Origin of the sequence: Candidatus Mycobacterium wuenschmannii, assembly GCF_030252325.1 — a bacterium.
In the GTDB taxonomy this organism is placed as follows: domain Bacteria; phylum Actinomycetota; class Actinomycetes; order Mycobacteriales; family Mycobacteriaceae; genus Mycobacterium; species Mycobacterium wuenschmannii.
The window spans coordinates 1997620-2111340 of the sequence record NZ_CP126981.1 but is presented as its reverse complement, the minus strand read 5'-3'; the positions used below and the strand labels follow the sequence as shown (position 1 = coordinate 2111340).

Genomic DNA, 113721 nt, shown 5'->3' with positions numbered 1-113721 from the left:
GCCGCCGGGTGGTACCGCGACGATCAGGGCACCTGGACGAACATGCCCGTCATCAACGGCAGCAGCTTGAAGCCGGCGGAGGGCGCGAGCTGAAGTCGGGACAACGTGGCAGAAAGCTTGTTCACGTTTTGCGATAACGCCTATTCTCGACTGGTTCGAGGATCTTTTCTCGCCGTGGGGAAGGAAGGGCGCCGGGTGACGCAAGCCGTGGATGCCGCTCCGTACTACGACTACACCACGGGCACAAGGTTCCGGAAGGGTCGATCATGCTGCTGCTCAACGGCTCGGCGAATCGCGATGAGCGCCAGTTCCCGGACGCGGACAGGTTCGACATCCACCGCAAGCCCGCGCATCTGTCCTTTGGGCACGGAATCCATTTCTGCCTGGGTGCGGCGCTCGCCCGCGTGCAGGCTCGGGTGGCGCTCGAGGAAGTGCTGTCGCGGTGGCCTGACTGGGAAGTCGACTACGACAGTGCTCAACGGGCGCACACCACCAGCGTACGAGGCTGGGCAACGCTGCCGGTGCGCCTCGCATGACGAATACCGTTGACTCGGGCGCTGATTCGGACGCCGTGCAGCCGATCAGCGACCGCGGGCCCTCCCGAACACGGGTCGGGTGGGCGCTGTTCATCGGCGCATACCTGATATTCGCGATCGCGACCGTCGCGACCATGCAGTCGGGCACGCAGGGGGACCCGCGGACCACCAACCCCCACCCCGGGCCGGCGCCCTACCCGCCGTTCCTCGGCTTCGACAACTGGCCCCTGGCGGTCGGGCTTAGCTCCATTCCGATGGCGATAAGTTTGATCGGAATGCTGGTGTGGCTCTCGGTACGACACCGCCACGTTCATTGGACGGTGGTGATCGCGTTCGCGGGGCTGGTCACCGGCGCGCTGGATCCGTTGGCGAACTGGGCCACGTTCGCGATTTTCGACCCTCGGATGCTGCACTTCCCGCTGTCGTGGCCGTACGTCAACATCTCGCCCAACCTCGAGCCGGCGCTGTCGTTTCTCGGCGGTTATGCGGCCTACTACCTTCTGAACGGGTTGGGGATGCTGGCACTGCATGACCGGCTAGTCGACCCGCTGATCCGTCGATCCAATTGGTTTGCGAGCCATCGGCTCTGGGCGGTTCTCCTGGGCTCGTTCGTCATCGCCATCCCGCTGAACGGGATCGTTCAGTTCACCTGGATGAGGGTTGGCATCTTCTACTACACGGAAGCGGTCGGGCCGACATTGCATGTCGGCCATGTCCATTTCCCGCTGATCATGGCGGTGTACGACGCGTTCATCTTTGCGATGGTCGCCGTCCTGTGCGTTCGCGACGACAGCGGCGAACTCGTGCTGATTAACCGCATCGCCCGCCGCATCCCAGCGCGTGGTGGCGGCGACAACGTCAGTCTGACCCGGCAGCTCCTCGTATCGGTCTCCGTTGCTCTGGTGTCCTTCGCGGTGCCGCTTGCAGTGTTGGCCGCCCTCCGCGTTGCCGGATTGTCCGAACCCTCCTATGAACAGAACCCTTTTCCGACCAGCAAGATCTACGACCCCTATGGCCATCTCGAGAAAGCCGGTAAGCCGGGGCCGTTTTACAAGTGAGGCGCACGATGAAACCTCGTCAGGAGTGGAATGACCACCAAATCGGTTGGCCGATATCGCGTCGTCCATATGGGGACGGGTCTTACCGGCAGAGAGGCGTTGCGGGCGACGATTCTCGATCCAACGTTAGATCTTGTCGGTGTGCATGTTTCGACGCCAGGCAAGGTCGGAACTGACGCGGGAACGCTGTGCGGCTTGGACGATGTCGGCGTGCTCGCCACCGGCGAGATGGCGAACGTCATTGCGCTGAAACCTGATTGCGTGTCCTACTGCGCGACGGCAGTCCGCCGCGAAGATGACGCCATCGCTGACATCGCCGCGCTGCTGGAGTCGGGCATTAACGTCGTCACGATCTCGACGATTCCGATGGTGTACCCCGCTGCGGCACCCGAACGTTGGCGTACTACGATCGATTCAGCTGCGAAACAGGGAAATTCGACCTTCTATGCCACCGGTAGCGAACCCGGCTTCATTAGTTTGAACATTCCGACGGCACTTCTCGCCGGTGCGGGAGCAGTGAAGTCCTACCGGATGGATGAATACGCGCTCGACCTGGACAAGTCTTATCCGATTTGGGACGTATTGCACGAGTCGATGGGATTCGGTAAGCCGGACGGCCACATACCGGCTCGTATCGCGTCGGGCAAGGTAAACCACGATTGGGAGACGGTCGTGCGTTATCTCGCGGACATACTCGGGATTGAACTGGACGGGGTGGAGCTGGACTGGGAGACATTGCTGGCGCCGGATGATTTGCCGACGGCCCTCGGCGTTGTGCGGTCTGGAACCATTTGTGGACACCGCTGGCGGCTGTCCGGCGTTGTCGACAGGCGGGAAGTCGTGGCAGTTCAATATTTTGCGACGGTGAGCTCGACCCCATGGCCTGATCGTTGGCCGAAGCCCTCGCGTGAAGGACAGGGCGGCATGGTGTTCCGCGTCGAAGGCAGCCCTAGCATGAGCCTGGAGCTGTATTTGGATGCGTCCAGCGCGGACCGCATCAATCCGGGGATCACAGCCACGGCGATGGCTGCGGTTAACGCCATTCCAAGCGTGGTGACGGCCCCGCCCGGCGTCATCGAAACACCGTTGTCCGGTCCTGAGATCGTCAGTCGAATCTCGCGCACCAAGCCATGACGTTGTTCGTTCTCTTACACGGTGGACTGCACCACAGCTCTTGCTGGGACGCGGTCAGCACTCAACTCGCAGAACATGGTCATCGCGTTGTCGCTCCGGAACTGCCGGTCGACGACGACTCAGCGGGAGCGCTCGAATGGGCGAGGGTCGCGATCGAGGCGATCGAGGGATCCGGCGCGCGCCCGGCAGCCGACACCGTTGTCGTTGTCGCGCATTCGATCTCCGGGTTGTGCGCACCTGTGCTTGCCACGCTGTACCCGGTGCACCAGATGGTGTTCGTCGGCGGGCTGCTGCCGGTGCCCGGTCTGACGTTCGCCGAACACCTCGCCGACAATCCCGACGCGATCACGTTTCCGGAGCCGCAGGAGCACGGAACGGGACCGTTCGGGCTCACCTGGGAGTCGGTGCACGCAGGCTTCTACCACGACTGTCCGGAATCCATTGCGCGGCAGGCTTTCAACGACCTGCGGCACCAGTCGTTCACGGTGTTCATCGAGCGCTGCCCGCTTAAGCGTTGGCCTGACACACCATCGGTCTACATCCTGATGCGTGACGACCGCGCGGTCGGGGAGTGCTGGGCCCGCCGCAACGCAGTCGACAGGATTGGCGCACGCGTCGTCGAGTTGGACGGTGGGCACTCGCCCTTCTTTTCCCGGCCGGCCGACCTGAGCTCGATCCTGGTAGGTCTGAACGACCACGACGTCAACTGAGATATCCGCAGCGGTAACGAATCCCGTAACCCTATATCCACCGTTTAAGCGAGATCCAAGGCGTGGCGGGGCGCGGTGATTGGTAAGTCCAGTGACGTCGCGATGCCGGGTGCCGCATCGATGACGTACGGGATGGCGTTGACCACACGCATCGCGGTCGCTTCCATGGCATCGTCGTTCGCGGACTGCGCGGTCGGTTCGGTGCCGAAGCGAAGATCGCAGTGGATATGGGGTTCGCCCTCGATGACGATGCGGTAGGTGCCGTGCGGTGCCGCCGCCCACTCGGGCGCCAGATCGGGAGCCATGCGGTTGATGTGTTCGATGGTGATGACGGGGTGGCCGTCGACGACCCCGGTCGTCTGGGCGCGCACGGCACCGCAGGTGCCTGCCGGAATCAGTCCGCATGCAACGTGCAAGTCGCGCGGCGTGATCACCCGCTCATAACGTTCGGTAACCTCGTCGAGTTCGAGGCCGAGGGCTCTTGCAACCAGACCGATAGGTGGTCCCCATGCGAATCGCTGTGCACCCTCCAACTCGAGCAGCGGCGTGAAGTCGAGTGGACGGCCGAAGCCCATCGCGTCGAACATCGAGTACTCGTTGGGGTAGGCCGAGTAGTCGAAGATCTCCTGTGCGCGGACCGACCGGATGGTGTTCGACAGGGTCGACAGCAGTACGGCGAACTGATCGCCGGCGAATCCCGGTTCGATACCCGAGGTGTAGATCGTGACACCGCCGGCGAGCGCCGCGGCACGCACCTGGTCCGCTAGATCGGGAATCCATCTGTCAGGGAACATCATTCCCGGTGTGTTGGTCGTGACAACGTTGATGCCCGCTCTGAGGAAACGGACATAGTCGGGGACCGCGGCCGCATCCATGTCGGCGGCCATCGCCGCGTACACCACGCAGTCGGGTCTGAGCTTGATGATGTCGTCGAGGTCGGCGGTGGTTGTCAAGCCGATGTTTCCGATGCCGACGACCTCACCGGCATCGCGGCCGGCTTTTTCCGGGCTGTACACCCAGACACCGATGAGGTCGACGTGGGCACGACGGTGGATCGCGCGTAGCGCGATGCTGCCGACACCTCCTGTCGATATGACTGCGACGCGTAAGACCCTCTCTGCCATGATGTTTGCTCCTCCGATGGATGCGGTGGGCTACAGGTCCAAACGTGGACGACGGCCAACCCGTTACCCCTTAACGGTGCAACAGCAGCCCGCTGAGCTGCTGCGCCAACTCTGATTTCTTGACCTTCCCGGTGGCGGTGAACGGGAGGTCCTGCTTGGCGGTGATCCAGATGAATTTGGGCACCTTGTAGGCCGATAGCCGGTCGCGCAGCTGAGCCCGCAGGGACTCGCCGTCGAGTGCCGATTCGCCGCGCGGCACCACCGCGGCGGCGACGACCGTTCCATCGTTGCCGTTTTCGGCGCCGACCACGTAAGCCTCGAGCACGCCATCGCATTGCGCCAGGGCCAGTTCGACTTCGCTGGGTGTGACGTTGGTACCGCCGCTCGTTTTGATGAGATCACCAAGGCGCCCGGTGAATCTGATCCAGCCGTCATCGTCCTCGATGCCGCAATCGCCCGTGCGGTAGTACCCGTCTGGGGTGAAGACATCCTCGCGTTCGCGCTTGTGCAGCCGCTGCATCAATGAGTATCCGCGGACCCAAATTTCACCGGATGTGCCGTGCGGCACCGGCTCTCCGGTGTCCGGGTCGACCAGCAGATGATGCAGGCCCTCAATGGACACGCCACCAGTTTCAGAGCGATCGGGCGGCTGAGGTACGTACGGATCGACCCCGATGTGATTGCCGCACAGCTCGGTCATTCCTAAAGCGTTGGGGCCCTTGGGTCTACGCTCGGGCGAAACCATCGCGGGCATGCTGGTGCGTTGGACCGAGCTCAAGTCGCGGTCGGCGAACCCAGGATGCTCGGCCAGCGTCTTGCCCTGCTGCGGCCAGCCTAGCGTGATGGTGGCGCGGTGCCGCTCAATGAGTTCCAAGGCCTCGGCCGCCTCGAAGGCAGGCTGGGTGATCAGGGTTGCGCCGTGGTGGATCACCGCATGCAGGCCGGTGATCAGCCCGCCGACCCAGAAGAACGGCATGGCGGTGAACATCACGTCGTCGTGGGTGACGCCGTAGCTGAACGTGAGGTTGTAGGTGTGGCGGATCAGCGCTCCATGCGTGTGCACCGGCCCCTTCGGCTCGCCGGTGCTGCCCGAGGTGTAGATGATCATCACGTCATCGGCCGGCGTCACGCATGATTCCACCGAGACGAGAAACTCGGTGTCACTATCGGATAAGGCGGGGTCGGGATCGAGCGTCGTGGTCCAGGAACGCTGGGAGGGGCCCGCCGTCACAACGGTCCGCAGGAACGGGGCGTGGCGTATCGCGATGCGGCCTGGTTCGTGCTGATCGGCCAGGCCGGGTAGCGCCTCCTCGAGGCGAGCGAGAAAGTCGTGGGTGCGGAATTGCGACCAGGTCAGAATCGCTCGCAGATCGGCATGGCGCGCAGTCCAGGCGAGTTCGGATTCTTTGTAGAAGGTGTTGAGCGGAACGGCCACTGCGCCGATACGTGTGGTGGCGAACCAGGCCAGAGCCCAGTCGATGCTGTTGGGCATCAAGATTCCGACGTGATCGCCCTTGCCGATTCCCCCCGCGAGCAGGGCGGTCGCCAGCGCAGCCGAGCGGCGGTCGAGATCGAAGTAGCTCAGTCGTTGGCCGTCGGCGATCAGGAAGGGCTTGTCGCCAAAGCGTGCTGCGCAAAACCTCACCAATGCGGGGATCGTGGGAGAGATCGCAGGGAAGGGCATGACCGCAGGATAGTAGGGTTTCCGGAAAACGAGAACATCAGTTCTCAATCGATTGCCTCCGCCTACAATTTCCACCATGTCCGCAGAGTCGATACGCCCGGAGGACGTCGACCGGTTCGACCGGATGGAGTCGAGCCTTGCGATCAGCCAATTGCCCAGTCGGTACGCGATGGCTCTCGACGCGCGTGACCTCGACGCGCTGGTCGCTTTGTTCGTCGATGATGTCGATGCGGGAGTCGAGGGGCGTGGCAGGGACGGGTTGAAGCGTTGGTATGACCGCGTTCTTCGGCGGTTCTATCGAAGCATTCATCTGATTTGCGGGCACCAGTTCGACTTCGTCGACGCCGACCATGCGACCGGGGCCATCTACTGCCGAGCCGAGCACGAAGACGGCGACGGGTGGTACGTGATCACGATGCGCTATGACGACGTCTATGAACGCCGGGACGGCCAGTGGTGCTTCGTGAGGCGTCGGGAGCACCCCTGGTACTCGGTGGACGTGACGCAGCGTCCGGGGCCGGAGTTCATGCGTTGGCCGCCGGATGTCGAGCTACGCGCTGCCATGCCGCAGCGGATGCCGACGTGGCGCGCGTTCTGGGACGCCGGAGATCCGGCGCTGCCAGAACGACTGTCGGCGTGTCCGTAGCGCTTCGAGCCGTTCGTATCGCCGTCGGCCGCGGTTTACAAACTCGGCAACAACTGCCATTCTCGGAATATGCAAATGGGCGTTTTCGCCATTGCTAGCCTGTTGGTGCGCTCGCACCTGGATCGCTGCTAACCATGGAGGCCGTCATTTCCGTCGACAAAGTGCTCAGCGGCGTCCGCGTCCTGGAGGTTGCCGCGTGGACCTTCGTACCGTCTGCCGGCGCCGTACTGGCGGAATGGGGTGCCGAGGTCATCAAGGTCGAGCCACGCGAAGGTGGCGACCCGCAGCGCGGACTGGTCACGATGGGCATCGTTGACGAGGGTGGCGGCACCGTCAACTACATGATCGAGATACCGAATCGGGGGAAAAAGTCGATCGGCGTGGACCTGAGCACTTCGGGCGGCCAGGAGGTGGTTCACAAGCTGGCCGCGACGTGCGACGTGTTTCTCACCAGTTATCTGCCGGCCCGTCGCAAGAAGATGCGCATCGATGTCGATGACATCAAAGCCGCCAACCCGAACATCGTCTACGTCCGCGGATCGGGCCACGGGCCGAAGGGGCCCGATTCGGATAAACCGGGGTACGACGGAGTCTCCTATTGGGCGCGCGGCGGCATCGCGACCATGCTCACCGAGGGCGCGGACGAACTCGTGCGCTCGCGTCCTGCCTTCGGAGATCTGCTCGGGGGCATGACAATTGCGGGCGGCATCGCCGCGGCGCTGTACAAGAAGGCCACGACCGGCGATGGGTCGGTCGTAGATGTTTCCCTACTGGGACTGGCCACGTGGAACCTCAGCCCTGACGTCGCGGTCAGCCAAATCCACGGCGGCAACTCGATCCCTAAATACGGCCACGCCGACGCGCCCAACCCGCTGGTCGGAACCTACCGAACCAAAGACGACCGTTACGTCCAGCTGATGATGCTGCAACTTGACAAGTTCTACCCGGAGGCGATGCACGCTATCGGCCTGTCCGAGCTGATCGAAGACACGCGATTCGCCGATCCCGCAGCGCGATTCGCCAACCGTGCGGAGCTCATCGCACTGATGGACGACGTGTTCGCTCAACGCACGCTCGCCGAATGGCGCGAAGAGTTGGCCGGCATATCCGGCGCCTGGGGCGTGGTGCAGACGCCGGCTGAGCTATGCCACGACCCAGCCGTCACCGCTAATGGCTACGTCGCGAGCACGACGACGATGAACGGTGCGCCGTATGCGTTGCCCACCAATCCCGTTCAGTTCGACGAACAGGCGGTCGTCCCGCCGGGCGCCCCAGAGCACGGTCAGCACACTGAAGAGGTGTTGATGGACGCGGGCTTGGACTGGGACACCATCGTGACCTACAAAGAGACTGGGGCGATCCTGTGAGTCCCGCTGCGCCGCACCCTGTTTCCGGTGAACCCCTGGAATTCGATCCCTTCTCGGAGGATTTCTTCAACGGGGCATTTGACACCTACCGACGGCTGCGCGACACGGCCCCGGTGTATTACAGCGCGAAGTGGGATTTCTGGGCTCTGACCCGTTACGACGACGTCGCCCCGGCGACCAAGGATCACGAACTGTTCTCATCGGCCAAGGGCGCGACACTGGACATGGTTCAGGCCCACGATGACGCGATACCGCTGCCGAAAGTGATCATCTCGATGGACCCACCCGAACATCAGAAGATGCGCAGACTGGTCAGCAATGTGTTCACCCCGCGCGCCATCGCTGCGCTCGAGGGCATGGTCCGCGAGAAAGTCTACGAACGCATCGACGCACTCGATCCCTCGTCGTTCGATGTGGTGGCGGACTTTTCGGCGCTGTTCCCGAACGAGGTCATCACGACCATGCTGGGAGTGCCGAAGCAAGACCGCGATCAGATCCGACGATGGCTCGACCTTTTGCTCGAACGTCATCCCGGTGAGATCGCCACCACCGCAGCAGGCCGGGATGGTTCAATCAAGACCGGGCTGTACTACTACGACCTCGTGCAGCAGCGCCGTGCCGAACCCCGCGACGACATGATCAGCCGCCTTATCGAGACCGAGGTCGAGCGCGACGGCCAGGTCGAGAAGCTCACCGACATCGATATCACCGGATTTGCCACCATGCTTGGAGGAGCGGGCGCAGAGACCGTGACCAAGCTCATCGGTAACGCGATGGTGGCCTTCGCCGATTTCCCCGACCAATGGAGGAAACTGCGCGACGACCGTAGCAAGATTCCCGCGGCGATCGAAGAGCTGTTGCGCTACGAGGCGCCGTCGCAGTACCAAGTGCGGACCGCTACCCGTGACTTCACCCTGCACGGCACAACAATTCCCGAGGGCAGCGCCGTATTGCTTGTCACAGGTTCGGCGACTCGCGACGAGCGGATGTTCCCCGATCCGGATCGGCTGGACATCGACCGAGAGCGCAAGATGGGTTTCAACCTGGCGTTCGGGTACGGCGTGCACAGCTGTCTGGGCGCAGCGCTGGCAAGGATGGAGAGTCGCATCGCGCTGGACGCGCTGCTCGATTTCGTCCCCGAATTCGAAGTCGATCGCAGCGGGCTGCGCAGAGTCGCGATGTCCAACGTGTGCGGGTGGTCGAACGTGCCGATACTAAAGGCCGCCTGACAATGACCTCCGATCGAGTTGCTCTGCACCGCAGAATCGCTCACGCCAAGTGGGAAACCTACGCGCAGGCGCCAGAGGCGAGAAAAATCAGCTACGGCGACGAATGGATCTACGCGCCCGAGGCAGTCATGATGTGCCCGCTGTTCAACGGCGGCGCGGAAAGCCGCATGGCCGACCTCGCTTCCGAAGAAGTCCTCGCGGCCATGCAGAAGTTCGCGCCGGACGGCGATATGTTGACTTGCGAGTTCCGCATGTGGTGGAAGCACATGCCCGACTTCCGTATCGTGACCCCGTTTGACTGCGTGGCCGCCGACTGGGGTTTCGCAGTCCGCGACACGTACGCGGGAACGCTGGCCGATGGCACAGTTCTCACGCTTCACGAGTGGGATTATGTGTGGACCAACGAAGACGGCCACATCATTCGTTGGGACTGGTTTGTCGATTCCCGGCAGTGGTTCCCATTTCTCGAGCTGATTGGCCTCGATCCCAACGGTCTCACGTACGAGGCGTACACCGTGAACTTTCTCCGCAACGGCGGCATAGCGGGGCATGACGATTCGACCGCCCGGAAAGGAGACACACGATGAAATCCGGCACGCGCCTCCAGAGCCAGGTGTGCGACACGCAGGTGATCGTGGTCAAGGCCGCCAATGATCTGACCGACTTGTGGTGCGGTGGAACGGCCATGATCACCCTTGACGCTGATGTCGATCCAACGGCGACCCTCGACCCACGGCTGGCCGAGGGAACCGTGATGGGAAAACGCTGGTTCGATGCAGCGGGTTCGGAAGTTCTCGTGACCAAGCCCGGCGCGGGCACGCTCACACTCGGTGACGTGCCGCTGAGCGTCAAGGACGCGAAGCCGTTGCCCGCCAGCGACTAACGCCGCTTGATTCGATCTACCACGAGACCCCGGACCACGTAAGAGCGGACGAAGTCAGCCACCATGGCGTCGTCGGACATATCGATATTCGGCGACGGGGTGGTGAACAGCGAGAACAGAATTCGCGCGACCCACTCTGTTGCTGACGGGATATCGAGATCGCCGCGTATCTCGCCAGTTCTCTTTGCGGCCGAGAAGTACGGCGCCAGGAACTCGCCGCATTCCTCCAGCAGTGTCGACGCGTTTTTGGTCAGCATCATGTTGACTTCTTCTTTGTCGAAATACAACTCGGGCTCAACGACTCGGCGGGCTTGCGCCACGAAGACGCCGGCCCGAACAAGCTTGTCCTCGAGGGTGCTGCCGCCGTAGCGGTCGATCGCGTGGGCCAGTCTGCGGTAGAAGCTCTGCGATGCGGCTTCCGCGCAATTTTCGACGATGGTCTCCTTGTCCCGGAAATACTCGTAGAACGTGCTCCTGGACACCTCGGCGGCCTTTGCGATGTCGACGATTGTTGTCTTCTGCAGCCCCTGAGTGCGAAAACACGCGAAGGCGGCCGAAATGAGCAGCGCGCGTGTGTCGACCGCAGTCGCGTATGTCATCGGGCCTCGCTTTCGGTGCTCAGTGATCCGGCGCGAGAATCAAGCCGCTCGTCGGAACTCCGGTACCCGACGTCACGAGTACGTGCTCGACGTTGTCGACCTGATTGTGTGATGTGCCGCGTACCTGTCGGACACCCTCGGTGATGCCGTTCATACCGTGGATGTAGGCCTCACCGAGCAATCCACCATTGGTGTTGATCGGCATCCTTCCGCCCAGCGACAATTCCTCCACTGAGACAAAGTCTTTGGCTTCCCCGCGACCGCAGAACCCGAGTTCCTCTAGCTGTGTGAACACGAAGGGCGTGAAGTGGTCGTAGAGGAAGGCTGTCGAAATGTCTTGCGGTTTCAGGCCGGAATCCCGCCACAGCTTATCGCCGACGACGCCCATCTCGGGCAGTCCGGTGATGCTCTCGCGGTAGTAACTGGTCATGACCTCGCCGTCGTAGGCCGCGCCTTGAGCGGCGGCGGTGATGACCGCGGGCGGCTTGGCGAGGTCCCTCGCCCGCTCCACGCTGGTCACCACCATCGCAACGCCGCCGTCGCTTTCCTGACAGCAGTCGAGCAACCTGAGCACGGGATCGATGATCCATCGCGATTGTTGATGCTGCTCAATGGTTATCGGCTTGCCGTAGAACCAGGCGTCGGGGTTTTTCGCGGCGTGCTTGCGATCGATCACCGAGATCTTGCCGAAGTCAGCGTTGGTCACACCGTATGTCGTCATATAGCGCTGCGCATGCAGAGCGACCCACGCGGCCGGCGTCATGAAACCGAACGGGGCGTACGGTGCCATCCACAGCGGGGTGACACCTGCCTGGCGGCCGGCGCCGCCGAACCGAAAACCTGAGCGTTCGTTGAACGCCCGGTAGCACACGACAGCCTCGGCCACACCGGTCGCGACGGCCATCGCGGCCTGCATCACTGTTCCCGCGGCCGCGCCGCCCCCGTGCGGAACTCGGGTGAAGAACGTCAGATCGCGTATGCCGACATTGCGGGCGACCTCGATCTCTTCGTTGTCGTCGACGCTGAAGGTGACCATGCCGTCGATGTCGGCGGGGCGCAGGCCCGCGTCAGCGATCGCGGCTTTGACAGCCTCACAGGCCAGCTGCATTTCGCTGCGGCCCGATTCTTTGGAGAACTCGGTTTGACCGATTCCCGCGAGGGCTGCCTTCCCGCCGATGCCGGCACTCATGCATTCACGCCTTCGAGCAGGCTGAGTAGTGCGGTGCCCGAGACGTGGTCGCCAAGGCTGTTGGTGCCCTTGAAGGTAACCTCGACAAAGCCTTCGTCGTTGGTCGACGACTTGTCTGTGACCGAGCCGGTGAAGCGCATCGGATCATTCGGGTACGCCGGCACGCCCAGTCGAATGGACAGCTTCTTGACCATCGCTTCGGGGCCGGCCCAATCGTGCAGAAACTTCACACAGAGCCCGTTCGTCGTCAGGATGTTGAGGAAAATGTCTTTGGAGCCTTGGGAATTGGCGAAGTCGCGGTCGTGGTGGACTGGCATGTAGTCGCGGGATGCGATGGCGCCTGCGACGATCAGGGTGGTGGTCACCGGGACGTCCATCGGGGTGACTTCGTCACCCACCGTGATGCTGTCCCAGGCGAGGGTCTTGGTGCGGTCGACGGTGGAGGTCATTTCATTCCTTCCGGGTATGCGGTGCCGAGCCTGGCAAGTTGCTGGGGTGCTGAACCGAGCGAGAGCTCGATTTGTTTGGCCCACAGGAAATATCGGTGCAGTAGGTACGTGACGTCGATACCCATGCCGCCGTGGACCTGCTGTGCGGATGCGACGACTCGTGCTCCCGCCTCGGCGGCCCAGAACTTGGCGATGGCCGCTTCGCGGGTCGCGGGCCGGCCCTCGGCGATGAGCCACGCCGCGTGCCAGGTGGTCCAGCGAATGGCCTCGACGTCGATGAACGCATCGGCCAGCCGCTGCTGTACGGCCTGGAATGAGCCGATGGGCCTGCCGAATTGTTCGCGCTCGCTGGTGTAGGAGGCGGCGATCTTCAGCGCGCGTTCGGTCACGCCAACCTGTATCGCGCAGAGTCCTATGAGCGCCCGGTTGTACAGTTCCGCGACGGCGTTGACCCCGCCGGCGGCGTTGAGCCGGCGTGCGACGGCTCCGGTGAGTTCGACGTCGGCGTAGGGCTCACCGTTGGTGGTACCTGCCGCGGTGACCGTGACGCCGTCGGCCGATGTGTCGACGAGAAACAGTCCGGGTCCATCGTCGGCACGCGCCGAGATCACGATGGCGCCGGCGAGCTGCGCCGCGGGTACGAGCTCCTTGCTGCCGTCGAGGATCCAGGTGTCGCCTTCCGCGCGCGCGGTGGTGCGCGGCGACGTCGGGTCGGAGTTGTTCGGCTCGGCGAGTGCGGCGGTCAGGATCAGCTCGCCGCTGATCACCTTCGGCAGGTACTGCTGATGAAGGGCCGAGTCGCCATGCCGCGCAAGGGCATCCGCGCCGAGGATGAGAGTCGCGTAGACCGGGATCGGGGCGACGCTCCAGCCGACTTCGGCGAGCAGTACGCAGAGTTCGAGGAAGTCGCCCCCGCTGCCGCCGACTGATTCAGGCAGCGCGATGCCCAGCAGGTCCGACGCGGCCAACTCGCGCCACAGCGCGTCGTCATGGCGAACCTTGCCCGCCTCAAGCTCAGAGAGATGTTCGGGCGTCGCGCGATGTTCGAAGAGCTGACGGGCAACCTTGCCGACGGTTTCTTGCTCTTCGGTGAAGGAAAAGTCCATGCTGGATTAACGCCTCGCTTATCAACTGGCAGGCCGGAACTGATGCAGCACCAGCTCGTCACCGCTCGGGATGGCTTCGAATTTTTCGTAAAAGACTTCGACGGGCATACCGACCTCGATGTCGGAGGGGTCGATATCGCAGAGGTTCGAGACGATCCGTACGCCCTCGTCCAGCTCGACCAGAACCACGACGTAGGGATATTGGAGAAAGGGCAGCGGGGGGTACTGCGGCATCACAAAGCTGTACACCGTTCCGCGCCCGGTCGATTCGACGAAATCCCAATTGAGGGACTGGCAGTTACCGCACATCGGCCGTGGCGGGACCCGCAACGTATTGCAGTCGGTGCACCGCTGAATCCGTAGCTTGTGATCCTTGAGCCCCGACCAGAAGAATTCGGTGTCCGGGCTGATCGACGGGGCGAGTCGGGTGGCCATCAGCTTCCTGTCTTGAATCGGAGCGTGCGAAAACGCTGGCGGCCGATCACTTCACCGTTCTGATCGCGATAAGTGGTGATCCAGGTGACGAAGTAGCCTTTGCCCATCGCCGTCGTCTTCTCGTCGGAGATCGTCTCGAACACCGTCTCGGCGGTGATGTCGTCGCCGACTCTCGGGTAGCGCTCCAGCTCGAACTCGGAGTTGGTCGCGACGGTCCCGGTGTACCCCGCGTCGGTGAGGAACTGCAGCGGGTTCTCCTTGAGCACGACGGGAACTCCGCCGCGCTCGTGGATACCGACCAGCTTGGGTGGCGCCATCGTCCAGGACTGCAGCATGACGGGAGGCGAGACAAGGCCGCCGTAGCGTGAGGATGTGGCGAACTCCTGGTCCAGATATGCCGGGTTCATGTCGTCGAGGGCGTAGGCCCAGTGCCGGATCATGGCCGCGTTGACCGGATCTGGTGCTTTAGCCGGCCCTCCGACACTGATGGGCTTGCCGATCAGCGCGTCCAGGCGCTCGCGAAGGTCGTCGTTCGATGTCTCGGTCACGGGTGTGGAACCTGCCTTTCAGGATGCGTTGGCCCGCATGTCCCGGGGTGCGCGCGGCATCCCGAGACCGGCCATGGCGATGATGTCGCGTTGAAGCTCGTTGGCTCCGCCGCCGAATGTGTTGATGACTGCCATGCGGTAGGCGCCTTCCAGCTCGCCCTTGAGTGGGGCCGCTGCGTCGTTGCGCACGCCGGCTTGCCCAACGACTTCAAGAAGTTCGCGGGCGACCTGCTGGGTGAGCTCGGTGCCGAACACCTTCGCCGCGGACGCCTCGCCCATGCCAAGCGCGCCGGCACTCATGGTCGCGTTCACCCGCAGGTTCAGCAGACGGTAGGCGGCAACCTGCGCTTCGACTCGGGCTAAAGCCTGTTGAACCCAAGGCTTTTCGATGACCATGCCGTCGTCGAGCGGTGTGGTCGACGCCCATTCGAGGGTCTTGCGGAATAGAGGCTCCAACGCCCCGAGATTGCCCAGGGCGGCGCGCTCCAGGTTGAGCTGGTTGGTCACCAGGGTCCACCCTTGGTTCTCGCCGAGCACGATGGCGCTCTCCGGTACCCGGACGTCGTCGTAGAACGTGTAGTAGGTGGAGACACCCGGCATGGTGCGCAGGGGCTTCCAGGAGAAGCCGGGGGAGTCGGTCGGCACGATGAACAGCGTGATTCCCTTGTGCTTCTTGGCCGTCGGATCGGTGCGTGCCGCCAGCCAGACGTAGTCGGCGAACTCGGCGCCACTGGTGAACATCTTGGAGCCGTTTATGACGAACTCGCCGCCGTCGCGCACTGCGGTGGTACGCAACGACGCGAGGTCGCTGCCTGCGCCCGGTTCTGAGTAACCGATGGCGAACTCGACCGTGCCCTTGAGAATGGCGGGAAGAAATCTGGCTTTCTGCTCCTCGGTGCCGTACTGAATGAGCGTGGGGCCCACGGTGTTCAGGGTGATCATTGGTAACGGAGCGTTCACCCTCCGAGCTTCCTCGGAGAAGATGTACTGCTCGAGCGCCGTCAGCCCGCCGCCTCCGAATTCAACCGGCCACGCGACGCCGAGAAGCCCGGCATCACCGAGTGCGCGCCTGCACTCGGACATCGCGTCGCCTCCCTCCATGAGTTTGGCGACGGCGGCGCGACGCTCGGGCGTCATCACCGCCTCTAGGCGAGTGCGGTAGTCCTTGCGGAGCTGTTCCTGTTCCGGTGTGTAGTCGAAGTCCATCAGTTGCCCGTCCCTAGTCGAATCGGCATACGTTTCACGCCGGGCACCATGGTGGCGCGCAGTCGCGTCACGTCACCGGTGAGTTCGAGCGTCGGGTAGGTGCCCAGCAAAACCTCAAACATCACCCGAGCCTCCAGCCGCGCGAGCTGCGCACCGAGGCAGGCGTGCTCGCCGGCCCCGAATGCGATGTGCGGGTTGGGGTTACGGGTGATGTCGAATTCTTCGGCCGTCGGTCCAAAGATCTCTTCGTCGCGGTTCGCGGCGCCGTAGAGCATGACCACGGTGTCGCCGGCCTTGATCTGCTGACCGCGGATCTCGACATCCGCAGTGGCGCAGCGGGCCATGTGCGTCACCGGGCTGGTGAATCGCAGCATCTCCTCGACTGCGCTCGGCATCAGCGACGGGTCGGCGCGCAGCAGCGCCAACTGGTCGGGGTGGTCGATCAGCGCCAGCGTGCCCAGGGCGATGAGGTTGCGGGTCGTTTCGTTGCCGGCGACCAACAGAAGGAAGGAGAAGTTGAGCAAATCGGCATCGGTGAGTTGCTCACCGTCGACCTCGGCGGCGGCCAGGATGCTCAGTAGATCGTCCTGACCACTGACTTCACCGGATCGCCGCGCGGCAATGAGCTTGGTGAAGTATTCGTACAGCTCGGCGAGCGCGACCATCGAGTCCATCTCGATATCCGGATCGGCGCTGCCGACTGCAGCATCGGACCAGGCGCGGAATTGTTCCCAGTCTTCTGCTGGTGCGCCGAGCATTTCGGCGATCAGCCGGGTTGGCAAAGGGGCGGCGATCTCCTCGGCGAACTCGTACTCGCGCGAAGTGTCGACGCCGTCGACGATGCCTTGAACGATCTGGCGCACCTTCGGCTCGAGCAACTGCACCTGCCTCCGAGTGAAGCCGGAGTTGATGAGCTTCCGGAGCTGCCGGTGGCGCGGGGGATCGGTGAAGATCAGGTTCCCCTCCTGAACGGGTTCAGGCTGATTGGGATCAGGAATTGAAATGCCCTTGGTCGAGGAGAAGGTCAGGGGGTGGCCCGACACGTAGCGGACGTCCTCGTACTTCAACAGCGCCCAGAAGTTCGTGACGTCGTTCCAGACGACGGGCGTTGTGTTGCGAAGTTCCCGGTAGATCGGGTAAGGATCCCCGGCGTAAAAGTCCGGAGAGTGCAAGGGAACGGTTGTGGTGGGCACCGTATGCCTTCCTTGGGATAGCTGACGGCTGGTCGGACAGATAAAGTAAGAATGTCCGTTTCCATGGTGTCTACAGGAAACGTGTCGAGTCTGTCAATTACGCGAGAGTTGCTCAAAATATGGTGAATTGCCCGTTGACGGCCTTGCGGTAATCGGTGTACACACAATTTGAGTATGTAAGTTCTCACTGCGGTCTGTCTGCGCCGTACCACGATCATGCGATTAGGAAGGCAGGTTGGGGATGGCCGGGTCGGCTTCTCTCATCGACGCCTACGGGCACTACATCAACGGGCGCTGGACCGATCCCGACAGTGGGCGCTACGAGGTGTTCAACCCCGCCACCGAAGCAGTGATCGAAACGGCTCCGGACGCCAGCGTGACCCAGGTGGATGAGGCGGTCGCGGCGGCGAGGTCCGCTTTCGACAACGGCCCGTGGCCCACTCTTGAACCCGCCGAACGCGGTCGATGCCTGCAGCAGCTCAGCGATGCCCTGATGGCGCGTGGTGAGGAGATTTACGCCCTGGCGCAGGCCGAGTGGGGATGCGCCGAGAACGAGCGTCTGATCCACGTCGAGGGTCCGGCATTCATGGTCGGTCACGCCGCCGAACTCGCCGTGGAGCCTGCCGAGTCGCCGATGGACGTGTGGGGTGCCGCGGGCACTACGTTGCTGCGGTACGAACCGCTCGGTGTGGTGGCGGCCATGACGCCGTGGAACTTTCCGCACACCCTTAACGTCATGAAACTTGGCGCGGCGCTCGCGGCGGGAAATACGCTGGTGCTCAAGCCTTCACCGCTGACACCTTTGGCGGGGCTTGCGCTGGCTCGCATCATCGATGAGAACACCGACATCCCACCCGGCGTCGTCAACGTCGTGACGCCGGCCGGCGTCGAGGCCAGCAGGCGTCTGACGCTCGATCCCCGCGTCGATATGGTCAGCTTCACGGGCAGCTCGGCGGTTGGTCGCGACGTGATGGCGAGTGCCGCGACCACCATGAAACGCGTGCTGCTGGAATGCGGGGGGAAGTCGGCGACGGTGCTGATGCCCGACGTCGAGGTCACCGACGAACTGCTGGAGCGCCTGCTGTTCGAGGGATGCACGATGCATGCCGGTCAGGCGTGCATTCTCAACAGCAGGTTGCTGCTACCCGAAGGTATCCACGAAGACGTGGTGGGCCGGCTTGCGGAGCTGGCTCGCGCAGTTGTGCTCGGAGACCCGGTCGATCCTGCGGTCACCATGGGGCCGTTGATCAGCCGTGAACACCTCGATCGTGTCGAGGGGTTCGTCAAACGCGCGGAAGCCGACGGCGCGACGGTAGTGACCGGGGGATCACGTCCCAAGGATCTGAGCAGCGGCTTCTACTTCGAGCCGACGATTCTCACTGACACCTCGGCCGATTCGTACATCGCGCAGGAGGAGGTGTTCGGTCCCGTGCTGACCGTGTTGCGATACCGCGACGACGACGACGCGGTGGCCATCGCCAACAACTCGGCCTACGGGCTCGGCGGCGCAGTGTGGGGGAGCGATATCGAGCGTGCGGTGGCCGTCGCCCGACGGATAAGGACCGGACAGATATCAATCAACGGCACCATCCCAGGAGACGCGCCATTCGGGGGATTCAAGCAGAGCGGAATCGGACGAGAGGGCGGTGTGATGGGGTTGCGGGCTTATATGGAGCCCAAGGCCATCGGGATACCGGCGTGACCCGGCCACTAGAGGGTGTGCGCGTCGTCGAGCTGGCATCCGAGATCGCCGGCCCCTACTGCGCAAAACTTCTCGTCGACCTGGGTGCCGATGTGTGCAAGGTCGAGCCACCGTCGGGCGATCCGCTGCGTCACTGGGGCCCGTTTCCCGACGGCCGCCCAGATCCGAACCGCAGCGGGCTGTTCGAGTATCTGAATGCCGGAAAGCATGGTCTCACATTAGATTTCACCGATGACGGTGATCTCGCTGCCGCGCAAAGGCTCATCTCCAACGCCGACGTTCTCGTCGAAGACCTTCCGGCCGGGGTCGCGGAGCGTCGGCAGTGGGGTCTCGACGCGGACACCCTCGAGCAACTCAATCCGAATCTGGTCGTGGCGAGGATCTCGAACTTCGGCCAAGAGGGACCGCTGCGCGAACGGGTGACGACCCCACTGACACTTCAGGCGGCGGCAGGGTGGATCAACGTCCGCGAGCCCGGCCGTCCGCCGGTACAATCCGGCGCCCGCATCCCGGAGTACATCGCGGGCGGCTATGCGGCGCTGGGGGCGCTCACCGCACTGCGCGTTGCGGCCGCTCGGACGAACCGGCCAGTAGAGGTCGACGTCTCGATGTTCGAGTCGCTGTTGTCGACACTTCCGTATCCGATGATGATGGCCGCGCGGCTGAAAAGCCTTAATCTGCCTACGAATTCCAAGGCTGCGCCGATGCTGGGTATCGTGCGGGCGGGTGATGGCTGGATAGGTATCAACTGTTTGACCGGTCAGCACTGGCTCGATGTGTGCGCGATGGTAGGGCTGCCCGAGTTCGGCGAGCATCAGCTTGCGATCATGCTCGGCGGCCCCGAGCGCGACGAGTTCTTCGCCAAGGCCCAGCCCTTCCTGGAGTCGATGTCCGTGGCGGACCTGGTCGAGTTGAGTCAGGCGATGCGGATACCCGCAGCGCCGATTTCCCAGGGCGACACCATCCTGGATTGTCCGCAGTACGCGCAGCGAGGATTCTTCATCGAGTCGGCGTCGAAAGAATGGCAGTTCACCAGACCCGGTGCGCCCTTTCGGTTTTCGAAGACGCCGGTCCCCCCGCCGTTAACGGCACCCACCACGGGGGCAGCGACGCTGCCCGCTGAATGGACTGAGCGTGACGCACACCGCCCAGACGACGCAGAGTTGGACGTGGCACAGCCGTTCGCCGGACTGAAGGTGTTCGACCTGAGCACCTTCTGGGCTGGGGCGTATCTGACGTGCTACCTCGGCGCGTTCGGGGCCGACGTGGTCAAGGTCGAGTCCATCCAGCGGCCCGACGGACATCGCTACTCGGGTTCGCTGTTGCGTTCCGGCGACGACTGGTACGAGTGCGGACCGCTATGGCAGGGAACCAATCTCAACAAGCGCGACATCACGCTGGACCTCACGTCTGCGGCGGGTCGAGAATTGGCGTTGCGATTGGCTGCTGAAGCCGACGTCGTGGTGGAGAACTTCTCACCGCGCGTGGTTGAGCAATTCGGCTTGGATTACGACTCCCTCGCATGTGTCAACCCCGGCGTGATCATGGTGCGGATGCCGGGTTTCGGACTCGAGGGCCCGTGGCGCGATTATGTGGGCTGGGCTTTGAACATCGAACAGGTGTCCGGCATGTCCGCTTCGACCGGCTACGGCGACGGACCGCCGTGCAATCTGCAAGGGCCCGCCGACCCGATCGCCGGTGTGCATGCGTGCGTCGCCTTGCTGGCAGCCCTCGAGCACCGGCGGTCCACGGGCGAGGGGCAGTTGATCGAGGCCGCGCAGATCGAAGTCGGTGCCGCCGTGACCGCGGAACCCGTGATCGAGTACTCACTGACGCATCGCGTACGTGAGCGGGAGGGAAATCGGCACCGCTCTTACGCGCAGGGGGTCTATCCAACCAACCATGAGGATGAGTGGGTCGCCATTTCGGTTCGCGACGACGCCGACTGGGCCGCCGTCGCCGATCTGATCGACCGGTCGGAACTGAAGGACGATCCGTTGTTTTCGTCGCAACAGGCTCGACTCGATAACCATGATGCGTTTGACGACGTGCTCACTCAGTGGACTGGGACGCGGGAACCCGATGACGTCGCCGACACCTTCCGCGGCCGGGGCGTGCCTGCTGAGCGACTGCTTGCTGCAGACCGGATGTATGACGTCGACCAGCTCGAGGCCCGCGGTTTCTACGAGGAGCTCGAGCATCCGCTCTCAGGTCGACAACGGTTCCCCGGCTGGCCTTTTCGGCTCAAGCCCGGACCAGCGCACCATCACCGCACGGCGTCACCGACACTCGGCCAGCACAACGACGAAGTGCTCGGCGCCCTTGGGGTATCGGCTGACGGGCTGGCAGAACTGCGCGAACAACGGGTGATCGGCGAGCGGCTGCTCGACGGGTAAGAGTTGCGTCGTCAGGCGTCGACCATCGCGGCGATGGTGTCTACGACACACGCAGGCCGTTCGCTTCCTTCGACTTCAACGGTGACCCGCACGGTGGCGCGCCCGCCCTTGTCGTTCCGCTCCACCTTCACCAGCTCTGCCCCTGCCCGGATCCGGGAATCGACAGGCACCGGCGCAGGGAAGCGCAGTTTGTCCGAGCCGTAGTTGACTTGCATCGCAAGACCGGTTATGCGGTATATCTGTTGTACGAGAATAGGTACCAGCGACAAGGTCAGATAGCCGTGCGCGATGGTAGACCCGTAGGGGCCGGCCGCTGCCTTTTCCGGATCGACATGAATCCATTGATGATCTCCGGTCGCCTCAGCGAATAGATCGATTTCCTTCTGTGTCACCTGGTGCCAGTCGCTGTAGCCAAGGTGTTGGCCGACGTGCGCCTCGAAGCCCGCGATCCCGTCATACTCGGTCGGAGAGGCGGGCGCCTGCGTCACGCCGGGACCTTGAGTTTCAGCTGCTCGATGGCGTTACCGCCCATGATCTTTGCTTTCGCGGACTCCGAGACTCCCTCGAGGCGGTCGACGAAACTCAACGGGTCGCCGATGCCTTCGGGGTGCGGGAAGTCCGAGCCGAACATCACGTGATCTTCGCCCATGATCTCGACGATGCCCTTGACGTCGTCTTCGAGGAACGGGTGGATGTAGATGTTGCGCTTGAACACCTCTACGGGATGCTCGTCGAACTCCTTGGGCATGATCTTGTATGCGGTGTTGAGTTGCTCGAGCAGGTTGCGCACCCAGCCGCTGCCGTTTTCGACGCAGAGGATCTTCAGGTCGGGGAAGCGCGACAACGCGCCGTGGCAGATCATCGCGGCCAAGGTGTCTTCGATCGCCCGGTGGCCCATCACGACCTCGCGGAGGGCACTCGGCTTGAAGGACAGATACTCGTCGCCGCCCTCCCACTCCATGAGGTGTTTCTGATAGCCGCTGTCGGAGGCGTGCATCGTGACCGGCATGCCCGTGTTGACCACTTCTTCCCAGAACGGGTCGAACTCCGGCAGACCCATGGAGCGTGATCCGCCGAAGCGGCTGGGCACTGGCGCGGGACGGACCAGGAACGTTTTCATGCCGTTGTCGCGGCACCAATGCAATTCGTTGATCGCCTCGTCTACGAGGGGCAGGCAGATCACAGGGGTCGGGAAGATTCGGTCTTTATAGTTGAACGTCCAATGCTCGAGCATCCATTCGTTGAGCGCGTGGATGATCGCGTGGGTGAGGATGACGTCGTCGGTGGTGCGTTCCTCGATGAGACTCGCCAGCGTCGGGTACATCACGCACTGGTCGATGCCCAGTTCGTCCATCAATTCCAGTCGCGGTGCGGGTGCCTGGTAGGCAGGGATGACATCCATTGCCTCACCGATGAATTGGCGGAAGTCGAGGCCCTCCGGATTGTTGCCCAGGAAGTAGTCCTCAGCGCTACCCGGTCGCGCGACCCGCGCGAACGTCGGGTTGGGAATCATATGACTGATGTGGTCTTTGACGACGAGCTTGGGCCGGCCGCCGACGTCGACGTAGCCGACTTTGCCGCGGTGCGCCTTCGGCAGGTGCTTCGTGAGCGCGTCCTCGGTTTCATACATGTGGTTGTCGATGTCGAAAACCGGATACGGCAGAGACCGGGAAGACATTGAACTTTCCTCCTGAACAGCGAATATGATCATTTACGCTAAGTGAGAACGACATTATCATCATCGTTCCGCAACATCCAGATCGGGTCACGGGGGACTGAGCTCTTGCCATGCGTCGACTACCGCAGCGGTGGTGGTCACGGTGGTCAGCAGTGCCAACGTGTTGTCGATGATGGACTCGGCGTATTCCCGCGGATATCCACTCACCGCGTCGCGCGGCAGCACAAACTGGTAGCTGCGATTCACGGCGTCCATCACAAAGTTCTGTATTGCGATGTTGACCGAAACTCCAACGCCCACAATCGTCTTGATGTTCATGTTCCTTAGGACGGAGTCGAGATCGGTACCGGTCATGGGCCCGACGCCATGGGTCCGGGTGAGCACCAGGTCAGTGGGCGCCGGACCGAGCTCGGGCAAAACGGACGCGCCGGGACTACCGGGAGTCAAGTCCGCGGCGAAGGACTTGCCCGCCATGAACAACCGGGCATTGGTGTTCGACCCGCGGTTGTCGGACCGCTTCTCGATGAGGCAATGCACGACGGCAACGCCTGCCGCCCTGGCGGCCTCGACCAATGCGGCGATGTTCGGAATCGCCTCGCGGCGAGCCTCTTCGGCAAGGAACGGTAGGCCGGCCTGTGGGCCAATAACCCCACCCTGGCACTCCTGAGTCACCAGCGCGGTAGTGGCGGGGTCGAGAAGGTCTTGCAAGCGTGGTTGCGGCATGAGAACACACGTTATCGTGTGACGCAAAAGCTTGTTCCAGATGAACCTTTGTGTGAGGAGGCCGGGTGGAGGCATGGGAGCTCGATGTTCGCGAGTCGGTGCGTCAAACATTGGCGGATTACACCGCGGCGACCGACCGCTTCGATCTTCACGCGCTAGCCGGGTGTTTCGACACCAGGGGCGTGCTGGAATTCACCGGCGGCGCCGAGCCTCTCACGGGTCCCGCGGAAATCGAAGCGGGTCTGGGTGCCGCAGTTACCCAGCCCGCGGGCTCTGGGCGACCAGTGCCGACGCATGTCCGGCATCACGTGTCGAGCGTCCGGTTCGGGAAAGTGGATCGCGACCGGGTCGAGGTCAGTAGCTACTTCGCTGTGCACACCGACATCGGGCTCGACCATTGGGGCCGCTACCGAGACGTGCTCGTGCCGGTGGAAAGCCGGTGGCTGTTCGCACATCGCCGTATCGCAGTGGACGCCTTCGCCGCCGACACCCTGATGGGCTGACGGCGGGTCACACCGTGATGAACTCCTTGGCGAAGGCGCGGGAACGTTCGATCACCTCGGTGCGGTCCGCTCCTGGCGGCGCGATCGTCAGCCACGTCACTCCAGCGGCTGCCAGCTTGGCAATGGTCGCATGTCGTTCGTCTGCCGACCTGTTGTCGTCCAACAGGTTTCCCGCGGAGAAGCAGATGTCCAGCGGTTCGGTACGGCCGATGTCGCTTGCGTAGCGCCGTGCCCAGGCGATCGCGAGTTCCAGATCCTCGATCGTGGAGATCTCCGCGGTACGCGAGGCTGCGGCATAACCGAACGTGTTGAACGGCGCCCATCCCTGAGCGCGCGACACGGCCCGTCGAACGGCAGGCTTGCTGTTGCCGCCGACCCAGACGGGCGGAGGACTGGCCGGTAGGGGTCGCAGACGAACACCGCGCGCGGCGAATGACGTTCCCTCATAGGCAATATCGGCACCGGTGAGTACCTGGTCCAGCACGTCGAGTGCCTCATCGAGCAGGGCGCCGCGGGTGTCGAAATCGATTCCCAGCGCCTTGAACTCGGGTTTGAGATATCCCGCAGCAGTACCCAGGATAAGCCGGCCGTTCGACAGCGCGGCGAGACTCTGAATCGATTTCGCGCCGAGAAACGGGTTGCGGTAGGCGGCAATGTAGACGTTGGTCAACAGCCTGACGTCGGTGGTTGCCGCGGCTGCGAAGGCCAACGCGACGAATGGATCGAGGGCGTGGTGACCACCATGGTCGAGCCACTTCGCGTCAGGTGCGGGGTGGTCGGTCACGTGGACCGCCGCGAACCCGGTCTCCTCGGCCACACGCGCAATGTCGGCGATGGCGCCGGCGGTGACGAATTCCTCCACCGCTTCGACACGCTGGGTGGGCAATTCGAGGGAAAACGAAATGGTCACAAGGATCCTTTCACTTCGGAGACGAGTGCGGCGAGGCGTTGGGCGTGGCTATCGGGGCTGCCGTAGATCAGCTGGGTCGCCTTGGCGCGTCGGACGAACAGGTGGGCATCGTGTTCCCAGGTGAAGCCGATGCCGCCGTGGATGCGCATGTTGTCGAGTGCGGCCTGTAGGAGGGCTTCCGAACAGGCCATTTTCGCGACTGATGCGGCCGTCGCGAGCTCCTCAGGTTCGGCCGAGTCGGCAATATCGGCGGCGTGCGATGCGGCCGAGCGAGCGCCTTCTACCTGGATCAGCATGTCCGCACAGCGGTGTTTGATCGCTTGAAAGCTGCCGATCGGCCGGCCGAACTGAATCCGGCTCTTGGCATAGTCGACGGCCATGTCGAGGCATCGTTGTGCCGCACCCACCTGTTCGGCCGCCAGCGCCACGATGCCAAGGTCCGAGGCGCGCGCCAGGAAGTCTGCTGCGCCACCATCGGTTCCGATTATCTGCGCGCTCGCGTTGTCGAACTCCACATGGGCGACCTTGCGGGTGCGATCGATTCCGGCCAGCGGCGTGCACGTGACCCCCTCCGATCGGGCGTTCACCGCGAACAGCGAGATCCCAGCGGGCGTATTGGCCACCGCCAGAACGATATCGGCGGTATGACCATCGATGACCAGAGGTGCCTCGCCGTGGATCCGGTGACCGGCGCCGTCTCGGTCAGCCCGCAACGTCACCGCCTCGGGGTCCCAGACGTCGAGGTGACCATTCAGGATCAACGTCGCGGTAGTCGAGCCGTCCACGAATCCGGGAATGAAGCGTTCGGCGGCTGTGTCGTCGCCGCTGGCGAGGATGGCTTGTGTAGCCAGGCCCACGGTGGCGTAGAAGGGGGAGCACAGCAGGGCGCGCCCCATCTCCTCGAACACCACCGCCAGCTCGGCAACGCCGGCCCCGGCGCCGCCCCAACGTTCAGGAACGGCGATGCCATGCAGGCCCAACTCGTGGGCCATCTTCAGCCACGCCGCCTCGTCGTAACCGGCTTCGGTCAGCATCAACTCGCGGACGGTCTCGCTCGGTGACGTCGCGGTCAGGTAGTCGCGCACCACGCCGCGGAGGTCGTCGATATCAGTCATTTGTTCGTTGATCTCGTTGTCCATCAATGGCTTTGATAGCTTTGAGCCTTTCAGTCGACGGTCGTGGTGCGCGCACAATGCGGCCGCGGCCGTCCTGCCGTCCACAACTCACGACACTGCCGGCGGATTCCTGGCATCGAGGCCCGGGATGGTCATTGCCGAATGAGGATAGTATCTTTTTTGAAATTAGAGAATAAGCATTCTCGCTGAAGGAGCGACGCGGTGACGACGAAACTCGAATACGGCATCTTTGACTGCGACACCCACTGCTACGAGCCGCGGGACGCATTCACCCGCTATCTGCCGGAAAAGTTTCGGGATCGCGCCATCACGACGGTGCGCGGCGCCGACGGAGTCGAGGTGATCCTTGCGGGGCACCGCGTCGCGACCTTCAACAGCGAAGGCGGTCTGGGCCTGGATGTCGCCTACCGGCCCGGCTCGCTCAAGGAGATGCTCCGGCAGATGGGGTCGGGTAACCCCGAGGAGAACTACGAGCCGCAGCCCATGCAACCGGAATTCGTGTCGCGCGTCCCGCGCCTGTCGGTGATGGCGGAGCAGAACATTGACCGGATGGTCATCTATCCCAGCGGTATGGCGTTGGCCGCTGAACACTACGTCGACGACACCGAAGCGCTGTATGCGAACCTGCGCTCGTTCAACCGGTGGTTCGATGAGGAGTGGGGCTTCAACTTCGACGGCAAGATCTTCGCAACGGCTCTGCTGTCGCTGCGTGACCTGGATTCTGCGATCGCCGAGACCGAGGCGATCATCGCCCAAGGCGCGAAGTTTGTGATGCTGCCAACGGGTCCTGCCTACGGTCGATCGCCGGGCGATCCCTACTTCGACCCTATTTACGCACGCCTGCAGGAGGCCGGTTGCGTCCTCGTTTACCACATCATGCCGTTCTGGTATTTCGACGCGATTTCACCCGCGTGGGGACAGAACTCCGACCCGGCGTCGTGGCATATGTCGGCGTGGCAGTGGATGAACATCTATGGGCAACGACCGATCGAGGACACGCTGTCCGCACTGATCTTTGACAACCTCTTCGGTCGCTTCCCGAACCTCAACGTCCTGGTCGCCGAGCACGGAGCGGAATGGGTGCCCTTCTTCGTTCGGCACATGGACAAAAGTCGCGGTATGGGCCGCAATGGTCCGTGGATCGGCGGGAAGCTGACCGAGCGACCGTCGTCAATTTTCCGCCGGCACGTCCGTGTGGTCCCCTATCCCGAGGACGACATCCCCGCGATCGTCTCGAGCATGGGATACGACGACTGCCTGGTTATGGGGTCTGATTACCCGCACGCCGAAGGCATGGCCGAGCCCGCAGACTTCGTCAAGCTGCTCGATCCACTGGACGACGCCGCTAAGCGGCGGATCATGCGCGATAACGCCGAGCAGTTGCTCGTCCGAGGCTGACGGCCGCATGGCAGGCGAGGACTCACTTGACGTCGACCTCGACCTCTTGAGGTTGTCGGCGCGCGAATTTCTCGCCGAACGGGGGGAGCGGGGCACCGTCAAGGACCTCGCGGCCATGGACTGGACCGGCTTGCTCGTCGACGAGGAACTTGGTGGTGCTGGGTGGCGCCCGGTCGAGACGTGCGTCGTGGCCGAGGAATTGGGGCGAGCGCAAGACGCTTCGGCATGGTTCGGCACCACGATGGGCGCCGCTGCGCTTGCCTCAGCGCCGGAGCAGGTCAGGGAGCAGCTATTGCCTGGCCTGCTGGCCGGCAGCTCATCCGCGGGTTTCGCGATCGCTGATGACCACGCGCGCGTCGTCCGCGGGGATCAGCTGGACCTCGTTTTTGTGTTGGATCCCAACGGAATTCACCTTCTCGGTGAGCTCACTCCGGGGCTATTCGCGCTGGATGACGATCTGCTGGATGTCAGTAGGACGGTGTGGCGCACCGACTTCGACCTCGCACCCGGCGAGGTGATCGGGTCGCCCGAACGGGCTCACGAGTTGCTCGGGGTGGCGCAGCTGCTTATCTCCGCTGATTCCATCGGGGCCGTGTCGATGACTGTGGAGCGGCTTACCGCCTACCTCAAGGAACGGGTGGCCTTCGGCGCCCCCATCGCCAGTTTTCAAGCAATCCAGCATCGGCTCGTCGAGCTATTGGTCTTCGTGGTCAAAGCGCGAGCTGTCGTGATGCGGGCGGCACGTGCGATCGCCATCGCGGACGTCAGAGCAACCGCCCTGACGGCGGCCGCACACGCCTTCGTCGCGGCGAAATCCATCGCCGCCGTGGATGAGTGCATGCAGTTGTCCGGCGGAATCGGATTCACGTGGGAGTACCCACTGCACTACGAATTGCGACGGGTGTTCACCAACTCGCATCTGATCGGTACGGCGCGTTCCAGTCGAGCCGCATTGGCGAAAGAGTCTGGCTGGTGAGCGCTTTCAGTATTCGCCCGTCCGAAGCTGAGTTGGCCGACTTCAGAAGCAAGGTCAAGACGCATATCGCCGAGCACGCACCGGCGATCGAGGCACGTGAAGGACACCGGGCACCGGAAACCGCCGAACAGGAAGCCCTGCTGCGCAGGTGGTTCGCGGGCCTGTTCGACGCTGGCCTGGCGGGCGCCGACTGGCCGGTCGAGCACGGCGGCCGCGCTGACTACCATCCGCTGCAGGACCGGGTCGTGAGCGAGGAGATTTTGCGCGCCCGCGCGCCGCGGCCGGTCGACCAGGTCAATCTGGCCGCACACGTGCTGCTGCATTTCGGTTCCGAGGAGCAGAAGCGCAAGCTGTTACCGCTGATCCGCTCCAGTCAGCACGTCTGGTGTCAACTGCTCAGCGAACCCGACGCCGGCAGCGACATCGCCGCGGTCCGCAGCCGTGGCGCACTGCAAGACGACGGTGCCTGGCTCATCGACGGGCAGAAAACCTGGATTACCGACGGTCACTGGGCTGATATGGGCCTCGCCTTGGTCCGCACCGACCCGGCATCCTCACGTCACCACGGGCTGTCGGTGTTCACCGTGCCGCTCGATGCAGAGGGTGTCGAGATTCGCCCGATCCGCACGGTCGGCGATGCTGTCGAGGTCAACGAGGTATTCCTCACCGGAGTCCGGCTCGGGGCCGAGAACCTGATCGGTGAGGTGGGTCAGGGCTGGTCAATCATCATGGCGGGACTGGACTTTGAACGATTTGGCATCGGCGGCAACGTGATTCTGCTCGAGCTGCTGATCGATGATCTGGTCGCGGTCGCCCGCCACGCCTACATCGACGACGAGCCTGCTTTGGAGTCCGCCGACATCCGCCAGAAGGTGGCCGAGTTGGCCGTCGAGGTCGAGGTGGCAAAGGCTTTCATCGATGATCATGTGGAGCGGATGACATCGGGTGACGAACAACCGGGTGACGGCTCGATCGCGAAGCTGAGCTTCGCCGAGACCTACCATCAGGTCGCGGCGTACGGCGCAGAACTCGCAGCGTTCGCGACAGCGGTAGGGGATAGCGCACCCGCCGTGCAGGCGGCCAAAAAACGGTTGCGCGAATGCTGGCTGTGGTCGCGCGCGTATACGATCTCCGGTGGTAGCTCGGAGATGATGCGCAATATCCTCGCCAAGCGCCGACTGCAATTGCCGAGCCAATGAGTCCAACTCCTGCCGAGCCCACCTACTGGTCTCTGGTCGAAACCGCGGCGCAGGCGCATCCGGACAGAGTCGTCCTCGCCGATGACTATGGGCGCAGTCTCTCGTGTGAACAACTGCGGCAATCGGCAACGACGTGTGCTGCGGCGCTGGCGACCCAGGGGATCGGCGCGGGCACCGTCGTGTCCTGGCAACTGCCAACCACCCTGGAGACGATGGTGGTCATGGTCGCGCTCACGCGTCTTGGCGCGGTGCAAAATCCAGTGCTGCCGATATGGCGCGAAAACGAGTTGCGCTATGTGACAGCACAACTCGACACTGAGTTTCTCATCGTGCCCGGAGCTTGGCGTAATTTCGACTACACCGCCCTCGCGCAACGGCTCGCCGACGAGCGGCCGATGAGGGTCACCGTCATTGACCACGAGACACCGATCACCGGGGACCTGCGGCTGCCGACCGGCGACCCAGCAGCGCTACCGCCGGCGCCGAGCAGCGGCGAGGAGCCGCGCTGGATCTACTATTCGTCGGGCACGACGGCGGCGCCGAAAGGCGCGCGGCACTGCGACCGCTCAGTCCTTGCCGGCTCAGCCGGGGTCATCGGCATCGTCGGTGCGTCCAGCAGCGACGTCAATCCGATCGCGTTTCCGGTGTCACATATCGGGGGTGCCGCCATGCTCGCCGCTGGGCTGCACACCGGCATGCGGCTGGTGCTCTTCGACTCGTTCGACCCCGTAGCGACACCTTTCGCAATTGCGGCACACCGGCCCACCCTGCTGGGCAGCGCAACCCCGTTCTTCGTCGCCTTCATGGCAGCGCAGGCCGAGCACGGCGACACACCGTTGTATCCCGCCCTGCGGGGCTGCGTTGGTGGAGGAGCCCCGATTACCGCTGAGCTGGGTCATAAAGTGCGGCAGACATTTTCAGTGGACGGCGTGGCCAACGCCTGGGGTTTGACCGAATTCCCGGTTGCTACCTCTCAAGCGCCCAACGGCCCGCCGGAGCTGCTGGATCACACCGTCGGCAAACCGGTGCCAGGCGTGACGGTCCGTGTCGTCGACGAAGCCGAGCGGCCCGTCACGCGGGGAGAAGTCGGCGAGTTGCGGCTCAAAGGCCCGCAATGCTTCCTCGGATACGTGGACACAGCGCTGGATGCCGGGGCGTTCGACGTCGACGGTTGGTTTCGCACAGGCGATCTCGGTCACGTCGACGAGGACGGCAACATTGTCGTCTCGGGGCGAATCAAAGACGCGATCATCCGCAACGCAGAGAACATTTCGGCACTGGAGATCGAAGACGTGCTGGCCGGTCACCCAGCGGTCGCCGACGTCGCGGTCATAGGTGTGCCCGATGATCGGACCGGGGAACGTGTCTGCGCGGTCGTTGTCGCACACCCACAGACAACCCTGACGATCTCGTCGATCTTCGAACACTGCCAGTCCAGAGGGCTCAGCAAGCACAAGACTCCGGAACGACTCGAAATCGTCGACGCGTTGCCCCGCAACCTCACCGGCAAGGTGCTCAAGACCGAACTACGGGCCCGGTTCGGGAGTCGTTGACCCGCAATCACCACCAGTTCAAAGGATGTGACGGGAGGCGCGAGCCTGGCGGCTTCCCGTAGCGAGGGTCGCAACGCTCTAAGTCTACTGGCCAACGGCGGGGTGCCAGGGATGCAAGAAGCCTATGAACAGGCGTGCCACCAGCACGGCCACGCGCCGGGGTTCGTGTTGATCCCTGACCGCGACGCTTCAACCAATTGCTTTGTCGCCGAAGATGTTGACGCCGCCTGGGACGAGATCGGCAAGTACCTCTTACACAACGCGATGGCGTATTCCCAATGGAATCCCCTTAATACGGTGTCCGCCAACATCACTCACGCTAAGACTGTCGACGAGCTGCGACGCCAGGCGACCACGCACGTCATTCTGTCAATCGAGCAGGCCGCCGAGCGCGTCGCCAGCGGCCAGGTCATCAACCTCTCACCGCTGTGTGGGGGGATACCACCAGATATCGTTTGGCCGTACCTCAAGCGATTCGCCGACCTCGCTTAGAGTCCGATGAGTTCCTTGAGGTTGCCGCCCATCACCCGGGCGGTGGTGGCCGCAGGCAGCGCCGCGAGTTCCTTGACGAAATCGACCGGGTCAGCGAGACCTTCCGGGTGCGGGTAGTCCGAACCGAACATCACACGATCCGCGCCGAGAAGGTCGACGAGCTGCGACATGTCCTCCTCGTGGAACGGATTTATCCACACATGCCGACGGAAGACGTCGCTCGGGTGCTCGCTGAAGTCGTACGGGCGTTTGCGGTGCACGCGGTCGAATACGTCGAGCAGGCGATGCGCCCACGAACCGCCGTTCTCGACGACTCCGATGCGCAAGCCCGGGAAGCGCTCGAACACCCCGTGCGCGATGAACGCCGCCAAGGTGTCGAAGATGTTGCGGCTCTCCTCGTAAATGAAACCCCGCAGCTTGCTCAGCGCGAAGCCGTTGAACTCGGCGGCATCCTCCCAGTCGTCGACATAGCGCTCATAGCCCGAGTCCGAGTTGTGCATCTGCACCGAGATGCCCGACGACTCGACCAGTCGCCAAAAGTCGTCGAACTCGGGTAGCGCCGCCGAACGTGATGGCCCGTCCTCCCGCGGTACTGGTGCCGGCCGGATCAGCACCGTCTTGGCGCCGTTCTCGAGGCACCAGTCGAGCTCCTGCACACCCCGTGCCGGATCATTCAGCGAAATCGCGGGCACCGGGAAGATCCGGTCCTGATAGTTGAGCGTCCATTCGTCGAGCAGCCAGCGGTTGAATGCGTGCGTGATTGCGTGGGTTAGTTCGGTGTCGGATTTGGTCCGTTCCTCGAGCATCCCCGCCGTAGTCGGGAACATGACCGCACCGTCCACACCCTGACGGTCCATAAGTGCCAAGCGCAGGTCGGGGCGCCGATACTCATCGGGGCAGCGGATGGGTTCAGCCAGCTCTCGCAGCGTCTTTCCTTCGGGGTTGATGCCGCGGAAGTAGTCCGACCACGCGCCTGGGGAGGGGATCACCTCGAAGGTCGGGTTGGGGATGCACTCGGTGACGACACCGAGAATCTGCAGCTTCGTGCGGCCCTTGACGTCGATGAATTTCAGCGCCTCAGAATATTTTTCCGGCAGATACCGGGTGTAGGCGTCGATCGTCTCGTACATGTGGTTGTCGGAATCCCACACTTCGAAGGCTCTCGTCTGGGTCATCGTCGGTCCTTTCGGGTAGCTGTCTCTGCCCCCAACAGTGTTATGGGTGCCCACGCATCGTGCGCTCGACAACCCAAGGGAGTGACTAGTGATGACGCCGCTATCGCAAAATGAGAGGGAACGTTCTCGAATCAAAAGTTACTGAGAATGGCGGCCGATCGCAAGTTTGGTTCGGAACGCTCACTGCTTGCGTTCGCCGGGGCCTTAGAGGTTGGTGAAGTGGCCACCGTCCACCCCGATAGTCTGGCCGGTCAGGTACCGGGCGCTCGGCCCCACCAGAAAACTGATCGCCGCTCCAATGTCATTGTCCGGATCGCCTATTCGGCCCAAGGGGATGCGTCGTTTGAGCCGCTCTTCCATTGCCGGTTCTGCTTCGATCGCGGAGGTCATCGCGGGCGAATACGCAAGGGGTGAGATGACATTGACGGTAATGCCGTGAGGTCCCCACTCGCGAGCGAGGCTCTTCGCGAAGCCGCGCAGCGCGCCCTTCATCGTGGCGTACAACGGCAGTGTCGCGCTGCCTTCGATACCGGCGGGAGAGGTCATCACCAGGTATGTTCCCCTCCGGTCACGCAGAGCCTCGAAGCCCGCACCAGCGCAGTGGTAGGCACCTGCCACCGACACGCTGAAGTGGTCCCGCCACAGGGCTTCATCGACGTCCTCAAGTCGGTGTGGCTGGCTCGACGCGTTGCTGGTGGCGTTGTGCACCAGCGCATCCAGCCGACCGGTATCGGCGATGGCCATCTCGACAGCGCGGGTTACCGAGTCCAGGGCGGTGACGTCGCAGCGGACCCAGGTTGCTCGATAACCCGAGTTTGTGAGCTGCGCGGCGACCTCGTGCCCGTTGTCCGACCGGGTACCGACAAAGACGTGGGCGCCGTCGAGGGCGAGGGCGCGGGCTATGCCCTGGCCAACACCGCGGCCGGCTCCGGTAACCAGCACCGTGTAGTCGTCTAGCGTCACGGCAGCATCACCGCTCCACCATCAACAATGATCGTCTCACCTACCACACCCGCGACCTCGCGCTTGAGCAGGAATCTCGTGGCCTCAACGACCGATTCGATGATTTTGTCGTCGTCTGGAACGGCGGCCGCGGTCACGTGAGCGGCTGATGCGCTCAACCTAGGCGCGACGAGGTGCAGCGGCATGGCAATCAGGTTGACGATCACATCTGCATGAGCCCACTGGCGCGCAGCGGATTTGGCCATCGCTCGTATCCCCTCGAGAGCCGTAGCCCACGGGACAAGGTGTGGCCCGCCGGTCATCCCGACCGACGGTAGTACCAGAACGATCCGCCCTCCGGCCTGCCGCATCGATGCGTAGGAGCTCTGCAACGCGGTCAGTGCGCGTCGCATTGGTTGCTCCGCGAAACGGCGCCAGTCAGCCGCGCTAAGCGTCGAGAGGTGGGTCGGCTCGAGCATCGGATCAACGCACACCACGATGACAACGGAATCGGTTCCCGGCGGAATCAATTCGTTGACATCGTGGACGACCGTCTTGAGGCTTGCTGCGATCGCGCACGACACGGTCTCACTGTGGCCGATCACATGAGGTGTCGTCATCATCGCCGGGCTGCTAGGGATTCGGAGCTGGAGTCGCCCTGTCCTGCCGCGCAATTCGCTCATCGTGGATCTTGATGAGTTGGCGAAAGCCGATTCGGTCGTAGCGCGGGCGGGGTTGGATTCCCCAGTCGTCTTTCGCGGTGTGCTGGCCCGCCGCTTCGGGTGGGCCACCGAAAGGTGGGCCGCCGATCGGATAAGGCTGGAGACACTCCAGCGTCTCGTTCGAGTAGCGGACTTTGAGCAACTCGCTGCAGATCTGGGTGAGGGACAGCGTGGGCCACCCGTACCAAACGGCGATCGCCGGCACAGTGAGCGAACCTTCGATCACCAGACCGAAAAGGCAGACGTACAGACCTCGCTTCAACCACTTGTGCATCCGCGCCCATACCGGCGCCGTACCGGCCGGCAACGACTCGGTCGATGCGCCAGCGCTAACTGCGGGTTCAGTCACGATGATCCTCTCTGGGACCTGCTAATCCGAGAAAACTTCCCGATTGACGGTGTGCAGGTAGGGAATTGCGAGAAACGGCGTGATGTAAAAGATGTTGAAGGCCCACCACGCAATCACCGGAAGTCCGACCGCCGCGTAGCGGACATCGGCGTACAACGTCATGTTGAAGATGTAGCCCGTCCACACCACCACGCCGAACCAGCAAGTCACGATCATCCATTGGTGGCCCCAGCGCGTCATCTGCAGGAAGCCGATTGCCGCAGCCATTCTCATAGGGAAGGCAATCAGCACGCAGACCAGCACCCACGCCTTCTCGCCTGGAGCGCCAGCGCCACCGATCCAAAGTTCGTTGTAGTGCCAGAAGTACCCCGCGTCCATCAGGTTGCCCCAAGCCGTGAAGACGGTGCGGGTTATTAGCGCATGGTTGGCGAAAAGGTCGAGCGCCCAACCGATGCTGTTCAGAGCCGCATCCAAGATGATGACGTAGCCGATGAGCGTGACCATCAACGGGCGAACCGAAAGTCCCGCGCGTTGTGCATTGCGCAATAGATACAAGCCACGCAAGAACAGCGGAAGTCCGATCACACCGAGCACGAGGGTGCCCATCAGGGCTGTCCCGGCAATCAGCCAGAGGTCTGCTTGCCGTTGAGCCACGCGGCTCTGACGGTCGTGTTCGTCCAGTGTTGTCGACACGGGTGCCGGTGCGGCACGGCGACGCCTCATCGGCTCACCAGTCCCTTGTCAGCAACATCGAAAGCTGGATGAGAAACATCGTCAGCAACAGGCCGTATATCCAGACCTGGAACACGATCAGCGCTCGTCTACGCCTGCGGTCCTGATCTTCCATTGCGCTGTGTCTTCCAATCGCTGGATGAATTCTGATGACGGCCGTCGGCGTAACGGCGCGATCGGGCTATGCCGATCCCGCTGTCAGAATGTGCCGATGTTCGACAGCATCCAGTAAAAAAATGCGACGAGTCCGCACATGACTCCCCATGTGACGGCCATGCGTATCAGTTCGTCGATCACAGGAGTTGCTCCCGTCGCAGCGATCCGGCAGTGGAAATCTATATTTCCGCTGTATGATATCAGCACTCTCGCTATATGAGAATGATGATTCTACATCTTGGCCAGCGCCGCCAATTCGCGCTTGACCACCTTGCCGACGTCGTTGCGGGGCAGTTGCTCGATAAAAATGATCCGCACAGGAACGCGGTAGGGAGTCAGGTGCTCGCGGCACCACGCGATCAACCCGTCCTCGGACACCTCGTCGTCGCTGCGCGCGACGAAGGCCCACGGCACCTCGCCGAGGCGTTCGTCGGGGATCCCTACGACGGCGGCCTCGCGGACTCCGTTGGCGGAGAGCAGGACATCCTCGACGGTGCCGGGAAAGACCTTGAGTCCGCCGCGATTGATCATGTCCGAGACCCGACCGTCGAGCCACAGGAATCCGTCGCCATCGAACCAGCCCAGGTCACCGGTGTGAAACCAGCCGTCGTCGGTGAGTCGATCAAGGAAAGCTGCATCGATCTTGCGTGCCGCTGTCGTCGGGGTGCGAACCATCACTTCGTCGTCGGTGATGGTGACATCGATGCCGGGCAGCGGCCGCCCGACCGAACCGAGTTTTGTTTCGCCCCAGTCGCGGGCGTCCGCGGCCGACCAGCCGACGACTTCACCGCCGAGTTCTGTTTGCCCATAGGAATTCAGGACGACGACCCCGAACTTGTCGCGGAACCGGCCCGCCTGAACGGGGGATAGGGGAGCGGTGATCGATCGCACGATCTTCAGCGGGGACAGGTCCGTAACCGAGTCGTCGTGCAGCACCATCGTGAGCGCGGCCGGCGGTAGGACCGTGGAGCGCAACTGGTGCCGCTTGACCAGCGCTGCGAAGTCGGTGGCGGAGAACCGATCCATCAGGACGACACCGGCGCCGGCGCGAAAGGCGAACAGCACCTGGTAAATACCGGCCCACAACGACAACGACAGCGGCACCAGATTGGGCATGGGCGACCGCTTTGGCTTGCTGCCTGCGGGTTTCGGACCGCGTAGTTTTTCCAGCAACCGGTCGATGAGATCGAGCACTGTGCTGTGACGCAGCGGGACCGGTTTGGGTGGCCCAGTTGTGCCAGACGTGAACTGCAGCAACGCGACGTCGTCTTCGTAACATCGCGCGTCGCCGGGCTGGCCTGATGATCCGACCGTGTCCCAGGTCAGCACCTCGCCGGTGACGATCGGTAGGTCGAAGCCCGAGAACCGTTGTGCAAGTTCAGGAGTCGTCACTACGGCGACGGGTCGCAACGCCGCGATCTGAGTCACGATCTCGCCGTCGGCGGCTCGGGGGTTCAGCGGGGTATAGACGCCACCGGCGCGCCAGGTGCCGAAAAGCGCGGCGATGGTGGTGGCATCGTTGGGCAGCATGGCCGCGACCACCTGCCCGGTGTGCAGTCCGCTCTGGCCGAGCAGCGCGCCGAGTTGTTCGGCGCTGGCTGCGAGTTCGCGGCGTGAAACGTCAGCGCCCAGCGTGTGGACTGCGAGGTCGGGCAGGCCGTCCAGCAGCTCTGCGAGGCTCACGAATCATTCTCCAGCGGAGACCAATTCGGAGTTCGCTTGTCGGCAAAGGCCAGCGGTCCCTCGTTTTGGTCTGGATGTCCCCACATCGAAGTGAGGTGCTTGGCACCTTCGCGGCATGCATCCGTGAGACCGAGTTCTAGTGCGCCCCATAGGGCTCGCTTGGTGGCGCGCATCGCGGCCGGGGAGTTACGTGCGATCTTCTCGGCGAGTTGTTGGGCTACCTCGCGCAGTCGGTCGGGCGGGTCGACGACCTGGCTGATCATGCCGAGCTCGTAGGCGCGCTGGGCGCTGAGCCGTTCGTGGCTGCCCACCAATGCCATCCGCAGTACGGCTTCTGCGGGCATCTTGCGCATCAGCGCGGTCGTCTCGAGCGCACTGACCTGGCCGATCGAGACATGCGGATCGACGAAGCTGGCATCCGAGGATGCGATGACGACGTCGGCGTCGGCCACCCAGTGCAGCCCGCCGCCGGCGCACACACCGTTGACGGCGGTGATGACCGGTTTGTCGACGTTGCAGTGCCACGCGGTCAACTTCAGATCGAGCGTGCGCATTGTTTCCTGGAACTGCAGCACAGCCTCGCCGTCGAGTTCCTCCACGTCGGCGCCCACTTGGAATGCGCGTCCGTTGCCCGTGTGCACGATCACGCGAACATCGGGATCGGCGTTGAGTTCTGCCCAGGCCCTGGGAAATTCCTCGCGCATCGCAGCGTCGTAGGCGTTGAGGCGGTCGGGTCGGTCGTTGATTATCCAACCCACCGGCCCGTGACGCTCTACGACCAGCCTCTGATAGGTCACGACACCTCCACTGCGTCCGCTAGCGGCTGCCACTGGGGCGTGCGCTTCTCGCTCCACGCCCTGGCTCCTTCACCGTGATCGGGGTGGTTGCGAAGCCGCCAAATCTCGTCGGCGGCCTCGTTGCGGGCCTGTGTCAGACCGACTTCCAGCGAACGCCACAGCGCCTTCTTGGTAGCACGCATCGCGGTCGGCGAATTCCTAGCGATCGTGGTCGCGAGCCTGCCCGCAGCAGTGCGGAGATCCTCGTTCGGGACCACTTCGGACACGATGCCCAATTCGTAGGCGCGTCGCGCCGAGATGCGTTCGCCCTTGCCGGACAACGCCATCCGCGTGATCGCCTCCATGGGTGATTTGCGCAGCAGGGTGATCGCCTCGTACGCAACGGCTTGTCCGACCGACACGTGCGGGTCGACGAACGACGCTTCCTCGGACGCGATCACGATGTCGGCGTCCGCCACCAGGTGTAGGCCGCCGCCGGCGCACACCCCGTTGACCGCCGCGATCACCGGCTTCCACACCCCGCAATGCCACGACGAGATCTTCAACTCCGCGTCCCGGGTCCGGCGTGAATGCCGCCGCATCGCCTCTTTGTCGCGCGCCACCTGCACCACGTCCATCCCGGTGCAGAATGGTTTGCCGTTGGCGGCGTTGACGATCACCCGAACGGCGGGATCGGCGTCGAGGTCGGCCCACGCGGCCTCGAGGTCGTCGAGCATCAGCGAGTCGAAGGCGTTGCCGGCGTCTGGTCTGTTCAGGATCAGCCAGCCGACTCCTTCGGACTTCACCACCTCGAGGCGCTGATAGGTGCTCACGAGCGTGGGATGTCCTTCCAGGGCTTGCCTTTCCACGGGTCAGGCTCTTTGGGCAGGCCTAGTACCCGCTCGCCCAGGATGTTTTTGTTGATGTCGGTGGTCCCGCCTTCGGTGCCGTTGGCGAGGCTGCGCATCATTCCCTGGACGTCGCGCGGCAGCGCATCGGGATCGTCGGTGGCCGGCCAGGCAATCGCCTCGGTGCCGAGCAGATCGACCATCAGATCCTGTATCTGCTGGTTCAGCACGGCCTGGTGCACCTTGCCGATCGACGATGCCGCTCCTGGTGATTGGCCGGCCGAAAGAGCGGCGCGCACACGGGTGTTGGTCCAACTGCGGATCTGTTCTTGCGCCCATAAGCGCATCACCTTGTTGCGGACCACGGGGTCGTCCCACCGGCCGGCCTGCTGTGCCAGTGTGATCAGGCGCTCCGCGCCCGAGCCGCCGAGGCGACCCATGCCCCCGGATCCCGAGCCAGAGACCATCTGCCGCTCACTGGACAGTGTCGATGCGCTGACGCGCCATCCGTCGTTGATCTCGCCGACTCGGTGCGCGTCGGGTACTCGCGCGTCGTCGATGAAGACCTCGTTGAATTCCGCTTCTCCGGTGATCTGACGTAGCGGTCGGACCTGTACACCGGGTTGATGCATGTCGAGCAGGAAGTAGGTAATGCCCTTGTGCTTGGGCGCTTCGGGGTCGGTTCTGGCGAGCAGGATCGCGAAGTCAGCTTTATCGGCCCAGGTGGTCCAGACTTTCTGCCCGGATATCACCCAGTTGTCGCCGTCTCGAGTGGCGCGGGTGGCCAGCGAGGCCAGATCGGAGCCGGCGCCGGGTTCGCTAAAGAGTTGGCACCACTTTTCCTCGTTGCGCACGATCGGCGGCAGGAAACGTAGCCGTTGTTCTTCGGTGCCGTGGCTGAACAGAGCGGCGGCGGCGTTGTTGAGGCCCAACGGGTTGAGCCGGGACAACCGTAATGGCCGCAGCTCCTGGTCGACGGCCCGGGCGAGCTCGTTGCCGATTCCGAGGCCGCCGTGTTCCGGCGCCCAGGTGGGTACGACGAGGCCCGATGCGGCGAAGGTGGGATACCACTGCTGGTAGTCGGCGGGGCTGCGCACCGAACGCAGGGCAGCGGGGCTTTCGGCTGCTGCGGTTCGCCAGGAGTCGGGCACCTCGGCCTCGACCCAGTGCTGCACCGCGGCAACGGCGTCGGCCGCGCTGGTGGTGTCGGTGATCGGCAGTGTCGTCATCGGCCCTGGAATTTCGCGTCGCGTTTGTCGCGGAAAGCGGCAAGGCCTTCTTTGAAATCGTCGCTCCGGCTAGATAATTCGAGTGCGAGGGCCTCGTTCTGTAGGTGGCGGTCCAGGTCAAGGCCATTGCCGCTTTGCAGCAGCCACTTGGTGAGCCCGAGCGACACTGTGGGCGCCTCGCCCAACTGTGTGACCAGAAGCTCTGCGGCTGAGGTTAACTCGCTGTCGGTAACGGCATCGTGGATGATGCCCCAATCGGCTGCTGTCGCTCCGGTGATCTCCTTTCCGAGCATGAGCAGTTGCCGGGTGCGCACCAATCCGATGAGCCTTGGCAACAGCCACGTCGCGCCACTGTCGGGGGTGAAACCCCTTGCCATGAAAGGTTCCCAGAACCGAGCGTCGTCCGTGGCGACGCAGAAGTCTGACGCCAGTGCGATGTGGAATCCGAGGCCGGCCGCCCAACCGCGTACCACCGCGACGATCGGCACCTGCGTCTCGAGCATCAACGGGATGAGCCGGTTGGCCTTGTTCGGTAGGCGGCGCTGGGTACTGCCGACTCTCGGTTTGCGTTCGGAGCGAGTGTTGTTGGACACCAAGTCGGATCCGGCGCAGAAGTCCGGTCCCTCGCCGTCGATGCGGATGACCCGCACCGACTCGTCAGTGCCGGCGGCGGCTATATGCGTGATCATCGCGTCGAGCACCGTGTCGTTGACTGCGTTGCGGCGATCGGCACGATCCAGCATCAACGTGAGGACGGAACCCTGTTGTTGGGCGCGAAGCCCGGGCACGCTGTCGTAAGTCATGGCCTCAGCGCTCGACGAACTCTGCTGATACGGCCGCCAGCAACTCGGTCAGATTGGTCGCCCGGCCGGGTGGATCGGGCAACCGCACGGGTCCGCGTTCGTGGCTGGGCAACAGAATCGTGGCGTGACCGGGGGACGTGACCTGCCCACGGTGATTGGTCGCCGCTAGTTCGAGGTCGACGGCTGGGCGGTCGTCCTCGGCGAGGTACTTGCGCACCACCGTTCCGGTGATGGTGTGGAGATCGCCGACGTAGTTGAAGAGCCTGAACTCGCAGTCGAGTTTCCACAGCCAGGCGTCGTCTCCCATCCAGTCTGTGCACAAGTGAATGAGCCAGGTTTCGCGCATGCGCCCATAATCGAAAGTTGTGGGATTGCCCGCATTTCGGGCCGCATCCGGCTCCCAGTGCACCCGCTGCTGAACATCGGGGACACCGTGCTCGTTGGGCGTGTAGAAACGGGGAATGCGCTGCCGGTTACGCCATGCGAGCCGTAGGGGCCGCACGCCGTACATGCCGGTCCCCATTCCGACGTGCCAGCAGACCATATCGGTCACCGTCAGCGGGCCTTTGGTCAACGGGCCGACCTCGTCGCCCTCGTTGACGTCCTCCCACCACCGCGGTTCGGCGCCGCGTGGCGACTCGCGCGCAAAGCGGTCGTCGATCTCGGCGATCTCATCCGGAGTCCACGACTTCAGCTCGACCGCTTCGTACTTCTTCCGGCCGCGCGCCTTGCTGCGCTCAGTCCGGATCATGTTGCGGTACTGGCCACCGAGGATGACGCCTTCGTCGTCGCGGAACACCTGCGCCGACCATTCGTGGACTGCGCGCTCGGCGAATTCGCTGCTTTTGTCCAGCGCCGCGACAAGTGCGTTGCGACGGAAGACGCGGTGATTTGCCTTAAGTGGTGCCCACCACTCGCGCGACGACGATGCGTAAAACGCGTGAACGCCGCGCAACGGATCGCCTTTGGTCAACGCGCGATCATCCTCGGAGAGTGTAGTGACCTCGTCCTCACCGATGAGAGTGTCACCGCCTACGAGAGCCGGCGGTGCGATCGACTCGCCCCACACGGATTTCGCGGCGTACTCGGGATCGGCCCACAGCGGGTTGGCGTCGCCGTAACTCTCCGCGACGTGGCGGAAGCTGTCCTCGTTCGGGCGCACGTAGTGCGGTGGCTGAGTGTGCGGGACGGCGATACCGATGGTGGCCCGCAACCGGGCCAGTCCCTCGTCGGAAATCTGGCCGCTCTCAGACATGGAAATTAAGATACCCGAAAAGCGGAAACGCCGTTAACGCAGGGAAGAGAAGATGAGCAACGAGGCATCCGGCATCCGTGTCGTCGTCGATGACAACGGAGTGCAACGCATTACCATCGATCGGTCAGATGTCGGAAACTCGTTGTCGCCCTTGGCGCGTGACGCGCTGACCGACGCCTTCATCCAAGCGCACAATGATCCAGCGGTCCGTGCCGTCCTGCTAAGCGCAAGCGGTGACCGACACTTCTGCGCGGGGGCGGGATTGGCGCCGCAGGCTCAAGACGCAGCAGCCACCCCGAGCCTGGCCACCGAGCGGCGTCCGGGCGATGTCGCCCGCATGCTCCAGCAGGGATGGCAGCGGTTGGTCGCGTCCGTGTTGGACTGCGACAAGCCCGTGGTCGCCGCAATCAAGGGAACCGCTGCGGGCGCGGGTGCCAGTCTCGTCTTGGCGTGCGATCTCGTCGTGATGTCCAGCGGCGCAAAGCTTGTCGAAGCGTTCGTCCACCGCGGGATCCTGCCGGACTCCGGTGCCATACACCTGCTGACCCGGATCGTGGGGCTACGCAAGGCCACCGAATTGCTGATGCTCGGCGAGCCCGTCGACGCGTCCACCTGCGAGCGGCTCGGACTGGTCAATCGCGTGACCAACCCAGAGGACACCGATGCGGTCGCCGAGCAGATCGTCGGGCGCCTCGCCGCCGGGCCGACGGTGATGCTGTCGCTGACTAAGCGACTACTCTCGGTGTCCTCGGAGTCGGGGCGCGATCGTGCCTTCGAGCAGGAGGCTTGGGCGCAGGAGGTGGTGTCACGCACCGCCGACCTGCAGGAGGGGCTGGCGTCGTTCGCCGAACGCCGTAATCCGAACTTCCGAGGTCGTTAGCCCTTACATCTTGGTCGGACCGCCGCGGATGGTGAAGGTCGAGGTGTCGTCGATTCGATCGATGGAGTCGGCGATGGTCTCCGCGGTGAGTGCACCCTCTTCGATGCCCTTCGTGACTCCGATGAAAACACGCGAGACTTTTCCGCCACCGACTGAATAGATATGTGCCGTGCGATCGCAATTTCGGTGCGACAGATAGACGACGACCGGGGTGACCAGTTCAGGGTCCATGGCTTTCCCGGCGTCTCCCATGATGTCCTCGGTCATCCGGGTGCGCGCGATAGGCGCAATCGCGTTGACCGCGATGCCGGTACGCTGACCCTCGATCGCCAGCACGTGCATCATCCCGACGAGGCCCATCTTCGCCGCGCCGTAGTTCGCCTGCCCGAAATTGCCGAAAAGACCTGTGCCAGAAGTTGTCTGGACAATGCGGCCGTAATTTTGGTCGCGCATGATTGGCCACACTGCGCGGGTCACGTTGAACGTGCCCGCGAGGTGAACCTCGATGACTGCGTCCACCTGTTCGGCTGTCATATTCTTGAACGCGGCGTCGCGCAGGATCCCCGCATTGTTGACCAGGATGTCGACCTGCCCGAACGCATCCATCGCGGCCGCGACGATCGCCGCACCCCCGCGGTCAGTGGCCACCGAGTCGCCGTTGGCGATTGCGGTGCCGCCGGCAGCGGTGATCTCGTCGACCACGCTCTGAGCCGCGGACGTCGACGCGCCGCTACCGTCGACCGCGCTTCCGAGGTCGTTGACGACGACGCGCGCCCCGCGCCGGGCAAGCTCCAGCGCGTGACAGCGACCGAGTCCGCCGCCGGCACCGGTGACGATGGCAACCTGGTTGTCGAAAGTCATTGACTGCATGGGTGAGAGGTTACATTTACTCAAAAGAGAACATGCATTTGCATCGGAGGACGTAATCATGGGCGGCCCGACAGAGTTGCTGCGATCCGCGCACCTGCGCGCCGGGCAGTTGCGGGCGCGCTACCGGGCAGCCGGGTTCTGGACCGCGGAGCCGCTCGACATGATCCGATCTGCGGCGGTGCGCCACCCCTCCGGTCTCGCCCTTGCGGGTCGTGGCGTCGAAGTGACTTACGCCGAACTCGACGAACGCGTCGACGCGGCGGCGCGAGCGATGCTTGATGCCGGTGTGTGCGCAGGTAGCGCCATTGTTTTGGTGGTCGGTAATGATGTCGATTCACTCGTCTGCGTTCACGCCGCGCTGCGCGTCGATGCGGTGCTATTGGTCGTCCCCCGAAGCGCCGGCGCCTCCCAGGTTGTCGACGTCGTCGCGCGCACCGGAGCGCGCTTCGGTGTGGCGCCGAACTGGCAGGCGATCACCGAGCCGGAACTGTCGGAACGGTGTCGCTGGATCCGACCGTGCGGCGGGGGTGACCCGGGCGAGTCCGTGCCATCGCTGAGCCCGGCCAGGTCGGCCGATGAGCCGTCATTCGTCCTGTACACCTCGGGCACCACATCGCGGCCCAAAGGCGTCATCCACTCACTGAGCACGTTGGCCAAAGCGTCGTCGAACTACGTCGTGGCGGCAGGTTTGGGCGCCGACGACCGGATCTTCTTGATCAGCCCTCTGGCGTCGGTGACCGGGGTCGTGCAGGCGCTCTTCATCGGGCCGGAGCTGGCGATACCGGTCATTCTCGAGGATCGCTGGGATCCGGAGGGGACGTGCGATCTGCTGATTAGGTCCGGCGCGACCTGGTACGGAGGTCCTGACCGACTCCTGAGCAGGATGCTCGACGAGGTGGCCAAGCGTCGCGTCGACATCGACCTGCGTGCGGTCTACCTGGGCGGCACGATGCTCGACCGGCGCATCGTGCAACGCATCGAAGATGAGTTCGGGATTGTGGTGATGCGCGCGTACGGCTCCTCGGAGATCCCGGTGAGTACCTCCGGCCTGCGTGACGAGTCCCGCGACGTGCGCCATGGCGACGACGGGGTGCCGCTCGGCGATGTCGACGTGCGCGTCGGATCGGCGTCCGAACCGAGCGAGTGTTGTGTCAAGGGCCCGCATACCTTTCTCGGGTATACCGACGCCGACGATGACGTACCCGCGTTCGACGGCGAGTGGTTCCGCACCGGCGACGTGGCAGAGATCGTCAGCGGTCGGGTGCGAATCGTTGGGCGTATCAAGGACATCGTGATCCGCAACGGTATGAAGATTCCGGCCGCCGAGGTGGAGGAGGCCGTGGCGAGAATGCCTGGAGTCCGCGAATGCGCTGCCTATTCGGTCGCCGACGCCACGACCGGTGAGCGACTGGCGATGGCTGTTGTGCTTGATCCCGACATCGAGTTCTCGCTCACCGATGTGGCTCGTGCCCTGACGTCCGAGGGTCTGCCGAAATACAAACTGCCCGAGGAGTTGGTTCTATGGAACGAGCCACTTCCTGTCAATGCCAACGGCAAGGTCGATCGCAAAGCTCTCGGCGCGCGCTCGGTCGGATGGCCGCGCCTACTTGCCGAGCGACTCGCGACGTCCGGGTGAGCGGTCCCGGTGGCGCAGACTAGTTACCGGGCAGGGCGGAACACCGGGACGACGAATCCGTCGTCGTCGTCGCGAAAGGCGATCGCCAGTTCCATTTCTGCGCTGAGCTTTTCGGCGTCGCACCCTTCCAGAACGGTCATCAGCCGCGGCCCTTCGTGGAGGTCCACCATCGCTAGCACGTACGGTGTCCGCGCGTTGAACGGTGGGCCGTTCTGATGGATCACGCTCCAGGTGTAGAGCCGCGCGCGTCCGCTCGCCGGCGTCAACTCGACATCGTCTGACCAGCACTGCGGACAGAAGGGCCTGGCGTACAGCGAGCTGTGGCTACAGCTGCGGCAGGCGTTGACCATCAGTGTGCGGTCCTGCACCGCTGACCACCACGCCTGCCCGTCGGTGTCGATCGTGGGCCGATCGGGAGCCGTCACTACTGCCTCCCCAGAATCATTGTGGCGCTGTGTGTGAAGAAACCGCCCATCGCGTGGACGCAGGCCAACCGGGCCTCGGGGACTTGGCGCGGTCCGCATTCCCCGCGGAGTTGCCGGACCGCTTCCACCATCAGGAACATTCCACGCATCCCGGGGTGGCACGACGCCAACCCGCCCCCGTCAGTGTTGGTGGGAAGGGCCCCGCCCGGTCGTAGAGCCCCGGACTCGATGAACTGCCCGCCCTCACCCTTGGCGCAGAACCCGAGGTCCTCCACGGTCAACAGCACAGTGGAGGTGAACGAGTCGTACAGCTGGCACACGTCGATGTCGTGCGGACCAACGCCAGCTCGCGCGAACGCCCGCGGACCGGAACGCGCCGCCACTGTCGTAGTGAAATCAGGCCACTGGCTCATGCTGACGTGAGACGTCGCATCGGCTGCGCCGAGAATCCACACCGGCTCCTTCGCACAGTTTTTCGCGACGCGCTCGCTGGCGAGCACGACGGCGCCGCCGCCGTCGGTGCGCAGGCACACGTGCTTGGAGGTGAACGGGTCGGCCAGCATCGGGGCGGCTGAGACATCGCCGACGGTGAGGCGGTCACGCTCAAATGCGTTCTCGTTCATGGAAGCCCATTCGTGCGCGGCGACCGCGACTTCGGCCAACTGCTCGACGGTGGTCCCGAATTCGATCATGTGACGCCGCGCAGCCATGGCGTATTTGGCGATCAAGGTGGCGCCGTAGGGCGCCTCGTACTGCAGCGCGCCTCCGGTGCCCATCGCGGCCGCGGAGGCGCGAACCTGACGCTTGACGTCGGAACGTGCGGTCGAACCGTAGGTCAGCAGAGCAACCTCGATTTCGCCCGCCGCGATCGCCGCGGCGGCGTGGCCGGCCATCACCTCCCATGACGACCCCCCGACGTTGGTCGCGTCTACCCAGGACGGTTGCAGGCCAAGGTATTCGCTGACTTCCACAGGGGGCAACAGCGATCCGTGGCCGCCGAATCCGTCGATGTCGTCTTTCGTGAGGCCAGCGTCTGCGACAGCGCGTCGTGATGACTGCGCCATGAGCGCCATGGCGGTCTTGTCAGGAACGCGCCCGCAGTCGGACAGGGCAGCACCCACGATGGCGACGCGGTTGGACGGCATAGCTAATGGTTATCACATCGGTGTCACTGCCGATAATGACCGTTGACGAGATTGTGGAAACACCATTCTCGGTCCGCTACGGTGAGCCTATGGCGACGGCGTTGCGGGATGCGTTGCAGGGGGAGGCGCTTGTCCTGTGTCTGGCGCTGCTGAATTCACGCACCCCGGAGGTTCCCGCGATCGCGGCGGCCTGTGGGTATGACGCCGTCTACGTCGACCTCGAGCACACATCAACGTCACTGGAGACGGCGCAGTTGCTATGCGCAACCGCCATCGGGGCCGGGATCGCCGGCTTGGTGCGCGTGCCGTCTCATGATCCCAGCATCATCGCGCGGGTCTTGGATGGCGGTGCTGTGGGAATCATTGTGCCACATGTTAATTCGAAGCAAGAGGCGGAGGCGGTCGTTCAGGCGGCACGGTTTCCGCCGATCGGGCATCGGTCTATTGCCGGCCCCAACGCGGTCAGCGGCTATCAGCCGCTACCGGCAGACGAATTGGTGGACTTACTGGAACGTCGTACCGTCGTGGCCGTCATGATCGAAACACCGGAGGCTGTCGAGGCGTCCGGCGCCATCGCTGCGGTCGAGGGGATCGACATGATCCTGCTCGGGCCGAGTGATCTGACCGCCGAGATGGGCATCCACGGCCAGTATGAGAATGAGCATTTCCACCATGCAGTAGAATCGGTCGCAGCGGCTTGTCGTGATCACGGCGTGGCGCTCGGGATCGCCGGCATAAAGTCTCTTGACCTGCTGAATCGGTTCGTGAGACTGGGATTGCGATTCATCTCGGCGGGAACTGACGTCGGGATGATGACCGAGGCGGCCACAGCCCGGGCGCACGCGCTCCGTGGACTCGAAGGGCCGCAACGAGAACCCTCGTGATGAGTCCGAACCGATAGCTGAAAGCGACGTCAACACACCAGGAGGACCGGATGCCCACCGCCATCTACACCGAACCCGTTGCCGATTCCATGGCGTGGACCGGCTCGGACTTCGCGAGCAAGGAGGACTTCGCCTTCGACCTGTCGGCCCGCAACGTGGCTGCGCTGGAATCGATTCTGGCCAAGACTGCGCAGAAGGACCGCGATGAAATCACCCCGGATGACGCTCGGCACCCAGACCTGGATGATGATCTGGGACGGCTCTACAACGATCTGATGTACGGCAAAGGGCTGGCGTGTGTGCGTGGCTTCCCAGTGGAGCAGCACTCCATCGAGGACCTGGAACGCATCTACTGGGCGTTCTGTACCCATCTCGGATATCTGGTGTCGAACAACTCGTTCGGGCACCGGATGGTGCGCGTTCAGGAAGAGATCCTGCCTGGCGGCGTCCAGCCAGCCCGTGGGACCAAATCCCGTGCGGAACTAGCCATGCACAATGATGCGGCCGACATCCTGTCGCTGTTGTGCGTGTACCCGGCGGCGCAAGGCGGGGAGAGTCAGTTCGCTAGCGGACCGGCGGCGCACAACCGGGTGCTGGCCGAACGCCCCGATCTGCTTGACGTGCTCTATCAAGGCTTTCCGCACCACCGGCGCAGCGAACAACCCGACGACCAGCCCGACGTCACGCCCTACGACGTCCCAATCTTCTCGCAGATCGACGGGCGAATCTGCATCAACTTCACCTACAGCAGCATTCTGCCGGCGATGAAGACCCTGGGCCGCGACTTCACCCCGCACGAGGAAGAAGCGGTGGAGCTGCTCCGCAACATCCTCGTCGACCAACAAGTCGAATTTCGTTTGGAATCAGGGGAAGCGGCCGTCGCCAACAACTTCGCGATGTGCCACTCGCGTTCCGACTTCGTCAGCAGCAACGACCCCAAGAAGGCTCGGTGCTTCCTGCGTGCGTGGATGGAAGTCCCGCTCGACGACCGCCGCCTGCCGATGGGTCGCGAGTACTTCCACATGGAGAACAAGGACCTCCGGCTCGGATACGACATCGTGCCCGGACGTGACGGAGCGATCGCACGCAACGACTACCGCAACGTCGACACCGCACTTGCCGACATGTTCAAGGCGGCGCAGGCGAAACCCAAGGCGCGGCCGTGACCGCCTGCGCATCAGGCGCACACCGGAGATGACCGACGCGCTACGACCGCAGTTGGTCGTCGAGCGATGGACTGATCCCGCGGCCGGCGATGTCCTCGAACACTCCGAGATCGACATCGTTACGCTCGATTTGACGGCGCCTGCCGAACAAGGTTGGGCGGCGATGGAGTCCGCGCACGGCTATCAGGTCGCCACGCGGACCGATGTCGCCCGCGTCACCGACGGCGCGCAGTGGCTAGCCGGGGAAGAGCTGCTTTCGCGGTGCCCGTCGCTGCTCGCGGTCTGTTCGGCCGGTGCCGGATACGATGTCATCGACGTGGACGCCTGTACGCGTGCCGGTATCGCGGCGTGCAACAACTCCGGGCCCGGCGCTGAGGCGGTCGCGGAGCACGCGCTGGGGTTCATGCTCGACCTCGCCAAGAAGATCACCGTTTCCGACCGAGCATTGCGGAGCGGTCCGCTCGGGGATCGGATGGCGCTGCAGGGATCTCAGCTGTTCGGTAAGACGCTCGGCGTTGTCGGGCTCGGCGCCATCGGCGGACGCCTCGTCGAGCTGTGTGCGCCGTTTGGCATGGAGGTCTTGGTCTTCGATCCCTACGTCGATCAGGCGGGCGCCGCAGCACGTGGTGTGCGGAAGGTGGGCCTCGACGAGCTCGTCGAGCGCTCGGACTTCGTTCAACTGACGTGCCCCCTGACCAAGGAAACTCGCGGTCTGATCGGCGCAGAGCAGTTCGCCGCGATGAAGCCGACCGCCTTTTTCATCACCACGGCACGCGGACCAGTCCATGACGAGGAGGCGCTGCGCGACGCACTTGTCGACGGCGAAATTGCCGGAGCCGGTCTTGATGTGTTCCATGAGGAGCCGCCTCGCCACGACAACCCGCTACTGCAACTCGACAACGTTGTTGCCACGCCGCACACCGCGGGCATCACCGTGGAAGCCGCACGGGATATCGCCGTCGCCACGGCGACGCAATGGCAGGCGATCTTTGATGGTCACAAACCGCCGCGCCTGCTGAATCCCGATGTCTGGCCGCGGTACTGCGAGAGGTTCCACGAGATCCTGGGAATTCACCCGACCGCGCAACTAGCCGCGACCCCGTCGAAGAGCACATAGAGAGGCGCGGCCCGGTGACACAGTACGACACGATCGAGGTGGAGGTCAGGGGTCGCACTGCCTGTGTGACCCTCAACCGACCCGAGGTGCTCAACGCGATCAACGACGAGATGATTGCTGAACTAGCCACCGCGTACGCGGAAATCGAACGCTCGCAAGATATCTGGACGGTGATTATCACCGGTGCGGGCCGCGCTTTGTGCGTTGGGGCGGACGTCAACAAGGCCGCCGACCACGATATGGAGAATGCTGCCGGCATCGACAACCAGGGCGAGCCCATTCTGAGCTCGATGCGGCAGTGGGATGCGCCGCAGGAAGCGACGCCGCCCTGGTTGCAGATGACCAAACCAATCATTTGCGCGGTCAATGGAATTGCGTGCGGTGCGGGCATGGACCTGGTGACCACTGCGGACATCACCATCGCATCGGAGCGCGCGACGTTGATGGACCCTCATGTCAGCATCGGGGTGACCTCCGGGCGTGAGGGTGTCAGACTTGCACGGATCTTGCCGCTGCCGATGGCGATGCGGCTGATCCTGATGGGCAAACATGAGCGGCTCGACGCGCAGCGTGCCTACGACCTAGGCGTCTTCACTGAGTTGGTCGAGCACGACTCGCTGATGACGCGGGCTTGGGAGATCGCTGACATCGTGAATTCCAATGCGCCGCTGGCGGTCCGGGGTTCACGGATGGCCGTACGCAAGGGGCTGACGTTACCCATCTACGAGGCTGAGCTCCTCGCAGAGAACTACCGTATGAAGGTCGCGCTGACCAAAGATGCGATCGAGGGCCCGCGTGCGTTCTTGGAGAAGCGCAAACCCGAGTGGAAGGCGCTTTAAACGGCTGACCGGACGGTTTCGGCCAGCGAGTTACACCATCCCGAAGAAGTTCTTGGCGTTGGTGGACAGCACCTTTCGCTTTGTTGCCTCGTCGAGACCTTCGGTCGCTTTGTTGGCGACTGCGGTGCTGTGCGGCCAATTGGTGTCATTGTGGGGATAGTCGGTCTCGAACATCAGCTGGTCTTCGCCGACCAAATCGAGGATGCGGAACGCGACTGGGTCGCCGAAGGTGGAAAACCACACCCTGCCGGGAACTTGGGTGCTTGGCGGCTCGGTGAGCAGCGGATGGATGCCGCCCCAGGCGCGCCGGTCTTCCCAGACCTCGTCGACGCGTTGGAGGTAGTACGGAATCCAGCCGGCTTGAGCTTCGGCGAACGCGAGTTTGAGGTTGGGAAATTGCCGCAGTTTGCCAGAGAACAGCCAATCGACCATGGCGATGGTGCAGTTGACGGCCATCAGTGCGCTCGTGACGACATGCGGTGAATCGGGGGAGGACTTGGTGAGCGTCGAACTCGACCCAATGTGCAACATGATGCCGACTTTGTTGCGCTCGCAGGCGGCGAAGAAGGGGTCCCAGTAGCCGCTGTGAATGGATGGCAGGTCCAGGCGGGCGGGCAGTTCGGAGAAGCAGATCGCGTGCATGCCCTTGGCCGCGACGCGTTCGACTTCTTTCGCAGCGAGTTCGGCATCCCATAGCGGGATGATGCCCAGCGGGATCAGCCGGCCGTTCGAGCCGCCGCCCCACTCATCGATCTGGAAGTCGTTGTAGGCCCGGACGCAGAGCAGCGCGAGGTCTTTGTCCTTGCCGTACAAGAAGCGTTGACCGCAAAAGCGCACAAGGGTATTCGGGAAACAGGCCGAGGCTTCGATGCCGGCGAGATCCATGTCTGCGAGCCGGTCTTCGACGCGGTAGCAGCCCGGCCGCATCTCGTCGTAGGTGATCGGGTCGGTGGTGAGCTCGTCGAGTTCATAGCCGGCCGCCGCGCTGATGAGCGGGATCGGGATCACCGAATCCTCGTAGTGCCAGATATCTGCGTCGCGGCCCTCGTCGTCTTCGATAAAGGCAACGTCGGAAGTGACTGCTGGATTCATCCGTCCGCGGGTGCGCACAATGCGAGGGCCGATGTCGCGGTAGCGCGCCGGCAGGCGACTGGTCCACAGGTCGGCGGGTTCCACCAGATGGTCGTCCGGCGAGACGATTCGGATGTCTACGCTCAAGGCTCCACTCCTTCGAAACGGCCTGCGGCTTCGGCTGCGGCACATTCACTCGAATACTGAGAATGATCATTTCCACCGTACCTCATGCCGTGACCGCAGCGCGCCCAGGCTTCGATCGGCGGCGAGCGTTCTCGGTCGTGGGTGCTCCAATGAGCCCATGGGGGTGGGATGTTGGTCCGAGGGATGGCCGGAGCGGCGATGCGCAGTGCCGAAGGACGCAGCCGCTCGACGGGACGGGATTCCGTTGCTCGAGGAAAAAGCGGAAATCAGCACTTCTGAACAGTGACAATCAACATACGCGTGTAGGTAGAACGCACATTTTGATGGTGGGGCGCGGTATTCTGGCGGCACTATGCCTACAAAGAAGCCCGCCGGAACTGACTTCGACTCCGGCCTGGAACTGGTTGATGCCGAGGTTGAGGTGCCCGGGTCGTGGCAAGAGCGCACGATTGAACGGCGTTTGAGCACGGCCAGAGCACGCGCTCTCGCGCGCAGCTCGCGGTTCCTGGCCACTGCCCTTGAACTGGTGGAGGAGTCCGGCAAGGCCGACTTCACCATCCAGACACTCATCGACAGGTCCAATCTGAGTCTGCGGGCGTTCTACCAACACTTCGCGGGCAAAGAAGAACTGATGTTGGCGCTTTATGAGAATGTCACGAGTCAGTTCACCGAGGACATCCGACAGGATGTGGCTGCGGCCGACGGCCCGATGGAGAAACTCGAGGCCTTCTGCCGTGGCGTGCTGTCGCGCGCCGAGTCCTCGGAAGCAGTCGGCGGCCGTGTCATGACGATCTACAACTTGAGTCTGGAGATCGAGCGGCCGGACGACTTCGCCAAGGTGTGGGAGCCGCATCTGAAACTGCTGACGAAGATCATCACCTCATGCGCCAAGGCGGGATTGGTGCGCACTGACCTGACTCCGGCGCAGCTCACCACACTGATGAACACGACGCTGACGGCGCTCGCGCAGATCGGCGTCTTCCATCTGGGCGGCAAGAGTTCGAAGCTGACCGAGGACCAGTTGTGGGCGTGGTGCAAGCAGGCTGTAACCCCGCCTGTCGACAGTCAGTCTAAGCCGGCGCGCAAGGCGGTGCCGCGCGCGACAACCCGCCGGTCGGCGAGCTAGCGGGGTAGGCCCAGACCGCGCTGCGCGATGATGTTGCGCTGAACTTCACTGGTGCCCGCATAGATCGTGGTTCCCAGCGAGAACCGCAGTGAGTGTTCGATCCTCCCGCGTTCTGGGGCGGTCGGGTCGAGATAGCTACGTAGTCCATCGGTGCCGACGAGTTCGATCATGTCCTGGCTCGCTCGCACGAGCGCCTCGGTGCTGAACACCTTGGACATCGGGCCTTCCGCAACCGGTATATCGCCCTCCTCGAGCATCCACACACACCGGCGCAGTAGCAGTTCCGACACCTCGTTTTCCATCGCGACCCTGGCGAGACGGCGGCGGACATCAGTGTTCGTAATAGGTTGTGTGCCTTCATCGTTGGTTGTGGTTGCCCAATGCTCGGAGTGATGGAGCAGTCGCGTCAGGTGCGGCCCCCACCCCGAGGCGTGCTCGTCCTGCAGGGACAATCCGAGCACCTGCCATCCTCCGTCGACTTCGCCGATCCTCCACTCGTCGCCGATACGGACGTCGCTGTAGAAGGTGATGTTTGTGCGCTCCCCGGACAGCGTCCACACCGCCTGCGCATCGAAGCCGTCGGTGTCGCGCGGCACCAGGAACATCGTCAAACCCTTGTGCTTCGGTTTGTCCGGGTTGGTCCGGGCGAGCAGGAACACGTAGTCGGCGATGTGGCCGTTGGTGGTGAACATCTTGGAGCCGTTGATCAGCCAGTCGTCGCCGTCGCGGACGGCCTTGGTAGCGGCCGCGGCGACGTCTGAGCCGCATTCTGGTTCGGTGAAGCCGAACGCGACGGTGATATCGCCGTTGAGCGCGCCGGTCAGGATACGGTCCTTCATCGCCGGTGTGCCGATCTCGCGGATGATCGAGGCAACCATTCGGGTGGTCTCCGAGAGGTATACCGGCGCGTCGAAGCGCATCAGCTCCTCTTTGACGATCTGGTTATCCCACAGATTGCGGTCTTGCCCCCCGAGTTCGACAGGCCACCCCGGTGCGAAGTATCCCTTCGTGACAAGACCTTTCGCGAACTCCTCATCGTGTGACACGCCGCTGCGATAGACGCGTTCCTCGAATTCAGGGGTCAGGACGTCGTTGAGGTGAGCTCGGAATCCGTCGCGGTATGCAGCGGTATCTGCGTCGAGCTGAAAGTGCATCTGTGCACGCCAATCTGTCGTTGCGCACGGCCAAGGTAGGTCACCGATAATGTTACTCTCAAATCTGAGAGCAATGATATCCGCACGTGATAGGACCGGATGCCGTGGACCTGAGCTTAACGGGCGAGCAGCGACAGCTGGTGGATTCGTTCGCCGCCTTGTTTGCGCGCGAATCAACTTCCGAGCGAATTCGCGCGGCAGAGCCGTCGGGCTTCGACCTCAAGTTGTGGAAAGCGCTGCAGGAGACGGGCGCACTGGAGATGTCGGTCAGTGAATCAGCCGGTGGCTGGGGCGCTTCGGAGCTTGAGCTTGGGCTGATCGCTGAACAATTCGGCCGCGCTGTCGCCTCAGCCCCGCTCATCGAAGCGCAGATCGCCGCACGCCTCCTCGCTCAATCGGGCGAGGCGGGTAAGGGCCTGTTGCACTCAGCACTCGACGGCGAGCAACTCGTCACGTTCGCGCCGCGCGAAGCCCAGGGGACGCGATTGGGCATGGTGCCCGGCGGGGCGGTAGCAGACCATGTCGTGACCTTGGTCGAAGGTCGGCTCCTGGCAGTGCCTATCGGGCAGAACCGCAATGCGGTGGCAAACCTGGCGTCAATGCCATTGGCGGACATCATAATCGGCGATGCGCCCGTGGTGCTCGCCGAAGGATCGGGCGCGCGTGAAATGTTCGCCGATGCGCTCGACCTGTGGCTGGCGCTGACCGCGATCGCGATGGCGGCCGCAGCGAAGCGGGCCGTGGAGATAGGCGTTGAGTACGCCAAACAACGCCATGCCTTCGGCACCGCGATCGGCACGTTCCAAGCCGTGTCGCATCCCCTGGCCGACAGCGCTGCCGCCGCCGACGGGGCACGGCTGCTCGGACTCAAGGCGGCGTGCGCCTTCGCTGACGAGCCCGATCGCATTCGCGAACTGGCAGCGATGGCCTTCGCGTTCGCCTACGAGACAGCGCGCGACGCCACACGACGAAGCCTGCAGATCCACGGCGGATACGGATTCGGTATGGAGGGCGACATCCAGCTCTACTACCGCCGGATACGAGGTTGGGCAATGGTTTTCGGCGAACCTGCCATCGCTCTGGACCGAGTGGCCGACGCGCGCTACGGAGCCGTGGTGGGCTGAGCCGGTTCGCGCGGCTCCATCACGGCGAAACTCAGCGTCGCCCGGGCCGCCAGCCGGTCCCTGCCCACATCAACGACATCGACCGCCACCACGATCAACCGTCGGCCCGCACGGACCAGGGTCGCGGTCGCCCTGGCAGGACCCTCGACAATCGGCGCCAAGAAGTGAATCGACATGTCCGCAGTACCCGCTCCGGCTGTGGCGTACTTGATCGCGAGCCGACCGCCAGCCACATCGATGAGGGTGGCGACTAATCCGCCCTGGAGTGCGCCGCGAACGTTCACCAGATCATCTCGGTTCTGCAGATCCACCACCACCGTGTCGTCGTCGTCGACCACGTCGTAGAACGGCAGCTGTTCGAACAGGTGACCCGGGATGGTCACCTCCATGGGGCGGGGAGTGGGTGTCACGCGTCGGCCCGAACCCGGTCTTTCACCGACGTGACAATTGGGGGAGCGGTCCGCCAATCCGGAACCCCTTGCTCCACGCCGGCCAACGCACGCTTGTCCTCCCGCACGCCGACCCAGTGTGAGTGATTCAGCTGGTGCAACGTGAAGCACGAGTGCAGCGCGTTGTAAAAGCCCATGTTGTCGACGGACTGGTTCACAGAGTCCTTGATCAGCAGGGCCGCCATCGTCGGCACCGTAGCGATGCGTCGAGCCATTTCCAATGCCCGTTCGGGCAACTCGTCGCGTTTGAAGATCTTGCTGACCATGCCGAGTCGGTAGGCCTCCTCGATCTCGATGGCATCGCCGGTCAGCATGAGTTCTTTGGTGCGGCGCGGCCCGAATTCCCAAGGGTGACCGAAGTACTCCATGCCGCACATGCCGAGGCGGGTGCCGACGACGTCGGCGAATCGCACTTCTTCGCTGCCCACGATCAGGTCGCACGCCCAGATCAGCATTAGACCCGCCGAGAACACGTCGCCGTGCACCTGGGCGATGGTGATCTTGCGGAGGTTGCGCCAGCGCAGGTTGTTCTGGAAGAAGTAGTGCCATTCCTGCAGCATGATCTTTTCGGCGCCCTCGCGGGTTCCACCGTTGATCTTGGCGGTGGGGTGTTGATCGGGTCCGGGCGCGAACTCGGCGCGTGCCTGCTTGGAGCCGATGTCGTGGCCGGAGGAGAACATCGGGCCTTCGCCGGCGAGGATGACAACGCGGACGTTGTCGTCGGCCTCGGCCCGAGCGAACGCGCCATCCAGTTCGACGAGCATGCCGCGGTTCTGCGCGTTGCGTTGATCGGGACGGTTCAGCGAGATCCGCACGATCTGGCCGTCGTCAAAGGACTCCCACTTCAGGAACTCATAATCGCTCATCGTTTCCTCCACGGTTCTCTCGTCACGGCAATGGTGTTATCAATATATGAGAAGGTATGTTCTCACAGGTCAGTGGCGATGACCGGAAGGGGTGCAGATGGCGGACGGTCAGCGCAGGCCGCGAGTAATTCTGTGGGGTCCTGGCCAGGTCGGCATCGGCGCACTGCGCGCCCTGATCGCTCATCCGGGACTGCAACTCGCCGGGGTAGTGGTGCACGCCGAAGCCAAAAACGGCAAGGACGCTGGCGACCTCTGCGGCATGCCGGCGACCGGGATCATCGCCACGCGCGACATCGATGCGGCCCTGTCGATCGACGCCGACGTGGTCGCCTACTTCGCATCGGGCGACTATCGCTATCACGAAGCGGCGCAGGACATCGCGCGCTGCCTGCGCGCAGGTAAGCACGTCGTCTGCACGTCACTGGTTCCGATGTGCTACCCGCCGGCTGCGGACAAGGAAACCGTCGAATTGCTCGAAGCCGCATGCCTAGAGGGCAACACCAGCTTCTTTAATAGTGGCGTCGACCCAGGCTGGGCGAACGATGTCATCGCCTTGACGATGACCGGCTTCAGCAGCCGTGTGGATGGCATCACTATGCTCGAAATACTCGACTACGGCCCCATCAACCAACCCGACATCATGTTCGACTTCATGGGGTTCGGCCACACTCCAGATCACCCGGCGCCACTGTTCGACCCCGAGCGTCTCGCCGCGCTGTGGGCGCCGACCGTCCATCTGGTGGCCGACGGTGTCGGACTGCCGCTTGACCGCGTAGACACGTCTATCGAGAAATGGTTAGCCACAACGCGATACGAGGTCGCCTCGGGCTGGATCGAACCGGGCACGATGGGTGGAATGCGCTTCAAACTTGCCGGCATCGTGGACGGCGAGGAGCGCGTCGTGCTGGAACACGTCACACGCATGGGCGAGGGTTCGGCGCCGGACTGGCCTCGGCATCCCTCACCGCACGGCGGCTACCGGGTCATCGTCGACGGCCTGCCCACCTACACCGTCGACATCGAGATGCATGGCCGGGGCAACAACATGCGCGGCTTGACCTACGCCACCGTCATGCGCGAGCTCAACGCCATCCCCGCCGTGATGGCCGCACCGTCGGGGCTACTGTCGACGCTCGATCTGCCACTGGTCACTGGCCCCGTACGCGGCGGAACCTGGCACGGTGTGCTGCCCACGGCGGCGACACTGTGAGCGGGCCGATCGTGCCGACCGACCTGTGGGAAACCATGCGCACATCGTCGGCTGTGCGTCGCTACCGCGACGACCCCGTCTCCAACGAGGCCATCGAAACCTGTTTGCACGCGGCGAGCTGGGCGCCGTCCGGCGGCAATCAGCAGCCGTGGAAATTCGTCGTCCTGAGATCAAACAACGTGCGTGATGTGATCACTGCCGCAGCCCACCAGACGTGGGACGTGATGGCCGAGTTCTACAAGTTTTCAATGCCCGACGACACAGCTGACGACCCCAAGTCACGCGTTCTACGAGCGATGGCGGAACACATGCGCGTCGGTGGGGCGGCACCGGTGCTGGTGCTGTTCTGCGTGCAGCCACAGCGAGGAACCACAGAATTGCAGCAGGGCGGTTCGATTTTTCCCGCCGTGCAGAACTTTCTCCTTGCGGCGCGCGCACAAGGCCTCGGTGCGGCAATCACCTTGTGGCATGGATCGTGTGAAGACGAATTGCGTTCTCTGGTCCGCATTCCCGACGACTGGAAGATCGCGACGCTCCTGACAGTCGGCTGGCCTAAGGGTGGGCACCATGCGGTACGGCGCAAGCCGCTCAACGAGGTCGCGGCGACCGACCGTTGGGATCAAGCGTGGAAGGCAACTACGGCATGACACCGCTCGATCCGCAAATCTCGCTGTACCTCAAGACGTTTACCGATGGCCCCGAACATGATTGGCGCGCAACGCTGGCGACCGCGCAAGCCATGGATATCGCGGGCATCGATCGCGTCGTGGTATCCGATCACATCGTCTTTGGTGAGAACCTCGAGGCCTACGCTGACCCAGCTGTGGGCGGCGCGTCCGGCGGACGCCAACCCACCGGGCCCGACGGAAGCTGGCTGGAACCACTCGTTGTGTTGACGGCGATCGCCGCCACCACCAAACAGATCCGACTCGGAACATCGATACTGCTAGCTGCCCTGCGGCGACCAGCTGTGCTGGCCAAGGAGCTCGCCACCCTGGACGTGATATCCGGCGGCCGAGTCGATCTCGGCGTCGGAGTGGGCTGGCAGCGCGAGGAATACGACGCCGCTGGACTGCCGTTTAGCCGTCGTGGTCGACTGTTAGATCACACCCTCGAAGTCTGCCAAACACTGTGGACCGAACTGCGTGCGTCCTACGACTCGCCCGAACTGTCTTTCGACGGGATACACCAGATGCCCAAGCCGGTCCAGCCCGGCGGCGTGCCCTGCTGGATCAGCGGCACCGTCAACGACGCTGTCGCAAAGCGAATCGCGCGATTCGGTAGTGGCTGGATTCCCTGGGGCTCCGCATTTGCCGACCTTCCCGCCGCCATCACGGCGATGAAAGACAAAGTGCTCGCCCACGGCGGTGACCCCACCCATCTGCAAGTCCAGGGCGCCGCGCGAGCCGTCAAAGGCGACGACGGATCAATCGACTACGCCGCGTCCGCTGCACCTGTACCCGCCTTGGTTGCCGCCGGCGTTACCGATGTCAGGTTCACGATCGCAGTGCCCGAGAAAAGTTTGCAAGCGGTCGAGGTGCTGTCCCCGCTCGTCGAGGCTTTCCGCGACGTTACCCGCTAAAACCATCTACCGCCAAAGAGTCTTTCATGCAGCTTCGTGATCACGCGGCTTCCTCGAAACCCGCTGTGGTCCTTTACCAATCCGGCGCCACCGTTAGCTTCGCGGATCTTGAAGCTCGCGCGAACAGGCTCGCCCAATTCCTGCGCCGCTCGGGCCTGGCCCCCGGCGACACGGTCGCGTTGTTGATGGAGAACAACGAGCACATCCACGCCGTGATGTGGGCGGCCAAGCGAAGCGGGTTGTACTTCACGCTGGTCAACACCCATCTGAGCCAGTCCGAGATCGCCTACATCGTGGACGATTCGGGCGCGAAGGCCATCATCTCCTCTCGCGGGATGAGAGACGCGTGCGAACAACTGGCAGAACAACTTTCGAACGGGCTGCCCCCACTCTCCTTGATCGCGGACGATGACTTGGCGGGCTGGCAGTCATACCCTTCCTGCGTCTCGGGCGAAGCTTCGACACCGATTGACGATGAATGCGACGGGCAGCTCCTGCAGTACTCGGCCGGCAGCACCGGGAGGCCGAAGGGAATCCGTCGGCCCTTGCTACCGCGGCGCTCGGGGATTTCGAGTCTGTCGACACCGGTCTTCGAAGCACTCGGCGTCACCGAAGACTCGGTGTACTTGAGCCCAGCCCCGACCTATCACACCGCGCCGGCGATGTGGACGATGGCGGCTCAAGCTGCTGGTGCGACAACGATTTTGATGGAAAAGTTCGATGCCGAAGATGCTCTCGAATGCATACAGCGCCACGGGGTGACACATGCCCAGTTCGTGCCCACCATGTTCGTGCGGATGCTCCGGCTACCCGAGGAGACGCGGAGACACTACGACCTGTCAACGTTGCAACGCGTCGTGCACGCCTCCGCGCCGTGTCCGCCTGAGATCAAACGCCAGATGATCGACTGGTGGGGGCCGATCGTCGACGAGTACTACGGGTCATCGGAGGGCGCGGGAATCTCGTTCATCCGCGCCGACGAGTGGCTTGCGCACCCGGGATCGGTCGGCAAGCCGCTGCTCGGTACACCCCATATCCTCGACGATGACGGGGTCGAGCTGGGGCCAGGCCAAGTCGGCGAGATCTATTACGGCGGTGGTTATCCCTTTGAGTACCTCAACGACAAGGCGAAGACGGCCGCTGGGCGCAGTCCGCAAGGCTGGGTCACCGTCGGTGACGTCGGCTACCTCGACGAGGAGGGCTACCTATACCTCACCGATCGACGCAATCACATGATCATCTCCGGGGGAGTGAACATCTACCCCCAGGAAACCGAGAATCTTCTCGTCAGCCACCCACTGGTGATTGACGCCGCAGTATTCGGCGTACCGGACCCGGTGATGGGCCAGTCGGTCACCGCCGTCGTGCAGCTGCTCGACCCCGACCTCGCGTCTGTCGCGTTGGCCGGCGAGTTGATCGAGTGGCTACGAAATCGCCTGGCGCACTACAAATGCCCGCGGGCTCTGCACTTCGAGCCAGAGTTGCCCCGGACCGACGCCGGCAAGCTATACAAGCAGGAGCTGATCGCCAGATACTCAACTGCGAACGACGGTGTGACAGAACCACCGCCGATCGCGTAATCGAGCAAAAGCGAGTAATCGGAGGAAGTTCCGGTTCTGCTCGCCGAGTGATTGACATAGTCACCAGTTATCGGCGGGGCGAGTAGAACTACCCCGTTCGGGCGATAGCGGGTCGGTCCCTAGATGCAGTTAGCTGGCCTAAACCTGGCCGTGGCCCTCGCGGTAACCGCGCACAAGCACGTCTCCCGACTCGCTAGACTTGAACCCACTGCTGACTGCCTAGGCTGCGCAACAGTTTTCCTACCAACGCACCCACAGCGTCGTTGGGTGATCGGGCCAGCTCAACAAGGCTGGCCGCGGTCGATGCCTCGTATACGTCGCTTCCGTATGGGGTGCCGTAATCGGCCATGATTTGGTGCGAACGGGCTGCCGAATCTGCACCGCGGATCCCTGTTACTACTAGGCCGAAGCGCCAAGACCCGGTGAAACGGTAACGATCGGCGACCAGTGCACAAAGCCGAGCCAGCAGCTTTGTGTGCCCAATGATCATTGTCTCGAAGATATTTCGTTCATCTCGCCTGCCTGCCAAGATCGTCCGGTTGGACGCGACGTAAATCGCGCCTGACTCGAATAGGACCAATTCGGCTGCGGAACCGATACCGGCGAATCTCCCGGCGTGCATGCCAGTCGTCAGAGCGACGCCGCCTGGTCGTCGATCAAATCCAGAAGCCCCGGCGAGGGTCGGCGAATACTGATGTAAGTCAGCGCTCGCGGCCTGTTGCGCTAACTGAAACACGCTCGATTGCCACACGCCGTCGTCTGACAGTGGAAGCAGCAGATCTTCAGGGGCTCCGAGAGGCTCTGCGAGCACCAACATCATCTCAGGTGACTCATTCGGGCACTCTTCGCGGATCGCAGCGAGATGTTCGTGTGCCTTCTCGATAGCGCTTTTGCGGCCAACGAGTTGGCGCTCATGGAGGCGGAGCACTTCGGCGTGCGGCAGTACTCGGTTCGTTTTGTCGCCGCGACCGTAGTACTTGCCATCGGCCATGAGGGGGGCGCGCGGAGACGCTGGCACGCTGACGAGAACGTAGCCAAGCGCTGGGTTACGTTGCGATTCAATGACAGTGGTCGTGATGAGCGCGGGCTCGTCGACCGCTGTGGCGGCGATTTGCTCGATCCGTTCTGCTAGGCCGTCGAGGGGTACCGGCGTCAGCGACGGAGGTGAAGTCGTCTCGTCAACGCCGATGACGATAGTCCCGCCGTCGAGCGAGAAAGCGGCGATGTCTTTTGCTATGCCACGGGTGCCCGACGGTCCTTGCGGCAGCTCCTGTTTGATGTCCAGCGTGTGCGTCTCGGTCAGCACGCCATTCGTCGCGGCAGCCGACAGGGCGGGTTCGGTCGTCGGCGGCCAAGGTGGCGGCTGGTCGCTTGGGTTCATTTTTGGAGTCGCTCCTGCGTGCCGTCGCCCATGGTTTTCAACATAGAGCGCAACACCGACAGGCACATCCGTCCACACATTGATTTTTAATAGAAGCAGGTGCGGCGCCGAAAGTAACGAACGATGTTGCGAGGCGGGGTTGTATATTCCCGGCGCAAATCATGCCGACATAGGCGGACATTATCGGCCCGACCTCGTCTGATATGCCGTGCTATGGGAGGCGGGCCGCAAGCAGATCACGGAGCGCTCCAACGAGTTTTATCCAGGGCGGCTGTCCTGCCCAGTCGAGGTCGAGTGCGGCGGTGGTCACTTGCAGCTCTGGAAGCAACTTGATCAAACTCGTTGGTACGAGCCCGCTGGGGAGGGTTAATGTCGTTGGCCGCGTAGCAAGCCATCCCATGAGGGGTGGGATCACGGTCTCCGCGGTGCCACTGTGGCTTTTCAAGTCGTAGGCCGCGACATCACTCAGAAACTCGGCATACGGATGAGCCTCCGGTACGAGGGCAACCCAATCGTGTTTGACACCCGCTCCGCCCGTGCTCTCCGTGAGTTGGTAGGCCATTCCGAACTCGAAAGGCATGTTGAAGCGCGCCAGATTGTCCTGCTTGGGGTCTCCGTAAGCCCTGGTCAGGTCGTGTATGGAGTAGCGACTATCTTACAGCGCTTCGAAGATTTTCTTCATGCGAGGCATCGCGGAGGTGTTCGACTCTAAGGCGCTCCGCGGCTCGAACCCACAGGCTAGGACGGTCATGACAACGGAGTGGTGGATAGGGCGATAAGGGTCATCGAATGGGCAGTTGATAAATACGCCTTCAAGAGCCGTCACGAAGTCAGCCGCTCGAGCTCCCGAGTAACCGCAGCCAACTCGGGGCTATCTGGCGGGGTGACGCGACGGTAAGCATCTTCGGCCATTCTGAAGAGTCGAATAGCTTCAGGCACATCGCCATTCGCGGCGTTGATCAACGCGAGGCTGTAGGCGATTCCGGCGGTCTGCGGGTGGTGCGGTCCGAGACCCTGCTCGGCCGACGCGAGGGCACTTCTATAAAGAACTTCTGCACGCCCGACATCTCCTGATCGGGCGGCAGCCAGGGCTGCGTTATGCATCGACGCGATCGTCCGCGGATCGCTATCTCCTCTTACGGTCCGATTGATTTCGGCGGCCCGTTCGAACGCCGTTCGGGCCTCATCGAAAGCCGCAACTTCGTAAGCAGCTAAAGCCCTGGAGTACTCGGCGTCGGCCGATTCTGCCGTCGGAAGGAAATCGTTGCCGCCGGTATCCGCACGAATGAGCCGGTAAAACCTTTCCGCGAGCTCACGATCTCCAAGCGCTTCACTCAGAAGTATTCGGTTCAGCAGGTGTTCGAGATTCCCATCCTGGACGACGGCGGCGGCGCTGCTCCCGAACTCAAGCTCTTGCCTCAGGCTCTCGAGCACGGTTTGTCGGTCTTCGGTGGGTATCTCGTCGACCGGGGCGCGCCCAAGGTGGACAAGCCGGTTTCGCCATTGGCGCATGGCTTCGGCCTCACCGCCCAATTGCTTGTCACCATCTGCGCGAGGTTGAAGCAATAAATCCAGAAACCCATCGACAGCGGTAGGGCTTGAAGGCCACTTCTCCAGTCCGGCATCCTCGTGCGAGTAGTAGGTCACAAACTTTCGGTTGCGAAGCGCTGGAGGGATGGCTCCCACCGCCGGCGCCACCACGGCAACTCGCGCATCCGCGTCTTGCCACGCCCTTTCGAGGATCTGACCAATCTCGGCCCTCTGGACGTGGCTGTTCGCGCCCGCGATCGGTACCAAGACAACAAAAAGATTTGCTGCTTCGAAGGACTCGTTGATCGACCCTTGCAGGTTATCGCCCAGTCGTGGGCGGCCGTACTCGCCGACGCCCCAGCCACGAGCTAGCATCCTCTTCCGCAAAGAGTCGGCCTGAGCTGCCATCTCCTGCGGATACGACAGAAATGCACTGATGCCCGCTTCTGAGCTACCAACGGTCATTTAACGACCGTATCGCCAAACTGCGCTCGGATAGCGTCGGAAGCAACTTGAAGGCTGCCATCGTGCGGTGATCGTAGGGGTCGGCGCTAGGAGCCATTCCGGAGATCGGGCTGCGCGCTGGTGGGGCAGCTCCAAGCCGCTGACAAACAACGCAGCAGTGTCGGAGGAGCGCCATAGACTCGTGCCACGGACGCGGTCGGCCGGGCCCGTCGAAAATGAGTGATGGTGAGACGCCAGCGTGCACATCCGCGAGATCTGTATCCGCTTCTACAAATCTTTCAACTTCGACTACGAACTCAAGGCAACGCCCGGGGCGACGCCTGAACCATGGCAGTTAACGCAAGACGGATGGATGCCGCATGTCCGTATCGCGATCGAAGCGGACATCACCGCGATAGTGGGGGCTAATGAGTCTGGTAAAACACACCTACTTGACGCGATCAAAATAGTTTTGACCGGTGAAGGCTTACACCAACGTGACTTCTGCAGGTCATCCGCACTTTTCTCGGTCGAGCGCGGATCTCGGTTATTTCCGGAAGTCGGTGGCTCTTTCAACCTGAACGACAATGAGCGTGCCACTTTGAATGGGAGTCAGATCCCGCTTCGGAAGAATGGAGACCTTCTACTGTTACGTCCGGCGCCGGGTGCTGCGACGGTCGTAGACAAGGATGGCGACCGCGTCGACTTGACCGATGCCCAGGCCAGCGTCGTCCAAGGGCTTCTACCCAGTCCCTACGAGCTCAACACCGATACGCCACTCCCTGATTCGATATCGATCTCGGCACTGACTAATCGTAGTCAGCGCCTAACCAGCCGTAAGGCACGGATCGATTTTTTAACGTTCCTGACCAGTCTCACGTCCGAAGAAGAGGTAACCAAAAATGCGGCAAGCGTATTCGCCTTCGCTTCCGCTCAAGACGCCGAGGCATCCAAACAGCAGCAGCTCGGAGTCGATCTGCTGACTAAAATTGCACGAATCGAAGAGTCAAGTTTTGCGGAACTTCAGAACGCCATAGCAGAGGAACGAGAAGGCCTCGTCAACGGGCTTATCCAAGAAATGAATAATTCCATTGCCCGACACCTCAACGTGTCGCGTTGGTGGAGCCAGGATCCCGAGTTCCAACTCCGTGTCTCCCCATGTGAATACGAGCTCGTTTTCACGATCCGCGACCGCACCGGCACGGACTACTCGTTCACCGAACGAAGTCGCGGGCTGCGCTACTTTCTCAGCTACTACGTGCAACTGCTATCCCACCCTCGACCATCTGTCGGGACCGAAGTTCTTCTGATGGACGAGCCTGACGCCTACTTATCTGCCTCGGGCCAGCAAGACTTGCTGAAGATTCTCGAGCATCACGCTCGTCCAGAAGACTCGGACCGCGAGGATCAGGTCATCTACGTCACGCACTCGCCATTTCTGATCAACCGGAACGCCGGCCACCGCGTGCGAGTCGTCGATAAGGGCTCACGTGACGAGGGCACCCGCTACGTGAAAGATGCCACGAGAAACCATTACGAGCCACTTCGTACATCACTGGGCTCTTTTGTCGCAGAGACCGCCTTCATTGGCGGCGACAACTTGTTCGTCGAGGGCATAGCAGACCAAGTCCTTCTCGCTGGAATGAATACGAGGTTGCTGCGCGCTGGCGCGCCTCCCAGTCAGTGCCTCGACCTGAACCAGGTAACTATCGTTCCAGGTGGCGCCAACATCCCCTACATGCTCTATCTCGCACGCGGTCGTGACCAGGTTAAGCCAGCCTGCGCGGTGCTCCTCGACGGTGACGACGCTGGTCAAACCGCGCGTAAGCAAATCAAGCGAGGCGGAGCGCGCGGCAAACCGACCGTTGCGGACGACCTTGTTGTTGTGGTGTCCGAATGGGCGGATCAAGCGCAGCTGACCACGTCCCCGGGCGTCGTGGTCCAGGAGCCAGAAGACCTGATCCCGATCAACGTCGCTGTGCCGGCCGCGCGGCGCTACGCAAAATCCTTTCTCGGGTTGGACGACGATACGGTGAAAGCCCTTACGGAGGAAAATCTCACGGACGAATTGTCAGCCCAGGGTGGCAGTTTGTGGGACGCCTTGACGGGCGCCTTCGAAGCCGTCTTCGACACTCAGATCACCAAGGCGGGTTTCGCGAAGGAACTGCTTGCGTATTTGTCGGAGTTTGAAGGATCGAACAGGCCCGCCGGTGGACCCGCGCTCGACGCGAACTTCGCTGCTCTCATTCAATGCCTTGCCGAGACGCTGAGCCTCGCCCGTGAACGTGAATTGGAGGCGCGTCGCGATCAGCGCCTTGATCGCATAATCGACACTTTTACGGCTGACCACCCGAACGGGTGCACCCGCGACCGCGCAGCGGCCGCTCTCAAGCGAATTGACGCAGCGGTGGACGATACGATCGCCGGAGACTTCATTCAGGCTGCGACGGCTCGGATCAGACGCGACTTCAAACTTCTGGCGGAGCCGCTTAAGACAGTCGACGAGTACAGCAAATTCTTAGAGGCATTCAAGAACTTGCGCCATCTCGAACGTATTGGTCATCGCGATGCAGCGACTGTTCGTAACCGCGACTGAACGGCTGAAGCCGGCCGGCTTGGGCTGGTGAATTCAACATACGTCAAGATCGACCGGGTGTTGCCTTCTCCAGCCGTAGTGCCCGCTTCGGTGCCCTCGCTCACCGGTCAATGCATGCCCGGGGAGTGCGTCTGATCACGGCCGGACGGCGCCGGAGGATATGACACCAAAGTGAGACAAAATTCGTGTGACACGGGTTGAGACAGACTGCGTCACCGCAGCTCACGGCGCTGCCATATGACACCGAGAATGGGAACCTACAGTCGTGGTGACGGGGGCCTTCGTTGTGAGACAGCTACTTCGGTGGCATCCGGATGCCACCGTCGACTCGGACGACCTCGGCGTTCATGTAGGAGTTGGTGAGCAGTTCGACGACCATGGACGCCAGCTCGTCGGGCTTGCCCAGGCGGTGCGGGAACAACACCGATTCGCCGAGCTTGGCCTTGAACGCCTCCGAGGCCTCACCTTCGCCGTAGATCGGAGTATCGATCAGGCCGGGGGCCACGGTGTTTACCCGTACGCCGACGGCCGACAGGTCGCGGGCGACCGGCAGGGTCAGTCCGACGACTCCGCCCTTGGACGACGAGTAGGCCGCCTGGCCGATCTGGCCGTCGAAGGCCGCGACGCTGGTCATGTTGACGATCGCGCCGCGCTCGCCGGTCTCGGTGAACTCGTTCTTGCTCATCTGGGTGGCGGCGATGCGAATGCAGTCGAAGGTGCCGACGAGGTTGATCTCGAGGACCTTCTTGTACGCGCCGAGGTCGTGCGCCGAAGCGAACTCACCGTCTTTGCCGATGGTGCGTTGGGCCCAGCCGATGCCCGCGGAGTTCACCAGCGCCCGCAGCGGCCCGAGGTCGGCCGCGGTGTTGACCGCGTCGATGATCTGGTCGGTCTTGGTGACGTCGACGGTGACGAAGACGCCGCCGATTTCGTGGGCGAGTGCCTCGCCCTTGTCAGCCTGCAGGTCGGCGACGACGACCCGGGCACCCTTGGCGGCCAACTGACGGGCAGTCGCCGCACCGATTCCTGACGCGCCGCCCGTGACGACCGCGCTAGCTCCATTGATATCCACGTCGACATCCTAGGCATCGGCAATCGATGGACCGGCATGCCCACGGGCTTGCGATTGCCGACCCCTCGGCGGCAGCCGCGAGCACCTATGGCGTCAGACGAACCGGCAGTTGAATCGCGGCGCCGCTGAGCACTAGGGCGGTGGCGGTAGCAGCGTGCACCAGCAGCTCCGAACCCTTCGTGAAACCGGTCGATCCGCCCGCCGGCCGGACGTCGCTGAGTAACCTGATGCTCACCCGGTCAGTCGTCATGCGGGTACTGCCATTGCGGCGCTGCTACTCGTCGGTACGGGCATATCGGGAACGGTATGGGACGCCATTCGACGCGGTCAAGAGGTGTGGACAAATTGTCCGGAGTTCCAGAATTGCATCCGTTGGATTGCCGTGGATCGCGAGACCCTTACATTGACGGAATGGTAATCCGGTGCCCGTTCTGGAATGGAGGTATTTCATCTGAACGGTCGATTGCTAGTCGCGAGTTTTGCGGCTACCGTGCCTGCATGCCGTTGACCGACTGCGACGGCCGGACCGCGCGCCAGAGCGTCAGCAGGCTACTCAGCAGGGGAGTCCGCGACAGCGAGATGGCTGCCACGCTCGGCTTGTCGCTGAGCACCTACAGCCGCCGAAAAGACAAGCCCGACTTCCCAACTTACGCCGAACTCCGCCAGATCGCCGACCGTCTGGGCGTCGACGAGACAGTGCTGCTGGTCGACTTCGGGCACGTCGATGTCGCCAGCCTGAACGACGAACTCCGGCAGCGGTATGACACCTACCGAAACGCCATTGAGGTCATCAAGTCGATGCGTAGAACGCCCGCTCCCGGCGCTAACGGATTAAGTCCGTCTAAGACTTAGTTCGAAGGCCAGCCGCACCGGATTAATGGTGTGGCTGACCCCGAAGTAATGGTGAATAAAAGTTTTCATGCCTGAATCCTGTGTTTCACGGCGGTCAACTGAGGATTTTGACGGACACCGATAGAGCGTCTCGTCGCTAACTGCCGGATTCCGGCCGCGGGCGGGCAAAGGTGACGAATGGGCGAGTCCGCAGGGTGTCCTCGTTGAGGTCGTGCAGGCGCGCGACGAGCAGGTCGTCCATCACCAGGTGACCCTGCTCCGCGCCGTCTGGCGACACCACCCGCAGCGGTCGTCCGCCGGCCTCGGCCAGGACATTCGCCGCGTGCCGCAGGGTGTCACGAGTGCCGATGGTCCCGGCGACGGGCACGAGTGGCGCTTCGGTGTGCATCACCTCCTCGACGAAGAACGCCTCGAGCGGGTCGGTGGTGTAGTCGCAGGTCAGGTGCAGGCCGCGCCGCGCGATCTTCTCGGTCAGGACCGAGCGGTCGAGTATCAACACCGACGCCGCATATGCGGTGAACGACGCAATGATCAACGGAAGCAGAGCAGGCCACGCATGGGTGAGCTCGAGTGTGAACACGATGCCCGTCAGGGGTGCGCGCATGGCGGCGCCCACCACCGCGGCCAAACCGAGTAGCGCCCAGAACCCGGGGAACACCATCGGAAACCAGTGCCCGACAAGGCCTCCGAGCGCGCCGCCGATCATGAACAGCGGCGCCAGCACGCCACCTGAAGTCCCCGATCCCAGCGACAGTGACCAGATCGCGGTCTTGACAAGAAGTATGCCGACAATCAGCGACAGCGTGGCCTGGCCGGTGAGCAGCGCACCGATCACGTCATAGCCGACGCCGAGTGCGCGCGGCTGAATGAGCCCACCGATTCCGATGATCAGACCGCCGATCGCGGGCCACCACATCCAGTGAAAAGGCAAGCGCGAGAACAGGTCTTCGGATAGGTACACGAGCCGGGTGGCCAGGATGGCGATCGCCGCGCCGCAGATGCCGGCGACGAGTGCCAGCAGGTCGATGTTCCATGCGATGTGCGTGACATGCGGCGTGACCTGGAAAACCGGTTCGGTGCCGAGAATGAACTCGCGGACCACGATCGCCGTCGCGACCGCAGCGGTGACCGGCACCGTGCTGCGCGGGCGCCACTCGAACAGCAGCAATTCAATGGCGAGCAGGATCGAAGCCAGTGGGGAGTTGAACGTCGCCGCCATGCCCCCGGCCGCGCCGGACACCAGCAGGATCTTGCGTTCATCCGCGGTCAGATGCAGATGCTGGGCGAGGATCGATCCGAGCGCCCCGCCGGTCATGATGATCGGGCCTTCGGCGCCGAAAGGACCGCCGGTGCCGATGCTGACCGCTGCTGAAATCGGTTTCAGCACAGCGACTTTCGGATCAACCCGACTGCCTTGGGTGAGGATGGCCTCGATGGCCTCTGGCATGCCGTGGCCGCGGATCTTCTCCGATCCCAGTCGCGCCATCACCCCGACGACCAGTCCGCCGGCCACGGGCGCGCCGAGTACCAGCCACCACGGATGATGTTGGGCGCCAGGGGCTATCAGATCGACGGCCCAGCGTTGGTAGAAGACCACGTTGGTCACCAGTCCGATGAGGCGAAGCAGACACCAGGCCGCGCCGGCCGCCAACGCGCCGATGGGGGCGGCCAGCGCCGCCATCAGCAGCATTCGCCGATCGACCACGAAATCCGCCAACCGAGTACTCATGAGCCAACACCCAAGTGGTCGAGCATTGCGGCAGTATCGCGCACCATGCTGGTGTTCTTCTGGGGATCCCCACCCGGAGGGATCAGCCGGGCAGCAGCATGTCGTCGGGGGAGGTGTGCCAGGCGATCTCGGACAGATCGGTCAGCGCGACGACCGCCAGCGACTCGTCATCGCGGATCAGGACAGAGTCGCTGACGAGCGCGGGCATGGTCCACCCGTCCGCGTGCCGCAGTCGGATCACCGTGTTGGCGTACTCGCGCAGCGTCGCGACCATGCCGGAGTGGGCCGGGGTGTAACAGTCCACCAGCGACTGGGCGCTCATCACGAGCAGTTCCTCGCGGGAGTGGCCGACCATCGAGGCGAATGCATTGTTGGCGAACTCGATCGCGCCGCTGTCGTCGACCGCGAGGATCGGAACGGGCAGGCGGCTGAGTGCGAGCAGGGCCGGAAAGTCGCGCAGGAACTCCGTTGCGGACTCGCCACGTGGCCGCCCCTGGCGTTGGTCGGCGGCGAGCGACGCCGATTGAGAGCTCACAGTCGAGTGTCCTTTCGATCGCCCCGCTCCCCGAAGTGAGAGAGTACTTACTTACCCCTCAGGTTGCAATCGAGTAGCGTCAGATTCGTGCATTCGGCTGACACCCCTAGTCGTGAGCGGCTGCTGGACACGGCGCTCGAACTCTTCGCCAGGCGCGGATACGCGGCCACCTCGACCGCGGAAATCCAAAAGGCCACCGGGATGTCGCCCGGATCCGGGGCGCTGTACCGCCATTTCCGCAGCAAGAATGACGTTCTGCGGGCCGCACTGCGCCGGGGCTTGGACCGGATGCGCAATTCGCAGGCGTGGCGGCAGGCCATTACGCCGGCCGACCGCATCGATGCGCTGACGCAGGTCGCCGCGGCGGCGCACCAGACGATCACCGAGAACGCGGACCTAGTCAGGTTGATGCTGCATGAACCCGACGCCGCCCCGGACATGGTCGACGAATTGTGGATGCGCAATATGGCCTTCGCCTACACGACGATGGGGCACGCCATGCGGGCCACCGCGGCCGAGGCCGGCACCGAGATCGAGGACCCGGAGGCGGTCAGCGCGGTGCTGTTGGCCGCGCTGAGCTATGTGCCGGTCATGCAGGTGCTACTCGGGCGGCCACCCGGAGACATGGATCCCGAGCGCTTCCGCGCTGCGTGGCTTCGGCTCAGCCGCGCGGTCTTCACCCACGGGGTGCCGTCCAACTAGGCGAGCGAAGCCAGCCGCGTCGGCTGGTCGTGGCCGCGCAGGGTGACGGTCTCACCCAACGACCACCGCGCCTTCTCGTCGTCATTCGCGGCGTCGATGGTGTCTGAGGACGCCAGCAGCCGGTGCGGGTCTTTCTTGGCCAGCTCGCACAGCCGGGCCGCCTCGTTGACCGGCTCGCCGATCACGGTGTATTCGAATCTTTCCTTGGCGCCGACGTTCCCGGCGACGGCGTTGCCGGCGGTGACGCCGATGCCGGCCTTGATTTCGGGCACCTCGTCCTCGAGCCGGCTGGCGATGGCGCGACCGGCGCCCAGCGCTTGGTCCTCCGGGCTGTCGAGATGGTTGGGGGCGCCGAACACCGCGAGCACCGCGTCGCCCTCGAACTTGTTGACCAGCCCGTGATGGCGGTCGACCTCTTCGACGATGACCGCGAAGAACCGGTTGAGCAACTGGACGACTTCCGCGGCCGGCCGGCTGGTCACCAGTTGCGTCGAGCCGATGACATCGATGAAAACGACTGCGACATGGCGTTCTTCGCCGCCGAGCTGCGGCATGTCCCGCTCGGCGGCCGCGGCGACCTCGCGCCCGACATGGCGGCCGAACAGGTCGCGCACCCGCTCGCGCTCGCGTAGCCCGTCGACCATCGCGTTGAATCCGCGTTGCAGCTCACCGAGCTCGGTGCCGTCGAACACGACCAGGTCGCCGCGCAGGTCGCCGTCCTCGACGCGCTTGAGCGCCGCTCGCACGACCCGGACCGGCGTCGCCGTCAGCCAGGCCAGGATCCACATCAGCACGAAGCCGAAAGTCAGTGTGGCAGTGGAGATCACCAGAATGGCGACGGCCAATTGCGTCTTGCTCAGGTTGTCCAGCAGGACGCCGCCGAGCAGCGCGGTCACCATGATGCCGAGCACCGGGACGCCCGAGCCGAGCAGCCACACCGTCAGGGTCCGGCCCATGATCCCGGGGGCCAAGCGCCGCGTCGACCCGCCGGCCTCGAGCGCCTGCGCGGCCACCGGGCGCAGCGCGAACTCGGTGAACAGATAGCACGCCGTCGACACCAGGATGCCGCAGACGCTGACGCAGAAGCCGACGACCGGGATGAACGTGCTGTTCGCCAGCCCGTAAAGCGTTGTCAGCAGCGCGGTGCCGAGCACCCACAGCGCGAGCACGCCGAGCGCCAGCCAGAACGGCGCGGTGAAGGTCGCGCGCTCGTCTTCCGGGGTGGGCTCGTGCTCCTCGATCGCCCAGCGCAGCGCCCCGATGGTGCGCCGGGTGATCAGGTAGGTGCCAAGTCCGAGCGCCACCACGCAGTAGCCCGGCACCACACCGAAGGCGATCCACAACGGCGCGTCGCTGAAGATGCTCGGCTTGGGGAACGCGACGGTCAGCAGCAGCGTCGACACGCCGATGCCGATCACGTTGGCTCCGAGAATGAACGTGGTCAGGATGAGCTGGATCCGCACCCGCCGGCGGGCCTGACTCTCGGACACCTTGCCCAGCAACCACGAACCGTAGGCGGGAGTCTCCGGCAGTCGGCCACTCTGCTGCGTCACCCGCTCCAGCACTCGTCCCAGCCGCTGTGCGGTCGATCGCTTAGCCATCATGGTGGCGTCAGCCTAATTGCTTATTCGTCGCATGCTTAAGGTGTGGGGCGTGCGCCTCGTCATCGCCCGTTGCACCGTGGACTACGTCGGACGCCTCACCGCCCATCTTCCGTCGGCACGCAGGCTGCTGCTGTTCAAGGCCGATGGCTCGGTCAGCGTGCACGCCGACGACCGCGCCTACAAGCCGTTGAACTGGATGAGCCCGCCGTGTTGGCTGACCGAGGAGGCCGGCGCCGAGGCGCCCGTCTGGGTGGTGGAGAACAAGGCCGGCGAGCAGTTGCGCATCACCGTCGAGGACATCGAGCACGACTCCAGTCATGAGCTCGGGGTCGATCCCGGGCTGGTCAAGGACGGGGTCGAAGCGCACCTGCAGGTCTTGCTCGCCGAGCATGTCGAGTTGCTCGGTACGGGCTACACGCTGGTGCGAAGGGAGTACATGACACCGATCGGCCCGGTCGACCTGCTGTGCCGCGACGACCAGGGCCGCTCGGTGGCCGTCGAGATCAAGCGGCGCGGCGAGATCGACGGGGTCGAGCAGCTGACCCGATACCTGGAGCTGCTCAACCGGGACAGCCTGCTGGCGCCGGTGAGCGGGGTATTTGCGGCGCAGCAAATCAAGCCGCAGGCCAAGACTTTAGCCACAGATCGCGGAATTCGTTGTCTGACACTGGATTACGACAAGATGCGGGGCATGGACTCCGATGAGTTCCGGCTGTTCTGAGCTGCGTCACTAGACTGCGGGCATGGCCCGACGCCGCGATTCAGCGCGCCGACAGCAGCCGTTCCCGCCGCTGCCGGCGCCGAAGCGGGTGGAGATCGGGCCGGACGGCCATAACTACGAGGTGCGACCGGTGGCGGCCGCGCGTGCGCTCAAGACGTATCGCTGCCCGGGCTGTGATCACGAAATACGTGCTCGCACAGCCCATGTGGTGGTGTGGCAGGCCGACTTCGGCGAGGTGGCGGTCGACGACCGGCGGCATTGGCACACGCCGTGTTGGGCAAATCGCGCGACGCGATCGCCGACGAGGAAGTGGTCGTGAAAGGTCAGTGCGCGTCGTCGGCGGGTTCGACCAACTCGATCAGCACGCCGCCTGCGTCCTTGGGGTGGATGAAGTTGATCCGGGAGTTCGCCGTGCCGCGACGGACGGCGTCGTAGACCAACCGCACGCCTTGCTCACGCAGCCGCTGGCTGAGGGCGTCGAGATCGCTGACCCGAACCGCCAGCTGCTGGATGCCCGGCCCACGCTTGTCGATGAACTTCGCGATGGTGGACGTCTCGTCGAGCGGAGCCATCAGCTGGATCTGCGCCGAAGTGCCCGGCACCGACAGCATCGCCTCGCGGATGCCCTGATCGTCGTTGACCTCTTCGTGGACCAGGATCATGCCGAGGTGCTCGTGGTACCACTCGATGGAAGCGTCGAGGTCCGGGACGGCGATTCCGACGTGATCGAGCCCGGTCACCAGGGATGAAGCCAGGATCTGACGGGTGTCAACTTGATCGGTGGTCATCACGTAACGGTAACCTGACCGATGAGAATCCGCCCCTCCCGATCTTGTTGATCGGCCCCTGGACCACGCTGTGGAGGTAGTCATGACGACATCGGTGATCGTTGCTGGAGCACGGACGCCGGTCGGCAAGCTGATGGGCTCGCTGAAGGACTTCAGCGCCAGCGATCTAGGCGCCATCGCGATCAAGGCCGCGCTCGAGAAGGCCAACGTTCCGGCGTCGCTCGTCGAGTACGTGATCATGGGCCAGGTGCTGACCGCGGGCGCGGGCCAGATGCCGGCCCGGCAGTCGGCCGTCGACGCCGGAATCGGCTGGGACGTCCCGGCGCTGACCATCAACAAGATGTGTCTGTCCGGCATCGACGCCATCGCGCTGGCTGACCAGCTGATTCGGGCCGGCGAGTTCGACGTGGTGGTGGCCGGCGGGCAGGAGTCGATGACCAAGGCTCCGCACCTGCTGATCGACAGCCGCTCGGGCTACAAGTACGGCGACGTCACCGTGCGCGACCACATGGCCTACGACGGCCTGCACGACGTCTTCACCGATCAGCCGATGGGCGCGCTCACCGAGCAGCGCAACGACGTCGACAAGTTCACCCGCGCCCAGCAGGACGAGTTCGCGGCGCAATCCCACCAGAAGGCCGCCGCGGCCTGGAAGGACGGCGTTTTCGCCGACGAGGTGGTGCCGGTGAGCATCCCGCAGCGCAAGGGCGATCCGCTGCAGTTCAGCGAAGACGAGGGCATTCGCGCCAACACCACCGCGGACTCGCTGGCCGGCCTCAAGCCGGCGTTCCGCAAGGACGGCACCATCACCGCGGGGTCGGCGTCGCAGATCTCCGACGGCGCGGCGGCGGTCGTCGTGATGAACAAGGACAAGGCCGTCGAGCTGGGCCTGACCTGGCTGGTCGAGATCGGCGCGCACGGTGTGGTGGCCGGCCCGGACTCGACGCTGCAATCGCAGCCCGCGAACGCGATCAAGAAAGCGGTCGAGCGCGAGGGCATCACGGTCGACCAGCTCGAGGTGGTGGAAATCAACGAGGCGTTCTCGGCCGTCGCGCTGGCCTCGACGCAGGAGCTCGGCATCGACCCCGAGATCGTCAACGTCAACGGCGGGGCCATCGCGATCGGTCACCCGATCGGCATGTCGGGCGCTCGGATCACCCTGCACGTGGCCCTCGAACTGGCCCGCCGTGGCTCCGGCTACGGGGTTGCTGCGCTGTGCGGCGCGGGCGGCCAAGGCGACGCGCTGATCCTCCGCGCTGGCTAGTTACCGGCCAGTACAGTTTGTGGCTCGTGTGGCTGGACAGGCGTCCAGAAGTTTGCTGGACGGTCTTGCGCGGGTGGTCGTCATCGCCTGATGTGATGTTGCTCATACGGCTGTCCGAACCGGATGAAACGCGCTCGACGGCGCCGTGCCAGACTTGATCATGTGAGCCGTCCACGTCCCCCGATCGGGCCCGCGTTGGCCGGCGCGGTCGATCTCTCCGCCCTGAAGCAACCCCCGCCCACCGCCGGCGGAGGCCGTGCTGACGGATCGACCGCCGAGGCGGCGGGTGTCGAGGTCAACGAGGCCAACTTCCAAGACGAAGTACTGGTGCGCTCCAACCAGGTGCCGGTGGTGGTGCTGCTGTGGTCGCCGCGCAGTGAGGTCAGCCTGCAGTTGGCAGACATCCTGTCCGGTCTGGCGGCGCAGGACGGCGGCAAGTGGGTGCTGGCGAGTGTCAACGTCGACGCGTCTCCTGGCGTGGCACAAGCCTTCGGCGTGCAACGGATCCCGACCGTTGTGGCATTGGCCGCCGGACGGCCACTGGCCGACTTCGAAGGTGCCCAGCCTCCGGAGCAGTTGCGCAAGTGGGTTGACTCGCTGCTGTCGGCGACCGCGGGAAAGCTCAGTGGCGCAGGGGAGTCCGACGACGAGCCAGAGGACGTCGACCCGGCGCTCGCGCAGGCGCGTCAGCAGCTCGAGGACAATAATCTCGGCGCGGCGCTCGACTCGTATCAGGCGATCCTCGATGAGGATCCCAACCATGCCGAAGCCAAGGGCGCGGTCCGTCAGATCGCGTTCCTGATGCGTGCGACCGCGCACGGGCCGGAGGCGATCGACGCCGCCGACGCTGCCCCGGATGACATCGACGCCGCGTTCGCCGCGGCGGACGTGCAACTGCTCAGTCAGGACGTGGCCGGCGCTTTCGACCGACTGGTCGCGCTGGTCAAGCGGACTGCGGGTGACGACCGGACGTCGGTGCGCACCCGGTTGATCGAGCTGTTCGAGCTGTTCGACGCCGCCGACCCGGACGTGATCGCCGGTCGGCGCAATCTCGCTAACGCGCTGTACTAGAAGGCTTCTCGGGCTCCAGCCATAGTGCTGACATCGGCGGCAACGCCAGCACCGCCGACGCCGGCCGGCCGTGCCACGGCTCGTCGGTCGCGTCGACTCCGCCCAGGTTGCCGATCCCGGTTCCGTTGTAGACGGTGGCGTCGGTGTTGAGTACCTCCCGCCACCGCCCGGCGCCGGGCAGCCCGAGCCGGTAGCCGCTGTGCTCGGCGCCGGCGAAGTTGAACACGCACGCCATGACCGACCCGTCGCTGCCGTAGCGCAGGAAGCTGAGCACGTTGTTGGCCGAGTCGTTGGCGTCGATCCAGGAGTAACCCTCGGGCTTGATGTCCTGGCTCCACAGCGCGGCCGACTTGCGATAGATGTCGTTGAGATCGTGGACCAGCCGGGAGATTCCGCCGGAGAAGCTGTCCTCGTCGAGCTGGAACCAGTCCAGCCCGCGCTCCTCGGACCACTCGGCACGTTGGCCGAATTCCTGTCCCATGAACAGCAATTGCTTGCCGGGGTGCGCCCACTGGTAGGCCAGCAGGCTGCGCAGACCGGCGGCCTTGACGTGGTCGCTGCCGGGCATCCGGCCCCACAACGTGCCCTTGCCGTGCACCACCTCGTCGTGGCTGATCGGCAGCACGAAGTTCTCGCTGTACGCGTAGAGCATCGAGAACGTGATCGCGTGGTGGTGGTAACTGCGGTAGATCGGGTCGCGGCCGATGTAGTCGAGCGTGTCGTGCATCCAGCCCATATTCCACTTCATCGAGAAGCCAAGGCCACCAACGGTTGTCGGGCGCGTGACGCCCGGCCACGACGTCGACTCCTCGGCGATGGTGACGATACCGGGCGCGGCCTTGTGCGCGGTCGCGTTCATCTCCTGCAGGAATTGCACGGCCTCCAGGTTCTCCCGGCCGCCGTGAATGTTGGGGGTCCAACCGCCTTCGGGACGGGAGTAGTCGAGGTAGAGCATCGACGCGACGGCGTCCACCCGTAGGCCGTCGACGTGATACTGCTCGAGCCAGTACAGCGCGTTGGCGACCAGGAAGTTGCGCACCTCGGCGCGCCCGAAGTCGAAAACGTAGGTGCCCCAGTCGAGTTGCTCGCCGCGACGCGGGTCGGAGTGCTCGTAGAGCGGAGTGCCGTCGAAGCGGCCGAGCGCCCAGGCGTCCTTGGGGAAGTGGGCGGGTACCCAGTCGACAATGACGCCGATGCCGGCCTGGTGCAGCGCGTCGATCAGCCCGCGCAGTTCGTCGGGCGAGCCGAACCGTGACGAGGGCGCGTAGTACGACGTGACCTGGTAGCCCCACGATCCACCGAACGGATGCTCGGCGACCGGTAGCAGTTCGACGTGGGTAAACCCTTGCGCCAGAACGTAATCGGTGAGCTCGCGGGCCAGCTCGCGGTAGGACAGGCCGGGCCGCCACGAGCCAAGGTGTACCTCGTAGGTGCTCATCGGCTCGAACACCGCGTTGCGGGTGGCGCGAGCGGCCATCCATGAGTCGTCGCCCCAGCGGTATTCGCTGACGTTCACCCGCGAGGCGGTCTGCGGCGGCACTTCGGTCGCGAACGCCATCGGGTCGGCACGGTCGGTCACCGACCCGTCCGCGCCGTGTACGCGGAACTTGTACAGACCGTCATGGGGGAAGTCGGGCCAGAACACCTCCCAGACGCCGGAGGAGCCGAGCACCCGCATCGGCGCCTCGTTACCGTTCCAGCCGTTGAACTCGGCGATCAGGCTGATGCCCTTGGCATTTGGAGCCCACACCGCGAACGACACCCCGTCGACCACGCCGTCGGCGGTGGTGAAGGAACGGGGATGCGCGCCGAGGACGTCCCATAGTCGTTCGTGACGGCCTTCGTTGAACAGGTGCAGGTCGACTTCGCCGAGGGTGGGCAAGAAGCGGTAGGCGTCGGCGACGATGTGCGGTTCGCCGTGGTCGTAACGCACCTCGAGGCGGTAGTCGATCAGGTTGACGAACGGCAGCGCTACCGCGAAAAGCCCGGAGTCGATGTGCTGCAAGACAAATCGGTCGTCGCCGACGAGGGCGATTACCTCGGCGGCGTGCGGGCGAAAGACCCGTATGACGGTGTGGTCACCGTATTCATGGGCGCCCAGAATGCCGTGCGGGTTGTGGTGCTCGCCGGCGACCAGCCGGGCCAGGTCTCCCGGCTCTGGCGCCAAGCGGGCCCGGGCGAGTTGGTCTCCTACTTTCATCGCGTGGTCACCTCCGACGCTGTAGCTTGATTCGTGATTCGGACGGAATGAGCGGCATGTTGATGACGTGCGCTACGGCGTGGCCGGGATCGAGGCGCACGTAATTGGCTGCACCCCATTGGTATTCCTCTCCGGTGATCTCGTCGCGCACCCAGAACCGCTCGTGGTGCTCCATCCCCAGCGCGCCCATGTCCAGCCACAACGTGGCGTCTTCCGGGCCGAACGCGTTGAGTGTGACGACGACCAACACGCAGTCGCCGGTGATCGGGTCGAACTTGCTGTAGGCCAGCAGCGCGTCGTTGTCGATGGCGTGGAACGTGACGTTGCGCAGCTGCTGCAGGGCGGGGTGAAGGCGCCGAATGCTGTTGAGCCGCGCAATGAACGGCTCCAGCGAGCGGCCGGCGGCCAGCGCGCCGGCGAAGTCGCGGGGGCGCAGCTCGTACTTCTCCGAGTCGAGGTATTCCTCGCTGCCCTCGGCGACCGCGCGACCCTCGAACAGCTCGTAGCCGGAATACACCCCCCAGGTGGGGCTCAGGGTCGAGGCCAGCACCGCCCGGATCGCGAACATGCCCGGCCCGTTGTGCTGCAGGCTGGCGTGCAGGATATCGGGGGTGTTCACGAACAGGTTGGGCCGCCGGTAGTCGGCGATCTCAGGAATCTGCTCGCCGAACTCGGTGAGCTCCCACTTCGACGTCCGCCAGGTGAAGTAGGTGTAGGACTGCGTGAATCCCAGCTTGGCCAAACCGTATTGGCGTGCGGGCGGGGTGAACGCCTCGGACAGGAACAGCACGTCGGGATCGGCCGCCTTGGCCTGAGCGATCAACCACGCCCAGAAGTTGGGCGGCTTGGTGTGGGGGTTGTCGACGCGAAAGATCTTGACGCCGTGGTCCATCCAATACCGCACCACCCGCAGCACCTCGTCGTAGAGGCCCGCCGGGTCGTTGTCGAAGTTGATCGGGTAGATGTCCTGATACTTCTTCGGCGGGTTCTCCGCATAGGCGATGGTGCCGTCCGGTAGCTCGGTGAACCACTGCCGGTGGTCCTTGGCCCACGGGTGATCCGGCGCGCACTGCAGGGCGAGATCGAGCGCGACCTCCAGGCCCAGTTCGTCGGCGGCGTCGACGAACTTGTCGAAATCGGCGATCGTGCCCAGTGCCGGATGCACTGCGTCGTGGCCACCCTCGTCGCTGCCGATCGCCCACGGCGAGCCGACGTCGCCGGGCGCGGCGGTCGCGGTGTTGTTGCGGCCCTTGCGGTGCACCTTGCCGATCGGATGAATGGGTGGCAGGTAGACGACGTCGAAGCCCATCTGCGCGACCCGTGGCAGCGCCGCCGCCGCGGTCGCGAACGTGCCGTGCACTGGGCTGCCCTTGGCGTCCCATCCGCCGGTCGAGCGCGGGAACAGCTCATACCACGACCCGAACCGCGCCAACGGCCGGTCGACCCAGACGCCGTACTGCTCGCCGCGGGTTACCAGCTCGCGCAACGGATACTGCGACAGCAGCGCATCGATCTCCGGCGTCAGCGCCAGCGCGGCGCGGGGCACCGGGTCGCCGGGGGTGCGCAGCGCCGCGGCCGCCTTCAACAGCGGCTCCCGACGGGCGCGGGGCACCCCGGTGGCGGCGCGTTCGAATAGTTGCGCGCCGACCAGCAGGTCGTTGGACAGCTCGGTCTCGCCCTGGCCGGCGTCGAGCTTGGCCTCGATCGCGTGCCGCCAGGTGTGGATCGGGTCGCCCCAGCCGTCGACCCGATAGGTCCATAGTCCGACGGTGTCCGGGGTGAACGCGCCGTGGAAGACGTACGCCTCGAGGCCGTCGGGCGCCATCGGCAGGTGCAGCGGCTTGACCCGCACCGCCGGCAGGGTGGCCGGCTCGGCTGCCGCCGGAGCGGCGACCGCCTTCAGCCGCCGCGTCTCGCCCACCTGCGGGTAGCGCGGCCCCAGGTAGCGCACCACCAAGGTGGCGGCCACCGCGTCGTGGCCTTCGCGCCACACCGCCGCGCGCACTGGAACCACCTCGCCGACGACGGCTTTTGCCGGATAGGCACCGCACGAAACGACGGGCGCGACGTCATCGATCTCGACACGACCGGGCACCGATACTCCTTCTGAGCTAGTCGGTTGTCGTCCTGGGCGCGGCCGAACCGCGACCTGCGCGTCTTCGAAAACTCTCTGCGCCCAATACCCACCGTAGTGTCGGACCACACCCGAGGTCGGGTCGAGCGAGTTGTTTGAGCGGCGAAACCTGCCCACGCGTCAGTAAGGTAATGACGCGTGAAAGCACTCCGTCGGTTCACGGTCCGTGCCCATCTTCCGGAACGCCTGGCGGCGCTGGAACTGTTGTCCACCAACCTGCGATGGTCGTGGGACAAACCGACGCAGGATCTCTTCGCGGCGATCGACCCGGCGCTGTGGGCCCAGTGCGGGCAGGACCCGGTGGCCCTGCTGGGGGCGGTCAGCCCAGCGCGGCTGGACGAATTGGCCGTCGACAACGGCTTCCTGGACTGGCTCGACCGGCTGGCCGCCGAACTGACCGACTACCTCAGTCGTCCGCAGTGGTACCAGCAGCAGCAGAGCAACGGCACCGCCATGCCCAACGGCATCGCGTACTTCTCGATGGAGTTCGGCGTCGCAGAGGTGCTGCCGAATTACTCAGGCGGATTGGGAATCCTCGCGGGTGACCACCTCAAGGCGGCGTCTGATCTGGGGCTGCCGCTGATCGCGGTCGGCTTGTACTACCGGTCCGGGTACTTCCGGCAGTCGCTGACCGCGGACGGCTGGCAGCACGAGGACTACCCCTCGCTGGATCCGGCCGGCCTGCCGCTGCGTCTGCTCACCGATGCCGAGGGGGCGCCGGCGCTGGTCGAGTTGGCGCTGCCCGAGTCGGGGTCGCTGCGGGCGCGGATCTGGGTCGCCCAGGTCGGTCGGGTGCCGCTGCTGCTGTTGGATTCCGACATCCCCGAGAACGAGCACGAGATGCGCGGCGTCACCGACCGGCTCTACGGCGGCGACCAGGAACACCGGATGCAGCAGGAGATCCTGGCCGGCATCGGCGGCGTGCGCGCCATCCGCGCGTACACCGCGATCGAGGGCCTGCCCGCGCCCGAGGTGTTCCACATGAACGAGGGCCACGCCGGCTTCCTCGGTGCCGAGCGCATCCGCGAACTCGTCGACGCCGGTCTGGATTTCGACACCGCGCTGACCGTGGTGCGATCCAGCACCGTGTTCACCACCCACACCCCGGTGCCCGCCGGCATCGACCGATTCCCGGTAGAAATGGTGCAGCGCTACTTCGCCGGCAGCCCCACCGACGGCGCCGGTGTCGCCGCCGGCTCGGTGCTGCTGCCCGGCGTGCCGGTGGGTCGCATCCTGGCGCTCGGTGCCGAGGACGACCCGGAGAAGTTCAACATGGCCCACATGGGCCTGCGACTTGCCCAGCGCGCCAACGGGGTTTCGCTGCTGCACGGCGAAGTCAGCCGTGACATGTTCAACGAGCTGTGGGCCGGCTTCGACGCCGGCGAGGTGCCGATCGGATCGATCACCAACGGCGTCCACGCCCGCACCTGGGCGGCACCGCAATGGCTGCAACTCGGGCAGGAGTTGGCCGGGTCGGAGGACTTCGCCGACCCCGGTGTGTGGCTGCGAGTCAACGAGGTCGACGGCGGCCACCTCTGGTGGATCCGGTCCCAGCTGCGCGCGTTGCTGGTGGAGGACGTACGGGCGCGCATGCACCGGTCATGGCTGGTGCGCGGAGCCCCGGAGGCCGAATTGGGTTGGATCTCTTCGGCTTTCGACCCCGATGTGTTGACGATCGGCTTCGCCCGGCGGGTGCCGACCTACAAACGCCTGACGCTGATGCTGCGCGACCCGGAGCGGCTCGAGCAGCTGCTGCTCAATGAGGACCGGCCGATCCAGTTGATCGTCGCGGGCAAGTCGCACCCGGCCGACGACGGCGGCAAGGCGCTGATCCAGCAGGTGGTCCAATTCGCCGACCGGCCCGAGGTGCGGCACCGCATCGCATTCCTGCCGGACTACGACATGTCGATGGCCCGGCTGCTGTATTGGGGGTGTGATGTCTGGCTGAACAACCCGCTGCGCCCGCTCGAGGCGTGCGGCACATCGGGGATGAAGAGCGCGCTCAACGGCGGGCTGAACCTGTCGATCCTCGACGGCTGGTGGGACGAGTGGTACGACGGCGAGAACGGCTGGGCCATCCCGTCGGCCTCCGGCGTCGCCGACGAGGAACGCCGTGACGACCTGGAGGCCGCGGCGCTCTACGACCTGCTGCAGAAGTCGGTCGCGCCGAAGTTCTACGAGCGCGACGAGCACGGCGTGCCGCGCCGGTGGATCGAGATGGTCCGCCACACGCTGGAGACGCTTGGTCCGAAAGTGTTGGCGTCCAGGATGGTTCGCGACTACACCGAGGGCTATTACCTGCCAGCGGCCGAGTCGCTGCGCCGGACCGTCGCCGTCGACGGTGATGGCCAGGCCGCCTTCGACCCGGCCCGCGAGCTGGCGGCCTACCGGCGGCGCGCGTTCGACGAGTGGCCGAACATCCGCGTCACCGACGTCGACAGCACCGGGCTGCCCGATACGCCGATCCTCGGGTCGAAGCTGACGCTGACCGCGACCGTCCAGCTGGCCGGGCTGCGGCCCGACGAGGTCACCGTCCAGGCGGTCGTCGGCCGGGTGGAAACCGGCGACGTGCTGGTGGAACCCGTCACGGTCGACATGCCTTACACCGGAACTGCTTCCGGCGGAGACCATGTGTTCGCGACGACAACGCCGCTGCCGGTCGCCGGCTCGGTCGGCTACACCGTGCGGGTGTTGCCGCGCCACCCGATGCTGGCGTCCGGGGCCGAGCTGGGTCTGGTCACGCTGGCTTAGCCGCGCCGACGATGCGGGCCGGGACGGCCCGCTGAGGAGGTGGGCAATCAGGCTTGAGTCAGCCGCTCCAGCGCTGCGCGCACGGCGGCGGGATCGGTGGTCGCCCAGAACGGCGGCAGCGACGCGCGCAGGTAGCCGCCGTAGCGCGCGGTCGCCATCCGCGAGTCGAGCACCGCGACCACGCCGCGGTCATCGATGCCGCGCAGCAGCCGGCCCGCCCCTTGGGCCAGCAGTAGCGCGGCATGGCTGGCCGCAACCGCCATGAAGCCGTTGCCGCCGGCGGCGGCCACCGCCCGCTGTCGTGCCGACAGCAGCGGATCGTCGGGCCGCGGAAACGGGATGCGGTCGATGATCACCAGCGACAGCGACGGGCCGGGCACGTCGACGCCCTGCCACAGCGACAGCGTGCCGAACAGCGACGTCGACGGGTCCGCGGCGAACTTCTCTACCAGCGTGCCGGTGGTGTCGTCGCCCTGACACAACACCGGTGTCGACAGCCGCCCGGCCATCGCGTCGGCAGCCGCGCGGGCCGCGCGCATCGACGAGAACAGCCCGAGCGTCCGCCCGCCCGCCGCGGTGATGAGTTCGGCGATCTCGGTCAGCTGCTCGGCGGTGCCGGTGCCGTCGCGGCCCGGCGGCGGCAGCTGCGCCGCGACGTAGAGGATGCCCGACTTGGCGTGCTGGAAGGGTGATCCGACATCCATTCCGCGCCATGGCTTTTCGCTGTCGGCCAGCCCCCAGGCCTGGGCCATCGCATCGAACGAGCCGCCGACGGTGAGCGTCGCCGACGTCAGCACCGCGGTGGCGTCGGCGAACAACCGGGTGCGCAGCAGGCCGGCCACCGACAGCGGCGCGATGCGAAGAAACGTTCGCGTCGACCCGCGGCTCTCCTCGTGGTCTAGCCACACCACGTCGGTGCGGTCGGCGATCGCGGGTCCGAACGACGAGAGTATTCGCGTTGCCGTGTCGGCGATTTCGGCCAGGCTGGCCACCGCGTCGGAGCGGGCCGCCGCGGCCTTGGGGTCGGTGGGGGAGGTGTCGATGGTCGAGCGGGCCGCGGTGGCCGCATCGCGCAGCGCGGTCAGCTGCGTGGCGAGTTCGTCGTCCAGGCGGTCCATCCGGCCGGCCGACGCGTTCTGGATGAACGTGATGAAGCTGCCCGACATGCGTTCCCAGCGCTGCAGGAGTTCGGGCTCGACCAGCCCCGCGATGCGTCGCGACGCGATGCCGAGCGAGGTCGCGGTGATCTCGCCGGTGGCCACCGCGGTGACCCGGTCGACTAGGTCGTGTGCCTCGTCGACCACCAGCAGGTGATGCTCGGGCAGCACCGCGGAGTCGGCGACGGCGTTGATGGCGAGCAGCGCGTGGTTGGTGACGACGACATCGGCGAGGCCGGCCTTGCCCCTTGCCTTTTCGGAGAAGCAGTCGGTACCGAACGGGCAGCGGGCCATCCCGAGGCATTCCCGCGCCGACACGCTCACCTGGCCCCACGACCGGTCGGCGACACCGGGCTTCAGGTCGTCGCGGTCGCCGGTGTCGGTCTCCGACGCCCATTCGGTCAGCCGGACCACCTCGCGACCCAGCGCCGACGCCGCCTGGGGCCGGAACAACTCCTGCGGCTCGTCACCGGCGTCCGCGGCCGAGCCATTGTGGATCTTGTTGAGGCACAAGTAGTTCTGCCGCCCCTTGAGCAACGCGAAGCTCGGCTTGCGCGGGAGTGCGTCGGCCAACGCATCGACCAGCTGGGGGAGATCGCGATTGACCAACTGGCGTTGCAGGGCGATCGTCGCCGTCGACACCACCACCGGGGCGTTGTCGGACACCGCGCGCTCGATCGCGGGCACCAGGTACGCCAACGACTTTCCGGTGCCGGTGCCCGCCTGCACGGCGAGGTGTTCGCCGGATTCGAAGGCGTGCGCGACGGCGACGGCCATGTCGAGTTGGCCGCTGCGTTCACTGCCGCCGAGCGCTGCCACCGCGGAGGCCAGCAGTTGCCGTGCGGGCGTCGGCGCATCCTCGGACGTGGCTACTCCTGGTTGTCGGCCGGCGGACGTCGGGCTGGGATCTGAGTGGTGGGAATCGCCGGGTCGCCGTGCGACAACATCAGACCCTCCCACGGCAAGCTTCGCAAGCCCGATGCCACCAGGCCGCGCGCCGCGCCCAGATCCGTCGTCGCGACCGTCTCGCCGCCGCGGACCAGTGGGACGGTCAGCGCGCGCGACGGCTCGGTGTGCGGCGGCGGATGGCCCGCGGGATGGACGACCTCTTCGGTGATTGTTCCGGTCGAGCGGGACAGCCGCAGCGCATTCTTGCGCCCGCCGTGCGATTCCTTGCGCACGCTGCGCTTCTCCACCGGGACGCCGTCGACCTCGACCAACTTGTAGACCATGTTCGCGGTCGGCGCACCCGATCCGGTGACCAGCGACGTGCCGATCCCGTAGCTGTCAATCGGTTCGGCGCGCAGGGCGGCGACGGCGAATTCGTCGAGATCGCCCGAGACCACGATGCGGGTTCGGGTGGCGCCGAGTCCGTCGAGTTGCTCGCGGACCTGCCGGGCCAGCATGCCCAGGTCCCCGGAGTCGATGCGCACCGCGCCGAGGCCCGGTCCGGCGGCCGCGACGGCGTTGGCGACGCCGGTCGTCACGTCGTAGGTGTCGACGAGCAGGGTGGTGCCCGGGCCGAGCGCGGCGACCTGGGCGGCGAACGCGGCCGGCTCGTCCGGCCCGGCCGGGCCGTCGTAGAGCAGCGTGAAGGCGTGCGCGCTGGTGCCCTCGGTCGGGACGCCGTAGCGGCGGTGGGCCTCCAGGTTCGACGACGCGGCGAACCCGGCCAGGTACGCGGCCCGTGACGCCGCGACGGCCGCCTGTTCGTGGGTCCGCCGCGTGCCCATGTCCATCAGCGGCCGGTCCTGCGCGGCGCTGACCATCCGCGCGGCGGCCGAGGCGATCGCGGTGTCGTGGTTGAAGATCGACAGCGCCAACGTCTCGAGGATGACGCACTCGGCGAAGCTGCCGCGCACCGAAAGCACCGGCGAGCCAGGGAAGTACAGCTCACCCTCGGCGTAGCCGTCGACGTCGCCGGTGAACCGAAATTCGCGCAGGAACGCTAGCGCGTCCGGATCGAGGAACTCCGCCAGCGAGGCGGCTGCGGCATCGTCGAACCTGAAGTCGGACAAGGCTTCCAGAAATCGGCCAGTCCCCGCGACCACGCCGTAGCGGCGGCCGTCGGGCAGCTTGCGCGCGAACAGTTCGAACGTGCAGCGCCGGTTCGCGGTGCCGTCGCGCAGCGCTGCCGACAGCATGGTCAGCTCGTATCTGTCGGTCAGCAGCCCGGTGTCCGCCGAGTCGGTCACGCCGCAACGGTAGCGGTAATGCCGCGGAGGCTCGCTATCCTGTCAACCATGGTTGCGTCAGCCCCGACCAAACCGGGAACCACCGGGCAACGGGAAGCGGACACGGTCGAAGCCACGGCCGCGCCCTGGGTGACGATCGTGTGGGACGACCCGGTCAACCTGATGAACTACGTGACCTACGTGTTCCAGAAGCTGTTCGGTTACAGCGAGCCACACGCCACCAAGCTGATGCTGCAGGTGCACAACGAGGGCAAGGCCGTGGTGTCGGCGGGCAGTCGGGAATCCATGGAAGTCGACGTGACGAAGCTGCATGCGGCCGGGTTGTGGGCCACCATGCAGCAGGACCACTGAGTGCGTAAGTGGAAGCGGATCGAGGCCGCTGACGGTGCCCGTTTCCGGTCCGCCCTCGACGCGCACGAGGCGGGGCTGCTGCGGAGCCTGGTCTCGTCGATGATCGGGTTGCTCGACGAACGCGAATCCTCCTCGCCGCAAGACGAACTCGAACAGCTGACCGGGATGAAGACCGGCAACTCCGAGCCGCCCGACAACGCGACACTGCAGCGGCTGCTGCCGGATTTCGCCAAGCCCAACGACGATCCCGAAGAAGACACCGACAGCCTCAACTCCGCCCTGCGCAGCCTGCACGAGCCGGCCATCATCGATACCAAACGCGTTGCGGCGCAACAGTTGCTGGATACGCTGCCGGACGGCGGTGGCAAGATCGAATTGAGCGAGGAAGCCGCGCACGCGTGGACCGCGTCGGTCAACGACCTTCGCCTGGCGTTGGGCACCATGCTCGAGATCAAGCCGGACGGGCCGGATCGGCTGCCCGACGACCATCCACTGGCCGCCCACCTCGACGTCTACCAGTGGCTGACGGTGTTACAGGAGTATCTGGTGCTGGCGTTGATGGGCTCGCGATGAACACCATCACCGACGTCGCCGGCATCCTGGTCGGCCAGCATCACCGGCTCGATCCTGACGCATCGATGGGTGCGGGCTGGGCCAGCGGCGTCACCGTCGTCCTCACGCCGCCGGGCACGGTCGGCGCGGTCGACGTGCGCGGGGGCGCGCCCGGCACCCGGGAGACCGATCTGCTGGACCCGGCCAACAGCGTGCGTTACGTCGACGCGGTTCTACTCGCCGGCGGCAGCGCGTTCGGGCTGGCCGCGGCCGACGGGGTGATGCGTTGGCTGGAGGAGCACGAGCGCGGCGTCGCGATGACGGGCGGCGTGGTGCCGATCGTGCCCGGCGCGGTGATCTTCGATCTGGAGGTGGGCGGCTGGGGCAATCGGCCCACCGCCGACTTCGGCTACGACGCCTGCCGCGACGCGGGCACCGACGTCGCCGTCGGCACGGTCGGTGCCGGGGTGGGCGCGTGCGCGGGCGTGCTGAAGGGCGGCGTCGGGACCGCGTCGACCACCCTGCCGACCGGGGTGACCGTCGGTGCCCTGGTGGCGGTCAACTCCGCGGGCAACGTCGTCGACCAGGCCACCGGCCTGCCGTGGCTGAGCTACCTGGTCGACGAGTTCGGGCTGACGCCGCCGCCCGAGGTGCAACTCGCCGAACTGGCCGCACTCGAGTCGCCGCTGAAGTCGCTGAACACCACCATCGCGGTCGTCGCGACCGACGCCGCGCTGAGCCCGTCGGCCTGCCGGGCCGTGGCGAGCGCCGCCCACGACGGGCTCGCGCGCAGCATCCGCCCGGCGCACACCCCCGTCGACGGGGACACGGTGTTCGCGCTGGCGACCGGGGCCATCGAGGTGCCGCCGCCGGCCGACATGCCGGCCGCCTTTTCGCCCGAGACGCCGCTGGCGACCGCAGTCGGCAGCGCGGCCGCCGACTGCCTGGCGCGCGCGATCGTCGGCGCCGTCCTCGCCGCCGACAGCGTGGCCGACATTCCGACCTACCGCGGATTACTGCCAGGCGCTTTCGCCGCGCGCCGGTAGCGTGGACGCGACGGGGGTTGCGTGGGAAAGGCAGCGATGACCACTCACAGTCCGGCGCAGCAGCCGAGAAAACGGTCGGCATTCATCGTCGGCGGCGCCACCATCCTGAGCTTCGTGGCGCTGCTCTACATCGTCGAGGCGTTTGATCAACTCAACGGACATCGCCTCGACGACAACGGCATCCGACCGCTGGAAACCGACGGCCTCTGGGGCATCCTGTTCGCGCCGCTGCTGCACGCGAATTGGGCGCACCTCGCGGCCAACACCGGGCCCGCGCTGGTGCTGGGATTTCTGGTCACGCTGGCCGGGCTGTCCCGTTTCCTATGGGCCACGGCGATCGTGTGGATCGTGGGCGGGTTCGGCACCTGGTTGATCGGCAACCTGGGCTCGCCGTGTGGCCCGACCGACCACATCGGCGCGTCGGGCCTGATCTTCGGCTGGCTCACCTTCCTGCTGGTGTTCGGCTTCTTCACCCGCTCGGGCTGGCAGATCGTGATCGGGCTGATCGTGCTCGTCACCTACGGCGGGGTGCTGTGGGGAGCGGTGCCGGTATTGAACGTCTGCGGCGGCGTGTCCTGGCAGGGGCATCTCTGCGGCGGCATCGCCGGAGTGCTGGCCGCCTATCTGCTGTCCAGCCCGGAACGCGAGGCTCGCGAGCGGCGCCGCAGGGCGACGCAGCGATAATCGAGCCAACATGAATGACTCTCTGGCGCCCATCGGGGTGTTCGACTCAGGTGTGGGCGGGTTGACCGTGGCCCGAGCCATCATCGACCAGCTGCCCGACGAGGACATCATCTACGTCGGCGACACCGGCAACGGCCCCTACGGTCCGCTGTCGATTCCCGAGATCCGCGCGCACGCCTTGGCCATCGGCGACGACCTGGTCGACCGCGGAGTCAAGGCGTTGGTGATCGCGTGCAACTCGGCGTCGTCGGCCTGCCTGCACGACGCCCGCGAGCGCTATGACGTGCCCGTCGTCGAGGTCATCCTGCCCGCGGTCCGCCGGGCCGTCGCCACCACCCGCAGCGGTCGCATCGGCGTGATCGGAACTGAGGCAACCGTCGCCTCCGGCGCCTATCAGGACGCGTTCGCCGCCGCCCGCGACACCGAGATCACCGCGGTCGCCTGCCCGCGGTTCGTCGACTTCGTCGAGCGCGGCATCACCAGCGGCCGCCAGGTCCTCGGGCTCGCCGAGGGCTATCTCGAGCCGCTGCAACGGGCCGACGTCGACACGTTGGTGCTGGGCTGCACGCACTATCCGTTGCTGTCCGGGCTGATCCAGTTGGCGATGGGCGACGCGGTGACGCTGGTCTCCAGCGCGGAAGAGACGGCGAAGGATCTGCTTCGGGTGCTGACCGAGCGCGACCTGCTGCACCCCCACCCGGACCGGCCGGGGGCTGCGTCGCCGCTGCGCCTCTTCGAAGCCACCGGCGATCCGGAGGCGTTTCTCACCCTCGCGGCGCGGTTCCTGGGCCCGGCGATCACCGGCGTCGAGCCGGTCCATCGCCACATCGCGGCATCCGGCTGACTTACTCCTGAGTAAACCGGGGATGTTTTCAACAACATGACCTTGGGCATGGCACAGTAGTGACCGTGCGAATTACCGTGCTCGGCTGCTCCGGCAGTGTCGTGGGCCCGGACTCGCCGGCATCGGGTTATCTGTTGAGGGCACCGGACACTCCGCCGCTGGTTATCGACTTCGGGGGAGGCGTGCTCGGGGCGCTGCAGCGGCACGCTGATCCGGGATCGGTCCAGGTGCTGCTCTCGCATCTGCATGCCGACCACTGCCTCGATGTGCCGGGGCTGTTCGTCTGGCGCCGCTACCACCCGTCGCCCCCCACCGGTAAGGCTCTGCTCTACGGGCCCAGCGACACATGGTCGCGGCTGGGCGCGGCGTCGTCGCCCTACGGCGGCGAGATCGATGACTGCTCCGACATTTTCGATGTGCGGCACTGGGTGGACAACGAGCAGGTCACGATCGGCGCGCTGAACGTCACCCCGCGACTGGTGTGCCACCCGACCGAGTCCTACGGGATGCGCTTCACCAATGCCGCCGGCAATTCGTTCGTCTACAGCGGCGACACCGGTTACTGCGACGCGGTCATCGACCTGGCCCGCGGCGCCGACGTCTTCCTGTGCGAAGCGTCTTGGACGCACTCGCCGGATCGCCCGCCGAACCTGCACCTGTCCGGCACCGAGGCGGGCCGGATCGCGGCCGCGGCCGGAGTGGGGGAGTTGCTGCTGACGCACATCCCGCCGTGGACCGCGCGCGAGGACGTGATCAGTGAGGCCAAGGCCGAGTTCGACGGGCCCGTGCACGCGGTCGTGTGCGGCGAGACGTTCAACGTCGGACGGTCGTAGCGCCGCGCTAGCTGTTATTGCCCGGCTCCTCCTCATCGCGCTACGCGCTCTGCATCGTCGCCGCGCTAGCCCTAATTGCCCGGCTCCTCCTCATCGCGCTACGCGCTCTGCATCGTCGCCGCGCTAGCCCTAATTGCCCGGCTCCTCCTCATCGCGCTACGCGCTCTGCATCGTCGCCGCGCTAGGGTTGCGGCGTGTCAAAACGAGAAGACGGCCGCCTCGACGACGAACTCCGACCGGTCGTCATCACCCGCGGATTCACCGCACACCCGGCAGGCTCGGTGGTCATCGAATTCGGCCAGACCAAAGTCCTGTGTACCGCGAGCGTCATGGAGGGTGTGCCGCGCTGGCGTAAGGGCTCCGGTCTCGGCTGGCTCACCGCCGAGTACGCGATGCTGCCGTCGGCCACCCACACCCGCGGCGACCGCGAGTCAGTGAAAGGCCGCCCGTCCGGGCGGACGCAGGAGATCAGCCGGCTGGTCGGCCGGTCGCTGCGCGCCTGTATCGACCTTGCGGCGTTGGGCGAGAACACCATTGCGATCGACTGCGATGTGCTGCAGGCCGATGGCGGTACCCGCACCGCCGCGATCACCGGCGCCTACGTTGCGCTCGCGGACGCGGTGACCTACCTGTCGGCGGCCGGAAAGCTGTCCGACCCGCGGCCGTTGTCGTGCGCGATCGCCGCGATCAGCGTCGGTGTCGTCGACGGCCGCATCCGGGTCGACCTGCCCTACGAAGAAGACTCCCGCGCCGAGGTGGACATGAACGTGGTGGCCACCGACACCGGGACGCTGGTCGAGGTGCAGGGCACCGGCGAGGGCGCGACCTTCCCACGTTCGACGCTGGACAAGCTGCTCGACGCTGCCGAAGGCGCCTGCCAGAAGCTGTTCGTCGCGCAGAACGAGGCGCTGGCGCTGCCGTATCCGGGCGTGCTGCCCGAGGGGCCCGCGGGCCAGAAGGCATTCGGGAGCTAACGCGTCAGCAGTCGATTTGGGCGCCGGTGAACATGTCTCTGCCACAAGACGGTTGAGAATCCGGCGGCGGCACCTCACCGTCGAACAAGGTGCTGGGTAGCGATCCCTTGTATGGCACGTTGCCCTTGCCGTTCGTCACCCAGTACCAGGTGTGGCAGATGTTCATGTCCCAGTTGTAGGCCGGACCCGGCCCGGCCGGATACGTCATCGGGTCGCCGGGACACCAATGATGCGGCTGATGCGCCTGCGCGACGCCGGACCCGCCCAGGCCGGCGGTGGCCAGGCCGCCGGTCAGGAGTGCGGCGCCGATCGCCCGTGTCAGGGCGCGGTTGATCGTCATGTGGCGAATTGTGCGCCGCGTGGGCGCATAGGTCATGGGGCATTCGACCCATTTACGATGGCTAGCTGATGACACAGGTCCTGGTTGCGAGCCGCAATGCCAAGAAGCTGGCCGAGTTGCGCCGAGTGCTGGACGCGGCCGACGTGACGGGGCTGACGCTGGTGTCACTGGACGACGTCCCGCCGTTCGACGAGGCGCCGGAAACCGGTGCGACGTTTGAAGACAACGCCCTGGCCAAGGCCCGCGACGGCTTCGCCGCTACCGGGTTGCCGACCGTTGCCGACGATTCGGGCCTGGCCGTCGCCGCGCTGAACGGCATGCCCGGGGTGCTGTCCGCGCGCTGGTCCGGCACCCACGGCGAGGACGCCGCCAACACCGGGCTGTTGCTCGCGCAACTGCGGGACGTGCCCGACGGTCGGCGCCGCGCGGCGTTCGTCTCGGCCTGCGCGCTGGTGTCCGCGTCAGGCGAGGTCGTCGTCCGCGGCGAGTGGCCCGGGGCGATCGCGCGCGAGCCGCGCGGCGACGCAGGCTTCGGTTACGACCCGGTCTTCGTTCCGGACGGCGACGGGCGCACCGCGGCGCAGTTGACCGCGGCGGAGAAAGACGCCGCCTCGCACCGCGGTCGTGCGCTGGCCTTGCTGCTGCCGGCCCTACGCGCGCTATAAGTTGAACTGCGCCTTGACGTTTCGCGTCTGGAAGTGCTCGACGATCACGCCGACCAGCGGAATGGTGCCGGCCAGCAGCACCCCGATAGTCTTGCCGATCGGCCAGCGGACCTTGACGGCGAGATTGAACGCGGCGAGCACGTAGGCGAAATACACCCAGCCGTGCACGATTCCGATCCAGCTGGGCGGGTTCGGCACCTTGACGATGTAGTGGACCACGAGCTCGTAGCACAGCGCGATCAGCCAGATTCCCGTCGTCCACGCCATTACGCGGTAGGCGAGCAGCGGGGTCCGGATGTTCTCACCGGCTGTGGTCATGCGGTTGTCCTCTTCTACTGGGTTTCGTTGTCTGCCTTGGCAAGTTCGGCCAGGTAGGCGTTGTACTCGCGCAGTTTCGGGTCTTCGGCATCGCCGAATTCGGCTGTCGGTCGCTCGGGTAGCAAGCCCGCCGGAATTTCGTTGACGGCGTGGGTGTTTCGGGGTTTGGGCGGAGCCTCTTCGTAGCGGACGAACTTGCGGTAGGCGTAGACGCAGAAGGCGGCGAACGCCGGCCACTGCAGGGCGTAGCCGAGGTTCTGGAATGTGCCCGACGTCGACTCGAACCGCGTCCACTGCCACCAGCCCAGAGCCAGGCAGCCGGCCGCCGCGACAGTCGCCAGCGCGATCAGCGCGGGTCTCCGACGACGTGTAGTGGACATCCCTAGAAGGTACCTCGCGCAGATTTGCCCAGATCCATCACGTTTTCGGTCCGATGAATTCGTCTAGGCGCGCGACGGCCGCTTTGCGGTAGACCGCGATGTCGAACCAGCGTGGCCGGGTCCACGGGATGCCTAGCTGGTCCAGCGCCGCGCAGTACAGCCCGCGGATGTCGTCTGAGCGATTCGAGAAGTGATAGCGGACGCTGCGAACACCACGGTCGTTGGCGACAACACGACAGCCATCACTGTGGATGAGACCGCGCACGAAGTCTTCAGGGGCCGCGCGAACCAACTCCTCTTGCCACGGTGCGAGGCGAATAGGTCTCAGGTGTTTTCGGCCGGGACCATGTTGTGGAAACAGGCATGGCCAGTGCTTGGAATACAGCGAGACCTCCGTGCAATTTCTCGGGCGACGCAGCACTGCTGCTCGCTGACCCGGCATAAGTGCGTCGATCGCTTCGCGGCAGCGTTCGATGATCTGTGGGTATTTGCTGTCGAGAACGATCCTCAGGCGCCAGACTCGAGGATGCCTCGATATGCATCCATCGCCCAAGTACAGACCCAGCAGATAGCAATAGGTTTTGGCCGGCAGGTGGGAGAAATCGTGAGTGCACGCTGACCGGCCCGGCACTCTCGCTCGTAATGACGGACTGCGTCTCCAGTCGCGAACGGTGCACCGCGGAATGCCAGTCCGACGGGCGATTTCGCAATCGTTCACCCCGGCACTGATGAGGCGCTGCACCGCATCGAACTCTTCGGCGGATCGCATGTTATGTCCCCTCTCTCCGCCAATGTAGGAGGGGACACCGACAGGCTGAGGGTTGTCGAGGCATTAGGATCGCTTGGCACGCGGGCGTGGCGAAATTGGCAACCGCGCGGGTTTTAGGTGCCCGTGCTCGAAAGAGCTTGAGGGTTCGAGTCCCTCCGCCCGCACCAGAAGCGTCCACCCCGCTCCCTAACATGAGCGGGTGGACGCATTCTTCACCGCCGATGGCGACTTCCTCATCCCTGGCGAAATGACCCGCGGACCGTGGGGTCTCACCATGGGTGGTCAGATCGTCGGCGGGTTGCTCGGCTGGGCCCTGGACCGCGACGTCGACGACGACCTACAGCCCGCCCGGCTGACCGTTGACCTGCTGCGCCCGGTGCCCATCGAGCCCGTAACCATCGAGACCTCCATCCAGCGCGAAGGCCGACGCCTGAAACTCGTCGACGCGACGATGCACCAGGACGGCAAGGTCGTCGCACGGGCCAGCGCACTTTTCCTACGCCGGAGCGCCGCGCCCGACGGCGAGGTCTGGTCGGGACCCGTGACGATGCCACCTCTGCCGGCCGACGACGGCCCGCCTGACACTGACGTGCCGTTCGGAATCTGGACGTACAACTCCGAGTCCGACACCGGGACACCGGGAATGCCGCCACCGGAATGGGAGAAGCCCGGCGTGCAGAAGTACGCGTGGGGCCGCCTGTTCCGGCCGATGGTGGCGGGCCACCCGCTCACACCGTTCACCCGCGCGGCCTTCGCCGGTGACATCATCAGCTCGCTAACTCATTGGAGCACAGCGGGTTTGCTCTACATCAATGCCGACTACACGGTGGCGATCAGCCGACTGCCCGTCGGGGAGTACATCGGGTTGGCGGCACAGAGCTATTACGGCAACGACGGTGTGGGCTCCGGGTCGGCGACCATCTTCGACAGCACCGGTCCCATCGGGACGGGAAGCGCGCTGGCGCTCGGCCAGCCGCCCGGTTCGTTCATGCCGAATCCCATCTAGCAACTGGCACCATGGAGGTATGAACACCGCGATCGTCGTGCTGTTGATCCTGGTGGCGATCGGGATCGTGCTCAGCCCGCTGCTGCGGATGAGGGCATGGCTGCAGAAGTCCCCGCCCGCGCAAGAGTTCGAGCCACCACCCGAGGATGACGATCAGCCCTGAGCGGCTAGGACGAATCCAGCAGTGCCGCAAGGGCATTGGCGGTCCGATCGCAGAACTCCGCCGCGTCGGCCATGCCCAGGGTCACGGCTCGGAGCAGCGTGGAGTCGACGAGAAAATCGAACGCCGCTTCGGCATGCTCGGAGGCGCCCTCGGTACCCAACTGCGCGGCGAACAGCGCCCGCACGTCGACCTCGTTGCGCAGCAGAAACCGCTTGTACAGTCCCTCTTCCTGCTGCCATGCCAACAGCAGTCCGGGGAGTGCGGCCCGGATGACCGGGTCGGACAACTGGACCAGGAAGGCCTCCACCCACGCGTGTAGGTCGGCCCGCAGGTCGCCGGTCGGCGCGGGGAGTGGGGCCGGCCGGGCATGGCCGAAGGCGGCGTCCTCGATCAGGGCTTCGCGGCTTCGCCAGCGGCGGTAGATGGTCGGCGCTCCGATGCCGGCGCGACGAGCGATCGCCGCAATGGTCGTCGCTTGATACCCGGCTTCGGCCAGCAGTTCGCGGGCCGCGGCGATCGCACTCTCGTCCTTCTGGGGATCGCGCGGTCGACCCGGCGTCTGCGATTCGGGTTCGGGCACCACGTCAGAAAAGTACCGCAGACGCTTGTTTAATTACGTGTCGACATATAACGTAATGCGCTGCCGAGTGTGACTCAGACCACCCATGCCCGAGGAGGCAGATGTGCAGCAGATCGTTCGTCGACCCGTCGTAGGCGGCGTGGCGATAGCCGGCGCCAGCATGATGATCGCGATGTCGCCCACCGGCGGAACGGCCCTCGACGTGCAGCAGCGACCGGTCCGGCTCACGTCGGGCGAATCAGATTTAATTCAGGACATCACTATTGACTTCGTACGACACGGACAGTCGTTCGACAACCTGAACAACATCATCGGCACCGTCGCGCCGGGTCCGACCCTCACTCCGGAGGGCTACGCGGAGGCGAACGCGATCGCCGCAACCCTCCAGCAGGAATACGGCAGCAGCATCGCGGGGATCTACGACTCAGGGCTGCTCCGCACCGAGGAGACCGCGGCCCCGTTGGCCGCGCTGCTGAACATGCCGGTGCAGGATCTCTCCGGCCTCAACGAGATCAGCGCCGGGATTCTGGAGGGCTCGCAGCAGAACGATCTGACCGGACTGCTCTACCTCGCCGCCCCGCTGGCATGGACGCTTGGCTTCTATTCGGTTCCGGAGCTCGGCTCGTCCGACTACAACGGCATGGCGTTCGAAAGTTACTTCGGCGACGCCGTCCAAACCATGTACGACGGCACGATCTCGGGCGGGACGGGCAACACCGACATCGCGTTCTCCTCCGCGGCGGCGATCATGACCTGGACCATGATGAACGTGGACAACCCTGATCCGTTGCTGATGCTCGAGGACCCGTTGACCAACACCAGTCAGGTTGTCATACAAGGAAATCCGACGGACGGTTGGACGCTGATCAGCTGGGACGGCATGCCCGTTCCGGAAGCGTCACTGACGACTGAATTATTCGTCGACTTCCGCGACCTGATCACGGCGCCGCAGATGGCGTCCTACGAGATTTGGCAGGCACTGCTCACCCTGGACCCGACGACGATCTCGCAGGCGATCGACACCGGATTCGAGAACGTCAGCGCGGCGATCACGCAGTTCCCGGTCGCGGTCATCGACGACATTGTCGGCGCCATCGGCACCGGCACGCAGAGCGTCGGCGCGGACGCGTTCGGCTCGCTGTCGACCGAGCTGAGTACGCTGCTCACCGACGCAATGACGTCGATCTGATTGTCGAATAGTGTTGCTCAGCAACCCACTTCGATGGTGAACGGCTCGTCTATCGAGACGCGCGGATCATTGAGCCTGCTGCCGGATGCGGTGCCCGTGATCGTGTAGGTGTCGTGCGCAACGCGTATCTTCGCGTCGCCCGCACCGGAGTTGGAGACCCCGGAGAAGCCCACGAAGTTGTCGAAGTGGACGGATTCGACCTTGGGCTGATCCGAGTCCAACTTCAGCAGCACCTTCACGTTCGCGGGCGCGACGCTGATGTTCGCGGTCAGCAGCCAATTGACCTGATTGCAGGTCACGGCATGCGAGGTGCGGCTGTCGTTGTCCACCGTGATGTGCGCGGTTTTCTGGGTCGCTTTGCTGTCCTGCCCGAAGCAACCCGCGCAGGCGGCCGCCAGCACTGCAGCGGCCACCGCCGCCGTTCCGAGTCGTCGTCTCATCGCGAACTCCTAACCGAGCGAGATACGTCCCATCAGCAAGTCGATGATCGGCTTGCCGGCGGCGAAGGTTCCGGTATTGGACGAGTTGACGTGCCCGTAGTCGACCAGCAGTGTGACGCCGTTGATGCCGGCGGCGGCATCGCTGTTGAGAAACGCCATCACGTTGCCCATCTGCTCAGGCGTGTGCGTCGCGGTGCCGGTCGCCTCGCGGTAGTCCTGCGCGAACGACAGCCACAGGTCGGCGTTGGCTCGGGCCAGCGGGGTGTCGGTCGGCCCCGGGCAGATGGCGTTGATGCGAATTCCCTTGGCCAGGAACGGGAATGCGTGCGTCGCCACGTAGGCGTTGATCGCCTGCTTGCTGGTGCCGTAGTGCCCGAAATTGTCGGCCTCGTGAGCCTTGGACCACGCGTCGGCGGACTCGAAGTCGGGGGTGGCCAGGAATTCCTGCAGCCGCGGCAGGTCGGTCTCCCAGCCGATGCCTGCCACCGAGGAGATGAAGCAGATGGCCGAACCGCGGCTCATTTGGCCGTTGTTGATCAGCGTGTCGATCACGTGCCGGTGGCCGATGAAGTTGATCTTCATCAGGTCCGGGCCGTCCGCGATGCCGGCGGCCGAGAACAGCGCGTCGACCTGGCCGACCTGCTCGAGCGCGCTGTTGATTGATGCGGGATCGCGCAGGTCCACCTGGATGCCCTGGCCGAGTCCGGATTCCACCGGCGCGTAGTCCAGGTTGATGACCTCGGCGCCGAGGTCGCCGACGATCTTGGCCGCCGCGGCGCCCATGCCGGTCGCGCCTCCGACGACCAGGGCTCGCTTGCCGTCGTAGCGGAACTGATCGATACCAGTCATGTGGATCCTCTCCCGGGGTGCCTACGGTAAGCCTTGCGATGACCTTATGCAGGCCTCATCCCCGGCACAAGGACTTTGGTTGTCAGATGTGGGTCGAAGTGTCACGTTCGGCCGCGCCGCGCACGACGGTGTCCCGCGCGTTGACCAGCGCCGCATCCTTGCCCTGCGATCGCACGATGTTTTCCGGCACCCACAGCACGTCCATGACGTACCGCGCCAGCATCGACAGCGACGGCGCGTCCTCGATACGGATGTCGCCGGACTCGATCCCGTCGGACAGCAACCCGCGCAGTTGACGCAGGCGCATGGTGAACGCCAGGCCGGGATTGGGGGTGTCGGGCGGCGACTGGCGCATCCACGCGAGTTGAATCTTCCACTCATCCGGGAACTGGTCGAGGGCGTTGATGTTGACCCAGCTGAGCGCGTCCAGCTTCTCCACCGGGGTGGCATCGGTGCGGAGCACGCTGGCGAAGCCGCCGCCGGCCTTCTGTCCGAACGACTCCATGATCGAGGCGAGCAATTCGTCCTTCGACCCAATCAACCGATAGACCGTCCCGGTGCCCAGACCCGCCGCTGCCGCGATGTCGCGAATCGTGGTGACCTCGTAGCCTTTCTTGCCGAATTCGGCCCGTGCGACCGAGCGGACGTGGGCGGCCTTGTCGTTGCCGTCGGAATCGCTGTCGTCACTCCAGGTCTGGATGGCGGCCTCGGCGGCGGCGAATGCGGGGGAGGAGTTGAGCTCCTGGTCGCTGTAGGACCGACTCGCCAGGCCGTGCAACATGATCCGGCACATGACGACCGCGGTCTGGTCGGCCGCGCCGGTGTGCCGGATGATGTCGAGCCCGACGTGCATCATGGTCTGGCAGATCCGGTCGGCCAGGGTCGGCAGGTCGATGTCGGGCCTGATGAAGCCGCTCCACCTGCCCGCGCGCAGGGTCTCCAACATCGCCTGCTGGACGGCCGTCGGCGGGTTCTGTAGCAGCTCAACGAGTTCCGGATTCGCGCTCGGTGCTTCGTAGAACGACATCTGCAGCGCGGCGCGGTGCTGCACAGCGCAACGAGCGATCGCCGAACCCAGCTCGACGATCTTGTCGGCGACCGAGCGCGGGTCGGCGTTGTCCAATTTCTGGTGGGCGATCTCGCCGATGCGGTCCAGATCGGCGTAATACCGCCGCACCAGTTCGACGAGGATCGCTTCCTTCGATTCGAAGTGGTGATACAGGCTGCCGGGCAAAATTCCGGCCGCGTCCGCGATCTCCTGGAGCGACGTCCGCAAGCCCGACGAGGCGATCAACGTTGCGGCGGTGTGCAGGATTTCGGTGCGGCGGGTGCCGTCGTCGTACGCGCCGCCCCCACCAATTGCCGCGTCGGGAACACGCTTGGCAGCGCCACGTCCCCGTGGCGTCACGCGAGAACGCCCGGCACTGTCAGACCGGGCAGGTGAATCGGCATCGGGCAAGTCTAGGCGTGCGGAACTCGCAGATGCTGCAGCCTCGGCTGGTTGCTGAAGCCCCACGCCACCTCCACAGGCCGGTCCCGTGAAATCCATGACCGAATATTTGGTCTGACGCTACCAGGTGACTTCGGACTGATTGTGCAGGTTGAACGCTATTCGCGACGTGCGCGACCCGGGTCAGCCGAGCACCGACGCGGCGAATTCGGCGCCGAGACGCACGAGATAGCCGTCGGAGGAATCGAGGAACGCGCTCCAACTCAGCAGGCGCTTGAGATACAGATGGGCATCGTGCTCCCAGGTGTAGCCGATACCACCGAAGACCTGGATCGCGGTGTCGCCGACCGTGGCCAGTCGCCCGGCGAAGGCTTTCGCCCGCAGCGCGGCGGCATGCCGTTCGGTGCGGGTCCCGGCATCGGCGGCCCACAGGGCGTGAATGACTCCGCTGCGCGCCAACTCCACGGTCTCGTACATGTCCGCGCACAGATGCTGCACGGCCTGGAACGCACCGATCGGCTGACCGAACTGGCGGCGCACTTTGGCGTACTCGACGACCAGGTGCACGATTGCACGCGCCGCACCCAAGGCGTCGGCTGCCCAGGCGATCGTGACGTCGTCGGTCAGCGCTTCGATCGCCTCGGGCGAGGCGTCGGCCAGACGCTGCGCGGGCGTCCCGTCGAACCGGACGTGAAAGCGCTTGCGCGTCAGGTCGATTCCGTCCTGAATCGTGGCATCCAGGCCGTCCGCTGTCGTCTGCACCGCGAAAAGCCCTGTGCCGTGCCGATCATCGGCGAGCACGAGTATCACGTCCGCCGCGGCGACGTCCCACACGCTGTCGATCTCACCGCTGACCGTCGCGCCATCGACCACGCTCGGGCGCGCGCCGTCGACCGGGCCCACTGTTGCGATCAGCGACCCGTCGCCGATGCCGGTCAGCAGGGGAGCGGCCAGGTCCGGCGCCACGTCGAACCGCGTGAGCGCCCGGGTCGCGGCGACGGCCGAGGAAAGCCACGGCCCCGGATGCAATCCCGCGCCCAGCTCTTCGGCGACGATCCCGGCCTCGACCATCGTCATGCCGGCGCCGTCGTACTCCAGGGGCACGAGTAATCCGGTGGTGCCTAACTCGGCGAGGCCCCGCCAGACCGCCTCGGTGCTGCCGGTGTCGTCGTCGAGTAGCGGCCGGACATGCCCATTGATCGACGCGCGTTCGGCGAGAAAGCTCCGGACGGTGTCGCGCAAGGCGATCTGCTCGTCGGTCAGTTCGAGGTTCATCCGCGCGGCAACCCCAGGACGCGTTGGGCGGTGATGTTCTTGTTGATCTGGGTGGTCCCGCCGGCGATCGTCAGCGACCGGGACGTCAAGCGGTAGTCGGCCCATCGGCGGCCCGCGGCGTCCATGCCGATCAGGTCGAAGGCGAGTGCGGCGATGTCCTGGCCGACTTCACCCCAGACGGACTTGGCCAGGCTCGCCGAGCCGAAGGCGTCGCCGCCGTGGATGACCGCCGAGATCGAGCGCTTGCACAACACCTCGAGATACTTGATGCGCGTGGCGATTTCGCCGAGGCGCCGCAGCGTCGTGGGCTCCTCCAACACGGGGCGGTTTCCGATCCGGACATCGGCGAGGTCCGCGACGAGTTCCTCGAGTCGTGTCTGCATCTCGGTGTAGAGGCGCGCCGCCCCGGCGCGCTCATGGCTCAGCGTCGTGGTGGCGATGCCCCAGCCGCCGTTTTCCGGGCCGAGCAACGCGTCCGCCGGCACCCGCACGTCGTTGAAGAAGACCTCGGCGAAATCCGATTCGCCGCTCAGTGTGACGAGTGGTCGAACCTCGATGCCCGGCAACGACATATCCAGGATCAGGCACGAGATGCCCTTGTGCTTGGGAGCATCCGGGTCGGTGCGCACATAGAGCTGACACCACTGGGCCCGGTGGCCGAGGGAGGTCCAGATCTTCTGCCCGTTGACCACGTAATGGTCGCCGTCTCGCACCGCGCGGGTGCGCAGCGAGGCGAGGTCGGATCCCGCTTCGGGCTCCGACATTCCCTGGCACCAAATGTCGTCGGCGCGCATCATCCGGGGGAGCAGAGTGCGCTTCTGCGACTCGGTCCCGTGCTGCATGATCGCCGGCGCGATGTTGTTCATCCCGATCACGTTGAGGTGGACCGGCACCCGGGCGCGCGTGGTCTCCTCGGCGCAGACAAGTTGTTCGAGCACCCCCGCGCCGCGGCCGCCGTATTCCTGCGGCCAGGACACCGCCGCCCAGCCGGCGTCGGCGATTGTCGCGTTCCACTCGCGCAACGTCTGGAAGGCGGCCTCGTCCCGACCACGTCCGCGATTGGCTGCGATGACGTCGTCGGTCAGATTGGCAGCCAGCCACGCGCGCAGTTCCTTGCGGACCTGTTCGGCCTCTGGGGGGTAAGAGAAATCCACGGTTCCGGTTGACTCCGGGGCGATTGACTATGGGTAACGGCGAACTCTACGGTGGAACAGATATTTGGTCAAACGATCTCGCCGCCTCTCGAGGGTTGCCAACCGGCTATCTTCCAGTAAGGCTTCCCATAGTATTCTTCGACCGGCGCTCCGGTCAGCGTCCCTCCAACGAAAGAGCGACAAACATGTCTGACACTGTAAAGGTCCGCTTCGAGCCGAAGATGATGATCGACGGCAAATTGGTCGACGGCCAGGCGGGCACGTTCACCAATATCAACCCGGCCACCGAGGAGTCCCTCGGCGAGGTGGCGGATGCTTCGAAAGAGGACATGACCCGGGCGATCGACGCCGCCCGGCGCGCGTTCGACGACACCGATTGGTCGACCAATAAGGAGTTACGCAAGCGCTGCCTGCTGCAACTGCACGAGGCGATCGAGTCCGAGATCGACGAACTGCGTGAAGAGCTGATCCTCGAGGTCGGCTCGCCGCGCGCCATCACCTTCGGTCCGCAGCTGGACGCCCCGCTGCAGGACGGCCTGAAGTACCCGGCCCGGCTGATCGACGAATACGCGTGGGAGACCGACCTCGGCGACCGGGTCATCAGCCTGACCGGAGCCAACACTTCGATCAAGCAGTGGCGCGAGCCGGTCGGCGTGGTCGGCGCGATCGTGCCGTGGAACTTCCCGTTCGAGGTGACGCTGAACAAGCTCGGTCAGGCGCTGGGCACTGGTAACACCGTGGTACTCAAGCCGGCCCCCAACACCCCGTTCAACGCGACCCGGCTGGGTCGGCTGATCGCCGAGAAGACCGACATCCCGGCGGGTGTCGTCAACGTCGTCACCGCCTCGGATCACTTTGTCGGCGAGGAACTTACGCTCTCCCCGAAGGTCGACCTGATCTCGTTCACCGGCTCGACCGTGGTCGGCAAGCGGATCATGGAAAAGGGCGCGGCCACCATGAAGCGGCTGTTCCTCGAACTCGGCGGCAAGTCGGCCACCATCGTCCTGGAAGACGCCGACTTCGGGCTGGCCTGCGCGATCGGCATCGCCCCCTGCATGCACGCCGGCCAGGGCTGCGCCAACCCCACCCGGATGCTGCTGCCACGGTCGCGCTACGAGGAGGGCGTCGCGATCCTCAAGAGCATCTACGAGAACGTCACCTGCGGTGACCCGCAGGACCCCGGAACCTTGTGTGGGCCGGTCATTTCCCAGCGGCAATTCGATCGCGTGAACGAATACATCCAGAAGGGCGTCGACGAGGGTGCGACCGCGCTGGTCGGCGGACCCGGCGCCGAGACGGGCTTCGACAAGGGATACTTCATCCGCCCAACGCTTTTCACCGATGTCGATAACAAGATGACCATCGCGCAGGAAGAGATCTTCGGGCCGGTGCTGTCGGTCATCCCGTTCGACGACGAAGAGGACGCGATCCGAATCGCCAACGACAGCCCCTATGGCTTGGCCGGCAACGTGATGTCGGGCTCGCTGGAGCACTCGCTGGCGGTGGCGCGGCGGATTAAGGCCGGCTTCATCGGCGTCAACGGCGGCGCGCCCTACGGCGCCGACGTCCCGTTCGGTGGATACAAGGACAGCGGTGTCGGCCGGCAGAACGGTATCGCCGGTTTCGACCAGTACACCGAAGTCAAGTCGGTGGGTTACCCCGTAGCCTGACGCACGTTTCGCCCGGCGCGAGTCGTCAGCGGGCTAGTTTGATCTCGTGACCGACGCCGGACGAGCGCAGCGCGCGACCGGCCGCAGGATGGCGACCCGCTACGCGGCCGGTCTCGCGTGCGGTCACCTGATCGGCACTGCGGACGCGGCCGCGATCGTCATCCCGTTGCACGGTCAGTTCTCCGACAACGCGCGGGTGTACTTCGAGCCGACCAGCCTGATCACCGCTGCGATCATCGTCGTGCTCGGCACGGCGGCGGTGGCCGGCGGTGGCGTCGCGAACCTGATTCCGGTGTTGCGGTGGTTCGTCGCCGGTCGGCAACCGAATGCCGAGCAGCGCCGGTCGGCCATGCGCCTGTTGCCGCGACAGTCGGCGATACTCGCGGTGGTGTGGGCGACCAGCGGCCTGAGCTACCTGGTCCTGAATCTCAGTGGCGTTGCCGCACTGTGGGTTCCGACGCTGTTGGCGGTGGTGTTCGGCGGTACCGCGGCCGCGAGTCTCAGCCTGTTGCTCACCCAGCGGTCCCTGCGGCCGATCATGCTGGCGGCCACCCAGGGCTCCGACGGCACGGTGGTGGCGCCCAGTGTGCTTGCCCGGCTGATCGGCATGTGGCTCTTGGGCAGCGGGCTACCGTGCGTCGCGATCGCCGGGCTGGTGCTGACCCGCTCCAACGGCTGGATCATCCAGCGGACCGGGTCGGTCGAGATGCCCATTCTGGTGGTGACGCTCGTCGCGATCCTGATCGGGCTGCCGGTGATGATCATGACGTCCCGATCGATATCGGATCCGGTGCGCGAGGTGGTCGACGCGATGGCCCGGGTGGAGAAGGGCAAAATCGACACCGTCGTCGGCGTGTACGAGAAGTCCGAACTCGGCCGCCTGCAAAACGGGTTCAATCGCATGGTCGCCGGCATCGGCGAGCGCGACCGGTTGCGCGACCTGTTCGGCCGCCACGTCGGCGACGACGTGGCCCGTCGCGCGATCGAAGAGGGCACCACGCTGTCCGGCGACGTCCGCGAGTCGGCCGTGCTGTTCATCGACCTCGTCGGGTCCACGACGTTGGCGGCGAGTCGACCGCCGCAAGAGGTGGCCCGCGTTCTCAACGACTTCTTTCGCATCGTGGTCGACGCCGTCGACGATCACCACGGGTTGATCAACAAGTTCCAGGGTGATGCAGCGTTGGCCGTCTTCGGGGCGCCGTTGGCGCACGACGACTGCGCGTCGGCCGCGTTGGCCACCGCCCGGCTGCTGCGCACCGAACTCCAGCAGCTGCCGGAGGTCGACTTCGGCATCGGCGTATCGGCCGGGCCGGTCTTCGCCGGCAATATCGGGGCCGAAAACCGTTACGAATACACGGTTGTCGGCGATGCCGTGAACGAGGCGGCCCGCCTGGCCGACTTCGCCAAGACTGTGGGCCAGCGGGTCGCGGGCTCGGCCGCCGCGGTCGAGCGCGCCGACGATGCCGAGCGGTCGCGGTGGGCGCCGGACAGCGAGACCGTGTTGCGCGGCCGCTCGGATGCCACCCACATCTGGACCCCATCGGATGAGGAGTAGCCATGGTCGACCATGAGTTCGTCTTCGCGGCGGTCGCCCACCAGCGACGTGAGTTCGCGCAACTGATCGAGGGGCTCGACGACGCGCAGTTGGCGACGCCGAGCCTCTGCCGCGGCTGGGACGTCAAGACGGTGGCCGCGCACGTGGTGAGCACGGTGCTCGACGGCATGCCCGGATTCCTGAAGATGGCGGTCCGGTGCGGGAGCCTGGATCGCGGCATCGACACCCTTGCGCGCCGCCGCGCGCAGGCGCCGACCACCGATATCGTTGCCGATCTTCACGCGAATGCCGACCGGCCCGTTTCGTCGCCGGTATTCGGTCCGCGGGGCCCGCTCGCCGACATCCTGGTGCACACCGGTGACGTCCGGATCGCGCTCGGCCTGCCGTTTCAACCCGACGTCGAGCGCACGGCGACCGCGGTGGATTTCCTCACCGGCGGTTGGCCGATCGGCTTCGTGTCGTTGGGCCGGCTGCGGGGAATTCGGTTGTCCGCCAACGATATCGACCGGCGATGGCGCGACGGTGCCGAGATCAGTGGCCCGGTCGCCACGCTGATGATGGGCATCTGTGGGCGCACCACGGTATTGGCCGGCCTCACCGGGCCGGGGCTGCCGGTCCTGCGGGGTCGTCTGTCCTAACGTCAACTGCGCCGCCCCCGCTGCCGAATGGCTTACAGTATCGCCATGCCGATACCTCGCTTTCCCGCTGACGTCACCACCGACTGGCTCGCCGGGGTGCTCGGCGTGCCGGTGGCCGGGGTCGACGTGGTCGGCATCGGCACCGGTCAGACCGGCGCGACCTACCGAGTGTCAGTCACCTACGCCGACGCCGGCGACCTGCCCGACACCTTCGTGATCAAGCTGCCCGCCCAGGACGACGCCGTGCGCGACCGGGTGACCATTGGCTACCGCAGCGAATGCGCCTTCTACACCGGCGTGGTCGATCGAGTGCAGGTGCCGACGCCGCAATGCTTCTATTGCGAAATCAGCGACGATGCACTGGATTACGCGCTGCTGCTGGCTGACCAGGCACCCGCGGCGCAGGGCGACCAGATCGCGGGTTGTGGGGAGCGCGAAGCGCGGCTGTCGGTGACGGCGCTGGCCGGACTGCACGCCCCGAGCTGGTGCGACCCATTCTGGCTGGACTTCGACGGGGTCGCGTTCGCGCGGCCCGACGAAGCGTCGGCCGGCGGCCTGGGGGAGGTCGCCCGGATGAGTGCCGAGATCACACTGGACAAACTCGGCGACCGGATGAGCGCTGCGGACCGCGAGACCTTCACCGCAGCAATGAATTTGGTGACACCGTGGCTGCTCGCGGAGCGAGACAGATTTGCGCTGTTGCACGGCGACTATCGCCTCGACAACCTGCTGTTCTTCCCCGACGGGGGCGGCGTGACGGTGGTCGACTGGCAGACGCTCGGGGTGGGTCTGCCCGCCCGCGACCTGGCGTACTTCACCGCGACCAGCCTCAAGCCCGACCTGCGCGCCTCGATCGAGCGTGACCTCGTCGACGACTACCACCGCGCGCTGACCGGCTACGGAGTCACCGGGTACGACAGTGAAACCTGTTGGCAGGACTATCGACTCGGTATGACTCAGACGGTGCTGATCTCGGCGCTGGGATTCGCGTTCGCGACCGCGACCGACCGCGGCGACGACATGGTGCTCACCATGCTGGCCCGCGGCTGTCAGGCGATTCGCGAATTGGGTTCGCTGGATCTGGTCGCGGGGTACGCGGCCGGGCAGGAGGCGGCGACATGACGAACAGGCCGCGCACCGCGATCATTGGCGCCGGCATCAGCGGGCTGACCGCCGGAAAGATGCTCAACGACTACGACGTGCCGTACACGACATTCGAGACTTCTGACCGGATCGGCGGCAACTGGGCCTTCGGCAACCCGAACGGGCACAGCAGCGCCTACCGCTCGCTGCACATCGACACCTCGAAGCATCGGTTGTCGTTCAAGGACTTTCCGATTCCCGAACACTTTCCCGCCTTCCCGCATCACTCCGACATCAAGGCCTATCTGGATGCCTACGCTGACACCTTCGACCTCTTGGAGCACATCGAGTTCAACAACGGCGTAGCCCAGGCGCGCCGAAACGAGGCCGGCGGTTGGCTGATCGAGGATCAGGCCGGCGCCACCCGCGAATTCGACCTCCTGGTCGTCGCCAACGGTCATCACTGGGACGCTCGATTTCCCGACTTTCCCGGCACCTTCAACGGCGACGTCATCCACTCGCACCATTACATAGATCCGCACACGCCCCTGGAATTGACCGGCAAGCGGATTCTCGTCGTGGGCCTGGGCAACAGCGCCGCCGATATCACCGTGGAGTTGTCGTCGCGGGCGCTGCAGAACCGGGTCACGCTATCTACCCGATCCAGCGCCTGGATCGTTCCCAAATACATCGCCGGCCGGCCCGGCGACAAGCTGTTCAGAACCTCGCCCCATTTGCCGTTAGCGTGGCAGCGCAAGGCGATTCAGGCGTTGATGCCGCTGATGGGCACTGACCCGACGCTCTACGGTCTGCCCGCGCCCAACCACAAGATCTTCGAAGCTCACCCGACGCAATCGGTGGAATTGCCGCTGCGACTCGGGTCCGGCGACGTGATTCCCAAACCGAACGTCTCCCGCCTCGATGGTGACGTGGTTCATTTCGACGACGGCACCAGCGACGAATTCGATGCGATCGTCTATGCGACCGGATACAACATCACCTTCCCGTTTTTCGACCCCGGTCTGATCAGCGCGCCGGACAATCAGATCCGGCTTTACAAGCGGATGTTTAAACCCGGCTTGGCGGATCTGGCATTCATCGGCTTCGCGCAGGCTGTACCGACGCTGTTCCCGTTCGTCGAGTGCCAGGCCCGGCTGCTCGCTGCCTACGCGGTGGGGCGCTATGCACTGCCGTCGCCGGCGGAGATGGAACGGGTGATCGACGCCGATCAGCAGATGTATGTCGGCCATTGCACCGACCGGCCGCGCCACACGCAGCAGGTCGACTACTTCTACTACGAGCACGACATCCGGACGCGAGAACTACCCGCAGGGCTCAAGCGCGCCGCCGCATCGGCCTTCGCATGACGTACACCGCGCTGACCTTTCGCTCGGGCGAGACGGTTTGCGACGCATGGCATTTCCGCGGTGCGGGCGACCGCTTCGCCAGCCCGTCCGGCCGTCCCGTCGTTGTGATGGCTCATGGCATTGCCGGCACCAAGGACTCCGGCCTCGAGCCGTTCGGCCGTCGGCTGAGCAACGCGGGAGTCGACGTCGTTGCGTTCGACTATCGCGGCTTCGGCGCTTCGGGGGGCGAACCCCGCCAAACAGTCTCGGTCGCAAGGCAAGTCGACGACTATCGGGCCGCCGTATCGGCCGTGCGACGATTACCCGACGTCGACCCGGGCCGAGTGCTGCTCTGGGGAGTGTCGTTCTCCGGTGGCCACGTCTTGCGGGTCGCGGCGAACGACGGAGCGATCGCCGGTGTGATCGCGCTGACGCCGCTGACCAGTGGCGCGGCCACCAGCCGACTTGCCATCGCGCAGTGTGACCTGGTCTCCGGAATGCGCTGGACCGCCGCCGGCGTGAAGGGTCGCCTCGCTGCCGCCATGGGCGGCAGCGCAACCTTCATGCCCGTGGTCGGGCGGCCCGGTGAGGCGGGTGCGCTGACGCTCGACGGCGCCTACGAGAACTATCTGTCGATGGCGGGCCCGACCTGGCGCAACGAAATCGACGCCGGCGTCGGCCTGCAACTCGCGCTGGTGCGGTCGTCGGGCGCGGCCGCCAAACTGCGCTGCCCGCTGCTGGTGCAGATCGCCGACTTCGACCGGTTCGTGCCTGCGGAGTCGATCGCCAAGGTCGCGGTGCGGGGGAGGGCGGAAGTACACCACTACCCGTGCGACCACTTCGACGTGTGGCCCGGCAACGAGTGGTTCGACAAGGTCGTCGACCACCAAATCGCTTTCATCGCACGCACGCTGGCGCGCAACGCGGCTCAGATGCCCAGCGAGTGCTAATACTGCGTCGACCCCTGATCGACCGGCACCGCCGCCGCGGTGACATACCGCGACTCGTCGCTGGCCAGCCAGCACACCGCGTCGGCGATGTCCTCGGGCTCGGCCACCCAGTTGGGCAGGAACGGTGTCAGCACGTTGGCCATCGTCGGGACCGTCTCGTTGGCGCTCGCGATCGCGGAGACCATCTCGCCGCTGCCCATCGCGGAATTGACCGGGCCGGGGTGCACGCTGTTGACCCGGATCGCATACCGGCCCAGTTCGGCGGCGAACGCGCGGGCCATCCCGGTGACGGCGTGCTTGCTGGCGGTGTAGTGAATCATGAACGGCTGCATCTTGAGTCCCGCCGCCGAGCTGATCAAGATGATCGATCCGCCGCGGCCGCCGTCGACGATGTGCTGCGCACCGGCCATCACAGTGTTCCAGACGCCCGTCACGTTCACGTCCATCACGTCGCGGAACGAATCCGGGGTGATCTCATTCCACACCTGCGGGGCCGATATGCCTGCGTTGGCGACGATGACGTCAAGCCGGCCCAGGGTGGCGACGGCATTGCCTACAGTCTCGCGCAGGCCGTCAAAGTCGCGAACATCGTTGGCCGAGGCGATGATTCGGCGCCCAGCTGCTTCGACCAGCCGAGTGGTTTCGGCGAGATCTTCGGGGGTGGCCGGGTCGTAGGGCACGCAGGACGGCAGCTTGCCGGCGATGTCGACCGCGATGATGTCGGCGCCTTCACGGGCTAGCTTGACGGCATGCGCACGACCCTGACCCCGCGCCGCGCCGGTGATGAATGCGACCCTGTCTTGCAGCCGACCGGTCATACGCACTCCCTATGGTAAAGGCCACTGTAATGGGGACGATAATAGCGTCTGACGCTTCGGCCCGGTTCTGGCCCGGCACCGTGCGACAATTCCGCGGTGAAAAAGGGCATGGCGGCCGTCGCGGTTTTCGTCGCTGCGTACATCGCGACCATCGTGCTCTACAGCCACACCGGCATGGGCCGGCCCCACGAGATTTCGCACGGCCAGCCGACATCCAACGGCACCACCGTCATCTGCGACGTCGAGGAGGTCGCATCGGTCAAGGGCGTGCTGACGGTCAACCTCACGGTGGTGCCGGGGCCCGATCTACTCGATCCGGTGACGCACGGCCTCAAGGACGACCTCAGCGTCGCGGTCACGTCGGCCGTCACGCCAACCAAGCGCAGCTGGCTGAAAGGTGTTGTCCCGGGCGTCTTTCCGGTGCCACTGATTGTTTCCGGCGATCCATCGAGCTGGCCCTTCGACCGCTACGAGACGGGACCGGTCACCGTCGAACTCTTTCCGGGCGGCCAACCGCCCCAGCGCGCCTCGGTGACGGTCTTCGACCGAATTCCGGGATGGAAGGTCACCGTCCCGGACGCCGGTGGCGGCGCGACGCCGTCGCCGTACCACGTGATCTTGCACCGTTCACCGAGCACAGCCGCGTTCGCGGCCGTCATCCTCGCGGTGCTGATCGCGCTGGCCGGCCTGGCGTTGTTCGTCGCGGTGCAGACCCTCGCCTACAAACGCGAATTCTTCCCGCCGATGACGACATGGTATGCGGCGCTGCTGTTTTCGGTGGTGCCGTTGCGCACCGCACTGCCCGACGCACCGCCGATCGGGTTCTGGGTCGATGTCACCGTTGTGCTGTGGGTGATCGTCGTGCTGGTCATCTCCATGGGGCTCTACGTCTACTGCTGGTGGCGCCACGTCAGCAGGAAGACATGATCACTGCTTGCGCTGGGCGGCCTTGACCAGATTCCCGCCGATGATCAGACGCTGGATCTCGCTGGTGCCCTCGTATAGGCGGAGCAGGCGGACGTCGCGGTAGATGCGTTCGACCGGCACCTCCCGCATGTAGCCGCTGCCGCCGTGGATCTGCACGGCGAGATCGGCTACTTTTCCGGCCATTTCGGTGCAGAACACCTTCGCCGCCGACGGCGCGATCCGGCGGTCCTCGTCGTCGAGCCACAGCCGGGCCGCATCGCGGACCAAGGCGCGGCCGGCCATCACCCCCGTCTGCTGGTCTGCGAGCATCGCCTGCACCAACTGGAAGCTGCCGATGGGTTTTCCGCCCTGAGTCGCGGTCGCCGCGTAGGCGACCGATTCGTCGAGCGCCCGCTGGGCCGCGCCGACCGCGAGGGCCGCGATGTGAATCCGGCCGCGCGCCA

The 113721-nt window shown here is 64.8% G+C and carries 111 protein-coding genes, 1 tRNA gene and 1 pseudogene (2 of these 113 cut by a window edge); 57 read left to right on the top strand and 56 right to left on the bottom strand.

Annotation, left to right across the window (positions count from 1 at the left end; translation table 11 throughout):
• From PT015_RS10045 to PT015_RS10025, 5 genes and pseudogenes are all read left to right on the top strand, one after another.
• A protein-coding gene (locus PT015_RS10045; RefSeq protein ID WP_285190467.1) for an SDR family NAD(P)-dependent oxidoreductase crosses the window boundary here: on the top strand, positions 1-93 show its end. 750 nt of this gene lie to the left of the window's left edge; the window shows 93 of its 843 coding nt (coding positions 751-843); its start codon lies off the left edge, out of view; it ends in the stop codon at positions 91-93.
• 140 nt (positions 94-233) lie between these two features.
• Positions 234-536, top strand: a pseudogene (locus PT015_RS10040) (cytochrome P450); the annotation flags it as partial.
• A 134-nt stretch (positions 537-670) separates the two neighbouring features.
• On the top strand, positions 671-1594 hold the full coding sequence (locus PT015_RS10035; protein ID WP_285190466.1) for a spirocyclase AveC family protein: 924 nt from the start codon (positions 671-673) through the stop codon (positions 1592-1594).
• Between the two features lie 30 nt (positions 1595-1624).
• Positions 1625-2728, top strand: a complete 1104-nt coding sequence (locus PT015_RS10030; protein WP_285190465.1) for a dihydrodipicolinate reductase — start codon at positions 1625-1627, stop codon at positions 2726-2728.
• Positions 2725-3438: an alpha/beta hydrolase gene (locus PT015_RS10025; RefSeq protein ID WP_285190464.1), complete on the top strand. Its 714-nt coding sequence runs from the start codon at positions 2725-2727 to the stop codon at positions 3436-3438. Before PT015_RS10030 ends, PT015_RS10025 begins: the two co-directional genes overlap by 4 nt.
• Before the next feature lie 44 nt (positions 3439-3482).
• On the opposite strand, the gene PT015_RS10020 is transcribed toward PT015_RS10025, so the two are convergent.
• Both PT015_RS10020 and PT015_RS10015 read right to left on the bottom strand, forming a co-directional pair.
• Positions 3483-4562: an NAD(P)H-dependent amine dehydrogenase family protein gene (locus PT015_RS10020; RefSeq protein ID WP_285190463.1), complete on the bottom strand. Its 1080-nt coding sequence runs from the start codon at positions 4560-4562 to the stop codon at positions 3483-3485.
• 70 nt (positions 4563-4632) lie between these two features.
• The gene (locus PT015_RS10015) at positions 4633-6246 is read right to left on the bottom strand and encodes a class I adenylate-forming enzyme family protein (RefSeq protein WP_285191036.1); all 1614 of its coding nucleotides are present in this window, start codon (positions 6244-6246) and stop codon (positions 4633-4635) included.
• A 169-nt stretch (positions 6247-6415) separates the two neighbouring features.
• Between PT015_RS10015 and PT015_RS10010 the strand changes: the two genes are divergently transcribed.
• From PT015_RS10010 to PT015_RS09990, 5 genes are all read left to right on the top strand, one after another.
• Positions 6416-6892 (top strand): nuclear transport factor 2 family protein, encoded by a 477-nt coding sequence (locus PT015_RS10010; protein WP_313825888.1) that lies wholly within the window; start codon positions 6416-6418, stop codon positions 6890-6892.
• Positions 6893-7026: 134 nt separating this feature from the next.
• Positions 7027-8259, top strand: a complete 1233-nt coding sequence (locus PT015_RS10005; protein ID WP_285190461.1) for a CaiB/BaiF CoA transferase family protein — start codon at positions 7027-7029, stop codon at positions 8257-8259.
• The gene (locus PT015_RS10000) at positions 8256-9488 is read left to right on the top strand and encodes a cytochrome P450 (protein WP_285190460.1); all 1233 of its coding nucleotides are present in this window, start codon (positions 8256-8258) and stop codon (positions 9486-9488) included. The genes PT015_RS10005 and PT015_RS10000 overlap by 4 nt, the downstream gene beginning before the upstream one ends.
• Complete coding sequence (locus tag PT015_RS09995) at positions 9455-10075, top strand: hypothetical protein (RefSeq protein ID WP_285190459.1); 621 nt, start codon at positions 9455-9457, stop codon at positions 10073-10075. Before PT015_RS10000 ends, PT015_RS09995 begins: the two co-directional genes overlap by 34 nt.
• Entirely contained in the window at positions 10072-10371 is a 300-nt protein-coding gene (locus tag PT015_RS09990; protein WP_285190458.1) for a hypothetical protein, read from the top strand. Before PT015_RS09995 ends, PT015_RS09990 begins: the two co-directional genes overlap by 4 nt.
• On the opposite strand, the gene PT015_RS09985 is transcribed toward PT015_RS09990, so the two are convergent.
• Genes PT015_RS09985 through PT015_RS09950 form a run of 8 tightly spaced genes read right to left on the bottom strand, consistent with a single transcriptional unit; the run spans position 10368 to position 17075 of the window.
• Positions 10368-10970: a TetR/AcrR family transcriptional regulator gene (locus tag PT015_RS09985; RefSeq protein ID WP_285190457.1), complete on the bottom strand. Its 603-nt coding sequence runs from the start codon at positions 10968-10970 to the stop codon at positions 10368-10370. The two genes, PT015_RS09990 and PT015_RS09985, sit on opposite strands and share 4 nt — an antisense overlap.
• Before the next feature lie 19 nt (positions 10971-10989).
• Positions 10990-12159 (bottom strand): lipid-transfer protein, encoded by a 1170-nt coding sequence (locus PT015_RS09980; protein ID WP_285190456.1) that lies wholly within the window; start codon positions 12157-12159, stop codon positions 10990-10992.
• Positions 12156-12608, bottom strand: a complete 453-nt coding sequence (locus tag PT015_RS09975; RefSeq protein WP_285190455.1) for a MaoC family dehydratase — start codon at positions 12606-12608, stop codon at positions 12156-12158. Before PT015_RS09975 ends, PT015_RS09980 begins: the two co-directional genes overlap by 4 nt.
• Positions 12605-13714 carry an acyl-CoA dehydrogenase family protein gene (locus PT015_RS09970; RefSeq protein WP_285190454.1) on the bottom strand — a complete coding sequence of 370 codons (1110 nt, stop codon included), beginning with the start codon at positions 13712-13714 and terminating at the stop codon, positions 12605-12607. Before PT015_RS09970 ends, PT015_RS09975 begins: the two co-directional genes overlap by 4 nt.
• A gap of 21 nt (positions 13715-13735) precedes the next feature.
• Positions 13736-14149: a Zn-ribbon domain-containing OB-fold protein gene (locus PT015_RS09965; protein ID WP_285190453.1), complete on the bottom strand. Its 414-nt coding sequence runs from the start codon at positions 14147-14149 to the stop codon at positions 13736-13738.
• Complete coding sequence (locus tag PT015_RS09960) at positions 14149-14697, bottom strand: FAS1-like dehydratase domain-containing protein (protein WP_285190452.1); 549 nt, start codon at positions 14695-14697, stop codon at positions 14149-14151. Before PT015_RS09960 ends, PT015_RS09965 begins: the two co-directional genes overlap by 1 nt.
• A gap of 18 nt (positions 14698-14715) precedes the next feature.
• Positions 14716-15903: an acyl-CoA dehydrogenase family protein gene (locus PT015_RS09955; protein WP_285190451.1), complete on the bottom strand. Its 1188-nt coding sequence runs from the start codon at positions 15901-15903 to the stop codon at positions 14716-14718.
• Positions 15903-17075, bottom strand: a complete 1173-nt coding sequence (locus tag PT015_RS09950) for a cytochrome P450 (RefSeq protein ID WP_285191035.1) — start codon at positions 17073-17075, stop codon at positions 15903-15905. The genes PT015_RS09955 and PT015_RS09950 overlap by 1 nt, the downstream gene beginning before the upstream one ends.
• Before the next feature lie 262 nt (positions 17076-17337).
• On the opposite strand from PT015_RS09950, the gene PT015_RS09945 reads away from it, so the two are divergent.
• On the top strand, positions 17338-18798 hold the full coding sequence (locus tag PT015_RS09945) for an aldehyde dehydrogenase family protein (RefSeq protein ID WP_285190450.1): 1461 nt from the start codon (positions 17338-17340) through the stop codon (positions 18796-18798).
• Complete coding sequence (locus PT015_RS09940) at positions 18795-21194, top strand: CaiB/BaiF CoA transferase family protein (protein WP_285190449.1); 2400 nt, start codon at positions 18795-18797, stop codon at positions 21192-21194. Before PT015_RS09945 ends, PT015_RS09940 begins: the two co-directional genes overlap by 4 nt.
• Positions 21195-21205: 11 nt before the next feature.
• Here the strand turns inward: PT015_RS09940 and PT015_RS09935 are convergent, their stop codons facing one another.
• The 3 genes from PT015_RS09935 to PT015_RS09925 form a co-directional block, all read right to left on the bottom strand.
• Positions 21206-21682, bottom strand: coding sequence for a MaoC family dehydratase (locus PT015_RS09935; RefSeq protein WP_285190448.1), 477 nt, complete (start codon positions 21680-21682; stop codon positions 21206-21208).
• A complete protein-coding gene (locus PT015_RS09930; RefSeq protein ID WP_285190447.1) occupies positions 21679-22872 on the bottom strand; it encodes an amidohydrolase family protein in 1194 nt (397 codons plus the stop codon). Before PT015_RS09930 ends, PT015_RS09935 begins: the two co-directional genes overlap by 4 nt.
• An 87-nt stretch (positions 22873-22959) precedes the next feature.
• Complete coding sequence (locus PT015_RS09925; protein WP_285190446.1) at positions 22960-23595, bottom strand: isochorismatase family protein; 636 nt, start codon at positions 23593-23595, stop codon at positions 22960-22962.
• 65 nt (positions 23596-23660) lie between these two features.
• On the opposite strand from PT015_RS09925, the gene PT015_RS09920 reads away from it, so the two are divergent.
• A complete protein-coding gene (locus PT015_RS09920; protein ID WP_285190444.1) occupies positions 23661-24098 on the top strand; it encodes a nuclear transport factor 2 family protein in 438 nt (145 codons plus the stop codon).
• Positions 24099-24105: 7 nt separating this feature from the next.
• Here PT015_RS09920 and PT015_RS09915 read toward each other — a convergent pair whose 3' ends face one another.
• Both PT015_RS09915 and PT015_RS09910 read right to left on the bottom strand, forming a co-directional pair.
• Positions 24106-25008 carry a TIGR03619 family F420-dependent LLM class oxidoreductase gene (locus tag PT015_RS09915; RefSeq protein WP_285190443.1) on the bottom strand — a complete coding sequence of 301 codons (903 nt, stop codon included), beginning with the start codon at positions 25006-25008 and terminating at the stop codon, positions 24106-24108.
• The gene (locus tag PT015_RS09910) at positions 25005-26147 is read right to left on the bottom strand and encodes an acyl-CoA dehydrogenase family protein (RefSeq protein ID WP_285190442.1); all 1143 of its coding nucleotides are present in this window, start codon (positions 26145-26147) and stop codon (positions 25005-25007) included. Before PT015_RS09910 ends, PT015_RS09915 begins: the two co-directional genes overlap by 4 nt.
• Before the next feature lie 198 nt (positions 26148-26345).
• Here PT015_RS09910 and PT015_RS09905 point away from each other — a divergent pair, with 198 nt between their 5' ends.
• The 5 genes from PT015_RS09905 to PT015_RS09885 all read left to right on the top strand — a co-directional run bounded on the left by PT015_RS09905 (position 26346) and on the right by PT015_RS09885 (position 31762).
• The gene (locus tag PT015_RS09905; RefSeq protein WP_285190441.1) at positions 26346-27542 is read left to right on the top strand and encodes an amidohydrolase family protein; all 1197 of its coding nucleotides are present in this window, start codon (positions 26346-26348) and stop codon (positions 27540-27542) included.
• A 7-nt stretch (positions 27543-27549) separates the two neighbouring features.
• On the top strand, positions 27550-28518 hold the full coding sequence (locus tag PT015_RS09900; RefSeq protein WP_285190440.1) for an acyl-CoA dehydrogenase family protein: 969 nt from the start codon (positions 27550-27552) through the stop codon (positions 28516-28518).
• Positions 28515-29717: an acyl-CoA dehydrogenase family protein gene (locus PT015_RS09895; protein WP_285190439.1), complete on the top strand. Its 1203-nt coding sequence runs from the start codon at positions 28515-28517 to the stop codon at positions 29715-29717. Before PT015_RS09900 ends, PT015_RS09895 begins: the two co-directional genes overlap by 4 nt.
• On the top strand, positions 29714-31270 hold the full coding sequence (locus tag PT015_RS09890) for a class I adenylate-forming enzyme family protein (protein ID WP_285190438.1): 1557 nt from the start codon (positions 29714-29716) through the stop codon (positions 31268-31270). The genes PT015_RS09895 and PT015_RS09890 overlap by 4 nt, the downstream gene beginning before the upstream one ends.
• Positions 31271-31381: 111 nt before the next feature.
• Positions 31382-31762 carry a hypothetical protein gene (locus tag PT015_RS09885; protein WP_285190437.1) on the top strand — a complete coding sequence of 127 codons (381 nt, stop codon included), beginning with the start codon at positions 31382-31384 and terminating at the stop codon, positions 31760-31762.
• On the opposite strand, the gene PT015_RS09880 is transcribed toward PT015_RS09885, so the two are convergent.
• From PT015_RS09880 to PT015_RS09830, 11 genes are all read right to left on the bottom strand, one after another.
• On the bottom strand, positions 31759-32937 hold the full coding sequence (locus tag PT015_RS09880; protein WP_285190436.1) for an amidohydrolase family protein: 1179 nt from the start codon (positions 32935-32937) through the stop codon (positions 31759-31761). The two genes, PT015_RS09885 and PT015_RS09880, sit on opposite strands and share 4 nt — an antisense overlap.
• A 204-nt stretch (positions 32938-33141) precedes the next feature.
• Positions 33142-33879 carry an SDR family NAD(P)-dependent oxidoreductase gene (locus PT015_RS09875; protein WP_285191034.1) on the bottom strand — a complete coding sequence of 246 codons (738 nt, stop codon included), beginning with the start codon at positions 33877-33879 and terminating at the stop codon, positions 33142-33144.
• Between the two features lie 17 nt (positions 33880-33896).
• Complete coding sequence (locus tag PT015_RS09870) at positions 33897-34502, bottom strand: SDR family oxidoreductase (RefSeq protein ID WP_285190435.1); 606 nt, start codon at positions 34500-34502, stop codon at positions 33897-33899.
• 10 nt (positions 34503-34512) lie between these two features.
• The gene (locus PT015_RS09865) at positions 34513-34875 is read right to left on the bottom strand and encodes a hypothetical protein (protein WP_285191033.1); all 363 of its coding nucleotides are present in this window, start codon (positions 34873-34875) and stop codon (positions 34513-34515) included.
• A gap of 96 nt (positions 34876-34971) precedes the next feature.
• Positions 34972-35673, bottom strand: coding sequence for a hypothetical protein (locus tag PT015_RS09860; RefSeq protein WP_285190434.1), 702 nt, complete (start codon positions 35671-35673; stop codon positions 34972-34974).
• A gap of 396 nt (positions 35674-36069) precedes the next feature.
• On the bottom strand, positions 36070-37521 hold the full coding sequence (locus PT015_RS09855) for a class I adenylate-forming enzyme family protein (RefSeq protein WP_285190433.1): 1452 nt from the start codon (positions 37519-37521) through the stop codon (positions 36070-36072).
• Positions 37518-38318: an enoyl-CoA hydratase/isomerase family protein gene (locus PT015_RS09850; RefSeq protein WP_285190432.1), complete on the bottom strand. Its 801-nt coding sequence runs from the start codon at positions 38316-38318 to the stop codon at positions 37518-37520. The genes PT015_RS09855 and PT015_RS09850 overlap by 4 nt, the downstream gene beginning before the upstream one ends.
• A complete protein-coding gene (locus tag PT015_RS09845; RefSeq protein ID WP_285190431.1) occupies positions 38315-39130 on the bottom strand; it encodes an enoyl-CoA hydratase/isomerase family protein in 816 nt (271 codons plus the stop codon). The genes PT015_RS09850 and PT015_RS09845 overlap by 4 nt, the downstream gene beginning before the upstream one ends.
• On the bottom strand, positions 39127-40374 hold the full coding sequence (locus PT015_RS09840; RefSeq protein ID WP_285190430.1) for an acyl-CoA dehydrogenase family protein: 1248 nt from the start codon (positions 40372-40374) through the stop codon (positions 39127-39129). The genes PT015_RS09845 and PT015_RS09840 overlap by 4 nt, the downstream gene beginning before the upstream one ends.
• Entirely contained in the window at positions 40371-41177 is an 807-nt protein-coding gene (locus PT015_RS09835; RefSeq protein ID WP_285190429.1) for an enoyl-CoA hydratase/isomerase family protein, read from the bottom strand. Before PT015_RS09835 ends, PT015_RS09840 begins: the two co-directional genes overlap by 4 nt.
• Positions 41178-41181: 4 nt before the next feature.
• Entirely contained in the window at positions 41182-42432 is a 1251-nt protein-coding gene (locus PT015_RS09830; protein WP_285190428.1) for a hotdog family protein, read from the bottom strand.
• A gap of 52 nt (positions 42433-42484) precedes the next feature.
• Between PT015_RS09830 and PT015_RS09825 the strand changes: the two genes are divergently transcribed.
• Positions 42485-43312, top strand: coding sequence for an enoyl-CoA hydratase/isomerase family protein (locus PT015_RS09825; protein ID WP_285190427.1), 828 nt, complete (start codon positions 42485-42487; stop codon positions 43310-43312).
• A gap of 3 nt (positions 43313-43315) precedes the next feature.
• Here the strand turns inward: PT015_RS09825 and PT015_RS09820 are convergent, their stop codons facing one another.
• A complete protein-coding gene (locus PT015_RS09820; protein ID WP_285191031.1) occupies positions 43316-44182 on the bottom strand; it encodes an SDR family NAD(P)-dependent oxidoreductase in 867 nt (288 codons plus the stop codon).
• A gap of 109 nt (positions 44183-44291) precedes the next feature.
• Between PT015_RS09820 and PT015_RS09815 the strand changes: the two genes are divergently transcribed.
• Entirely contained in the window at positions 44292-45818 is a 1527-nt protein-coding gene (locus PT015_RS09815; RefSeq protein ID WP_285191030.1) for a class I adenylate-forming enzyme family protein, read from the top strand.
• A gap of 23 nt (positions 45819-45841) precedes the next feature.
• Here the strand turns inward: PT015_RS09815 and PT015_RS09810 are convergent, their stop codons facing one another.
• Both PT015_RS09810 and PT015_RS09805 read right to left on the bottom strand, forming a co-directional pair.
• Positions 45842-46243, bottom strand: coding sequence for a Zn-ribbon domain-containing OB-fold protein (locus PT015_RS09810; protein ID WP_285190426.1), 402 nt, complete (start codon positions 46241-46243; stop codon positions 45842-45844).
• Entirely contained in the window at positions 46243-47388 is a 1146-nt protein-coding gene (locus PT015_RS09805; RefSeq protein ID WP_285190425.1) for an acetyl-CoA acetyltransferase, read from the bottom strand. Before PT015_RS09805 ends, PT015_RS09810 begins: the two co-directional genes overlap by 1 nt.
• A 35-nt stretch (positions 47389-47423) precedes the next feature.
• On the opposite strand from PT015_RS09805, the gene PT015_RS09800 reads away from it, so the two are divergent.
• From PT015_RS09800 to PT015_RS09785, 4 genes are read left to right on the top strand one after another with little or no spacing between them, the layout of a single operon-like run.
• Positions 47424-48272, top strand: coding sequence for an HpcH/HpaI aldolase family protein (locus tag PT015_RS09800; protein WP_285190424.1), 849 nt, complete (start codon positions 47424-47426; stop codon positions 48270-48272).
• Positions 48273-48322: 50 nt separating this feature from the next.
• Positions 48323-49438, top strand: coding sequence for a TauD/TfdA family dioxygenase (locus PT015_RS09795; RefSeq protein WP_285190423.1), 1116 nt, complete (start codon positions 48323-48325; stop codon positions 49436-49438).
• A 28-nt stretch (positions 49439-49466) separates the two neighbouring features.
• Positions 49467-50555 carry a hydroxyacid dehydrogenase gene (locus tag PT015_RS09790; protein ID WP_285190422.1) on the top strand — a complete coding sequence of 363 codons (1089 nt, stop codon included), beginning with the start codon at positions 49467-49469 and terminating at the stop codon, positions 50553-50555.
• A gap of 14 nt (positions 50556-50569) precedes the next feature.
• Positions 50570-51394: an enoyl-CoA hydratase/isomerase family protein gene (locus PT015_RS09785; RefSeq protein ID WP_285190421.1), complete on the top strand. Its 825-nt coding sequence runs from the start codon at positions 50570-50572 to the stop codon at positions 51392-51394.
• A 30-nt stretch (positions 51395-51424) separates the two neighbouring features.
• Here the strand turns inward: PT015_RS09785 and PT015_RS09780 are convergent, their stop codons facing one another.
• Positions 51425-52612, bottom strand: coding sequence for an amidohydrolase family protein (locus PT015_RS09780; RefSeq protein ID WP_285190420.1), 1188 nt, complete (start codon positions 52610-52612; stop codon positions 51425-51427).
• A gap of 352 nt (positions 52613-52964) precedes the next feature.
• Here PT015_RS09780 and PT015_RS09775 point away from each other — a divergent pair, with 352 nt between their 5' ends.
• Positions 52965-53738: a TetR/AcrR family transcriptional regulator gene (locus PT015_RS09775; protein ID WP_285190419.1), complete on the top strand. Its 774-nt coding sequence runs from the start codon at positions 52965-52967 to the stop codon at positions 53736-53738.
• Here PT015_RS09775 and PT015_RS09770 read toward each other — a convergent pair.
• Complete coding sequence (locus PT015_RS09770) at positions 53735-54892, bottom strand: acyl-CoA dehydrogenase family protein (protein ID WP_285190418.1); 1158 nt, start codon at positions 54890-54892, stop codon at positions 53735-53737. The genes PT015_RS09775 and PT015_RS09770 overlap by 4 nt on opposite strands.
• Before the next feature lie 104 nt (positions 54893-54996).
• Here PT015_RS09770 and PT015_RS09765 point away from each other — a divergent pair, with 104 nt between their 5' ends.
• A complete protein-coding gene (locus PT015_RS09765; RefSeq protein ID WP_285190417.1) occupies positions 54997-56016 on the top strand; it encodes an acyl-CoA dehydrogenase family protein in 1020 nt (339 codons plus the stop codon).
• Here PT015_RS09765 and PT015_RS09760 read toward each other — a convergent pair.
• Both PT015_RS09760 and PT015_RS09755 read right to left on the bottom strand, forming a co-directional pair.
• Complete coding sequence (locus tag PT015_RS09760; protein ID WP_285191029.1) at positions 55995-56405, bottom strand: PaaI family thioesterase; 411 nt, start codon at positions 56403-56405, stop codon at positions 55995-55997. The genes PT015_RS09765 and PT015_RS09760 overlap by 22 nt on opposite strands.
• A 17-nt stretch (positions 56406-56422) precedes the next feature.
• A complete protein-coding gene (locus PT015_RS09755; RefSeq protein ID WP_285190416.1) occupies positions 56423-57331 on the bottom strand; it encodes an enoyl-CoA hydratase in 909 nt (302 codons plus the stop codon).
• Between the two features lie 97 nt (positions 57332-57428).
• On the opposite strand from PT015_RS09755, the gene PT015_RS09750 reads away from it, so the two are divergent.
• The 4 genes from PT015_RS09750 to fadD4 are packed head-to-tail and all read left to right on the top strand — an operon-like array spanning position 57429 to position 61703.
• Positions 57429-58541: an NAD(P)H-dependent amine dehydrogenase family protein gene (locus tag PT015_RS09750; protein WP_285190415.1), complete on the top strand. Its 1113-nt coding sequence runs from the start codon at positions 57429-57431 to the stop codon at positions 58539-58541.
• Positions 58542-58576: 35 nt separating this feature from the next.
• Positions 58577-59188: a nitroreductase family protein gene (locus PT015_RS09745; RefSeq protein WP_285191028.1), complete on the top strand. Its 612-nt coding sequence runs from the start codon at positions 58577-58579 to the stop codon at positions 59186-59188.
• Entirely contained in the window at positions 59185-60123 is a 939-nt protein-coding gene (locus PT015_RS09740; RefSeq protein WP_285190414.1) for a TIGR03619 family F420-dependent LLM class oxidoreductase, read from the top strand. Before PT015_RS09745 ends, PT015_RS09740 begins: the two co-directional genes overlap by 4 nt.
• 26 nt (positions 60124-60149) lie before the next feature.
• A complete protein-coding gene (gene fadD4 / locus PT015_RS09735) occupies positions 60150-61703 on the top strand; it encodes a fatty-acid--CoA ligase FadD4 (protein WP_285190413.1) in 1554 nt (517 codons plus the stop codon).
• Positions 61704-61896: 193 nt separating this feature from the next.
• Here fadD4 and PT015_RS09730 read toward each other — a convergent pair whose 3' ends face one another.
• Together PT015_RS09730 and PT015_RS09725 are read right to left on the bottom strand one after the other, a co-directional pair.
• Entirely contained in the window at positions 61897-63084 is a 1188-nt protein-coding gene (locus PT015_RS09730; RefSeq protein ID WP_285190412.1) for an AlbA family DNA-binding domain-containing protein, read from the bottom strand.
• Positions 63085-63906: 822 nt separating this feature from the next.
• Positions 63907-65079 carry a tetratricopeptide repeat protein gene (locus PT015_RS09725; RefSeq protein WP_285190411.1) on the bottom strand — a complete coding sequence of 391 codons (1173 nt, stop codon included), beginning with the start codon at positions 65077-65079 and terminating at the stop codon, positions 63907-63909.
• 238 nt (positions 65080-65317) lie between these two features.
• Between PT015_RS09725 and PT015_RS09720 the strand changes: the two genes are divergently transcribed.
• Positions 65318-67654, top strand: a complete 2337-nt coding sequence (locus tag PT015_RS09720) for an ATP-dependent nuclease (protein WP_285190410.1) — start codon at positions 65318-65320, stop codon at positions 67652-67654.
• A gap of 295 nt (positions 67655-67949) precedes the next feature.
• Here PT015_RS09720 and PT015_RS09715 read toward each other — a convergent pair whose 3' ends face one another.
• Entirely contained in the window at positions 67950-68726 is a 777-nt protein-coding gene (locus PT015_RS09715) for an SDR family NAD(P)-dependent oxidoreductase (RefSeq protein WP_285190409.1), read from the bottom strand.
• 498 nt (positions 68727-69224) lie between these two features.
• Between PT015_RS09715 and PT015_RS09710 the strand changes: the two genes are divergently transcribed.
• Positions 69225-69578 (top strand): hypothetical protein, encoded by a 354-nt coding sequence (locus PT015_RS09710; protein WP_285190408.1) that lies wholly within the window; start codon positions 69225-69227, stop codon positions 69576-69578.
• Positions 69579-69714: 136 nt separating this feature from the next.
• On the opposite strand, the gene PT015_RS09705 is transcribed toward PT015_RS09710, so the two are convergent.
• Positions 69715-71307, bottom strand: coding sequence for a chloride channel protein (locus tag PT015_RS09705; protein ID WP_285190407.1), 1593 nt, complete (start codon positions 71305-71307; stop codon positions 69715-69717).
• 82 nt (positions 71308-71389) lie between these two features.
• Positions 71390-71842, bottom strand: a complete 453-nt coding sequence (locus PT015_RS09700; protein ID WP_285190406.1) for a PAS domain-containing protein — start codon at positions 71840-71842, stop codon at positions 71390-71392.
• 87 nt (positions 71843-71929) lie between these two features.
• Here PT015_RS09700 and PT015_RS09695 point away from each other — a divergent pair, with 87 nt between their 5' ends.
• Positions 71930-72544, top strand: a complete 615-nt coding sequence (locus PT015_RS09695) for a TetR/AcrR family transcriptional regulator (RefSeq protein ID WP_285190405.1) — start codon at positions 71930-71932, stop codon at positions 72542-72544.
• On the opposite strand, the gene PT015_RS09690 is transcribed toward PT015_RS09695, so the two are convergent.
• Positions 72541-74148, bottom strand: coding sequence for an adenylate/guanylate cyclase domain-containing protein (locus PT015_RS09690; protein ID WP_285190404.1), 1608 nt, complete (start codon positions 74146-74148; stop codon positions 72541-72543). The genes PT015_RS09695 and PT015_RS09690 overlap by 4 nt on opposite strands.
• A gap of 49 nt (positions 74149-74197) precedes the next feature.
• Here PT015_RS09690 and nucS point away from each other — a divergent pair, with 49 nt between their 5' ends.
• Together nucS and PT015_RS09680 are read left to right on the top strand one after the other, a co-directional pair.
• On the top strand, positions 74198-74869 hold the full coding sequence (gene nucS / locus PT015_RS09685; RefSeq protein WP_285190403.1) for an endonuclease NucS: 672 nt from the start codon (positions 74198-74200) through the stop codon (positions 74867-74869).
• A 22-nt stretch (positions 74870-74891) separates the two neighbouring features.
• Positions 74892-75188 (top strand): hypothetical protein, encoded by a 297-nt coding sequence (locus PT015_RS09680; protein ID WP_285190402.1) that lies wholly within the window; start codon positions 74892-74894, stop codon positions 75186-75188.
• A 4-nt stretch (positions 75189-75192) separates the two neighbouring features.
• On the opposite strand, the gene mce is transcribed toward PT015_RS09680, so the two are convergent.
• The gene (mce, locus tag PT015_RS09675) at positions 75193-75660 is read right to left on the bottom strand and encodes a methylmalonyl-CoA epimerase (protein ID WP_285190401.1); all 468 of its coding nucleotides are present in this window, start codon (positions 75658-75660) and stop codon (positions 75193-75195) included.
• Between the two features lie 79 nt (positions 75661-75739).
• On the opposite strand from mce, the gene PT015_RS09670 reads away from it, so the two are divergent.
• Positions 75740-76921 (top strand): acetyl-CoA C-acetyltransferase, encoded by a 1182-nt coding sequence (locus PT015_RS09670; protein ID WP_285190400.1) that lies wholly within the window; start codon positions 75740-75742, stop codon positions 76919-76921.
• 162 nt (positions 76922-77083) lie between these two features.
• Positions 77084-77992, top strand: coding sequence for a tetratricopeptide repeat protein (locus tag PT015_RS09665; RefSeq protein ID WP_285190399.1), 909 nt, complete (start codon positions 77084-77086; stop codon positions 77990-77992).
• Here the strand turns inward: PT015_RS09665 and glgB are convergent.
• Positions 77976-80192, bottom strand: coding sequence for a 1,4-alpha-glucan branching protein GlgB (gene glgB, locus PT015_RS09660; RefSeq protein WP_285190398.1), 2217 nt, complete (start codon positions 80190-80192; stop codon positions 77976-77978). The two genes, PT015_RS09665 and glgB, sit on opposite strands and share 17 nt — an antisense overlap.
• Positions 80193-80199: 7 nt before the next feature.
• Positions 80200-82287, bottom strand: a complete 2088-nt coding sequence (locus tag PT015_RS09655) for an alpha-1,4-glucan--maltose-1-phosphate maltosyltransferase (RefSeq protein WP_285190397.1) — start codon at positions 82285-82287, stop codon at positions 80200-80202.
• A 177-nt stretch (positions 82288-82464) separates the two neighbouring features.
• On the opposite strand from PT015_RS09655, the gene glgP reads away from it, so the two are divergent.
• Positions 82465-85077: an alpha-glucan family phosphorylase gene (glgP, locus tag PT015_RS09650; RefSeq protein WP_285190396.1), complete on the top strand. Its 2613-nt coding sequence runs from the start codon at positions 82465-82467 to the stop codon at positions 85075-85077.
• Between the two features lie 47 nt (positions 85078-85124).
• Here glgP and PT015_RS09645 read toward each other — a convergent pair whose 3' ends face one another.
• Positions 85125-87011 carry an ATP-dependent DNA helicase gene (locus PT015_RS09645; protein ID WP_390888012.1) on the bottom strand — a complete coding sequence of 629 codons (1887 nt, stop codon included), beginning with the start codon at positions 87009-87011 and terminating at the stop codon, positions 85125-85127.
• A 92-nt stretch (positions 87012-87103) separates the two neighbouring features.
• Positions 87104-88378: a nicotinate phosphoribosyltransferase gene (locus PT015_RS09640; protein WP_285191026.1), complete on the bottom strand. Its 1275-nt coding sequence runs from the start codon at positions 88376-88378 to the stop codon at positions 87104-87106.
• A gap of 99 nt (positions 88379-88477) precedes the next feature.
• On the opposite strand from PT015_RS09640, the gene clpS reads away from it, so the two are divergent.
• From clpS to rph, 7 genes are all read left to right on the top strand, one after another.
• Positions 88478-88780 (top strand): ATP-dependent Clp protease adapter ClpS, encoded by a 303-nt coding sequence (gene clpS / locus PT015_RS09635; RefSeq protein ID WP_285190395.1) that lies wholly within the window; start codon positions 88478-88480, stop codon positions 88778-88780.
• Positions 88781-89353 carry an oxidative stress transcriptional regulator AosR gene (gene aosR, locus PT015_RS09630; protein ID WP_285190394.1) on the top strand — a complete coding sequence of 191 codons (573 nt, stop codon included), beginning with the start codon at positions 88781-88783 and terminating at the stop codon, positions 89351-89353. It begins immediately after the preceding gene.
• Positions 89350-90378, top strand: a complete 1029-nt coding sequence (locus tag PT015_RS09625) for a P1 family peptidase (protein ID WP_285190393.1) — start codon at positions 89350-89352, stop codon at positions 90376-90378. Before aosR ends, PT015_RS09625 begins: the two co-directional genes overlap by 4 nt.
• A 36-nt stretch (positions 90379-90414) precedes the next feature.
• Positions 90415-91062, top strand: coding sequence for a rhomboid family intramembrane serine protease (locus PT015_RS09620; protein WP_285190392.1), 648 nt, complete (start codon positions 90415-90417; stop codon positions 91060-91062).
• Between the two features lie 10 nt (positions 91063-91072).
• The gene (gene murI, locus PT015_RS09615) at positions 91073-91906 is read left to right on the top strand and encodes a glutamate racemase (RefSeq protein WP_285190391.1); all 834 of its coding nucleotides are present in this window, start codon (positions 91073-91075) and stop codon (positions 91904-91906) included.
• A gap of 59 nt (positions 91907-91965) precedes the next feature.
• Positions 91966-92739 (top strand): cyclic nucleotide-degrading phosphodiesterase, encoded by a 774-nt coding sequence (locus PT015_RS09610; protein ID WP_285190390.1) that lies wholly within the window; start codon positions 91966-91968, stop codon positions 92737-92739.
• A gap of 194 nt (positions 92740-92933) precedes the next feature.
• Positions 92934-93713, top strand: coding sequence for a ribonuclease PH (gene rph, locus PT015_RS09605; protein ID WP_285190389.1), 780 nt, complete (start codon positions 92934-92936; stop codon positions 93711-93713).
• A 4-nt stretch (positions 93714-93717) separates the two neighbouring features.
• Here rph and PT015_RS09600 read toward each other — a convergent pair whose 3' ends face one another.
• The gene (locus PT015_RS09600) at positions 93718-94053 is read right to left on the bottom strand and encodes a hypothetical protein (protein WP_285190388.1); all 336 of its coding nucleotides are present in this window, start codon (positions 94051-94053) and stop codon (positions 93718-93720) included.
• 68 nt (positions 94054-94121) lie between these two features.
• Between PT015_RS09600 and rdgB the strand changes: the two genes are divergently transcribed.
• Positions 94122-94718, top strand: a complete 597-nt coding sequence (rdgB, locus tag PT015_RS09595; RefSeq protein WP_285190387.1) for an RdgB/HAM1 family non-canonical purine NTP pyrophosphatase — start codon at positions 94122-94124, stop codon at positions 94716-94718.
• Here rdgB and PT015_RS09590 read toward each other — a convergent pair.
• The 3 genes from PT015_RS09590 to PT015_RS09580 are packed head-to-tail and all read right to left on the bottom strand — an operon-like array spanning position 94713 to position 96185.
• Positions 94713-95036, bottom strand: a complete 324-nt coding sequence (locus PT015_RS09590) for a DUF3817 domain-containing protein (RefSeq protein ID WP_285190386.1) — start codon at positions 95034-95036, stop codon at positions 94713-94715. The genes rdgB and PT015_RS09590 overlap by 6 nt on opposite strands.
• 14 nt (positions 95037-95050) lie before the next feature.
• Complete coding sequence (locus tag PT015_RS09585; RefSeq protein WP_285190385.1) at positions 95051-95416, bottom strand: hypothetical protein; 366 nt, start codon at positions 95414-95416, stop codon at positions 95051-95053.
• Between the two features lie 37 nt (positions 95417-95453).
• Entirely contained in the window at positions 95454-96185 is a 732-nt protein-coding gene (locus PT015_RS09580; RefSeq protein WP_285190384.1) for a hypothetical protein, read from the bottom strand.
• A gap of 80 nt (positions 96186-96265) precedes the next feature.
• On the opposite strand from PT015_RS09580, the gene PT015_RS09575 reads away from it, so the two are divergent.
• From PT015_RS09575 to PT015_RS09565, 3 genes are all read left to right on the top strand, one after another.
• Positions 96266-96352, top strand: a tRNA-Leu gene (locus PT015_RS09575).
• Between the two features lie 80 nt (positions 96353-96432).
• Complete coding sequence (locus PT015_RS09570; RefSeq protein WP_285191025.1) at positions 96433-97191, top strand: thioesterase family protein; 759 nt, start codon at positions 96433-96435, stop codon at positions 97189-97191.
• 19 nt (positions 97192-97210) lie between these two features.
• Positions 97211-97354: a hypothetical protein gene (locus tag PT015_RS09565; RefSeq protein WP_285190383.1), complete on the top strand. Its 144-nt coding sequence runs from the start codon at positions 97211-97213 to the stop codon at positions 97352-97354.
• A gap of 4 nt (positions 97355-97358) precedes the next feature.
• Here the strand turns inward: PT015_RS09565 and PT015_RS09560 are convergent, their stop codons facing one another.
• Complete coding sequence (locus PT015_RS09560) at positions 97359-97937, bottom strand: TetR/AcrR family transcriptional regulator (protein ID WP_285190382.1); 579 nt, start codon at positions 97935-97937, stop codon at positions 97359-97361.
• A 100-nt stretch (positions 97938-98037) separates the two neighbouring features.
• Here PT015_RS09560 and PT015_RS09555 point away from each other — a divergent pair, with 100 nt between their 5' ends.
• Complete coding sequence (locus tag PT015_RS09555) at positions 98038-99123, top strand: histidine phosphatase family protein (protein ID WP_285190381.1); 1086 nt, start codon at positions 98038-98040, stop codon at positions 99121-99123.
• Positions 99124-99140: 17 nt separating this feature from the next.
• Here the strand turns inward: PT015_RS09555 and PT015_RS09550 are convergent, their stop codons facing one another.
• From PT015_RS09550 to PT015_RS09530, 5 genes are all read right to left on the bottom strand, one after another.
• The gene (locus PT015_RS09550) at positions 99141-99563 is read right to left on the bottom strand and encodes a lipoprotein LpqH (RefSeq protein ID WP_285190380.1); all 423 of its coding nucleotides are present in this window, start codon (positions 99561-99563) and stop codon (positions 99141-99143) included.
• 9 nt (positions 99564-99572) lie between these two features.
• The gene (locus PT015_RS09545) at positions 99573-100412 is read right to left on the bottom strand and encodes an SDR family oxidoreductase (protein WP_285190379.1); all 840 of its coding nucleotides are present in this window, start codon (positions 100410-100412) and stop codon (positions 99573-99575) included.
• Positions 100413-100494: 82 nt separating this feature from the next.
• On the bottom strand, positions 100495-101820 hold the full coding sequence (locus tag PT015_RS09540) for a TetR/AcrR family transcriptional regulator (RefSeq protein WP_285190378.1): 1326 nt from the start codon (positions 101818-101820) through the stop codon (positions 100495-100497).
• Between the two features lie 225 nt (positions 101821-102045).
• Positions 102046-103137: an acyl-CoA dehydrogenase family protein gene (locus tag PT015_RS09535; protein ID WP_285190377.1), complete on the bottom strand. Its 1092-nt coding sequence runs from the start codon at positions 103135-103137 to the stop codon at positions 102046-102048.
• The gene (locus PT015_RS09530; protein WP_285190376.1) at positions 103134-104291 is read right to left on the bottom strand and encodes an acyl-CoA dehydrogenase family protein; all 1158 of its coding nucleotides are present in this window, start codon (positions 104289-104291) and stop codon (positions 103134-103136) included. Before PT015_RS09530 ends, PT015_RS09535 begins: the two co-directional genes overlap by 4 nt.
• A gap of 185 nt (positions 104292-104476) precedes the next feature.
• Between PT015_RS09530 and PT015_RS09525 the strand changes: the two genes are divergently transcribed.
• The 6 genes from PT015_RS09525 to PT015_RS09500 all read left to right on the top strand — a co-directional run bounded on the left by PT015_RS09525 (position 104477) and on the right by PT015_RS09500 (position 111533).
• Positions 104477-105961 carry an aldehyde dehydrogenase family protein gene (locus PT015_RS09525; protein ID WP_285190375.1) on the top strand — a complete coding sequence of 495 codons (1485 nt, stop codon included), beginning with the start codon at positions 104477-104479 and terminating at the stop codon, positions 105959-105961.
• Positions 105962-106049: 88 nt separating this feature from the next.
• Positions 106050-107516 carry an adenylate/guanylate cyclase domain-containing protein gene (locus PT015_RS09520; RefSeq protein ID WP_285191024.1) on the top strand — a complete coding sequence of 489 codons (1467 nt, stop codon included), beginning with the start codon at positions 106050-106052 and terminating at the stop codon, positions 107514-107516.
• Positions 107517-107518: 2 nt separating this feature from the next.
• Complete coding sequence (locus PT015_RS09515; protein WP_285190374.1) at positions 107519-108154, top strand: maleylpyruvate isomerase family mycothiol-dependent enzyme; 636 nt, start codon at positions 107519-107521, stop codon at positions 108152-108154.
• Between the two features lie 45 nt (positions 108155-108199).
• Complete coding sequence (locus tag PT015_RS09510) at positions 108200-109276, top strand: phosphotransferase family protein (protein ID WP_285190373.1); 1077 nt, start codon at positions 108200-108202, stop codon at positions 109274-109276.
• Positions 109273-110604, top strand: a complete 1332-nt coding sequence (locus PT015_RS09505) for a flavin-containing monooxygenase (protein ID WP_285190372.1) — start codon at positions 109273-109275, stop codon at positions 110602-110604. The genes PT015_RS09510 and PT015_RS09505 overlap by 4 nt, the downstream gene beginning before the upstream one ends.
• Positions 110601-111533 carry an alpha/beta hydrolase gene (locus tag PT015_RS09500; protein WP_285190371.1) on the top strand — a complete coding sequence of 311 codons (933 nt, stop codon included), beginning with the start codon at positions 110601-110603 and terminating at the stop codon, positions 111531-111533. Before PT015_RS09505 ends, PT015_RS09500 begins: the two co-directional genes overlap by 4 nt.
• Here the strand turns inward: PT015_RS09500 and PT015_RS09495 are convergent.
• Positions 111530-112351 (bottom strand): mycofactocin-coupled SDR family oxidoreductase, encoded by an 822-nt coding sequence (locus tag PT015_RS09495; protein WP_285190370.1) that lies wholly within the window; start codon positions 112349-112351, stop codon positions 111530-111532. The two genes, PT015_RS09500 and PT015_RS09495, sit on opposite strands and share 4 nt — an antisense overlap.
• A gap of 108 nt (positions 112352-112459) precedes the next feature.
• Between PT015_RS09495 and PT015_RS09490 the strand changes: the two genes are divergently transcribed.
• Positions 112460-113278 carry a DUF4436 domain-containing protein gene (locus tag PT015_RS09490; protein ID WP_285191023.1) on the top strand — a complete coding sequence of 273 codons (819 nt, stop codon included), beginning with the start codon at positions 112460-112462 and terminating at the stop codon, positions 113276-113278.
• Here PT015_RS09490 and PT015_RS09485 read toward each other — a convergent pair whose 3' ends face one another.
• A protein-coding gene (locus tag PT015_RS09485; RefSeq protein ID WP_285190369.1) for an acyl-CoA dehydrogenase family protein crosses the window boundary here: on the bottom strand, positions 113279-113721 show its 3' end. The gene runs 721 nt beyond the window's last position; the window shows 443 of its 1164 coding nt (coding positions 722-1164); its start codon lies beyond the right edge, outside the window; the stop codon is at positions 113279-113281.

Excerpts from the sequence above, each read along its gene's own strand:
- PT015_RS10035 (WP_285190466.1), top strand. The coding sequence starts at position 671 with ATGCAGTCGGGCACGCAGGGGGACCCGCGGACCACCAACCCCCACCCC.
- PT015_RS10030 (WP_285190465.1), top strand. The coding sequence starts at position 1,625 with ATGACCACCAAATCGGTTGGCCGATATCGCGTCGTCCATATGGGGACG.
- PT015_RS10025 (WP_285190464.1), top strand. The coding sequence starts at position 2,725 with ATGACGTTGTTCGTTCTCTTACACGGTGGACTGCACCACAGCTCTTGC.
- PT015_RS10020 (WP_285190463.1), bottom strand. The coding sequence starts at position 4,562 with ATGGCAGAGAGGGTCTTACGCGTCGCAGTCATATCGACAGGAGGTGTC.
- PT015_RS10015 (WP_285191036.1), bottom strand. The coding sequence starts at position 6,246 with ATGCCCTTCCCTGCGATCTCTCCCACGATCCCCGCATTGGTGAGGTTT.
- PT015_RS10010 (WP_313825888.1), top strand. The coding sequence starts at position 6,416 with ATGGCTCTCGACGCGCGTGACCTCGACGCGCTGGTCGCTTTGTTCGTC.
- PT015_RS10005 (WP_285190461.1), top strand. The coding sequence starts at position 7,027 with ATGGAGGCCGTCATTTCCGTCGACAAAGTGCTCAGCGGCGTCCGCGTC.
- PT015_RS09990 (WP_285190458.1), top strand. The coding sequence starts at position 10,072 with ATGAAATCCGGCACGCGCCTCCAGAGCCAGGTGTGCGACACGCAGGTG.
- PT015_RS09985 (WP_285190457.1), bottom strand. The coding sequence starts at position 10,970 with ATGACATACGCGACTGCGGTCGACACACGCGCGCTGCTCATTTCGGCC.
- PT015_RS09980 (WP_285190456.1), bottom strand. The coding sequence starts at position 12,159 with ATGAGTGCCGGCATCGGCGGGAAGGCAGCCCTCGCGGGAATCGGTCAA.
- PT015_RS09975 (WP_285190455.1), bottom strand. The coding sequence starts at position 12,608 with ATGACCTCCACCGTCGACCGCACCAAGACCCTCGCCTGGGACAGCATC.
- PT015_RS09970 (WP_285190454.1), bottom strand. The coding sequence starts at position 13,714 with ATGGACTTTTCCTTCACCGAAGAGCAAGAAACCGTCGGCAAGGTTGCC.
- PT015_RS09965 (WP_285190453.1), bottom strand. The coding sequence starts at position 14,149 with ATGGCCACCCGACTCGCCCCGTCGATCAGCCCGGACACCGAATTCTTC.
- PT015_RS09955 (WP_285190451.1), bottom strand. The coding sequence starts at position 15,903 with ATGGACTTCGACTACACACCGGAACAGGAACAGCTCCGCAAGGACTAC.
- PT015_RS09945 (WP_285190450.1), top strand. The coding sequence starts at position 17,338 with ATGGCCGGGTCGGCTTCTCTCATCGACGCCTACGGGCACTACATCAAC.
- PT015_RS09930 (WP_285190447.1), bottom strand. The coding sequence starts at position 22,872 with ATGTCTTCCCGGTCTCTGCCGTATCCGGTTTTCGACATCGACAACCAC.
- PT015_RS09925 (WP_285190446.1), bottom strand. The coding sequence starts at position 23,595 with ATGCCGCAACCACGCTTGCAAGACCTTCTCGACCCCGCCACTACCGCG.
- PT015_RS09910 (WP_285190442.1), bottom strand. The coding sequence starts at position 26,147 with ATGGACAACGAGATCAACGAACAAATGACTGATATCGACGACCTCCGC.
- PT015_RS09900 (WP_285190440.1), top strand. The coding sequence starts at position 27,550 with ATGGCAGGCGAGGACTCACTTGACGTCGACCTCGACCTCTTGAGGTTG.
- PT015_RS09890 (WP_285190438.1), top strand. The coding sequence starts at position 29,714 with ATGAGTCCAACTCCTGCCGAGCCCACCTACTGGTCTCTGGTCGAAACC.
- PT015_RS09885 (WP_285190437.1), top strand. The coding sequence starts at position 31,382 with ATGCAAGAAGCCTATGAACAGGCGTGCCACCAGCACGGCCACGCGCCG.
- PT015_RS09880 (WP_285190436.1), bottom strand. The coding sequence starts at position 32,937 with ATGACCCAGACGAGAGCCTTCGAAGTGTGGGATTCCGACAACCACATG.
- PT015_RS09870 (WP_285190435.1), bottom strand. The coding sequence starts at position 34,502 with ATGATGACGACACCTCATGTGATCGGCCACAGTGAGACCGTGTCGTGC.
- PT015_RS09865 (WP_285191033.1), bottom strand. The coding sequence starts at position 34,875 with ATGCACAAGTGGTTGAAGCGAGGTCTGTACGTCTGCCTTTTCGGTCTG.
- PT015_RS09860 (WP_285190434.1), bottom strand. The coding sequence starts at position 35,673 with ATGAGGCGTCGCCGTGCCGCACCGGCACCCGTGTCGACAACACTGGAC.
- PT015_RS09840 (WP_285190430.1), bottom strand. The coding sequence starts at position 40,374 with ATGACGACACTGCCGATCACCGACACCACCAGCGCGGCCGACGCCGTT.
- PT015_RS09835 (WP_285190429.1), bottom strand. The coding sequence starts at position 41,177 with ATGACTTACGACAGCGTGCCCGGGCTTCGCGCCCAACAACAGGGTTCC.
- PT015_RS09830 (WP_285190428.1), bottom strand. The coding sequence starts at position 42,432 with ATGTCTGAGAGCGGCCAGATTTCCGACGAGGGACTGGCCCGGTTGCGG.
- PT015_RS09825 (WP_285190427.1), top strand. The coding sequence starts at position 42,485 with ATGAGCAACGAGGCATCCGGCATCCGTGTCGTCGTCGATGACAACGGA.
- PT015_RS09820 (WP_285191031.1), bottom strand. The coding sequence starts at position 44,182 with ATGCAGTCAATGACTTTCGACAACCAGGTTGCCATCGTCACCGGTGCC.
- PT015_RS09805 (WP_285190425.1), bottom strand. The coding sequence starts at position 47,388 with ATGCCGTCCAACCGCGTCGCCATCGTGGGTGCTGCCCTGTCCGACTGC.
- PT015_RS09800 (WP_285190424.1), top strand. The coding sequence starts at position 47,424 with ATGACCGTTGACGAGATTGTGGAAACACCATTCTCGGTCCGCTACGGT.
- PT015_RS09795 (WP_285190423.1), top strand. The coding sequence starts at position 48,323 with ATGCCCACCGCCATCTACACCGAACCCGTTGCCGATTCCATGGCGTGG.
- PT015_RS09790 (WP_285190422.1), top strand. The coding sequence starts at position 49,467 with ATGACCGACGCGCTACGACCGCAGTTGGTCGTCGAGCGATGGACTGAT.
- PT015_RS09775 (WP_285190419.1), top strand. The coding sequence starts at position 52,965 with ATGCCTACAAAGAAGCCCGCCGGAACTGACTTCGACTCCGGCCTGGAA.
- PT015_RS09770 (WP_285190418.1), bottom strand. The coding sequence starts at position 54,892 with ATGCACTTTCAGCTCGACGCAGATACCGCTGCATACCGCGACGGATTC.
- PT015_RS09760 (WP_285191029.1), bottom strand. The coding sequence starts at position 56,405 with ATGGAGGTGACCATCCCGGGTCACCTGTTCGAACAGCTGCCGTTCTAC.
- PT015_RS09755 (WP_285190416.1), bottom strand. The coding sequence starts at position 57,331 with ATGAGCGATTATGAGTTCCTGAAGTGGGAGTCCTTTGACGACGGCCAG.
- PT015_RS09750 (WP_285190415.1), top strand. The coding sequence starts at position 57,429 with ATGGCGGACGGTCAGCGCAGGCCGCGAGTAATTCTGTGGGGTCCTGGC.
- PT015_RS09745 (WP_285191028.1), top strand. The coding sequence starts at position 58,577 with ATGCGCACATCGTCGGCTGTGCGTCGCTACCGCGACGACCCCGTCTCC.
- PT015_RS09740 (WP_285190414.1), top strand. The coding sequence starts at position 59,185 with ATGACACCGCTCGATCCGCAAATCTCGCTGTACCTCAAGACGTTTACC.
- fadD4 (WP_285190413.1), top strand. The coding sequence starts at position 60,150 with ATGCAGCTTCGTGATCACGCGGCTTCCTCGAAACCCGCTGTGGTCCTT.
- PT015_RS09730 (WP_285190412.1), bottom strand. The coding sequence starts at position 63,084 with ATGAACCCAAGCGACCAGCCGCCACCTTGGCCGCCGACGACCGAACCC.
- PT015_RS09725 (WP_285190411.1), bottom strand. The coding sequence starts at position 65,079 with ATGACCGTTGGTAGCTCAGAAGCGGGCATCAGTGCATTTCTGTCGTAT.
- PT015_RS09710 (WP_285190408.1), top strand. The coding sequence starts at position 69,225 with ATGCCGTTGACCGACTGCGACGGCCGGACCGCGCGCCAGAGCGTCAGC.
- PT015_RS09705 (WP_285190407.1), bottom strand. The coding sequence starts at position 71,307 with ATGAGTACTCGGTTGGCGGATTTCGTGGTCGATCGGCGAATGCTGCTG.
- PT015_RS09690 (WP_285190404.1), bottom strand. The coding sequence starts at position 74,148 with ATGATGGCTAAGCGATCGACCGCACAGCGGCTGGGACGAGTGCTGGAG.
- PT015_RS09680 (WP_285190402.1), top strand. The coding sequence starts at position 74,892 with ATGGCCCGACGCCGCGATTCAGCGCGCCGACAGCAGCCGTTCCCGCCG.
- PT015_RS09670 (WP_285190400.1), top strand. The coding sequence starts at position 75,740 with ATGACGACATCGGTGATCGTTGCTGGAGCACGGACGCCGGTCGGCAAG.
- glgB (WP_285190398.1), bottom strand. The coding sequence starts at position 80,192 with ATGAAAGTAGGAGACCAACTCGCCCGGGCCCGCTTGGCGCCAGAGCCG.
- PT015_RS09645 (WP_390888012.1), bottom strand. The coding sequence starts at position 87,011 with ATGGCCGTCGCCGTCGCGCACGCCTTCGAATCCGGCGAACACCTCGCC.
- PT015_RS09640 (WP_285191026.1), bottom strand. The coding sequence starts at position 88,378 with ATGCTGTCGGCAGCGCTGCGCGACGGCACCGCGAACCGGCGCTGCACG.
- clpS (WP_285190395.1), top strand. The coding sequence starts at position 88,478 with ATGGTTGCGTCAGCCCCGACCAAACCGGGAACCACCGGGCAACGGGAA.
- PT015_RS09625 (WP_285190393.1), top strand. The coding sequence starts at position 89,350 with ATGAACACCATCACCGACGTCGCCGGCATCCTGGTCGGCCAGCATCAC.
- PT015_RS09620 (WP_285190392.1), top strand. The coding sequence starts at position 90,415 with ATGACCACTCACAGTCCGGCGCAGCAGCCGAGAAAACGGTCGGCATTC.
- murI (WP_285190391.1), top strand. The coding sequence starts at position 91,073 with ATGAATGACTCTCTGGCGCCCATCGGGGTGTTCGACTCAGGTGTGGGC.
- PT015_RS09600 (WP_285190388.1), bottom strand. The coding sequence starts at position 94,053 with ATGACGATCAACCGCGCCCTGACACGGGCGATCGGCGCCGCACTCCTG.
- rdgB (WP_285190387.1), top strand. The coding sequence starts at position 94,122 with ATGACACAGGTCCTGGTTGCGAGCCGCAATGCCAAGAAGCTGGCCGAG.
- PT015_RS09590 (WP_285190386.1), bottom strand. The coding sequence starts at position 95,036 with ATGACCACAGCCGGTGAGAACATCCGGACCCCGCTGCTCGCCTACCGC.
- PT015_RS09585 (WP_285190385.1), bottom strand. The coding sequence starts at position 95,416 with ATGTCCACTACACGTCGTCGGAGACCCGCGCTGATCGCGCTGGCGACT.
- PT015_RS09580 (WP_285190384.1), bottom strand. The coding sequence starts at position 96,185 with ATGCGATCCGCCGAAGAGTTCGATGCGGTGCAGCGCCTCATCAGTGCC.
- PT015_RS09570 (WP_285191025.1), top strand. The coding sequence starts at position 96,433 with ATGACCCGCGGACCGTGGGGTCTCACCATGGGTGGTCAGATCGTCGGC.
- PT015_RS09565 (WP_285190383.1), top strand. The coding sequence starts at position 97,211 with ATGAACACCGCGATCGTCGTGCTGTTGATCCTGGTGGCGATCGGGATC.
- PT015_RS09550 (WP_285190380.1), bottom strand. The coding sequence starts at position 99,563 with ATGAGACGACGACTCGGAACGGCGGCGGTGGCCGCTGCAGTGCTGGCG.
- PT015_RS09545 (WP_285190379.1), bottom strand. The coding sequence starts at position 100,412 with ATGACTGGTATCGATCAGTTCCGCTACGACGGCAAGCGAGCCCTGGTC.
- PT015_RS09535 (WP_285190377.1), bottom strand. The coding sequence starts at position 103,137 with ATGAACCTCGAACTGACCGACGAGCAGATCGCCTTGCGCGACACCGTC.
- PT015_RS09525 (WP_285190375.1), top strand. The coding sequence starts at position 104,477 with ATGTCTGACACTGTAAAGGTCCGCTTCGAGCCGAAGATGATGATCGAC.
- PT015_RS09520 (WP_285191024.1), top strand. The coding sequence starts at position 106,050 with ATGGCGACCCGCTACGCGGCCGGTCTCGCGTGCGGTCACCTGATCGGC.
- PT015_RS09515 (WP_285190374.1), top strand. The coding sequence starts at position 107,519 with ATGGTCGACCATGAGTTCGTCTTCGCGGCGGTCGCCCACCAGCGACGT.
- PT015_RS09510 (WP_285190373.1), top strand. The coding sequence starts at position 108,200 with ATGCCGATACCTCGCTTTCCCGCTGACGTCACCACCGACTGGCTCGCC.
- PT015_RS09505 (WP_285190372.1), top strand. The coding sequence starts at position 109,273 with ATGACGAACAGGCCGCGCACCGCGATCATTGGCGCCGGCATCAGCGGG.
- PT015_RS09500 (WP_285190371.1), top strand. The coding sequence starts at position 110,601 with ATGACGTACACCGCGCTGACCTTTCGCTCGGGCGAGACGGTTTGCGAC.
- PT015_RS09495 (WP_285190370.1), bottom strand. The coding sequence starts at position 112,351 with ATGACCGGTCGGCTGCAAGACAGGGTCGCATTCATCACCGGCGCGGCG.
- PT015_RS09490 (WP_285191023.1), top strand. The coding sequence starts at position 112,460 with ATGGCGGCCGTCGCGGTTTTCGTCGCTGCGTACATCGCGACCATCGTG.